The organism is Mesorhizobium sp. P2_E10 (genome assembly GCF_056404235.1).
This window is the reverse complement of the sequence record NZ_JBFUEK010000009.1, coordinates 1-115,343: the sequence shown is the minus strand read 5'-3', so window position 1 is coordinate 115,343 and position 115,343 is coordinate 1. Positions and strand designations below refer to the sequence as shown.

At 63.2% G+C, this 115,343-nt stretch carries 98 protein-coding genes, 2 tRNA genes and 3 pseudogenes (1 of these 103 running past the window's edge); 58 read left to right on the top strand and 45 right to left on the bottom strand.

What is annotated here, in order from left to right:
• The 5 genes in view from AC1D0N_RS22835 to hemP are tightly spaced (at most 29 nt apart) and all read right to left on the bottom strand, a layout consistent with a single transcriptional unit that may run on beyond the window.
• Positions 1-781 carry the 5' portion of a heme ABC transporter ATP-binding protein gene (locus AC1D0N_RS22835; protein ID WP_477247889.1) on the bottom strand. Its footprint begins 8 nt before the window's first position, so 781 of the gene's 789 nt are visible here — the first part of the coding sequence; it begins with the start codon at positions 779-781; its stop codon lies beyond the left edge, outside the window.
• Between the two features lie 7 nt (positions 782-788).
• Positions 789-1,892, bottom strand: a complete 1,104-nt coding sequence (locus tag AC1D0N_RS22830; protein WP_477247888.1) for a FecCD family ABC transporter permease — start codon at positions 1,890-1,892, stop codon at positions 789-791.
• Positions 1,893-1,902: 10 nt separating this feature from the next.
• A complete protein-coding gene (locus AC1D0N_RS22825) occupies positions 1,903-2,790 on the bottom strand; it encodes a heme/hemin ABC transporter substrate-binding protein (protein WP_477247886.1) in 888 nt (295 codons plus the stop codon).
• A gap of 11 nt (positions 2,791-2,801) precedes the next feature.
• Positions 2,802-3,863 (bottom strand): hemin-degrading factor, encoded by a 1,062-nt coding sequence (locus AC1D0N_RS22820; protein ID WP_477247883.1) that lies wholly within the window; start codon positions 3,861-3,863, stop codon positions 2,802-2,804.
• 29 nt (positions 3,864-3,892) lie between these two features.
• Complete coding sequence (gene hemP / locus AC1D0N_RS22815) at positions 3,893-4,099, bottom strand: hemin uptake protein HemP (protein WP_477247881.1); 207 nt, start codon at positions 4,097-4,099, stop codon at positions 3,893-3,895.
• 220 nt (positions 4,100-4,319) lie between these two features.
• On the opposite strand from hemP, the gene AC1D0N_RS22810 reads away from it, so the two are divergent.
• From AC1D0N_RS22810 to hmuQ, 5 genes are all read left to right on the top strand, one after another.
• A complete protein-coding gene (locus tag AC1D0N_RS22810) occupies positions 4,320-6,425 on the top strand; it encodes a TonB-dependent receptor domain-containing protein (protein WP_477247880.1) in 2,106 nt (701 codons plus the stop codon).
• Between the two features lie 5 nt (positions 6,426-6,430).
• Positions 6,431-6,868 carry a hypothetical protein gene (locus AC1D0N_RS22805; protein WP_477247879.1) on the top strand — a complete coding sequence of 146 codons (438 nt, stop codon included), beginning with the start codon at positions 6,431-6,433 and terminating at the stop codon, positions 6,866-6,868.
• A gap of 45 nt (positions 6,869-6,913) precedes the next feature.
• Positions 6,914-8,206, top strand: coding sequence for an energy transducer TonB family protein (locus AC1D0N_RS22800; protein WP_477247877.1), 1,293 nt, complete (start codon positions 6,914-6,916; stop codon positions 8,204-8,206).
• Between the two features lie 59 nt (positions 8,207-8,265).
• Entirely contained in the window at positions 8,266-9,309 is a 1,044-nt protein-coding gene (locus tag AC1D0N_RS22795) for an energy transducer TonB family protein (RefSeq protein WP_477248057.1), read from the top strand.
• Positions 9,310-9,376: 67 nt separating this feature from the next.
• Positions 9,377-9,691, top strand: coding sequence for a heme-degrading protein HmuQ (hmuQ, locus tag AC1D0N_RS22790; RefSeq protein WP_477247875.1), 315 nt, complete (start codon positions 9,377-9,379; stop codon positions 9,689-9,691).
• A 179-nt stretch (positions 9,692-9,870) separates the two neighbouring features.
• On the opposite strand, the gene putA is transcribed toward hmuQ, so the two are convergent.
• Entirely contained in the window at positions 9,871-13,482 is a 3,612-nt protein-coding gene (gene putA / locus AC1D0N_RS22785; RefSeq protein WP_477247873.1) for a bifunctional proline dehydrogenase/L-glutamate gamma-semialdehyde dehydrogenase PutA, read from the bottom strand.
• A gap of 162 nt (positions 13,483-13,644) precedes the next feature.
• Here putA and AC1D0N_RS22780 point away from each other — a divergent pair, with 162 nt between their 5' ends.
• Complete coding sequence (locus AC1D0N_RS22780) at positions 13,645-14,097, top strand: Lrp/AsnC ligand binding domain-containing protein (protein WP_477248055.1); 453 nt, start codon at positions 13,645-13,647, stop codon at positions 14,095-14,097.
• Positions 14,098-14,099: 2 nt separating this feature from the next.
• Here the strand turns inward: AC1D0N_RS22780 and AC1D0N_RS22775 are convergent, their stop codons facing one another.
• Together AC1D0N_RS22775 and AC1D0N_RS22770 are read right to left on the bottom strand one after the other, a co-directional pair.
• A complete protein-coding gene (locus tag AC1D0N_RS22775) occupies positions 14,100-15,299 on the bottom strand; it encodes a cytochrome-c peroxidase (RefSeq protein WP_477247871.1) in 1,200 nt (399 codons plus the stop codon).
• A 7-nt stretch (positions 15,300-15,306) separates the two neighbouring features.
• Positions 15,307-15,756, bottom strand: a complete 450-nt coding sequence (locus AC1D0N_RS22770; RefSeq protein WP_477247870.1) for a FixH family protein — start codon at positions 15,754-15,756, stop codon at positions 15,307-15,309.
• Between the two features lie 209 nt (positions 15,757-15,965).
• On the opposite strand from AC1D0N_RS22770, the gene AC1D0N_RS22765 reads away from it, so the two are divergent.
• A complete protein-coding gene (locus tag AC1D0N_RS22765; RefSeq protein WP_477247868.1) occupies positions 15,966-16,886 on the top strand; it encodes a sugar kinase in 921 nt (306 codons plus the stop codon).
• Between the two features lie 6 nt (positions 16,887-16,892).
• Here the strand turns inward: AC1D0N_RS22765 and AC1D0N_RS22760 are convergent, their stop codons facing one another.
• The 3 genes from AC1D0N_RS22760 to AC1D0N_RS22750 form a co-directional block, all read right to left on the bottom strand.
• Positions 16,893-17,912, bottom strand: a complete 1,020-nt coding sequence (locus tag AC1D0N_RS22760; protein WP_477247866.1) for an aldose epimerase family protein — start codon at positions 17,910-17,912, stop codon at positions 16,893-16,895.
• A 99-nt stretch (positions 17,913-18,011) separates the two neighbouring features.
• Positions 18,012-19,469, bottom strand: coding sequence for an NAD-dependent succinate-semialdehyde dehydrogenase (locus AC1D0N_RS22755; RefSeq protein WP_477247864.1), 1,458 nt, complete (start codon positions 19,467-19,469; stop codon positions 18,012-18,014).
• Between the two features lie 152 nt (positions 19,470-19,621).
• Positions 19,622-20,572 (bottom strand): AEC family transporter, encoded by a 951-nt coding sequence (locus AC1D0N_RS22750; RefSeq protein ID WP_477247862.1) that lies wholly within the window; start codon positions 20,570-20,572, stop codon positions 19,622-19,624.
• Positions 20,573-20,717: 145 nt separating this feature from the next.
• On the opposite strand from AC1D0N_RS22750, the gene AC1D0N_RS22745 reads away from it, so the two are divergent.
• The 10 genes and pseudogenes from AC1D0N_RS22745 to AC1D0N_RS22700 all read left to right on the top strand — a co-directional run bounded on the left by AC1D0N_RS22745 (position 20,718) and on the right by AC1D0N_RS22700 (position 30,155).
• Positions 20,718-23,729: a caspase family protein gene (locus AC1D0N_RS22745; RefSeq protein WP_477247860.1), complete on the top strand. Its 3,012-nt coding sequence runs from the start codon at positions 20,718-20,720 to the stop codon at positions 23,727-23,729.
• A 94-nt stretch (positions 23,730-23,823) separates the two neighbouring features.
• On the top strand, positions 23,824-24,372 hold the full coding sequence (locus AC1D0N_RS22740) for a histidine phosphatase family protein (protein ID WP_477247858.1): 549 nt from the start codon (positions 23,824-23,826) through the stop codon (positions 24,370-24,372).
• A gap of 219 nt (positions 24,373-24,591) precedes the next feature.
• Positions 24,592-24,665, top strand: a tRNA-OTHER gene (locus tag AC1D0N_RS22735).
• Between the two features lie 2 nt (positions 24,666-24,667).
• Positions 24,668-24,743: transfer RNA gene (locus AC1D0N_RS22730), tRNA-Asn, on the top strand.
• Between the two features lie 95 nt (positions 24,744-24,838).
• Positions 24,839-25,102 (top strand): annotated as a pseudogene (locus tag AC1D0N_RS22725) (slipin family protein); the annotation flags it as partial.
• A gap of 176 nt (positions 25,103-25,278) precedes the next feature.
• Positions 25,279-25,560, top strand: coding sequence for an acyl carrier protein (locus AC1D0N_RS22720; RefSeq protein WP_010909964.1), 282 nt, complete (start codon positions 25,279-25,281; stop codon positions 25,558-25,560).
• Between the two features lie 56 nt (positions 25,561-25,616).
• On the top strand, positions 25,617-26,810 hold the full coding sequence (locus AC1D0N_RS22715; RefSeq protein ID WP_477247856.1) for a beta-ketoacyl-ACP synthase: 1,194 nt from the start codon (positions 25,617-25,619) through the stop codon (positions 26,808-26,810).
• A gap of 14 nt (positions 26,811-26,824) precedes the next feature.
• Complete coding sequence (locus tag AC1D0N_RS22710) at positions 26,825-28,096, top strand: beta-ketoacyl-ACP synthase (protein WP_477247854.1); 1,272 nt, start codon at positions 26,825-26,827, stop codon at positions 28,094-28,096.
• Positions 28,097-28,132: 36 nt separating this feature from the next.
• The gene (locus AC1D0N_RS22705; protein ID WP_477247852.1) at positions 28,133-29,161 is read left to right on the top strand and encodes a zinc-binding dehydrogenase; all 1,029 of its coding nucleotides are present in this window, start codon (positions 28,133-28,135) and stop codon (positions 29,159-29,161) included.
• Between the two features lie 4 nt (positions 29,162-29,165).
• Positions 29,166-30,155, top strand: a complete 990-nt coding sequence (locus tag AC1D0N_RS22700; RefSeq protein WP_477247850.1) for a lipid A biosynthesis lauroyl acyltransferase — start codon at positions 29,166-29,168, stop codon at positions 30,153-30,155.
• A gap of 147 nt (positions 30,156-30,302) precedes the next feature.
• Here the strand turns inward: AC1D0N_RS22700 and AC1D0N_RS22695 are convergent, their stop codons facing one another.
• Together AC1D0N_RS22695 and AC1D0N_RS22690 are read right to left on the bottom strand one after the other, a co-directional pair.
• Entirely contained in the window at positions 30,303-31,178 is an 876-nt protein-coding gene (locus AC1D0N_RS22695; protein WP_477247848.1) for a hypothetical protein, read from the bottom strand.
• A gap of 184 nt (positions 31,179-31,362) precedes the next feature.
• On the bottom strand, positions 31,363-31,794 hold the full coding sequence (locus tag AC1D0N_RS22690) for a L,D-transpeptidase (protein ID WP_477247846.1): 432 nt from the start codon (positions 31,792-31,794) through the stop codon (positions 31,363-31,365).
• 218 nt (positions 31,795-32,012) lie between these two features.
• Here AC1D0N_RS22690 and AC1D0N_RS22685 point away from each other — a divergent pair, with 218 nt between their 5' ends.
• The 5 genes from AC1D0N_RS22685 to AC1D0N_RS22665 all read left to right on the top strand — a co-directional run bounded on the left by AC1D0N_RS22685 (position 32,013) and on the right by AC1D0N_RS22665 (position 38,615).
• A complete protein-coding gene (locus AC1D0N_RS22685; protein ID WP_477247843.1) occupies positions 32,013-33,302 on the top strand; it encodes an acetylornithine deacetylase/succinyl-diaminopimelate desuccinylase family protein in 1,290 nt (429 codons plus the stop codon).
• Between the two features lie 142 nt (positions 33,303-33,444).
• Positions 33,445-34,923 carry an ABC transporter substrate-binding protein gene (locus AC1D0N_RS22680; protein ID WP_477247841.1) on the top strand — a complete coding sequence of 493 codons (1,479 nt, stop codon included), beginning with the start codon at positions 33,445-33,447 and terminating at the stop codon, positions 34,921-34,923.
• A gap of 259 nt (positions 34,924-35,182) precedes the next feature.
• Complete coding sequence (locus tag AC1D0N_RS22675) at positions 35,183-36,130, top strand: ABC transporter permease (RefSeq protein WP_477247839.1); 948 nt, start codon at positions 35,183-35,185, stop codon at positions 36,128-36,130.
• Positions 36,127-36,996 (top strand): ABC transporter permease, encoded by an 870-nt coding sequence (locus tag AC1D0N_RS22670; RefSeq protein ID WP_477247837.1) that lies wholly within the window; start codon positions 36,127-36,129, stop codon positions 36,994-36,996. Before AC1D0N_RS22675 ends, AC1D0N_RS22670 begins: the two co-directional genes overlap by 4 nt.
• Positions 36,993-38,615, top strand: a complete 1,623-nt coding sequence (locus AC1D0N_RS22665) for an ABC transporter ATP-binding protein (protein WP_477247835.1) — start codon at positions 36,993-36,995, stop codon at positions 38,613-38,615. Before AC1D0N_RS22670 ends, AC1D0N_RS22665 begins: the two co-directional genes overlap by 4 nt.
• Before the next feature lie 62 nt (positions 38,616-38,677).
• Here the strand turns inward: AC1D0N_RS22665 and AC1D0N_RS22660 are convergent, their stop codons facing one another.
• Positions 38,678-39,109, bottom strand: coding sequence for a TerB family tellurite resistance protein (locus AC1D0N_RS22660; RefSeq protein ID WP_477247833.1), 432 nt, complete (start codon positions 39,107-39,109; stop codon positions 38,678-38,680).
• A gap of 112 nt (positions 39,110-39,221) precedes the next feature.
• On the opposite strand from AC1D0N_RS22660, the gene AC1D0N_RS22655 reads away from it, so the two are divergent.
• From AC1D0N_RS22655 to AC1D0N_RS22640, 4 genes are all read left to right on the top strand, one after another.
• The gene (locus AC1D0N_RS22655) at positions 39,222-40,007 is read left to right on the top strand and encodes a TSUP family transporter (RefSeq protein ID WP_477247831.1); all 786 of its coding nucleotides are present in this window, start codon (positions 39,222-39,224) and stop codon (positions 40,005-40,007) included.
• Positions 40,008-40,059: 52 nt separating this feature from the next.
• On the top strand, positions 40,060-40,230 hold the full coding sequence (locus AC1D0N_RS22650) for a hypothetical protein (protein ID WP_477247829.1): 171 nt from the start codon (positions 40,060-40,062) through the stop codon (positions 40,228-40,230).
• Between the two features lie 96 nt (positions 40,231-40,326).
• Positions 40,327-41,160: a helix-turn-helix domain-containing protein gene (locus AC1D0N_RS22645; RefSeq protein WP_477247827.1), complete on the top strand. Its 834-nt coding sequence runs from the start codon at positions 40,327-40,329 to the stop codon at positions 41,158-41,160.
• Between the two features lie 91 nt (positions 41,161-41,251).
• Complete coding sequence (locus AC1D0N_RS22640; protein ID WP_477247825.1) at positions 41,252-41,671, top strand: VOC family protein; 420 nt, start codon at positions 41,252-41,254, stop codon at positions 41,669-41,671.
• A 244-nt stretch (positions 41,672-41,915) separates the two neighbouring features.
• Here the strand turns inward: AC1D0N_RS22640 and AC1D0N_RS22635 are convergent, their stop codons facing one another.
• The gene (locus AC1D0N_RS22635) at positions 41,916-43,391 is read right to left on the bottom strand and encodes a cobyric acid synthase (protein WP_477247823.1); all 1,476 of its coding nucleotides are present in this window, start codon (positions 43,389-43,391) and stop codon (positions 41,916-41,918) included.
• On the bottom strand, positions 43,391-44,005 hold the full coding sequence (locus AC1D0N_RS22630; protein ID WP_477247821.1) for a dimethylsulfonioproprionate lyase family protein: 615 nt from the start codon (positions 44,003-44,005) through the stop codon (positions 43,391-43,393). Before AC1D0N_RS22630 ends, AC1D0N_RS22635 begins: the two co-directional genes overlap by 1 nt.
• Positions 44,006-44,168: 163 nt before the next feature.
• Here AC1D0N_RS22630 and AC1D0N_RS22625 point away from each other — a divergent pair, with 163 nt between their 5' ends.
• Together AC1D0N_RS22625 and mmsB are read left to right on the top strand one after the other, a co-directional pair.
• Positions 44,169-45,335, top strand: coding sequence for an isobutyryl-CoA dehydrogenase (locus AC1D0N_RS22625; protein WP_477247819.1), 1,167 nt, complete (start codon positions 44,169-44,171; stop codon positions 45,333-45,335).
• A 24-nt stretch (positions 45,336-45,359) separates the two neighbouring features.
• Entirely contained in the window at positions 45,360-46,244 is an 885-nt protein-coding gene (gene mmsB, locus AC1D0N_RS22620) for a 3-hydroxyisobutyrate dehydrogenase (RefSeq protein ID WP_477247817.1), read from the top strand.
• Between the two features lie 268 nt (positions 46,245-46,512).
• Here the strand turns inward: mmsB and AC1D0N_RS22615 are convergent, their stop codons facing one another.
• The 5 genes from AC1D0N_RS22615 to AC1D0N_RS22595 form a co-directional block, all read right to left on the bottom strand.
• The gene (locus AC1D0N_RS22615; protein WP_477247815.1) at positions 46,513-46,878 is read right to left on the bottom strand and encodes a hypothetical protein; all 366 of its coding nucleotides are present in this window, start codon (positions 46,876-46,878) and stop codon (positions 46,513-46,515) included.
• A 144-nt stretch (positions 46,879-47,022) separates the two neighbouring features.
• Entirely contained in the window at positions 47,023-48,402 is a 1,380-nt protein-coding gene (locus AC1D0N_RS22610; protein WP_477247813.1) for an aspartate aminotransferase family protein, read from the bottom strand.
• 209 nt (positions 48,403-48,611) lie between these two features.
• Positions 48,612-50,681 (bottom strand): prolyl oligopeptidase family serine peptidase, encoded by a 2,070-nt coding sequence (locus AC1D0N_RS22605; protein WP_477247811.1) that lies wholly within the window; start codon positions 50,679-50,681, stop codon positions 48,612-48,614.
• A 97-nt stretch (positions 50,682-50,778) separates the two neighbouring features.
• The gene (locus AC1D0N_RS22600) at positions 50,779-51,939 is read right to left on the bottom strand and encodes an MFS transporter (RefSeq protein ID WP_477247809.1); all 1,161 of its coding nucleotides are present in this window, start codon (positions 51,937-51,939) and stop codon (positions 50,779-50,781) included.
• 94 nt (positions 51,940-52,033) lie between these two features.
• Positions 52,034-53,209: an MFS transporter gene (locus AC1D0N_RS22595; RefSeq protein ID WP_477247807.1), complete on the bottom strand. Its 1,176-nt coding sequence runs from the start codon at positions 53,207-53,209 to the stop codon at positions 52,034-52,036.
• 252 nt (positions 53,210-53,461) lie between these two features.
• Here AC1D0N_RS22595 and AC1D0N_RS22590 point away from each other — a divergent pair, with 252 nt between their 5' ends.
• The 3 genes from AC1D0N_RS22590 (at position 53,462) to AC1D0N_RS22580 (ending at position 59,059) form a co-directional block, all read left to right on the top strand.
• Complete coding sequence (locus AC1D0N_RS22590; protein ID WP_477247805.1) at positions 53,462-55,039, top strand: trimethylamine methyltransferase family protein; 1,578 nt, start codon at positions 53,462-53,464, stop codon at positions 55,037-55,039.
• A gap of 88 nt (positions 55,040-55,127) precedes the next feature.
• On the top strand, positions 55,128-57,698 hold the full coding sequence (locus tag AC1D0N_RS22585) for a GcvT family protein (RefSeq protein WP_477247803.1): 2,571 nt from the start codon (positions 55,128-55,130) through the stop codon (positions 57,696-57,698).
• A 5-nt stretch (positions 57,699-57,703) separates the two neighbouring features.
• Positions 57,704-59,059, top strand: a complete 1,356-nt coding sequence (locus AC1D0N_RS22580; RefSeq protein WP_477247801.1) for a M24 family metallopeptidase — start codon at positions 57,704-57,706, stop codon at positions 59,057-59,059.
• Here AC1D0N_RS22580 and AC1D0N_RS22575 read toward each other — a convergent pair.
• Both AC1D0N_RS22575 and AC1D0N_RS22570 read right to left on the bottom strand, forming a co-directional pair.
• Entirely contained in the window at positions 59,024-59,851 is an 828-nt protein-coding gene (locus AC1D0N_RS22575) for a phosphate/phosphite/phosphonate ABC transporter substrate-binding protein (protein WP_477247799.1), read from the bottom strand. The two genes, AC1D0N_RS22580 and AC1D0N_RS22575, sit on opposite strands and share 36 nt — an antisense overlap.
• Positions 59,852-59,942: 91 nt before the next feature.
• A complete protein-coding gene (locus tag AC1D0N_RS22570) occupies positions 59,943-60,953 on the bottom strand; it encodes a fatty acid desaturase (RefSeq protein ID WP_477247797.1) in 1,011 nt (336 codons plus the stop codon).
• 228 nt (positions 60,954-61,181) lie between these two features.
• Here AC1D0N_RS22570 and AC1D0N_RS22565 point away from each other — a divergent pair, with 228 nt between their 5' ends.
• A complete protein-coding gene (locus tag AC1D0N_RS22565) occupies positions 61,182-62,024 on the top strand; it encodes a helix-turn-helix domain-containing protein (RefSeq protein ID WP_477247795.1) in 843 nt (280 codons plus the stop codon).
• Between the two features lie 89 nt (positions 62,025-62,113).
• Complete coding sequence (gene bmt / locus AC1D0N_RS22560) at positions 62,114-63,130, top strand: betaine--homocysteine S-methyltransferase (protein ID WP_477247792.1); 1,017 nt, start codon at positions 62,114-62,116, stop codon at positions 63,128-63,130.
• An 8-nt stretch (positions 63,131-63,138) separates the two neighbouring features.
• On the opposite strand, the gene AC1D0N_RS22555 is transcribed toward bmt, so the two are convergent.
• The 7 genes from AC1D0N_RS22555 to AC1D0N_RS22525 form a co-directional block, all read right to left on the bottom strand.
• The gene (locus AC1D0N_RS22555) at positions 63,139-63,429 is read right to left on the bottom strand and encodes a hypothetical protein (RefSeq protein WP_477247790.1); all 291 of its coding nucleotides are present in this window, start codon (positions 63,427-63,429) and stop codon (positions 63,139-63,141) included.
• Positions 63,430-63,626: 197 nt separating this feature from the next.
• Positions 63,627-65,726, bottom strand: coding sequence for a vWA domain-containing protein (locus tag AC1D0N_RS22550; protein WP_477247788.1), 2,100 nt, complete (start codon positions 65,724-65,726; stop codon positions 63,627-63,629).
• A 2-nt stretch (positions 65,727-65,728) separates the two neighbouring features.
• Positions 65,729-66,289 (bottom strand): RNA polymerase sigma factor, encoded by a 561-nt coding sequence (locus AC1D0N_RS22545; RefSeq protein WP_477247786.1) that lies wholly within the window; start codon positions 66,287-66,289, stop codon positions 65,729-65,731.
• A 211-nt stretch (positions 66,290-66,500) separates the two neighbouring features.
• Positions 66,501-67,679 (bottom strand): BaiN/RdsA family NAD(P)/FAD-dependent oxidoreductase, encoded by a 1,179-nt coding sequence (locus AC1D0N_RS22540; RefSeq protein WP_477247784.1) that lies wholly within the window; start codon positions 67,677-67,679, stop codon positions 66,501-66,503.
• Positions 67,680-67,775: 96 nt separating this feature from the next.
• Positions 67,776-68,513 (bottom strand): dienelactone hydrolase family protein, encoded by a 738-nt coding sequence (locus AC1D0N_RS22535; RefSeq protein WP_477247782.1) that lies wholly within the window; start codon positions 68,511-68,513, stop codon positions 67,776-67,778.
• 106 nt (positions 68,514-68,619) lie between these two features.
• Complete coding sequence (locus AC1D0N_RS22530; RefSeq protein ID WP_477247780.1) at positions 68,620-69,297, bottom strand: hypothetical protein; 678 nt, start codon at positions 69,295-69,297, stop codon at positions 68,620-68,622.
• Positions 69,298-69,393: 96 nt separating this feature from the next.
• The gene (locus AC1D0N_RS22525; RefSeq protein ID WP_477247778.1) at positions 69,394-70,968 is read right to left on the bottom strand and encodes a trimethylamine methyltransferase family protein; all 1,575 of its coding nucleotides are present in this window, start codon (positions 70,966-70,968) and stop codon (positions 69,394-69,396) included.
• A gap of 266 nt (positions 70,969-71,234) precedes the next feature.
• Here AC1D0N_RS22525 and AC1D0N_RS22520 point away from each other — a divergent pair, with 266 nt between their 5' ends.
• Complete coding sequence (locus tag AC1D0N_RS22520) at positions 71,235-71,933, top strand: corrinoid protein (RefSeq protein WP_477247776.1); 699 nt, start codon at positions 71,235-71,237, stop codon at positions 71,931-71,933.
• Positions 71,934-72,022: 89 nt separating this feature from the next.
• Here AC1D0N_RS22520 and AC1D0N_RS22515 read toward each other — a convergent pair whose 3' ends face one another.
• On the bottom strand, positions 72,023-72,163 hold the full coding sequence (locus tag AC1D0N_RS22515) for an EncA/B family entericidin (RefSeq protein ID WP_477247774.1): 141 nt from the start codon (positions 72,161-72,163) through the stop codon (positions 72,023-72,025).
• Between the two features lie 65 nt (positions 72,164-72,228).
• Between AC1D0N_RS22515 and AC1D0N_RS22510 the strand changes: the two genes are divergently transcribed.
• From AC1D0N_RS22510 to AC1D0N_RS22465, 10 genes are all read left to right on the top strand, one after another.
• Positions 72,229-72,858 (top strand): DUF1638 domain-containing protein, encoded by a 630-nt coding sequence (locus tag AC1D0N_RS22510; protein WP_477247772.1) that lies wholly within the window; start codon positions 72,229-72,231, stop codon positions 72,856-72,858.
• Between the two features lie 115 nt (positions 72,859-72,973).
• Positions 72,974-73,549 (top strand): DUF4893 domain-containing protein, encoded by a 576-nt coding sequence (locus tag AC1D0N_RS22505; protein ID WP_477247770.1) that lies wholly within the window; start codon positions 72,974-72,976, stop codon positions 73,547-73,549.
• A 91-nt stretch (positions 73,550-73,640) separates the two neighbouring features.
• Positions 73,641-74,423, top strand: a complete 783-nt coding sequence (locus AC1D0N_RS22500; protein ID WP_477247769.1) for a formyl transferase — start codon at positions 73,641-73,643, stop codon at positions 74,421-74,423.
• Between the two features lie 137 nt (positions 74,424-74,560).
• Positions 74,561-74,863 (top strand): virulence factor, encoded by a 303-nt coding sequence (locus AC1D0N_RS22495; protein WP_477247767.1) that lies wholly within the window; start codon positions 74,561-74,563, stop codon positions 74,861-74,863.
• Positions 74,856-75,467 (top strand): methylenetetrahydrofolate reductase C-terminal domain-containing protein, encoded by a 612-nt coding sequence (locus AC1D0N_RS22490; protein ID WP_477247765.1) that lies wholly within the window; start codon positions 74,856-74,858, stop codon positions 75,465-75,467. The genes AC1D0N_RS22495 and AC1D0N_RS22490 overlap by 8 nt, the downstream gene beginning before the upstream one ends.
• Positions 75,464-76,555: a methylenetetrahydrofolate reductase gene (locus tag AC1D0N_RS22485; protein ID WP_477247763.1), complete on the top strand. Its 1,092-nt coding sequence runs from the start codon at positions 75,464-75,466 to the stop codon at positions 76,553-76,555. Before AC1D0N_RS22490 ends, AC1D0N_RS22485 begins: the two co-directional genes overlap by 4 nt.
• A gap of 80 nt (positions 76,556-76,635) precedes the next feature.
• Positions 76,636-77,610, top strand: coding sequence for a methyltetrahydrofolate cobalamin methyltransferase (locus AC1D0N_RS22480; protein WP_477247762.1), 975 nt, complete (start codon positions 76,636-76,638; stop codon positions 77,608-77,610).
• The gene (locus tag AC1D0N_RS22475; RefSeq protein ID WP_477247760.1) at positions 77,561-79,690 is read left to right on the top strand and encodes an ASKHA domain-containing protein; all 2,130 of its coding nucleotides are present in this window, start codon (positions 77,561-77,563) and stop codon (positions 79,688-79,690) included. The genes AC1D0N_RS22480 and AC1D0N_RS22475 overlap by 50 nt, the downstream gene beginning before the upstream one ends.
• Positions 79,691-79,879: 189 nt before the next feature.
• Positions 79,880-80,065 (top strand): hypothetical protein, encoded by a 186-nt coding sequence (locus tag AC1D0N_RS22470; protein ID WP_477247758.1) that lies wholly within the window; start codon positions 79,880-79,882, stop codon positions 80,063-80,065.
• Positions 80,066-80,341: 276 nt separating this feature from the next.
• The gene (locus AC1D0N_RS22465; RefSeq protein WP_477247757.1) at positions 80,342-81,289 is read left to right on the top strand and encodes an alpha/beta hydrolase; all 948 of its coding nucleotides are present in this window, start codon (positions 80,342-80,344) and stop codon (positions 81,287-81,289) included.
• Between the two features lie 80 nt (positions 81,290-81,369).
• Here the strand turns inward: AC1D0N_RS22465 and AC1D0N_RS22460 are convergent, their stop codons facing one another.
• A complete protein-coding gene (locus tag AC1D0N_RS22460; protein ID WP_477247755.1) occupies positions 81,370-82,269 on the bottom strand; it encodes a LysR substrate-binding domain-containing protein in 900 nt (299 codons plus the stop codon).
• 222 nt (positions 82,270-82,491) lie between these two features.
• Here AC1D0N_RS22460 and AC1D0N_RS22455 point away from each other — a divergent pair, with 222 nt between their 5' ends.
• Positions 82,492-82,677: a hypothetical protein gene (locus AC1D0N_RS22455; protein ID WP_477248053.1), complete on the top strand. Its 186-nt coding sequence runs from the start codon at positions 82,492-82,494 to the stop codon at positions 82,675-82,677.
• 71 nt (positions 82,678-82,748) lie between these two features.
• On the opposite strand, the gene AC1D0N_RS22450 is transcribed toward AC1D0N_RS22455, so the two are convergent.
• Positions 82,749-83,252: a hypothetical protein gene (locus AC1D0N_RS22450; RefSeq protein ID WP_477248072.1), complete on the bottom strand. Its 504-nt coding sequence runs from the start codon at positions 83,250-83,252 to the stop codon at positions 82,749-82,751.
• 253 nt (positions 83,253-83,505) lie between these two features.
• On the opposite strand from AC1D0N_RS22450, the gene AC1D0N_RS22445 reads away from it, so the two are divergent.
• Positions 83,506-84,444, top strand: coding sequence for a GlxA family transcriptional regulator (locus AC1D0N_RS22445; protein WP_477248051.1), 939 nt, complete (start codon positions 83,506-83,508; stop codon positions 84,442-84,444).
• A gap of 22 nt (positions 84,445-84,466) precedes the next feature.
• Here AC1D0N_RS22445 and AC1D0N_RS22440 read toward each other — a convergent pair whose 3' ends face one another.
• The 10 genes from AC1D0N_RS22440 to AC1D0N_RS22395 form a co-directional block, all read right to left on the bottom strand.
• Complete coding sequence (locus tag AC1D0N_RS22440) at positions 84,467-85,315, bottom strand: DUF1194 domain-containing protein (RefSeq protein ID WP_477247753.1); 849 nt, start codon at positions 85,313-85,315, stop codon at positions 84,467-84,469.
• Positions 85,316-85,422: 107 nt separating this feature from the next.
• Complete coding sequence (locus tag AC1D0N_RS22435) at positions 85,423-87,984, bottom strand: GcvT family protein (protein ID WP_477247751.1); 2,562 nt, start codon at positions 87,982-87,984, stop codon at positions 85,423-85,425.
• Positions 87,985-88,140: 156 nt separating this feature from the next.
• Complete coding sequence (locus AC1D0N_RS22430; RefSeq protein ID WP_477247749.1) at positions 88,141-88,899, bottom strand: FkbM family methyltransferase; 759 nt, start codon at positions 88,897-88,899, stop codon at positions 88,141-88,143.
• Positions 88,896-90,131 (bottom strand): hypothetical protein, encoded by a 1,236-nt coding sequence (locus tag AC1D0N_RS22425; RefSeq protein WP_477247747.1) that lies wholly within the window; start codon positions 90,129-90,131, stop codon positions 88,896-88,898. Before AC1D0N_RS22425 ends, AC1D0N_RS22430 begins: the two co-directional genes overlap by 4 nt.
• A gap of 8 nt (positions 90,132-90,139) precedes the next feature.
• Positions 90,140-91,570, bottom strand: coding sequence for an aspartate aminotransferase family protein (locus AC1D0N_RS22420; RefSeq protein ID WP_477248049.1), 1,431 nt, complete (start codon positions 91,568-91,570; stop codon positions 90,140-90,142).
• Positions 91,571-91,675: 105 nt separating this feature from the next.
• Positions 91,676-92,683 (bottom strand): NAD-dependent epimerase/dehydratase family protein, encoded by a 1,008-nt coding sequence (locus AC1D0N_RS22415; RefSeq protein WP_477247745.1) that lies wholly within the window; start codon positions 92,681-92,683, stop codon positions 91,676-91,678.
• A complete protein-coding gene (locus AC1D0N_RS22410; RefSeq protein ID WP_477247743.1) occupies positions 92,680-93,114 on the bottom strand; it encodes an EamA family transporter in 435 nt (144 codons plus the stop codon). The genes AC1D0N_RS22415 and AC1D0N_RS22410 overlap by 4 nt, the downstream gene beginning before the upstream one ends.
• A gap of 122 nt (positions 93,115-93,236) precedes the next feature.
• Positions 93,237-94,586 (bottom strand): FAD-binding oxidoreductase, encoded by a 1,350-nt coding sequence (locus AC1D0N_RS22405; RefSeq protein WP_477247741.1) that lies wholly within the window; start codon positions 94,584-94,586, stop codon positions 93,237-93,239.
• Between the two features lie 2 nt (positions 94,587-94,588).
• Positions 94,589-96,022, bottom strand: a complete 1,434-nt coding sequence (locus AC1D0N_RS22400; protein ID WP_477247739.1) for a UbiA family prenyltransferase — start codon at positions 96,020-96,022, stop codon at positions 94,589-94,591.
• A gap of 201 nt (positions 96,023-96,223) precedes the next feature.
• Positions 96,224-96,487 (bottom strand): hypothetical protein, encoded by a 264-nt coding sequence (locus tag AC1D0N_RS22395; RefSeq protein ID WP_477231363.1) that lies wholly within the window; start codon positions 96,485-96,487, stop codon positions 96,224-96,226.
• Positions 96,488-96,681: 194 nt separating this feature from the next.
• Between AC1D0N_RS22395 and AC1D0N_RS22390 the strand changes: the two genes are divergently transcribed.
• The gene (locus AC1D0N_RS22390; RefSeq protein ID WP_477247737.1) at positions 96,682-97,113 is read left to right on the top strand and encodes a hypothetical protein; all 432 of its coding nucleotides are present in this window, start codon (positions 96,682-96,684) and stop codon (positions 97,111-97,113) included.
• 15 nt (positions 97,114-97,128) lie between these two features.
• Here AC1D0N_RS22390 and AC1D0N_RS22385 read toward each other — a convergent pair whose 3' ends face one another.
• Positions 97,129-99,618 (bottom strand): mechanosensitive ion channel family protein, encoded by a 2,490-nt coding sequence (locus tag AC1D0N_RS22385; RefSeq protein WP_477247735.1) that lies wholly within the window; start codon positions 99,616-99,618, stop codon positions 97,129-97,131.
• Positions 99,619-99,816: 198 nt separating this feature from the next.
• Between AC1D0N_RS22385 and AC1D0N_RS22380 the strand changes: the two genes are divergently transcribed.
• The 5 genes and pseudogenes from AC1D0N_RS22380 (at position 99,817) to AC1D0N_RS22360 (ending at position 106,517) form a co-directional block, all read left to right on the top strand.
• Complete coding sequence (locus tag AC1D0N_RS22380; protein ID WP_477247734.1) at positions 99,817-101,076, top strand: sarcosine oxidase subunit beta; 1,260 nt, start codon at positions 99,817-99,819, stop codon at positions 101,074-101,076.
• A 10-nt stretch (positions 101,077-101,086) separates the two neighbouring features.
• Positions 101,087-101,383 (top strand): sarcosine oxidase subunit delta, encoded by a 297-nt coding sequence (locus AC1D0N_RS22375; RefSeq protein WP_477247732.1) that lies wholly within the window; start codon positions 101,087-101,089, stop codon positions 101,381-101,383.
• Positions 101,380-104,373, top strand: a complete 2,994-nt coding sequence (locus tag AC1D0N_RS22370; RefSeq protein ID WP_477247730.1) for a sarcosine oxidase subunit alpha — start codon at positions 101,380-101,382, stop codon at positions 104,371-104,373. The genes AC1D0N_RS22375 and AC1D0N_RS22370 overlap by 4 nt, the downstream gene beginning before the upstream one ends.
• A complete protein-coding gene (locus AC1D0N_RS22365) occupies positions 104,366-104,953 on the top strand; it encodes a sarcosine oxidase subunit gamma (RefSeq protein WP_477247728.1) in 588 nt (195 codons plus the stop codon). Before AC1D0N_RS22370 ends, AC1D0N_RS22365 begins: the two co-directional genes overlap by 8 nt.
• 122 nt (positions 104,954-105,075) lie before the next feature.
• Positions 105,076-106,517: pseudogene (locus AC1D0N_RS22360) on the top strand (MFS transporter).
• A gap of 21 nt (positions 106,518-106,538) precedes the next feature.
• Here AC1D0N_RS22360 and AC1D0N_RS22355 read toward each other — a convergent pair.
• Positions 106,539-107,243: a nitroreductase gene (locus AC1D0N_RS22355; protein WP_477247726.1), complete on the bottom strand. Its 705-nt coding sequence runs from the start codon at positions 107,241-107,243 to the stop codon at positions 106,539-106,541.
• A gap of 287 nt (positions 107,244-107,530) precedes the next feature.
• On the opposite strand from AC1D0N_RS22355, the gene AC1D0N_RS22350 reads away from it, so the two are divergent.
• The 6 genes and pseudogenes from AC1D0N_RS22350 to AC1D0N_RS22325 form a co-directional block, all read left to right on the top strand.
• Positions 107,531-108,073, top strand: coding sequence for a helix-turn-helix domain-containing protein (locus AC1D0N_RS22350; RefSeq protein WP_477248047.1), 543 nt, complete (start codon positions 107,531-107,533; stop codon positions 108,071-108,073).
• 16 nt (positions 108,074-108,089) lie between these two features.
• On the top strand, positions 108,090-110,543 hold the full coding sequence (locus AC1D0N_RS22345; protein WP_477247724.1) for a GcvT family protein: 2,454 nt from the start codon (positions 108,090-108,092) through the stop codon (positions 110,541-110,543).
• Positions 110,540-111,439 (top strand): homocysteine S-methyltransferase family protein, encoded by a 900-nt coding sequence (locus AC1D0N_RS22340; RefSeq protein ID WP_477247722.1) that lies wholly within the window; start codon positions 110,540-110,542, stop codon positions 111,437-111,439. The genes AC1D0N_RS22345 and AC1D0N_RS22340 overlap by 4 nt, the downstream gene beginning before the upstream one ends.
• Positions 111,439-112,620 (top strand): pyridoxal phosphate-dependent aminotransferase, encoded by a 1,182-nt coding sequence (locus tag AC1D0N_RS22335; protein ID WP_477247720.1) that lies wholly within the window; start codon positions 111,439-111,441, stop codon positions 112,618-112,620. The genes AC1D0N_RS22340 and AC1D0N_RS22335 overlap by 1 nt, the downstream gene beginning before the upstream one ends.
• Complete coding sequence (locus AC1D0N_RS22330; RefSeq protein ID WP_477247718.1) at positions 112,617-115,067, top strand: GcvT family protein; 2,451 nt, start codon at positions 112,617-112,619, stop codon at positions 115,065-115,067. Before AC1D0N_RS22335 ends, AC1D0N_RS22330 begins: the two co-directional genes overlap by 4 nt.
• 148 nt (positions 115,068-115,215) lie before the next feature.
• A pseudogene (locus AC1D0N_RS22325) lies at positions 115,216-115,343 on the top strand (ISAs1 family transposase); the annotation flags it as partial.

Here is a 115,343-nt window from a genome sequence, read left to right as displayed (position 1 = left end):
CAGACTGCGGCAACACGAACGGCATATTTGCGGCGGGCAGCACGCCGACTTTCAGCCGGCAATCGAACACTCTTTCGATCAGTTCGTCGCTGAGCACGTCTTGCGGCGAGCCGGTGGCGGCAAGCCTGCCGCGATGCATGACGAAGATCCGGTCGGCATACATGGCCGTCAGATTGAGGTCGTGCAGAATGGCGACCACGCCGCCGCCGCGCCTGGCAAAATCGCGGGCGATGTTCATGATGATCAGCTGGTGCTTGATGTCGAGGCTGGAGACCGGCTCGTCGAGGAACAGGTAGCGCGGCTTGCCGTCGAGCGCCGGCTCCCACACCTGGCACAGTACGCGGGCAAGCTGCACGCGCTGCTGCTCGCCGCCCGAAAGCTCCTGGTAGAAACGGCCGGCAAAGCCGTCGAGATCGACGCGCGCCAGCGCCCGTTCCGGCAAGCGTTCGTTTTCGCCGGGCAGCGCGCCGGAACGCCCGCCAATGAGGCCAAGCCTGACGATCTCACGCACCGTGAAGGGAAAGGACAGTGTCGTCGCCTGCGGCAGCACGGCGCGCAACGTCGCGGCCTCGACCGGCTTCATCGCCGACAGATCGCGGCCGTTGATCGTGACGTGGCCCGAATAGGCAAGGTCGCCGGAGAGCGCCTTGAGAAATGTCGTCTTGCCCGAGCCGTTGGGGCCGACGATGGCCGCGATTTCGCCCGGCCGCATGGCGAAATCGACATTGGCGACAATGCGCTTGCCGCCAATTGCCACCGAGACATCGCGTGCTTCGATCATGACGGCCTCACAGGTCTATCACGCCGCGCTTGCGCAGCAGGATCCAGAGGAAGAAGGGCGCGCCTGATATCGCGGTGACGATGCCGATCGGCAGTTCGGCCGGTGCCACGATGGTGCGGGCGACGGCATCGGCCAAAAGCAGCAGTGAGGCGCCGAGCAACGCCGACGCCGGCAGCAGGTAGCGATTGTCTGGACCAATGGCCAGGCGCAACAGATGCGGCACGACGATGCCGACGAAGCCGATGCCGCCGCTGACGGCGACCGACGCGCCGACCGCCGCCGAGACGCCAACGATGGCCGTGTATTTCAGCCGCTGCACCGGGATGCCGAGATGGCCGGCGGTGGCTTCGCCCAGCGCCAATGCGTTGAGGCCGCGCGCCAAAAACGGCATTGCCGCCAGCGCCAGCACCATGACCGGCCCGACGGAACCGATCTTTTGCCAGGTCGCGCCGGCCAGCGAGCCGAGTTGCCAGAAGGTCAAATCGCGCAACTGCCGGTCATCGGCCATGAAGATCAGGATGCCGGTCAGCGCCATGGCGAGCGCCGCCAGCGCAATGCCGGCAAGCAGCATGGTGGCGACCGACGTGCGGCCTTGTCTTGTGGCGACCTGATACAGCACCAGCGTCGTCGCCAGCCCGCCGCAGAATGCCGCAAGCGGTAAGGCCAGCGTGTCCAATGCCGCGACGAAGGGCGCTAGAACGGTGCCGCCAAGCACGATAACAGCGACCGCGCCAAGACTCGATCCGGCGGAGACGCCGATCAGGCCGGGGTCGGCCAACGGGTTGCGGAACAGCCCTTGCATGACCGCGCCGGAGACGGCGAGCGATGCGCCGATCAGCATGCCGAGAATGACGCGCGGCAGGCGGATGTCATAGACGATCAGCCGGTCGCGCGCGCTGAGCGCTGCATCATCAGACACCGCCCCCAGCAGCCAGTCGCGAACGACGCCGACGGCCGACGCGTCCGACGCGCCCGAGGTCAGCGACAACAGCACGGCGACGGCAAGGCCAATGCACAAAAGCACGATGACGATGCGGGCACGGACCGAACGGTCGCCTTCGGATGCGGTCGCCATGGTGCCCGCCGGGCCGGCGATCGATTGGTTGGTCATGATTGCCTGCTCAGTCCGTGACCTGCCCGCCATACAGCGAGACGGCGAGGTCGTGGATGGCGTCGGCCGTGCGCGGGCCGAAACCCAGGAGATAGCCGCCATCCATGCGGATCAGTTTGCGGGCGGCGCCTGCCGGCGTCGGGGAGACCGACGCGATGGCGAACAGCTGGTCGTCCGATGTCGCCGGCCCGGCATTGTTCATCATCAGGATGACGTCCGGCCTGGCGGTGACGAGCGCCTCGTCGGAGAGTTGCTTGTAGCCGCTAAAGCCTTCGATCGCATTGACGCCGCCAGCCAGCTTGATGATTCCGTCGGCGGCGGTGTTGCTGCCGGACGCCAGGATCTTGCCGCCCTGTATCGACAGAACGAACAGCACGCGCTTGCGCTCCTTGATCGAGGCGGTCTGTTTTTCGGCCGCCTTCAGTTTGGCATCGACCTCAGCCGCCAGCACCTTGGCCTTGGCATCGGCGCCAAGCGCCTTGCCGACGACGCGGATCTTTTCGATTATGCCTTCATTGTCGAAGCGGTCGGGCACCTCGATAAAGGGGACGCTCGCCTTTTTCAGCACGTCGATGGCTTCCTTGGGGCCACTGCCCTGCAGCGCCAGTATTCCCGACGGGTTGACCGAAAGCACGCCTTCCGGCGACAGCTGACGCATATAGCCGACATCGGGGAGCTTCAGCGCCGCTTCCGGATAGCGGCTGGTCGAATCGCGGGCAATCAGACGGCCCTGCTCGCCCAGCGCATAGACGATCTCGGTGATCGAACCGCCGATGGCGGCGATCTTCGACGGGTCGGAAAAGACAGCCTTGCCTTCGGCGGCGCTGGCCGGAAGCGCACCAGCAGCCAGGGCAAGACCGACCGCCGGCGCCAACATCAACCTGAAAAATGAAATCATTGCCGTTGTCCTCAGGCTGCTGTCGGGCTTGGAATGCGCGGCAGGTTTTCGGCCAGGAACCGCCAGTCGTCGCGCTCGCCTTGGCCTTCATGGCGCTTGCCGAAGAACTGGATGATCATCTTGCCGTCGGCGCCATAGACCTCGAGCGAGGTGACATGGCCGTCCTTGGTCGGTTTGCGCACGGCCCAGACCTCATCAATGTGGTCGGTCCGCAGATGCAGGTGGAAAGTCTCGTCGAGCACGTTGATCCACGGCCCCATCGGCTTGATCGACTTGACCGGGCCGGAATGGATCTGGATGCAGCCGCGGTTTCCCACAAAGCACATGATCGGCATTTCACCTGCCGCGGCGTGATGGAACATGGCGCTGACGGCGTCATTGTCGACCAGCCAGGCGTAGTCCTGGCCGACCATGCGCACCGCCTGGCGGCGGCTGAGTTTCAGTGTTTTGAGCATGCCGAAGAACTGGTGCACGTCGGTCAGCCGGCTCCAGCGATCACGCAGATCGTCGATGCTTGTGGGGTTGTCCGACAGCTCGGTCTCCTCCTCGGTGCCACCTCCCGAAATCATCACTGTCGGCCCCTGGTTCGACGATTCGAGCCCGGCGACCAGCTTCTGGTAGGCATAGAGGTTGGACGCGGGCCGCAGATGCACCTTGTGCACCGCCTCGCCTGCCGCGTCGAAGAACTGCAGGCTGCGGCGGATCTCGCCGTCGTCGCGCTTTTCCACGGCAAAGCCATGCGCCCAGATTTTCGGGAAGATGCGCAGGTCGATGTTTTCGCCCAGCACCATGGCATTGTGGTCGCCGGTGACGACCTTGTCGTAGACGCCGATCTTCTCATGCACCGCACTTTCGTTGCGGGTCAGCGCCATCACCTCGCCGACGGCATCGAGACCGGTCAGAAGATCGTTGACGCGCGGCTCGATGCGAACGACGCCGTCGCCGCAATGCGCCGCGACAAGCTCGGCTTCCGAAATGCCGAGCTGTGCGGCGAGATCACGCTCCCGCGTCTTCGGGTTGTCGGTCCGCGCCCGCCGGATTTCATGCGGCGACGGTTTCACCCGCTGATCCATGGTTCTTAGCCCTTGCTGTTCTTGAAAGCCTACTTGTTGAGGATGAGCTTGCCCTGGCGGGTGATCTTCAGCCGGTAGAGCGCGCCGTGATGTTCGATGCCGATCTCGTGCTCGCCCTGGAACAGCGTGTTCGAGGACAAGGTCCTCACCGCCAGCGGCACCCGATCGAAACGAGCCGAAGCGTCTTCGGGACGCCGGACGCGGTAGCGGAAGTCATTGGGATTGTGCGTGTTCATCTGGTTCGATCCCTTTCTGTGCCGGGCATCTGGCTAGGCGTTGCAAAAATGCCGATTCATTTCTTGACTCGAATAATCATGTTTACTAGTCAGTGCAATACCGGACTAAATGAGTCAACATTTAAGGCGCCGGATTTAGTGAAAAATGCCAGCGAGCCCCACGCCAGCCAGCATTGAACCTGGAATTTGGAGTGGGGTTATGGGGCCGGTGGCAAGGAATATGGCTGCTCTGCTGGGCGGAGCAGCGGTGACGGTATTGGTTGGGATGCATGGCGCAAAGGCCCAGGAAGCCACGACCAACGAAGCGGAGAAAAAGGGCCGCGTGACCCTGTTGCAGCGGCTGGTGTTGGGCGCCGGCGCTGAAAAGATCGCCATCAACACCCCACAGGCGGTGACGGTTCTCAATCAGGACGACATCGATCGCGAGCAGGCCGAGACGACCGGCGGGCTGTTCAAGTCGGTACCCGGCGTAACCATGGTCGGCAGCGAGCGCGTTTTCGGCGAAGCCTTCAACATTCGTGGCATCGGCTCCACCGAGAATTCGGCCGACGGTTCCCGCATCATCGTCAATGTCGATGGCGCGCAGAAATTCTACGAGCAGTACCGCATGGGCTCGTTCTTCTCGGATCCCGAGCTCTACAAGAAGGTCGAAGTGCTGCGCGGACCCGCCTCCTCGACGCTCTATGGCTCGGGCGCGCTCGGCGGCGTCATCAATTTCGTCACAAAGGACGCTTCCGACTTCCTCAAGGACGGCAAGAACAACGCGTTGCGGCTGAAGAGCTCCTATGAGACCAACGGCAATGGGCTGCTCGGCTCGGCCATCTATGCCCGCCGCCTCAACGACAATGTGGAGTTCCTCGCGACAGGCAATTATCGCACCGCCGACGAGTTCACGCTTGGCAACGGCACCAAGCTTCTGGGTTCGGATTTCAACGCCTGGTCGGGACTGATGAAGGGAACGGCGCATTTCGGCGACAACAACGAGCAGGTCGTTCGCCTCTCCTACCAGCGCTGGGACAGCGATGCCGACAACCAGGCCTACGCCCAGACCGGCACCCAGGCGGCATTCGGCACGGTCGATCGCCATGTCGTCGACAGCACGGCGATCCTCAGTTACGACAACCCGGTCAGCGACAATCCGTGGCTCGATATCAAAGCCAACATCTCCTATTCCGACACAGCGGTGGAACAGCGCAACGGCACGCTGGCCGGTTCGAACATCATCGATGCGGATTACGGCTATCGCACCTGGCAAGCCAATCTGCAGAATACGTCCGAATTCAGCGGCGAAGCCTATCAGAATTTCCTGACCTATGGCGTGCAGGCCAGCCACCAGGATCGCATCGGGGTCAGCCAGCTCATCACCGGCACCGGCGACGCCATCAGCACTCATCCGGAAGGCACCGACAACAAGCTCGGCGCGTTCGTGCAGAACGAATATGTCTGGAACGAAAAGCTGACGCTGATCGCCGGTATGCGCGGCGATTTCGTCTGGCGCCAGCCCGGCGAAGCCGCCGAATCGCTCGGCAATGCGGTCGACGTCAACGATCAGGCCTGGTCGCCGAAGATCGCGGCGCTCTACAAGGTCAACGACAATTTCGGCGTGTTCGGCTCCATTGCCCACACCGAGCGGCTACCGACGCTTGACGAACTCTACACCTGGTCCAAGGGCGTCAGCGTCGACCTGAAAAAGGAAAAATCCAACAATTACGAAGTCGGGTTCACCACTTCCGGCAACGACATTCTCCAGGAGGGCGACGCGCTGAGCCTGAAGACGACCGGCTTCTACAACGACCTCACCGATCTCATCCAGCTGACGGCGACCGGCGCTTCCCGCTACTTCTACAATGTCGGCAAGGCGCGGATCTACGGTGTTGAGATCGAGGGCGCTTACGATTCAGACTACGTCTTCGCCAACCTTGCCTATACCGGCGTGAAGGGCGAGAACCTGACGCCCGGCCTGAATTACGGCAAGCCGCTCTCGACCATTCCGGCGCACAAGATCGCACTTTCATTGGGCGCACGCATGCCGGATCGCGATCTGGAGTTCGGCGGCAGGGTGACCCACGCCTTCGAGGCGCCTAACAGCATCCAGGGCACGGCATCTTCGTCGGCAACACCGAGCGCTACCGTGGTTCCAGCCGACGCCTGGACCACTGTCGACCTGTTCGCATCGTGGAAGCCGCAATCCGGCCAGTTCGAAGGCTGGCAGGCGCAGTTCGGCATCAACAACATCTTCAATGCCTATTACCGCGACGCGATCGCGCTCGACTACGCCAAGGGCCGGACCTTCAAGCTGACATTGGCAAAACAACTGGACTGGTGAGAACGATGAGCATCACGGCGGCTATGACATCCTTCCTGATCGCAGCGACATTTGTCGCCGCCGTGGCCGGCCCAGCGCAAGCCGAGGCGCCGGGCCTAGGGCTCTCGCTCGAGCTCAACGGCGCGCAACCCTCCGACAAGGGTTGCCGGCTGACATTCGTGGTTGCCAACAATCTCGGCGCCGACCTGTCCAAGGCGGCGTTCGAGATCGCCTTGTTCAACCATGCGGGCGTGGTCGACCGGCTGACCGTCCTCGATTTCAAGGACCTGCCGGCGGGCAAGACCAAGGTGACGCGTTTCGATCTCGCCGGCACCGACTGCACCAAACTTGGCCGCGTGCTGATCAACAGCGCGACGGAGTGCGCGGGCGCCGGCATAGAGCCGGCCACATGCCTGCGCAGTCTGAAGACCGCGACCAAGACCGGCATCGCCTTCGGCCTGTGACAGGGGGCGGGATTGGGGTTCGAACCGAAATTCTCGCAAAACACCGTGGCCTGGCCCCTGGCCGGGCCCTTTGTTTTGCCGCTGGAACCGGACGATCCCGATTTCACCATTCCGCACGGCTCGCTGCAGTCTTCGCTGCGTGTCACGCCGGAGAAGAACTACATTACGGACGCCAGCGGCGAGCTGACCACCATACCAGCCGAGCCGCTGGGCGGCACGCGGACCAGGCAGCCAAGGCGCAAATGGAAGGCCGCCGTGGTTTTCTCACTGGTCCTTCATGCGGCGGCGGCAATGGCCTTCCTGGCCACCGACGATGAGCCGATCCTGATCGAAGGCGCCGACCAGTCCGGAATCATGTTGCTCGGCAACGCGCCCGACGACCAGTCGGCCGCCGGCGACATGACAGATGCCCTGCCGGAAGCGGCTGAGGTGACGCTGGTCACCATGCTTGCCCCCAAGCCGGTGGAGACCGTGGAGGCGCAACCGGTCGCGGCGACGGAACCGGCCCAGCCGGTCGAAACGATGGAAGCAGAAGCGACAGCCACGGCAATTTTGGAACCTGTGGGGGAAACGTCGGACCGGCCTGCGTCCGCGCCCGACCGCGTCGATCCTGTCCCGGACGAGCCGGCGACCGCCACGACAGTCACTCCCGTGCCCGAGATTTTGGCCGTCGATCAGGCGGTCGAAGACGACAATTCCGTCCAGAAGCCCGCCGAGCAGTCGACCACGACCGTAAAGGCGACCGCGGCCGAGAAAACGGCGTCCGTCGAAACTCTCGAAAAGGTCACGGCAGAAACGGAGCCGCAACTGGCGCCCGCGGAAAGAAAGCCGCAGCCGACGAAACCCAAGAAAGCAGAGCCTGCGAAAAAGCCGATCAAGAAGGCGCAGAAGGCTGAAGCGCCGAAGAAGGCGGAAAAAGCGCCTGCCAAACAGACCAGGTCCGGCTCCGGCGGCCAGAATGAAGCCGATGCCAAGCGCGGCGTCGCCGATGGCCAGACCGACGGCAAGACAACGAGCAAAAGCCAGGGCGGCAAGTCGGGCGTTGGCAATGCGTCCGTCTCCAACTATCCGGGCAAAGTGGTCGCCAGATTGCGGCGCGCTCTTCGCGGCATTTCGAATTCCGCGCGGACAAAGGCACGCAACGATGTCCAGGTTAGCTTCATCGTCGATGCTGGCGGCGGGGTTGGCGGCATCCGCATCGCCCGCAGTTCCGGCTCGCCTGAACTCGACACGGCTGCACTCGCGATCATACGCCGCGCAGCCCCCTTTCCACCCATCCCGGCGGATGCAGGCCGATCGAGCTGGGCATTCAGCTTGCCGCTCGGCATCACACGCTGATCCGGATGGTGTGCGCGTCAGGCCCCGTACTCGTGCGAAACGCTGTGGCGTGGCCTTTGGTGGTCGGCGCGTTGCCGCAGGCAACCGATCTTGATTTGACAAGTCCGCGCCGCTCGCGGCAGGTCTCGCCGCGAAACATGCAGGAAACCAGCCCCCTCCCCGATGCCGGCAGCGAACTGGCGATCACGCCAGCCGAGCCGCTTGCGCCCGCGCGGCCGTCAGCCATCAGCCGCAAATGGATGGCGGCGATCATCGTCTCCTGCCTGCTCCATGTCGCGGTAGCCGCGGCTTTTCTCATCACACCCGCCGGCACATTCGATTCCAGGGATGCAATCCAGTTGGAAGGCGCCGATCAATCAGGCGCCAACGTGGTCGGCAGCGCCCTGGATGGCCAGGCCCCTGGCGTGATGGACGTTACCGTGGTGCCCGACCCGCAGCCCGCCAAGCCTCAGATGAAGCCCAAGCCGCCTGCCGACCTGCCCGCCAGGGAAATGGCCGCGCAGCCCCCTGCGCCTCTGCCGCTAGCTGTCAAGCAACCCACCGCTGCGCCGGACATACTGACGGTCGACACGCCAAGCCATGACGAACAAAGCGTGGCCCCGAAGGCTGAGACGCCGGCAGAGCCTACGGCTTCGGCTGAAAGCGCCGAGGCGCCTCCTGCCGACATCGAACAGCCGCCGATCCCGACCGCAAGGCCAAGCACGACAGCGGGTTCTGGAGGCCCGGGCGAAACCAACGAGGCGCGCGGCGCGGCGGATGGCGAGGAACGTGACGCGGTGACGTCCAGCACCGGCAAGAAGCAGGGCGCGGCAGGCAATGCGATTGAATCCCGCTACAGCGGTGAAATTCAGAAGAAGCTTGCCCGCGCCAACCGTCGTGTTTCCAAAGCGGTACAAGCCAAGGCCAACAACAATGCCAGGGTCGTTTTCATTGTCATGGCCGACGGTAGCATCGGTGACATACAGCTTGCCGAAAGTTCGGGGTCTGCCGAGCTTGATCAATTCGCTTTGACACTGGTGCGCCAGCAGGCGCCGTTCCCTCCCATTCCAGCCGAGACCGGCAGGTCAAGCTGGGTATTCAAAGCGCGGATCGGTCCGTTTTGAGGGCCTCAGCCTCATCGTTTCAGCCACCCATCAAACGTCACAAGTCGCAATCCCGGAAGGACAGCCAATGTACATCGCCATGAACCGCTTCAAGGTCCAGAACGGCTCGGAGGCCGCCTTCGAAGCCGTCTGGAAGGGACGCGATTCGACGCTTTCGGAAATGGCGGGCTTCAAGGAATTCCATCTGCTTCGCGGCCCGGTCAACGAAGCGGAGGGCTATACGCTGTTTGCTTCGCACACAGTGTGGGCGAGCCATGCGGATTTTGTCGCCTGGACCAAATCCGAGAATTTCCGTGCCGCGCATCGCAACGCCGGTTCCAGCAAGGTGCACTATCTCGGTCACCCCCAGTTCGAGGGGTTCTCGGTCGTCGAAGGCGCCTGACCGCTAACGGGCTAAGGCCAGACCTCCGCTGACGGTTAGGGTGTGTTGAGATTCAGGTCAGGCCGAGTCGAAAACGATGGTTTCAGAGAACCGGAGCGGAGCGTGCTTGAAGTACGTGAGCACCGGAAGCGCAGGAAACCATCGTTTGCAGGCCGGCATCACCTGAATATCAATGCACCCTAAGCCGCGGCCAGCAGGCTGGCATTGCCGCCCGCCGCCGTGGTGTCGACGCAGACCGCGCGCTCATGCGCATAGGCGGCCGGGTTGAGCACTTCGCTGACCAGCGGCACGATCGGTCCTGCGCGGTCGGCAATGACCTTGCGCACGATGCGCGCTGCCTCGGGCGTGCCCGAGAAGGCGACGACGTCGACCCGCAGCGAACGTGCCTCGACCGGATCGGGACGCCCGTCGATGGCCGCCAGCGGCAGGCCCTTGCCGGTCAGCGCCGAGAGCGCTGCCGGTGCACCGGGAGCGACGGCGAGCACGGCATTGCCGGCGGCGAGTGCCTGGATCGTCTGGGCAAGCAGCGTATCGCCATCAGGACCGAGGCAGAGCACGCGGCCGCGCGGCGACAGCGACAGCGTGTTGGCCTCGCCGGTCGGTCCTGGCAGGTCGACCTGGCCGAAATCGATGCCGGCGGCAGCACCAATGGCCGCCGCGCCCTTGCCGCGCAGATGCTTGCGCAGAATGGCAATGCGATCGGGACGGGTCGACCAGCCGCCAAGCGTCGGATCGGGCAGATTGTCGGCAAGCTCGGTCGCCGTCACCTTGTGGCCTTCGCCGACTTCTGTGCCGGCTTCCGGTCCCTTGCGGAAGCGGCGGAGATAATGCGGACCGCCGGCCTTCGGACCGGTGCCGGAAAGCCCCTCGCCACCAAAGGGTTGCGAGCCGACGACGGCGCCGATCTGATTACGGTTGACATAGATGTTGCCGGCATGGATGCCGTCGACGAAATGCTGGACGCGACCCTCGATGCGGGTGTGCAGGCCAAAGGTCAGGCCATAGCCCTTGCGGTTGATCTCGGCGATGACGGCGTCGATCTTGTCGGCGTCGAAACTGGCGACATGCAAAATGGGCCCGAACACCTCGCGCTCCATCTCCTCGATGCCTTTGACCCGAAAAACATGCGGCGCGACGAAACGGCCGTCCTTCGGCGCTTCGAGCTTGGCGATCAGCCGACCTTGCAGGCCCATCTTCGTGCAGTAGTCGCGGATCGACGCTTGCGCCTCGTCGTCGATGACCGGGCCGACATCGGTCGAAATCTGCCAGGGATCGCCGATGCTGAGCGCTTCCATGGCGCCCTTCAGCATCTCCAGCATCTTCTTTTCGACGTCCTTTTGCACATAGAGCACGCGCAGCGCCGAGCAGCGCTGGCCGGCGCTCTGGAAGGCCGAAGCAAGGATGTCGCGAACCGCCTGTTCGGGCAGCGCGGTGGAATCGACGATCATGGCGTTGAGACCACCGGTCTCGGCAATCAGCATGGCGTCGGGTGCCGCGGTCTCGGCCAGTTGCTTCTCGATCAGCTTGGCGACCTCGGTCGAGCCGGTGAAGCAGACGCCGGCAATACGCGGATCGGCGGTCAGCGGTCCGCCGACCGAGGGGCCGTCGCCAGGCAGAAGCTGGATGACATCTTCCGGCACGCCGGCTTCGCGCAGCATTTCGACGGCGCGGAAGGCGATCAGTGGCGTCTGCTCGGCCGGCTTGGCAATCACCGAATTGCCGGTGACCAGGGCAGCGGCGATCTGGCCGGTGAAGATGGCAAGCGGAAAGTTCCACGGCGAGATGCAGACGATCGCGCCGCGCGCTTCTGTGCCCGCTTCGTTGTTGGCTGCTTCGGTGGCGTAGTAGCGCAGGAAGTCGACGGCTTCGCGCACTTCGGCGACGCCATCGGCCAGCGATTTGCCGGCCTCGCGGGTGGCGAGCGCAAAGAACTCGACGGCGTTCGTCTCATAGAGATCGGCGGCGCGGTTGAGGATGGCGGCACGCTCGGCGACGGGCCGCTTGGCCCAGGCCGGCTGCGCCTCCACGGCGAAGCGCACGGCGGTCGCGACCTGCTTGGCGGCAGCCTCGCTGACCGTGCCGACAATTTCGCTAGGCTTGGCCGGATTGACGATCGGGCGCTGCTTGCCGTAGCCGGCGGCGCGGGTGATCGGCTTGGCGTGCCAGCGGTCCGAGCCGGCAAAGCCTGCCTTGGCCTTCTCGATCGCGGCCAGCACCACGGTATCGGTGATGTCGAAGCCTTTTGAGTTGCTGCGGCCGGCGCCGAAAATCGCCGAGGGGCGAGCGATCGCCGGATTGGCGGCCAGGCCCTGGCTTTCGACGGTCTCGAGCGGATCGCGGGCGATGTCCTCCGGCTCGACCTCCTCGTCAGTCAACTGGTGGACGAAGGAGGAGTTGGCGCCGTTCTCCAGCAGGCGCCGGACCAGATAGGCCAAAAGGTCGGAATGCGCGCCGACCGGCGCATAGATACGACAGCGCGTGCCTTCGGCCTGGCGCACCGTCTCATGCAGCGCCTCGCCCATACCGTGCAGGCGCTGGAATTCGAACGCATCGCGGTTATCAGCCATCGACAGGATGGCGGCGACGGTGTGGGCATTGTGGGTGGCGAATTGCGGGTAGATGCGGTCGGTCATGCCAAGCAGTTTTTTCGCGCAGGCCATGTAGGAAACGTCGGTGTTGGCCTTGCGGGTGAAGACGGGATAGCCGCCAAGCCCGAGCGCCTGCGCCCGCTTGATCTCGGTGTCCCAATAGGCGCCCTTGACCAGCCGCACCATGATGCTGCGGTCGTATTTCTTGGCCAGCGCGTAGAGCCAGTCGATGGTGAAGGCCGCACGCGGCCCATACGCTTGCACCACCACGCCAAAGCCATTCCAGCCGGCGAGTTCCGGCTCGGCCAGCACCCGTTCGATGACGTCGAGCGACAGATCGAGACGGTCGGCTTCCTCGGCGTCGATGTTCAGGCCCATGCGCGAATGGCGCGCCGCCAGCGCCAAGGACAACAGCCGCTCGGCCATGACCGGCAACATCTTTTCCTTCTGCGCCACTTCATAGCGCGGATGCAGCGCCGACAGCTTGACCGAAATGCCGTGGTTCTGGCGGATGTCGGGCCCATTGGAGCCGGCATCGAGCGAGGAAATCGCGTCGGCGTAGGCCTTGAGATAGCGCAGCGCGTCGGCCTCGGTTCGGGCCGCCTCGCCCAGCATGTCGAAAGAATAGAGATAGCCCTTCTGCGTCATCGGCCGGCCGCGCTTGACGGCCTCGGTGATGGTGCGACCAAGCACGAACTGTTCGCCCATTTCGCGCATGGCAGCAGCCACCGCCTTGCGGATGACCGGTTCGCCGAGCCGGCGCACCATCGAACGCAGCGTGCCTTCGATGCCGCCCTCGCCTTCGTCGAGCACGCGGCCGGTCAGCATCAGCGCCCAGGTCGAGGCATTGACGAAAATGGAGCTTGAACCGCCCGAATGCGCCGACCAGTCGTGCGGCGCGATCTTGTCGGCGATGAGGTCGTCCATCGTCTCGGTATCGGGCACGCGCAGCAGCGCCTCGGCCAGGCACATCAGCGCCACGCCTTCCTTGGTGGAGAGGCCGTAGGCCGAGAGGAACACCTCCATCAGCCTTGGATCGGACGAGCCGCGCACCGCCCGCACCAGATCGGCGGCACGGGTCGAGATTGCGTCGCGGTCTTTGGTCGACAGTCCTGTCGCCTCGGCCAGCCGCTTCACGGCTGCATCTTCGTCGGGCAGATAGTTGGAACGGATCTGCTGGCGGATGGCATCGAGCGCTGGCATGGCGGTCCTGTGAACGAGCAAGAGGGAGCGGGCCGGCGGTCACCGGACCGAATGGCGCAAGCTAGCACAATTGAGAATTTCGGTCGGCCCAAAGAAATGGACAATGCAGATCGATTGATCTATCATTTGCGCCATATTCACGCCAAACCGACCACGAAATCGATGATCGAAGATCAATTGGACCGCATCGATCGAAATATCCTGTCGGCGCTGGCACGCGACGGGCGGCTTTCCATGTCGGAACTCGCCGGCAAGGTCGGCCTGTCGAAGACGCCGGTGCAAGCGCGGGTGAAGCGGCTGGAGAAGGAAGGCTACATCAGGGGCTATCAGGCGATCATCGACCGCGAGCGCATGGGCGAAGGCCATGTCGCCTTCGTCCAGGTGAAATTGTCCGACACCCGCTCGGCCGCGCTCGACGCCTTCAACCGCGCCGTACAGGTGGTGCCGGAGATCGAGCAGTGCCACATGATGGCGTCGAGCTTCGATTATCTGCTCAAGGTCCGCACCACCGATATCGCCGCCTATCGCCGCGTGCTCGGCGAGCGCATCTCGGCTCTGCCCCACGTCGCCCAGACCTCGACTTTCGTGGCGATGGAAACGGTCAAGGACCGGTAAGCCTACTCCGCCAACGTCTTCAAAAACGCCACCAGCGCTGCGCGCTCGCGGTCCGAAAGCTGCAGCGGGTGAACCTCGGACGTGCCCTCGACGCTTGGCTCCGCCTTGGCATAATGCGCCACCACCTCGTCGAGCGAGGAAAACTGCCCGGCATGCATGTAGGGCGGTCGGGTGGCGGCGCCGCGCAGCGACGGCGTCTTGTAAGCACGGATCAGTTCCGGTCCTGACTTGACCATGAAGCGAAGTTCTCCGCAGGCACTGTCATCGCCGTCGCGAAAGGCGCCAAGACAGTTGAACGGGTCAGCCTCGACTTGGCGTACCGCGTCGATGCGGCCACGATCCACGGGCAAGTCGGCAACCGGTGGCACGCCGGTGTTGTGAAAACTGTTGTCGGTGAAGCGCGGGCCATTGTGGCAGGTCACGCAATTAGCCTTGCCGATGAACAGTTTCAGCCCGAGGATTTCGTCCGGCGAAAAGGCATCCTCGCCTTGCGGCTTGGCCCCTGCTCCCAGATCGATGGCAAAGCGGTCGAAGCGCGTCTGCGGCGGCTCGATCGAGCGCTCGAAGGCGGCGATCGCCTTGCCGATATTGGAAAAGACACGATTGACGTCCTCGGCCTGGGCAGCGGGCATGGCTTTCCAGGCCGCTTTCTCGGCATCGGTGCCGAGCGGGCTGGCATTGGCCGGCACGGTCGAGAGATCGGGCAGTGGACCAAAAATGCGCTCGTAGCGCTCACCAAACCGCTTCTTGATGTAGTGCACATAGGCGGCGCGGTTGCCGGCATGCTCGAGCGGATTTTCCAGCGGCGTCAGCGCCTGCGCCCAGAGACTGTCGCGCCGCCCATCCCAGAAGAACCACGGGTCGCGCGCGACGCCGGCCAGCGGCATCGAACGCCGGTTGGTGCGGCCAACGCCGACGGCTTGCGGCAGGTCGTCCTGGAACTGGCGGTCGATCTTGTGGCAGGTCGAGCAGGAGACGGTGCCGTCGCGGCTCATCCCCGCGTCGAAGAATAGTGTCGATCCGAGCGCCGCGGCAGCAGGCACATCGGCAAAGCGGTTGGTGGTGTCGGTCTTCAGCGGTGGCAGCGTGTTCAGCGCCAGCGAGGCGATGGTTTTCTTCTCGGTGTCGGAAAACTGCGGCTTGCCGCAACCGGCAAGCATCGCCACCACCATTAGTGCGAGACATCGCGAAAAGCGGCTCATCTAAAACTCACAGCACCACGTTGAAGACGACGGTGTCGGAACCGGCCGCCGCCGAGATGGCGAAGCGCAATTGCCACCAGCCGCTCATGGTGAATTTCAACCCGTCGATCCGATAGCGCCCATCGCCCAGATAGTCGGTCGCTTGCGGACTGGTCGGCAAGCCGTGACTGTGCTGCGGCATGCCGCCTGACACCGTAATCGCCGCGCCTTCCACAGGTGCGCCCTTGACCGTCTTCAGCGTCAGCAGCCAGGATTGCAATTCGCCCTGCCGCACGACACCCCGCTCCGGCTGGAAGCTCGCCACGAACAAGCCGCTCGCCGTGGTTTTCGAGCGGGATACATCGAGGCCGGCGAACTGCGCCGACCGAGGCGCCGTCAGATAGACGATAGCGAGAATGCCGGCCAGCAAGGCAGCAAGACCCAGACCCGCGAGAAGATAACGCCATAGTGATGCCAAACCGGTTCCTCTTCCAAACATAACGTCTCGGGGAGCAATTCGCGTCCCGCCGCACCTGTGGGAAAACGCTTCTGGCGCAAAAAACCGCCGCAGCCAACCATGGCGCTGCGGGCCGCAAAAAGCTACAGCACCGGCTCTTTGGTTTCGTGCATGTTCGTTGCCCCAAACCGCTACACACTTTTGGGCGACATGCACCAGGAGAAAGACATATGGCAGCAAACGGCGTCGCTTCGATCGGTGAGTGCATGCTTGAACTTTCGGGCCAGACCGGGCCGAACTGGCGCATGGGCTTTGCCGGCGACACGTTCAACACGCTTTGGGCGCTGCATGCGCTGAGCGGTGACCGGCCGGCGACCTATGTCTCGGCCTTCGGCGACGACCCGTTCTCACAAGGCCAGATCGCCTTCTTCGCCGAGAACGGCATCGGCATCGGCGCCAGCCCGGTCATAGCGGGCGCCCGGCCCGGCCTCTACGCCATCACGCTGACTGGCGCCGAACGCGCCTTCACCTACTGGCGCAGCGACGCAGCGGCGCGGCGGCTTGCCTCGGACCCAGCCGCCTTGACCAAAAGCCTTGAAAAACAGGCACTTGTCTACTTTAGCGGAATCACTTTGGCAATTCTGGACGCTGCCGCGCGCAAGACATTGCTGGCGGCGGTGGCGAATGCCCGCGCGGCAGGCTCGCTTGTCGCCTTCGATCCCAACTACCGGCCGCGCCTTTGGCACAGCCGCGAGGACGCGCAGGCCGCGATCCTCGAAGCGCTTGCCGTCACCGACATCGCGCTGCCGACCTTTCCCGACGAACAGATGCTGTTTGGCGATACCGCACCGCATGTGACCGCCGAGCGGCTGGGAGAGCTGGTCGGTGAAGTCGTGGTCAAGAATGGCGAGCAGCCGGCACTGATCGCCGAGAATGGAAACCTGCAGCCCGTTCCGGCGGTCCAAGTCGCCACCCCCGTCGACACCACCGGCGCCGGCGATTCCTTCAATGGCGGCTATCTCGCCGCCCGGCTTGCCGGTCACGCCCCGGCAGAGGCCGTGCTGCGTGCGCATCGCGTCGCCGCCGCAGTCGTGCAGGTGCGCGGCGCGCTGGCGCCGTTCGAGACCCTAAGAGTCGCTTTCGAACGCTAAACCCGCCTACGGTAAGCGGAACCGATATTCCGTCACATGGTGATAGATCTGGCCCGGCCACAGCGTGGCTTGCGGAAAATATGGCCGGTTGGGTGCATCCGGCCACACTTGCGATTCCAGGCAGAAGCCGGAAAAGGGCTTGTAGCGACGTCCGCCCAATCCCGGCGAAGACGGCGCCACGTGCTGGCCGATATAGAGCTGGACACCCGGTTCCGTGGTCCAGAGTTCCATCTCGACACCGGAATTTGCTCCTTGCGCCCAGGATGCCTGCTTGAGCGGCCCCCGCGTCGAGGTCAGGCAGAAATTCTGGTCGTAGGCAAGCTGCTCGCCCTCCGTTTCCATGCGCAGCGGCCGCGCCTGACGGAAATCGAAAGGGGTGCCGTCGACCGGCTTCACCACTCCGGTCGGGATCAGCTCGCTGTCGACCGGCGTATAGGCGCCGGCATTCAGCATCAGCCGGTGGTCGAGGATATCGCCGGCACCGCCGTCATCGAGGTTGAAATAGGAATGCTGCGCCAGATTGCACAGCGTTGGCTCCTCGCAGGTCGCGGTCAGTTCCATGCTGAGCGTGCCGGGAATTTTCAGCCGGTAGGTGCAGGTCACGTCGAGCGCGCCGGGAAAGCCCATCGTGCCGTCGGGGTCGTGCAACGTCAGCGTGACGAAATCCTTGCCATGCAGCGACACCGTCCACGGCCGGTGAAAATAGCCCTGCGAGCCGCCATGCAGCGTATGCTTGTCGAGAAAATTGCGCTCGGTCTGGTAGCGCTTGCCGGCGATGGTGAAGCGGCCATCGCGGATGCGGTTGGCAAAACGTCCGACCACCGCGCCGAAGAAGGCCCTGTCCGTCTCATAGGGTTCGAAACGGTCATAGCCGAGCACCAGCGGTGCGTCGTGCCCGGCCAGGCGCAGATCCTGAAGGATTGCGCCCAGCCCGATGATGTTGGCGGTGAGGCCGCCGCCCCTGATGGTGAAGCGGCGGACGTCCTCGCCCGCTTGCGTCGTGCCGAAAACCTCGCCGTCCTTCATCGCCGTGCCCATACGTCGGTTGTTTGATCCATGGACTTAGGCCGGCTGAATGTCGTCTGGCAAGGGCAGGCACATGGCCTGCCCTGTCCTCAATGTTTCCTAGAGGCCGAGGCCGCCGATGCAGACATATTTGGTGTCGAGATAATCCTCGATGCCCTGATGTCCGCCTTCCTTGCCGAGGCCCGATTCCTTGACGCCGCCGAACGGCGCTTCCGGCGTGGTGATGAGGCCTTCATTGACGCCGACCATGCCGTATTTCAGCCCTTCCATGACCCGGAAGGCGCGGCCGAGTTCGCCGGTGTAGAAATAGCAGGCAAGGCCGAATTCGGTGTCGTTGGCGAGCGCGATGGCCTCTTCCTCGGTTTCGAACTTGAACACCGGCGCCACCGGGCCAAAGATCTCTTCCTTCATGAAGCGCATCTTCGGCGTCGCATTGGCGATCACCGTCGGCTGGAAGAACGAGCCGCCGAGCGCATGGCGCTTGCCGCCGGCGACGATCTTGCCGCCCTTCGAGGTCGCATCGGCGATCAGTTCCTCGACCTTCTCGACCGCCTTCACGTCGATCAGCGGTCCCTGCTGGACGCCATCCTCGAGGCCGGAGCCGACCTTCAACCCGTTGCTGGCCGCCGCAAGCCCTTCGACGAATTTGTCATAGACGCCGGCCTGCACCAGGAAGCGGTTGGTGCAGACGCAGGTCTGGCCGGAGTTGCGATACTTGGCGGTGATGGCGCCGGCGATGGCGCGCTCGATGTCGGCGTCATCGAAGACGATGAACGGCGCGTTGCCGCCGAGTTCCATCGACACCTTCTTGACGGTGACCGACGACTTCTGAATGAGCAGCTTGCCGACCTCGGTCGATCCGGTGAAGGTGATCTTCGACACCAGCGGGTTGGCGCAGATCTCGTCGCCGATCTCGCTGGCAGAACCGGTCAGAATGTTGATGACGCCCTTGGGGAAGCCGACTTCTTCGGCCAGCGCGCCCCAGGCGAGACCGGAATAAGGCGTCTGCGACGCCGGCTTGACGACGGCGGTGCAACCGGCGGCCAGCGCCGGTCCGAGCTTGCGGGCCAGCATCGAGGACGGAAAGTTCCACGGCGTGATGGCGGCGATGACGCCGACCGGCTCCTTGGTCACCAGGATCCGGCGATCGGCCCACGGCGACGGCACGACGTCGCCATAGGTGCGGCGGCCCTCTTCGGCGAACCACAGAATGTAGGACGCGGCCGAGCCGATTTCGCCCTTGGATTCGAACAGCGACTTGCCCTGCTCGATGGTCAGCAGTTCGGCCAGCACGTCCTGATTGTCCATCATAGCGTCATGCAGCTTGCGCAGCAGCTTCGAGCGCTCGAGCGCGGTGGTCTTGCGCCATGTCTTGAAGGCGGTGGCGGCGGCCTCGATGGCGCGGTGGGTCTCGGCCTTGCCCGATTTCGGCACGGTGCCGATCTTGAGGCCGGTGGCCGGATTGTTGACGTCAACCGTCTGGCCGCCGTCGGCCTGCACCCATTCGCCGTTGATGAGATTGGCCTGCCGCATGAAATGGCTGGTTTTCTGAAGCATGGTCTAGCCTCCGTTCGGCGCTCTGACGGGCCGGTTTCTTGATGTATTCGGTAAGCGTGCGCTATCCCGCACGCTGGAGCCACTGCTCTTTACCTAGGGCAAGCCCGGCAAGCAATCGCAATATGGCATATAGGGGTTGGGCCAGCGCCAAACTAGCCGAAGACGTGGACAACCACCGTCAACCAGAAGGCGGTTGTAACAACGGCGCTGGCCGTCGCGATGGTCATCTGGTTCGACGCCAGCGCCTGGCCGGTGTTGAACTGCACGGCGATCAGATAGGAATTGACGCCGGAGGGCAGTGCCGCCACCACCACCGCCACCTTGGCCGTCAATGGCGGCAGGCCAAGCAGCCAGACCAGGCCGAGCACCAGCGCCGGCATCAGGAACAGTTTCAGCGTCGACAGCGCCAGCGCCGGCCGGATGTTGCCGGAAATGCCGAAACGGCGCAGGCTGAGCCCCATCGCAAACAACGCCACCGGCCCGGCCGTGTTAGCCAGCGCATCGACCAGCCGCGTGGCAAGGTTCGGCAGCGGCGCGCCGCTGAGGCGCCATGCCAGCCCGGCGAGGATGCCGATGATCAGAGGGTTGGCGAACAGTCTTTTCAGAAAGCTCTGGACGATGCGCAGTGGGTGCACGGGCTCGCTGTCACCCCGGCCAAATATCTCGAACATGACGATCGAAGCCATCATCATGGTCGGCAGATGCACGGAAACGAGCAGCGACAGCACTTCGAATCCGCTGGATCCGAATACACCGAGAACGAAGGGAATGCCCAGCAACACCACGTTCGAGAAGGACGACGACACTCCACCGACGATGCCGGTGCGGGCGTCCCGTCCGAAGACCCGCGTCGTCACCAGATGGCCGGCGGCCCACGTGATTGCCACTGCCGTGAAGTAAGCGCCCCACAGCGACCAGGGCGCCACGCCGTGGAAATCGGAATTCACCATCGTCCGAAACAGCAGCAGCGGCATCGCAACGTTGATGGCGAATTCGGAGATGCCGTCCCCGCTGGCCGGTTTCAGATAGCCGGTGAGCCCGGTGAGATAGCCGAGCGCGACGAGGCTGAAGACGAAAAGAACCGTTTCGGTGAGCGGAGACATTCTTGAGGGATAGGCGAGCCCGGATGGCAGCGCAATCGCCTGTTCTTCAGCAAACCGATGCTCGATAATGCCAGCGCCAGAATTTGATCATGGTCAGGTGACAGCGCTATACAGGCTTGGGATCTTCAGGGCGGACACAAAGCGAATGGTCGCGACGCCGAAACAGCGTCATTTCAGACAGGCATGGCTGACGGCTTTCGTCGCAGCGATGCTTTGCGTTGCCGCGACGGCGCTAGCGGTTGCGGAGACGAGCCTCAAGGGCGTGGCGCTGATCATCGGCCAGTCGAAATACGAGCACATCACCGCCCTTGCCAACCCGGCCAACGACGCCCGCGACATGGCCAAGATGCTGACCGATCTCGGCTTCGATGCCCGCAGCGTCACCGATCGCGATGCCGCCAAGCTGAAGCGCGACCTCGAACGTTTCGTCGAGGATGCCGAGGGAGCCGATGTCGCCTTCATCTACTATTCCGGCCACGGCATCGAGGCCGGCGGCGAGAATTATCTGGTGCCGGTCGATGCCGACGTATCGTCGCTCAAGAATGCCGATGAGGCGCTGGTGCCGATTTCCGCCGTCATGGACGAACTGAAGAAGACTGTGCCGGTGACGATCATGCTGCTCGACGCCTGCCGCACCAACCCGTTTCCGCCGGATGCTGTCGTGCGCCGGGCGCCGACGGCCTCAGCGTCGCCGATCGGCGCCGGCGGGCTGGAGCCGGTGCGCGGCGCCAAGGCGCTCGGCGATGCGCCAGCAGCAACGGAAAACCTCGGCACAGTGATCGGCTTCGCCGCCGAGCCGGGACGCCCGGCACTGGATGGCGCCGTCGGCGAAAACAGCCCCTATGCGGCAGCACTGCTGCGCCACCTCGCGGCGATGAAAGGCACCGAATTCGGCTCGGTCATGCGCATGGTGACGGAAGAAGTCTATCTCGACACCAGGGCGAAGCAGCGACCGTGGGTCAATGAAAGCCTGCGCAGGCTGCTCTATTTCGGCGTCGCGCCGCCGGAGCCGACCGGCGATGACGGGCTGATCACCGGCGAGCGGCGGCAATTGCTGCTGACCATTTCCGACCTGCCCGACCCCAGGCGGGCGCAAGTGGAACTGGCCTCGCTGCAGGACGGCGTGCCGCTCGATGCGCTCTATGGCGTGTTGAAGGCGCTCGGCACCGAAAAGATCCCCGAGGATCCGACCGACCTGCAAAAGCTGCTCGACACGCAGGCCGAGCGGTTGAAGAAGATGGTTTCCGAGCGCGATGCCTTGCGCACCGACGATCCCGAGATCAAGCGCCTGGTCGCTTCCGCCGACAAGGCCATCGGCCAGGGCGCCATCGTCACGGCGCGCAAATTCCTCGATGACGCAGTGGGCCGAGTCGAGCAGGGCAGCGGCGCGGTCGACCAGGCAGAGGATCTGGTGAAGCGCAAGCGCATTGCCGACGCCGCCATCTATGCCAGGCGGGCCGACGCCTCAGCGCTGGTCTTCGACTACCAATCCGCCGCCAACGACTACGGCAAGGCGTTTTCGCTGGTCGAGAAATGGGACGACAAACTGCGCTGGAACTACAAGAACCAGGAGGCTGAGGCGCTGGGTGCCCACGGCGATGCCACAGGCGACAAGGACGCTCTGCAGCGCGCCATCGACGCCTACCATGTCATCCTCAACTTCATTCCCAATGGCGAACAGAATCGCGACTGGGCGATTACCCGCAACAACATGGCGGTGGTGCTGCAGACCATCGGCGAGCGCGAGACCGACACCGCAAGGCTGGAAGAGGCGGCAGACATTTTCCGTGCTTCGCTGGCCGTGTTCGAGCGTGACAAGGACGACCTTAATTGGGCCGCCGCCCAGAACAATCTGGGCAATGTGCTGTTGAAGATCGGCGAGCGCGAGAGCGACCCGAAGCGCCTGAACGAAGCGGTTGCCGCGATGCGCGCGACGCTGGACAAGCGCCCGCGTGAAAAAGTCCCGCTGGACTGGGCCGCTTCGCAGATGAATCTCGGCCTGGCGCTCTACGCGCTCTCGGAGCGTGAGCCAGGTGGCGAGCATATGACCGAGGCGGAAGCCGCCTATCGGCTCTCGCTCGAAGAATACACGCGGCAAAAGGCGCCTGTGCAGTGGGCCATGGTGCAGAACAATCTCGGCAACACGCTGGTTTCGATCGGCACGCTGCGCAACGACAAGGCGAAGATCACCGAGGCGGCCGACGCCTTTCGCGCCGCCCTCGAGATACGAACCCGCAACACCTTCCCGGTCTCCTGGGCGACCAGCCGGCTCAATCTCGGCAATGCGCTGAGCAGTGCTGCGCGTTTCGAACTCGGTACCGGCAACCTCGAGGAAGCCGCGGCAGCCTATGGCGATGCGTTGACCATCTTCACGCGTCAGCGTTTTCCGATGGATTGGGCGTCTACACAAAACAATCTCGGCTCGATCTACCAGACGCTCGGCCAGCGTACCCTCGATCCGGCCAAGCTCGAGCAGTCGGCCAGCGCCTTCCGGGCGGCGCGACGGGTCTACACCAAGAAGGACTTCCCGCTCGACTGGGCGATGACGCACTACAATCTCGGCAACACGCTACAACTGCTCGGCGGCCTGTCCGACAAGCCCGAGCACTACAAGGATGCGATCGAGGCCTATCGTGATGCGTTGCGCGAGTACAAGCGCGAGACGACGCCGCGGCAATGGGCGCTGGCGCAAGCCGGCCTCGGTTCGGCGCTGCATTGGCTGAGCATGAGCAATGCCGATCCCAAGACCCTGGCCGATTCGATTGCCGCGCGACGGGCAGCACTGGAGGTGCTGACTTTCGAGACCGCACCCGTCGATTGGGCGAACGCGCAGAACGGCATCGGCATGAGCCTGCTCAATCTCGGCAACCTCGAACGCACCGACAAATATTTGAACGATGCCGAAGCCGCCTTTTCGGCGACGCTCAAAGTGTTCACCCGTGAAAGCCTGCCGATGCAATGGGCCTTCCAGCAGAACAATCTCGGCGATATCCATTGGAATCGCGGCAGCTATGGCGGCGGCAATGCCGAATTCCAGAAGGCCATCGAATTCTTCGAAAACGCCAAGCTGGGCTTTACCGAAGCCGGCTACCCTGCCCCCACCGCGCTAACCGACCAGAAGATCGAGTTGGTGAAGAAGCAGATGGCGAAGAAATAGACCTCAGCCCCTGCGCTTGTCTTTCACCCGGCTTTGCCGTCCCTATATGCCTGTCACCGGATCCGCCTGCCGGCGACCGGGAGAAAGATAACTGATGCTTCGACTTGCCCTGGCACTGTTTCTGCTGGTCATTCCCGCCGTGGCCCATGCAACGGATTCCGGCTGGGCGCTGCTGGCCGATGGCGGACATGTCGTGCTGCTTCGCCACGCAATGGTCACCGGCACCACCGATCCGGCAAATTTCGACATCACCAAATGCGCTACCCAGATCAACCTCTCGGCACGCGGCCAGCAGCAGGCAAGCAAGATCGGCGCGCTGTTTGCCGCCCGCGCCGCACCCATCGAGCGCGTGCTGTCCAGCCGCTACTGCCGCTGCCTCGACACCGCCCGCATCGCCTTCGAAGCCGAGCCGGAACCCTTCGCACCGCTCGATCTCCTGAAGACCGACGCGACCGAGAAAGCCGCCCAGATCGCGGCGATCATGACCGAGATCCGCGGCTATTCCGGCTCCGACAACCTGGTCATGGTCACCCACCTCGAAAACATCGTGGCGCTGACCGGCATCTCGCCGCGCGAAGGCGAAGCGGTGGTGGTCGAGCCGCAGGGCGATGGTTTGCGCGTGCTCGGCCGCGTCACCTTCTGACGGCGCGGACGCCCACAGCGCAGGTGTTGCCGAAATACAACCACTGAAAGAAGCCGCAAATCCGCCACGACAATGCCGCTTGCGACAACCCGTCGCAGGGGCTATAGGCGCGCTCCCGGTCACGAAAACCGAAGCGAGCACAACGGTTGGAGCTTTTGTCTCCGCCCGCGCAGGCGGCATTGCCACCCTGTGTACGGCGCCGTTTTGGGGATTGGGATCGCGGATGTAGCTCAGCGGTAGAGCGCCGGATTTGGGTCCGGAGGTCGCAGGTTCGATTCCTGCCGTTTGCACCACGGATAGCTCAGTTTGGTAGAGCATCAGATTGTTAATCTGACTGTCGAAGGTTCGATTCCTTCTCCATTGGCCTTCCAAGCCAAGCACCATGCAGGTGTTATCTGAAAACGGTCCGGGGACTGGAATGCCGAAGATCTGACGCACGGCTCAAGCCTTCGGGTGCGGGCCGGACCTGAAGGGTCTGACTCGTGAGATCCTCAACCAGGTGGTGTCGGCCGAAAAGCAGGCCGAGGCCAACATCATCCGCCGTCGCGAGGAGACGAACGCCACGCGTTCCCTGCTCAACACAGCCAGGGTGATGGCCGAGAACCCGGTGATGCTGCGGTTGAAGGAGCTCGAGGCTCTGGAGACCATCGCCGGCAAGGTCGAGCGGCTGACCGTCCACAACGGAACGGCCGGGCTGCTCAACGACCTGGTCAAGCTCCGCGACAGCTGAGCTGACGAAACATTAATGGAGGGGGCCGCCGGGCCAACCGGCGGCCCTTCTTGCGTTCGCGAAACCGCCATCCCATCTGTGCCCGGCGTATCAGGCCTTTTCCTGCCGGGAAAAACCGATTAGACAGCGCCCAAACACATGCGGACAGATTCCGCCCGCAACCGAAGGAAAAGCCCTTGTCCACCACGTTCGACAAAGTCGCCAAGATCATTGCCGACACCAGCGAGATCGATATCGACACCATCACCCCCGAGAGCCACACGATTGATGATCTCGGCATCGACAGCCTCGATTTCCTCGATATCGTCTTTGCCATCGACAAGGAATTCGGCATCAAGGTGCCGCTGGAAAAGTGGACCCAGGAAGTCAATGACGGCAAGGCTTCGACCGACGATTACTTCGTCATGAAGAACCTGTGCGCCAAGATCGACGCGCTGGTCGCCGCCAAGACCGCCTGACATCGGGCAAACGCGCGGCCTTGACGGGCTGCGCCGCCTGACCCACAAAGCCGCTCATGAGCAGCCCTCGCGACGTCGTCATCACTGGCATTGGCCTTGTCTCCTCGCTTGGAGAAGGTCCGGACGCCCACTGGCAGAAGCTGGCCCAGCCGGGCCTGCAGCCGGTGATTGAAGCCGCGCGCTTTGCGCCCTACACCGTGCATCCCCTGCCCGAGATCGACTGGAACCTGCAGATCGCCAAGCGTGGCGACCAGCGGCAGATGGAAACCTGGCAGCGGCTGGGCACCTATGCTGCGGGCCTGGCGCTCGACGATGCCGGTATCAAGGGCAATGACGAACTTTGCGCAACCATGGACATGGTTGTGGCTGCCGGTGGCGGTGAGCGCGACGAGGCGGTCGACGCGGCCATTCTCGCCGCTTCGGAAAGCCGCAACGACCGCGACGTGCTGCTCAACGAGAAGCTGACCACGGAACTGCGGCCGACGCTGTTCCTGGCCCAGCTTTCCAACCTGCTCGCCGGCAACATCTCGATCGTCCACAAGGTGACCGGCTCCTCGCGTACCTTCATGGGCGAGGAAGGGGCTGGCGTCGCCGCTGTCGAGACGGCCGCCGCGCGCATCCGCTCCGGCCAGTCGACGCATATACTGGTCGGCGGCGCCTTCCAGACCGAACACTCCGACATGCTGCTTGGCTATGAACTGGCCGGCTATCTGCACCGCGGCACCTGGAAGCCTGTCTGGCAAAGGCAAGGCGCCGAGGGCGGCGGCGTGGTGACCGGATCCGGCGGCGCCTTCCTGGTTCTGGAACAGCGTGAACATGCGACAAACCGCGGGCGAAAAATCTATGCCGAACTCGGCCCGGTCGTGTCCGGTCGCGCCAGGCGCCGGCAGGGCGAACTCGACGCCAGCATTGCCGCGCTGCTCAAGCAGGCCGCATTGCCGAACGGCGAATTGCTTGCCATTTCCGGCGCCTCCGGGGCACATGCCGCGACCGCAGCCGAGAAATCGGCGCTCGATGCCCATCCGGCGATATCAGCCCGTGGCTTCTCGACGCTGACCGGCCATATGAAGGAAGCACAATTTCCCTTCGCCGTGGCGCTGGCGGCGCTGGCCGTCGACCGCAAGGCCGCCTACCCCGCCTTCGATGCCGCTGCCGAGAAGCCATTTAAAGGCGTTCCGAAGACCGTGCTTGCAACGGCGATCGGCTATCACCAATTCGAGGGCTTGGCGCTGGTCAACGCTGCCGACTGAGGGTTCAAGAAAAAATGGCCAATCTGAACGATCATATGGGCAGGCCGATCGTCGCCGTCACCGGCGTCGGTGTGGTGACCTCGCTCGGCGTCGGCAAGGCCGACAACTGGGCGGCACTGACCTCCGGCAAGTCCGGCATCCATCCGATCACCCGCTTTCCGGTCGACCATCTGAACACGCGTATCTCGGGCATGGTCGACTTTCTGCCGTCCAGCTCCAAGGGCGCCAGCCTCCTGACCTACGAGCTGGCCGAGACAGCGGCGCGCGAAGCGGTGGCGGAATCGGGTCTTGATTCCGGCGATTTCGGCGGACCGCTGTTCCTCGCCTCACCGCCGGTCGAACTCGACTGGAGCGAACGATTTTCGCTCTACAATTCCGACAGCCAAAACGCCGGCGCCGAAAGGTTGCTTCGTGTGGCGCGCGGGCTGAAGGAACTCGATATTTTCGAAACCACCCAGTTCGGTTCGATCGCCGACCGGCTTGCCGACGCCTTCGGCACACGGGGCCTGCCGATCACGCTGTCGACGGCTTGCGCCTCGGGCGCCACCGCCATCCAGCTCGGCGTCGAGGCGATCCGCCGCGGCGAATGCGACCGGGCGCTGGCGATCGGCGCCGATGGTTCAGCGACCGCCGAGGCGCTGATCCGCTTCTCGCTGCTGTCAGCGCTGTCGACCCACAATGATATCCCGGAGAAGGCATCCAAGCCGTTCTCCAAGGACCGTGACGGCTTTGTGCTAGCCGAGGGCTCGGGCGCGCTTGTGCTGGAATCGCTGGAAGCGGCTCTTGCCCGTGGCGCGACCATCCTCGGCATCCTGCGCGGCTGCGGCGAAAAAGCCGACGATTTCCACCGCACCCGCTCCAAGCCCGACGGTTCGCCGGCGATCGCCGCGGTTCGCGCCGCCCTTGCCGATGCCGGTTTGAGCAAAGACGAGATCCACTACGTCAACGCCCATGGCACGTCGACGCCTGAAAACGACAAGATGGAGCATCTGTCGCTGTCGACCGTGTTCGGCGATCGGATCTGCTCGATGCCGGTCTCGTCGAACAAGTCGATGATCGGCCATACGCTGTCGGCGGCAGGTGCCGTCGAAGCGGCGTTTTCGCTGATGACCATGCGCGAAAGCGTCATCCCGCCGACCATCAACTACGACAATCCCGATCCGGCGATCGTGCTCGACGTGGTGCCCAACAAGAAGCGCAACGCCGAGGTTGGTACCGTCTTGTCGAACTCCTTCGGCTTCGGCGGCCAGAACACTTGCCTTGTCATGGCGCGGGAACCGGTCTAAGCGACCTCTTTCCGCCAATCAGAACCGACAGGCTCAATGCGCGCATTGCAACTTATCGAGGATCGCCGTCTTGAGACGGTGGACCTGCCGTCTCCCCCACCGCCTTCCCTCGGCGAAGTCACGCTGCGCATCAAGGCGGTGGCGCTGAACCACATAGATGTCTGGGGCTGGCGCGGCATGGCTTTCGCCAAGCGCAAGCTGCCGCTCGTCGTCGGTGCCGAAGCTTCCGGCGAGGTCGAAGCCGTCGGTCCCGGTGTTTCCAATCTCCTTCCCGGGCAATTGGTGTCGATTTATGGCGCCCGCACCTGCGGACTCTGCCGCGCCTGCCGCGAAGGCCGCGACAATCTCTGCGAGCATGTCTCCGGCGTTCATGGCTTCCATCTCGACGGCTTTGCGCAGGAGAAAATCAACCTGCCGGCGCGCCTGCTGGTGCCGGCCCCGCCCGGCGTGACCGACATTGGCGCGGCCGTCGCGCCGGTTACCTTCGGCACCGTCGAGCACATGCTGTTCGACAATGCCAGGCTGCAGCCCGGCGAGACCATTCTCGTCCATGCCGGCGGCTCCGGCATCGGCTCGGCAGCCATCCAACTGGCGAAGAAGATGGGCTGCACGGTGATCACCACCGTCGGCTCGAACGACAAGATCGACAAGGCCAAGGCTCTAGGCGCCGACCATGTCATCAACTACCGCGACGACCGCTTCGAAGGCGTCGTGCGCAAGCTGACTAAGAAGAAGGGCGTCGACGTCGTGTTCGAGCATGTCGGCGCAGACACTTTTGCCGCCTCGATGCTGTGCCTGAAGCGCGGTGGACGCCTGGTGACCTGCGGCTCGACTTCCGGCGTGTCGACTCAGATCAACCTGATGCAGCTGTTCCAGCAGCAGCTAAAGCTGCTCGGCTCCTTTGGCTGCCGCATGGAAAACATGGCCAACGCCATGCAGAAGATGGCGGCGGGTCTCGTCGCGCCGGTCATCGACACCGAAGTCGGCTTCGGCGATATCGACGCCGCGCTGAAGCGCATGGAAGGTCGCGACGTGTTCGGCAAGATCATCCTGCGCGTCGGCTAGAACCTTGAACAAACTCTTCAAGAAAGCCCGCCGGGACTTGGGGTTTCGCTACGGCAGGCGGCTGCGCCAGTTGGAGCATTGGCTGGTCGCGCGTGTCGCGATGACGATCATCTCCTTGCTGCGCTTGCTGCCGGCCGACAAGGCGCTCAATTTCGCCGACCGCGTCGCCCGCCGCATCGGGCCGCTGGTCGGGCGCCACCGTGTCGCGACCGGCAATCTGCGCCTCGCCTACCCCGAAAAGAGCGACGCCGAGATCGAAGCCATCGCCTCCGACATGTGGGGCAACATGGCTCGCCTTGCCGCCGAGTATATCTTCCTCGACGTGCTTTTCGACTACGATCCGAAAGCCACGAAACCTGGCCGGGTCGAAGTTGGCGGCGCCGATCATTTCCTGCAAATCGCCGGCGAGGAAAAGCCGCATATTCTGTTCACCGGCCATCTCGGCAATTTCGAACTGCTGCCGGTGGCGGCGGCCACCTTCGGCATGAAGATAACCGCGCTGTTTCGTCCGCCCAACAATCCCTATCTGGCCGATTACATCCTCTCGACACGCCGTTCGACCATGGGCGCCCTATTGCCGTCTGCGACCGGCGCTTCATTTGCGCTTGCGGCCATTCTGGAGAATGGCGGCAATATCGGCGTGCTGGTCGACCAAAAATTCTCGAGTGGGCTGGAGACCACCTTTTTCGGCCGTACCTGCCAGAGCAATCCGGTGCTAGGGATGCTGGCCCGCCACTATGACTGCGACGTCTATCCCGCGCGCTGCGTCCGGCTGCCGGGCAACCGTTTCCGCCTGGAGATCGAAGACAAGCTCACCTTGCCTCGCACCGAGGCCGGCAGCGTCGATGTTCCCGCCACCACCCAGCTTCTCGCCGATGTGGTCGAACGGTGGGTGCGCGAGGATCCCGGCCAGTGGATGTGGTTCCACAAGCGGTGGGAGATCAGCGGCCGTCGGCGCAGCCGGCGCGGACATGCAAAGGAAGACGCGAACTAAACCAATAGCTGCTTTATGAGCGCAGATCTGCCGGTCGCGACAAATACACCACAGGACCACAAAGCTACACCACAGGACCACAAAGCAAAAGCCGCGAAGGTTGCCCTCCGCGGCTTTGTTGTCCGTATTCTTTGACCCTTGGGACCCTTATCCCCCGAATGGCAGGATGATGTTTGGCCGATAGGTATCCATCGTGGCGCCGTTGCGATCTTCGTCGAGCAGCGTGTCGGAGCCGAAGCTGGCGCGCAGCCCGAACACATATTTGTGGATGTTCTCGCTTTCGCCACCCGCGGAGAGATGATCGAGCTGATAGCGCCCGAACACCGAGAATGGCGTCCCGGAAAACCGGTACATGGCCTGCAGCGCGCCGGTAACGGTGTTCAGGTGCTCGCCACCCAAAGAAACGGTCGAATAGCCAAGTTCGCCGTCGAAGCGAAGATTGTCTTGGGCGAAATAGCGCACCACACCGCGCCCACCCCAATTGTCGAAATGTTCCGACTGTCCACTAGCCCGCAACTGGCCATAATAAGCTTGGCCATAGAGGGTCACATTGCCCATGTAGACTTGCGCCTCGGGTCCGACCGAGAAGCTGTAAAGACTCACACCGCCAAAATTATCACCGCCATAGCCGGTGATCGAGGCGAAGCCGCCAAGCGCATAGGCGCTGGGGTCGCGGTAGTAGCCGTGAACGGCGCCACCATAGCCATAGATATTTTGGCCCTCGGCCCAAAGCGAATCGACAAACGCGTCAGTCTGGACGTTCCAGCGGGAATCGATCGGGAAGTTGACTCGCCCTGTGCCGCCTGCAGTCGTCGCCGTCGCGTGGTCCCCCGAAAATGTCACATAAAGTCCACCGACATAAGCCTCAAGGTAACCGGAAATATGTGGCTGAGTGACTGCCGGATCCATGACGATCGGAGCGACGGCATCGGCGGCGAAGGCCGATGTAGCTGTTGCAGCAAGCGCCGCGCCAAGAAGAAGTCGATACATCACAGAGCCCCCTCGTGTTTGCCTGTTCGGCATCTACCATTACTGTCCACTCATGCAAGCATAAGTAGCGCCAAACCAGACGCACGGGCCAAGTCCGTTGGCCAATGCGATATTCCTGCAACATTTGGCGCGTCAGAGTTGTTTGAAAACACGCGAACAACCGCGTGCCACCCAGACGGCTGTGGAAACAAGATCGACTGTCTTGTCGTGCGCCGAGCTAGTTGGTGACGACGATCCGCGTGTTGCCGAAGCCGACTTCGCGTACCATCGAATAGAAGGTTGCCGCGTTGGCAGTGTGCAGCCGCACGCAGCCATGCGAGGCCGGACGCCCAAGCTGCCTGACCGCACCCGTGCCGTGGATGGCGTAGCCGCCGTGGAAGAACACCGAATAAGGCATCGGCGACATATGGTACTTTTTCGAATACCACATTTTCGCCGTGCGTTGCGGCCGGTAGGTGCCGCGTGGCGTGAAATAGCCAGGACGAGCAGTAGAGACTGTCCATCGGTAGATCGACATTCCATATCTGACAGTCATCGTCTGCGACGACACGTCGATACTCGCTTCCAACATGGCCGCGTAACTTGCGGTCGGCGCACCAAACAGCGCGGTTGCCAGCATCACTGCTGCTACTAGAATGGACTTCTTCATGCGATCAAACCCCTTTGATGCCCTTTGCCTGCTCAGCTTCACGCCGTATTTCATTTTTTTAAAGACAGGTGAATGAAGTAACACACACTCATTGACAAATTCGCCAATCCAAAGCAGCGAATTTGAACGATTTTCCCGCCATAGTTGCTGCGACGACCCGCAGCATCGACCGGGTGGCAGGCTTGCAAAACCACCCCTTTGCCTGCTCAAATCGCCGGATGAACGAACGACTCCTGAAAGCAATCGACGATCGCGTCGATGATCTGGTTACGCTGACTGCCGAGCTGATCCGCTTTCCGACCATCAACCCACCCGGCGAGGCCTATCGGCCCTGCGCCGAATATGTCGGCGCGCGACTGAAGAAGCGCGGCTTCGAAATCGAATTCATCCGCGCCGAAGGCACGCCCGGCGACAGCGACCGCTATCCGCGCGTCAATGTCGTCGCCCGCTTCGACGGCCGCTCGCCCGGCGCCTGCGTCCATTTCAACTCGCATATCGACGTCGTCGAAGCCGGCGACGGTTGGACGGTCGATCCCTTCGCCGGCATCGTCAGGGACGGCAAGGTCTATGGTCGCGGCGCCTGCGACATGAAGGGTGGCCTGGCCGCCTCGATCATTGCCGCCGAAGCCTTCATGGAAGTCTTTCCGGACTTTCCCGGCGCCATCGAAATATCGGGTACGGTCGACGAGGAGTCCGGCGGCTTCGGCGGCGTCGCCCATCTGGCCGGGCTCGGCTATTTCTCAAAACCCAAGGTCGACCATGTCATCATCCCCGAGCCTTTGAACAAGGACCGTATCTGCCTTGGTCACCGCGGCGTCTGGTGGGCGGAGATCGAGACCAAGGGCGAGATCGCGCATGGCTCGATGCCCTTCCTCGGCGACAATGCGGTGCGCCACATGGGTGCCGTGCTGCAGGCCTTCGAGGATGAGCTGTTTCCCGCCCTCGACCGCAAGATGACCCGCATGCCGGTCGTGCCCGAAGGGGCAAAGCGCTCGACCATGAACATCAACTCGATCCATGGCGGCCAGACCGAGGATTTCCGGCCCGGCCTGCCCTCGCCCAACGTGCCCGATTCCTGCCGGCTGACCATCGACCGCCGCTTCCTGCTGGAAGAGGATCTGGGCGCCGTCAAAAGCGAAGTGACCGATATCCTCGAGCGGCTGAAGCGCGAGCGCAAAAAATTCAACTACGAGATCCGCGACCTGATGGAGGTGCTGCCGCTGATGACCGAACGCGACGCGCCGGTGGTCAAGGCGGTGGCGCAAGGCATCATGGCGATCTTCGACCGCGAACCCGACTATGTCATTTCGCCGGGCACCTACGACCAGAAGCACATTGCCCGCATCGGCCACATCTACGACTGCATCGCCTACGGTCCGGGCATCCTCGACCTCGCCCACCGCCCCGACGAATGGGTGGGTATCTCGGACATGGTGGAATCGGCGAAGGTGATGGCGATCGGGCTCAACGTGCTGCTCAGGGGCGCCGGCCCCGGCGGCACGCTTTGATTGGCCAGGCCTACAGTTTGAGAAAAACATTCCCCCCGACAGGCCCGCGCAGCATGAAACGCGATTTACTATGGCTGAAAATCACGCTTCTATCCCCCTGGTTTTGAGCACATTGGGTTTTGAGCACATTGGGAGTTGCACGATGAAATTGTGGAAAACCATTCTCGCTGCTGCAGCACTGGCGCTGGCCACCGGCACCTCGGCTTTTGCCGCGCGGACCGACCTGGTCATCGGCATTCCGCTCGAACCGCCGCATCTCGATCCGACCGCCGGTGCCGCGGCGGCGATCGACGAGGTGCTCTACGCCAACGTGTTCGAGGGCCTGACGCGTATCGGTCCGAATGGCGAGGTGCTGCCGGATCTGGCCGAGAGCTGGACCATTTCCGATGACGGCAAGACCTACACTTTCAAACTCCACACCGGCGTGAAATTCCATGACGGCACCGACTTCAATGCCGACGACGTGAAATTCTCGCTCGACCGCGCCCGTGCCGACAATTCCGTCAACGCGCAAAAGGGTCTGTTCGCGGCCATCGACAAGGTCGACGTGGTCGATCCGGCGACAGTGAAAGTCACGCTGAAGAACCCGCAAGGCTCCTTCCTCTACAATATGGGCTGGGGCGACGCTGTGATCGTGGCGCCCGAGACGGCCGAGACCAACAAGGAAAAGCCGATCGGTACCGGTCCGTTCAAATTCCAGAGCTGGGCCAAGGGCTCGTCGATCACGCTGGTGAAATCCGACAATTACTGGGGCGCGCCTGTTTCTCTCGACAAGGCCGAGTTCCGCATCGTGCCTGATGCCGCTGCTGCAGTACCGGCGCTGCTTTCGGGCGATATCCAGGCTTTCCCGTTCTTCGATCCCGACAGCGTCGCGCAGGTCAAGGATGACCCGCGCTTCAAGGTGGTGATCGGCGCCACCGAGGGCGAAACCATCCTCTCGATCAACAACAAGAAGCCGCCCTTCGACAAGCTGCAGGTCAGACAGGCGATCTCCTACGCGCTCGATCGCAAGGCGATCATCGACGGCGCCTCGGCCGGCCTCGGCGTGCCGATCGGCTCGCACATGTCGCCCGCCAGCAAGGATTATGTCGACCTCACCGGCCGCTATCCGCACGACGTGGCGAAAGCCAAGGAACTGCTGAAGGAGGCGGGCCTGGAAAATGGCTTCAAGGCGACGCTGAAGCTGCCGCCGCCCTCCTATGCCAGGCTTGGCGGCGAGATCATCGCCTCGCAGCTTCGAGACGTTGGCATCGACCTGGAGATCATTCCGGTCGAATGGGCGCAGTGGCTGGATCAGGTGTTCACCAAGAAGGATTATGACCTGACCATCGTCTCCCACACCGAGCCCAACGACATCGATATCTATTCGCGCAAAGACTATTATTTCAACTACGACAATCCGGCCTTCGACAAGATCATCGCCGACCTCAACCTCACCTCCGACGAAGTCAAGCGCAAGGAGCTGCTGGGAGAGGGGCAGAAGATCCTGGCCGACGACGCCGTGGTCGGCTTCCTCTACGAACTGCCGAAAGTCGGCGTCTGGGACGCCAAGCTGCAGGGTCTGTGGGAGAACGCACCGATCCAGGCCAACGACCTGACCAAGGTGAAGTGGAGCGAGTGAGGCTTACTCGGTTTCGTCATCCTAGGGCGAAGCAGCGAGCGCAGCGAACTGCGCAGACCCTAGGATCCATTCCGCGACTTACTAGCGCCCCTGCGGTGCAGAATCTGGGAGACATAGCTGTGGGGACAGAGAGAGGCGACGCTGGTTTTGGACCGTCGCGCTCTTTGACCTCCGTCACGGCATGGATCCCGGGGTCTCCGCGACGTCGCTTCGCTCCTGCTTCGCCCCAGGATGACGATGCTACTGTTGTCCTGCGCCGATGACCACCTACCTCCTCAAACGTCTCATCATCGCCGCCCTCACGCTGGTGCTGGCCTCGATGGTGGTCTTCGCCGTGCTGGAGATCATTCCCGGCGACCCGGCGCGGCTGATGCTGGGCCTGAACGCCAGCGCCGACCAGGTCGAGTTGCTGCGCAACCAGATGGGCCTCAACGCGCCGCTTGCCCTGCGCTATTTGCATTGGGCCGGCGGCTTGCTCAGCCTGGATTTCGGCCGCTCCTACACCTATTCGGTGCCGGTCATCGACCTCGTTCGCGAGCGCATTGTCGTCTCGCTGCCGCTGGCGCTGATCGCGCTCGCTCTCTCCACGGTGATTGCCATACCAGTCGGGCTGTTCTCTGCCAGCCGGCGTGGGCGGGCCGGCGACACGATTGCAATGGGTGCTGCCCAGCTTGGCGTCGCCGTACCGAACTTCTGGTTCGCGCTGATGCTGATCTACCTGTTTGCCGTCTGGTTGCGGCTGGTGCCGGCCGGCGGTTTTCCCGGCTGGAGCGCCGGTGTGTGGCCGGCACTGAAATCGCTGTTGCTGCCGGCGGTGGGGCTTGCCTTGCCGCAAGCGGCGATCCTGGCCCGCGTTACCCGTTCGGCGCTGATAGAAGTGCTGAACGAGGATTATATCCGCACCGCCCGCGCCAAGGGCCTGCCCTATCGCAATGTGCTTTGGCGGCACGCGCTGCGCAACGCCATGATCCCGGTACTGACCATTCTCGGCCTGCAATTCGCTTTCCTGCTTGCCGGCACCATCATCATCGAGAACGTCTTCTACCTGCCCGGCCTTGGCCGGCTGGTGTTTCAGGCGATTACCCAGCGCGACCTGATCGTCGTCGAAAGCGTCGTCATGCTGCTGGTCGCCGCCGTCATCGCCGTCAACCTCGCGGTCGATCTCTCCTATGCGGTCATCGATCCGCGCCTGAGAAGCCGGCAATGACGCTTCGCTTCGACATTCCCGAGGAGAATCTTGCCGGCATTCTGGCCAAGGTATTCAAGAACCGCTCGTTCCTCGCCGGCTTCATCATCACCGCCTTTGTGGCGGCGATCGCGGTCCTCTCCTACGTCTGGACACCCGACGACGTCACCAAACTGGTCATATCGGACAAGACCCGGGCGCCCTCGCTGGTGCATTGGTTCGGTACCGATCATTTTGGCCGCGATATCCTGTCGATGATCATGGTCGGCGCTCGCAACTCGATCGCCGTGGCGCTGGTCGCCGTCGGCATCGGCATGGGTGTAGGCGTGCCGCTCGGCGCCTTTGCCGCGGCACGTGGCGGCCTCGTCGACGAAGCGGTGATGCGGTTGAACGACCTCGTCTTCGCCTTCCCTGCGCTTCTCTCGGCAATTATGATCACCGCCATCTTCGGGCCTGGTGCGGTCAACGCCATCATCGCCATCGGCATCTTCAACATTCCGGTATTTGCGCGTGTCGCCCGCGCCGGCGCGCTGGCGATCTGGCCGCGCGAATTCATCCTCGCGGCGCGTGCCGCCGGCAAGAGCACGACGCTGATCACCATCGAACATGTGCTGCCCAACATCGCCACGCTGCTTCTGGTGCAAGGCACCATCCAGTTTGCGCTTGGCATCCTGGCGGAAGCCGGCTTGTCCTATGTCGGCCTTGGCGCCCAGCCGCCGATGCCGAGCTGGGGCCGCATGCTGTTCGACGCGCAGACCCGCATGGTGGTGGCGCCATGGATGGCGATCTTTCCCGGCATGGCGATCGTCATCACAGTGCTTGGCCTGAACCTGCTCGGCGACGGCATCGCCGACATCCTCGACCCGAAATCGCGGCGGCAGCGATGAGCCTGCTCGACATCGAGAACCTGTCGCTGACCATCGGCGACACGCCGATCCTGAAGGGCATCGAGCTCTCGGTCGCACCCGGCGAAGTGATGGGGCTGGTCGGCGAATCCGGCTCGGGCAAGTCGATGACAGCGCTGACGGTGATGCGGCTTCTGCCCTTCGCAGCACGCGCCACCGGGCGTGTCAGCTTCGACGGCATCGACATCCTGGCGGCGAGCGAAGACCAGATGTGCGCCCTGCGCGGCGACGACATCGGCATGGTGTTCCAGGAGCCGATGACGGCCTTGAACCCGGTCAAGACCATTGGCGAGCAGGTAGCCGAAGGCATACGCTGGCACACCAGGGCCAGCCGCGCCAATGCCGAGGAGCGGGCGCGAAAAATGCTCGATCGGGTCGGCCTGCCCTCGGCAAAATTCCCGCTGTCGCGCTATCCGCACGAGCTGTCCGGCGGCCAGCGCCAGCGCGTCGTCATCGCCATCGCCTGTGCGCTGAAGCCCAAGCTGCTGATTGCCGACGAGCCGACGACGGCTCTAGACGTTGTGCTGCAGGCGCAGATCCTCGACCTTTTGCGCGACCTGGTCGCGGAAAGCAGCATCGGCCTGCTGCTGATCTCGCATGACCTCGCGGTCGTGACCGAGATGACGGACCGCATCACCATTCTGCGCCATGGCGAGGTGATGGAGGCCGGCGACACCGCGCGCACGCTGTCCGAACAACTGCATCCCTACACGCGCCAGCTGGCGCAAGCGTCGATGCATGTGCCGGCGCGCCCCAGAACGCACGATTCTGGCCAGGGCAAGCCTCTGCTGCAGGTCGAAAGCGTGACCCGCGATTATCCGGGGCGGCGCACCTCGCTGTTCAAGCACGCCGTTCCGACTCGCGCCGTCGACGATGTCTCCTTCTCGATGGGACCGGGTCAGTCGGTGGCGCTTGTGGGACGCTCCGGTTGCGGCAAGTCCACGCTTGCCCGCATGGTCCTGGCGCTGGACCGATCGACTGCGGGAACGATCCGGTTTCGCGGCGAGACCATCACCGGCAAGGGCGAAGCCGAACTGAAGCCCGTCAGGCGCGACATGCAGGTGGTCTTCCAGGACCCCTACGGTTCGTTCGACCCGCGCCAGAAGGTCGAAAAACTGGTCGCCGAACCGCTGCATGTGCTGGAGAAGAAGCCAGCGCCCGGCGAGCGGCGCGAAATGGTGGCCCATGCGTTGCATGAGGTCGGCCTCAGCCCACGCGACATGGACAAATATCCGCATGAGTTTTCAGGTGGCCAGCGCCAGCGGCTGTCGATTGCCCGCGCCATCATCACCCGGCCGAAACTGGTCGTCGCCGACGAGCCGGTCTCGGCGCTCGACGTCTCGATCCGCGCCCAGATCCTCGACCTGTTCGCCGAGCTCAATCAGAAACTCGGCATCGCCTATCTGTTCATCACCCATGATCTGACCGTCGCCCGCGCCATCACCGACGAGGTGTTGGTGATGCATGAAGGCAAGATCGTCGAGCGCGGCAGGACCAACGAGGTGCTCGACCACCCGCAATCCGAGGCGGCCAAGGCGCTGGTCACGGCTGCCCCCGATTTGCACCGCGCGATCGCACGCCGGATGCAAGAGCAAGGGTGAGCAGCCGGTTCGCGAAGCGAAGCAACGGGAACCCGGTCGGGCAGCCGATCGTTCAGTAAGACCTATTCTTCCGGCTTCACCACATCGACCGGGCTGATGTCGAGCAGGTCGAGCGTACGGCGCAACAGCCGCACCTCGCTCTCGGCAAGGTGCGAATCGGCCTTGGCGATCTCGGCCATATGGCGGGCGAGCAGCTTGCGCCTTTCGATGTCGAGGTCACGGAATTGCGCGATGGCTTGCGAGCCGTTGGTCTCGTAGCCGAACTCGTTGAGATACTCGATGACGTTGTCGATGCTGGCTTCCGGAATGCCGAAGGCTTCCTTGCAGATGCGCCTGAAGGCGACCATTTCGCTCTCCGAGACCGAACCGTCGGCCAGGATCATGCGAAACAGCATCAGCAGTTCCGCCGACAGCACCGGATCGTCCGCAACCTTGCGCACGCCGGGGTCGCCCTCGAAGATCGAACGTATCTGGTCGAGCAATGCCATCGCCATCAATCCCTTTTCGAATCGTCCATAGGTAGCGCGGAATCGGCCTTGCGCAAACTGGGTGGTCGTGGTCGAACCCGCTGCACCGTTTTCCCGCCCGAACGCATTCCGAAATCCGATGTTCGACCTCGCCACCCAGACCGTCGCCATGCTCGCCTTCGCCGGCTTTGCCGCCGGCTTTGTCGATTCAATCGCCGGCGGTGGCGGCCTGATCACCATTCCAGCGCTGCTTCTCGCCGGGTTTTCGCCGGTCGCGGCACTGGGAACCAACAAGCTGCAGGGCATGTTCGGCTCCGGCTCGGCGACCATCCACTACGCCTCGAAAGGCCATGTCGACCTTCGCCGGCAGCTTCCCTCGGCGCTGCTGGCGCTTGCCGGCAGTGCTGCCGGTGCCTTGCTGGCGACCATCGTGCCGGGCGATTTCTTGCGGGCCCTCCTGCCGCTGCTGCTGATTGCCATTGCGCTCTATTTCGCCCTCAAACCCAACATGGACGACGTCGACCGCGCGGAGCGCCTGTCGCCGTTCGTGTTCGGGCTGACGGTCGCGCCTTTGGTCGGCTTCTATGACGGTCTGTTCGGACCGGGCGCGGGCTCCTTCTACATGCTGGCCTTCGTCACCCTTGCCGGCTATGGCGTGCTGAAGGCAACCGCACACACCAAGCTGCTCAATTTCGCCTCCAACATCGGCGGCTTCATCGTTTTCGCTTCTGTCGGCGTCGTCTACTGGAAGATCGGCCTGATGATGGGTGTCGCCCAGTTCCTTGGCGCCCGCGTCGGCGCCAGCCTTGCCATCCGCATCGGCGCCAGGCTGATCAAGCCACTGCTGGTGATCGTGTGCCTGGCGCTGGCGATCAAGCTGCTGGCGGACCCCGCCAACCCGTTGCGCCAGCTGATTGGTGTATAATCACGCGCCTGATACAATGTAACGGTACGAATCATGTTGAGGAGGACCACACATGAATCTCAGTGCACCTACGCAAATCATTTTTATTATTTCCCTTGTCATCGCCATCATCGGCATTCTCGCCGCGCTTGGCGTTCTTGCGTTCATTCCCCTCGCATCGGTGTGGATTGTACTCATCGCCTACATCGTGCTGGCCGCCGGCTGCATGATGCGCGGCGCCTAAACATCTCAGGCAACTCGGAGCGCCCGGCCACAAGCCGGGCGCTTTTGATTCTGGCGCATGGTCTGCTAGGTTCGTCCCGGACATGAGGAACGGCCAATGCCGGTCGAGACAGAGCGTCACGAGGACCAGGACCGACCGGTCGCCGATCGGTTCGAGATGGTGCGGCGCGCAGCGGGCGATCGGCTCCAGGGTGCGGTGACGGACATATGCGGCTATCGCGAAACGGCGCCCGGCCATTTCCGCAACGTCGAATACGCCTCGCTGACCGTGCCGCTGGTCATCAGCTTCGCCGAACCTTTTTCCATCGGGCTTGGCAAGGACCCCGGCGACAATGACCGCTTCGCCAGTTTCGCTGCCGGCCTCTATGCCGGGCCGGTGGTGATCGAATCCTTCGGCGGCGCCTGCTGCATCCAGATCAATTTCACCCCGCTTGGTGCCCACCGCTTCTTCGGCCAGCCGATGAGCGAGTTGACCGACAGCATGGTTGCCCTCGACGATGTGCTCGGCCTTGAAGGCATCGCGTTGCGCGATAAGCTCGGCAATGCGCGGGACTGGAACACGCGCTTTGCCATCGCCGAAACCTTCGTCGCCAACCGGTTGACCGAGGCCCGCGAAACGCAAGCCGAAATCGCCTGGGCCTATGACAGGATCACCGCTTCGGGCGGCCGCATTCGCATTGCATCGCTTTCCGACAGATTGGGCTGGAGCCGCAAGCATCTTGCCGGAAAATTCTCCGACGCGATCGGCGTCGGACCCAAGACGCTGTCGCGCATCGCCCGCTTCAACCGCGCGCTTGGGCTGTCGCGACAGGGCGAGAACGATTGGGCCGACATCGCCGCCAACTGCGGCTATGCCGACCAGGCGCATCTGGTGCGCGAGTTCCGCGACCTTGCCGGCCAGGCGCCGACCATGCTTCCCGTCCAGGCATAGACGCGCCGTGGGGAGGTAACATTTCTTCAAGACGCCAAAACGTCCTTCGCCCAGATTGGGGTATCGACCAACCCAACCGAAGGAGATTGTCATGCCCACAACCACTGAACCGCCCCGGCTTTACCCGACGCTGCGCTACAGGAACGCGACAAAAATGATCGACTGGTTGGGTGAGGCGTTCGGCTTCAGCGTCCGCGCCCGCTACGGCGAAGGGGACATCGTCCACCATGCTGAGCTGGTTTTCGGTTCCTCGATGATCATGCTCGGCACCGCGCGCAGCGACGACTACGGCAAGATGGTCGGCGAGCCCGGTTCCGGTGGCGGCAAGTCGATCTACGTCGCCGTCGACGACGCCGATGCCACCTATGCCAGGGCCAAAAAAGCCGGCGCCACGATCATCCAGGAATTGACCGACCGCGACTATGGCAGCCGCGAATTCATCTGCCGCGACCCGGAAGGCAATGTCTGGTCGTTCGGCACCTATTGGCCAAAGGCGGGCGAGAAGGCCTGAACCGGCAGCGCTGGGGGGTTCGAGATTGGCCGAAGCGCCCCCACCTTCGTCATCCTAGGGTGAAGCAGTCGCGAAGCGACGTCGCGGAGACCCTAGGATCCATGCCGTGACCTTTGTCGAAGGATGCAGCGGAGCAGAATTCTGAACCGTTGCAACGCCTTAACCTCGCGGCATGGATCCTCGGGTCTGCACTGCGTCGCTTCGCTCCTTGCTCCGCCCGTGGATGACGAAACGATAGGCGGCTCTACCTCGCCAGCCCAAAAATCGCGTCACAGTCGAGATGGGTCTCCAGCTCGGCTGCGACCTCGTCCAGCGCCCGTTCGACCTCGGCGCGGTAGTCGATGCCGCCGCCTTTGACGCCGAGGTTTTCCAGGAACCGGGCGCGAAAGGCGTCGGCGGAAAACAGTCCGTGCAGATACGTGCCAGACACCCTGCCGTCGGCAGAAATGGCGCCGTCGTCGATGCCGTTGATGACGGCTGACGGCCGAGCCATGTCCGCACCGGTGGTGCGGCCGAGATGGATCTCGTAGCCCTGAAGCGGCAGGTCGAACGGCACCGAATGGGCGCTGACATTGCGCACCGTCTTTTCCGGCTCCATCACCGTTTCGATATCGAGCAGGCCGAGCCCCTCGGCTTCGGTAACGCTACCCTCGATGCCGTCGGGATCGCGCACGACTTTCCCCAGCATCTGGAAGCCGCCGCAAATGCCGACGACATGGCCGCCGCGTTTCCTGTGAGCGAGCAGATCGCGGTCCCAGCCATTCTCGCGAAATTTCAGGAGATCGCCGATCGTCGATTTTGAACCGGGAATGACCACCAGCCCGGCATCTTCAGGTAAGCGTTGACCGGGCGGCACGAACACCACTTCCACCTGCGGCTCGGCCTTGAGCGGATCGAGGTCGTCGAAATTGGCGATGCGGCCAAGCATCGGCACCGCCACCTTCAGCGCCCGCTTCTCGCCGGACACCAGCCGCTCCAGCACAACGGAATCCTCCGAAGGCAGTCGTGCCGCAGCCTTCAACCACGGCACGACACCAAAGCAGCGCCAGCCGGTGAATTTCTCGATCGCCTTGAGGCCGTCATCGAACAGCGAAACATCGCCGCGGAACTTATTGATGAGGTAGCCGACGATCATGCGTCGATCCGCTTCCGGCAGGATCAGATGCGTGCCGGCGACCGAGGCGATGACGCCGCCGCGGTCAATGTCGCCGACCAGGATCACCGGCACGTTGGCGCGCGTCGCAAAGCCCATATTGGCGATGTCGCGGCTTCTCAAATTGATCTCGGCCGGCGATCCCGCACCCTCGACGATGACCAGATCGGCGCCCTCGCCGACCTTCGCCCAGGACTCCAGAACAGCGTCCATCAGCCGGCCCTTCAGCGCCTGATAGTCGCGCGCCCTTGCCTCGCCAAACACCTTGCCTTGCACCACCACCTGCGCGCCGATATCGGTCTGCGGCTTCAGCAGCACCGGGTTCATGTGGACGGTTGGCGTCACACCGCAGGCGATCGCCTGCAGCCATTGGGCACGGCCGATTTCGCCGCCGCCGGCATTGTTGTCACCCGGAATGTCGGCGACCGCCGCGTTGTTCGACATGTTCTGTGGCTTGAACGGCCGCACCTTTAGCCCACGCTTCTTGGCCGCACGGCAAAGACCCGCGACCAGAACCGTCTTGCCGACATCGGAGCCGGTGCCTTGCAGCATGATCGCCTTGGCCATCAGTCCTTGCCCTGCGAAACGGTTTCGGTGATCGTCGACTTCGCCGCCAGCGGTCCGCCGCGCCAGATGTAGAGCGCCAGCAGCGGCTCCTTGCCGGTGCGCATGGCGTGGTTCACATCAGACGCATGGTGGATCACCTCGCTTGCCTGGCGAACGCGAAACCCGCTCTCGCCCATGCGCCACTCGGTGCCGCCGGTCAGCGGGATGTAGATTTCCTCGGCGATGTGGTGATGGTCGGGATAGACGATGTCAGGTCCAAGGATCAGCAGGCCGGCCGCGACCTCGTCATTGACGAAGTGGCCGCGCGTGCCGAACACCTCCAGCCAGCCGTAATTGTCGATGAACGCCTTGCCGAAATCCGCCTCACTGTAGGTTTGGCCCCAGCGGAAATCATTGCGACGCTCCGCCAGCAGCCGCGCCAGCGGCCTGGCGCTCGCCGGCGCCAGTTCGACGATGCGGTCGAGTTGGTGAAGGCAGGCGAGCGGATGCGGGTCGAGCGGTCGGGCCTGCATGTCCCAGCCGATCCTGGCCACTGCATCGCACACCAGCCCGTCATCAAATGTCGAGAGAAAGCTGCGGAAGCCTTCGAGCAGTTCATCGAAATTTGCCGTCACACCTTGCTCCGAGCATCCATTCGCGCACAGCCGCTCCCCAAATGGTCGGTCGAGTTGGCCGGGTTGCGCGGCGGCATCATTGGTCTAGATTGGTGCGCGCGCAAAGCCAAAAACAACAGGCCAGCAAGCCAACCCCCAGTTGGGGAAACACAGGGAGCACGCCATGGACGCCGCTGTCGATGCGAGCACCAGCCAGTTCGAACTCAACGAGGACCAGCGCGCCATCCAGGAGATGGCCGAGGCCTTCGCCGCCGATCGCGTCGCGCCCAACGCGCTCGAATGGGATCGCAACAAGCACTTTCCGGCCGATGTGATCCGCGAGACCGGTCCGCTTGGCCTCGGCGGCATCTATGTCAGGGACGATGTCGGCGGCTCGGGGCTGGGCAGGCTCGACGCCGTTTTGATCTTCGAGGCGCTGTCGCGCGCCGATCCGGCGTTTTCATCCTTCATCTCGATCCACAACATGGCGGCGTCGATGATCGACCGCTTCGGCAGCGACGAGCAGCGCCAGCGCTTCCTGCCCAGGTTGACCTCGATGGAATGGCTGGCCAGCTATTGCCTGACGGAGCCCGGTTCCGGATCAGATGCTGCAGCATTGAAGACGCGCGCGGCCAAGAGCGGCGGCGACTATCTGCTGAACGGCGCCAAGCAGTTCATCTCAGGCGCGGGAGACAGCGATCTCTATGTCGTCATGGCGCGCACCGGCGCCGACGGGCCGAAAGGGATTTCCACCTTTGTCGTGCCAAAGGATGCGCCCGGCCTGTCCTTCGGCGCCAACGAGCACAAGATGGGTTGGCACATGCAGTCGACCCGCCAGGTCATTTTCGAGGACTGCAAGGTGCCGGCCGAAAACCTTTTGTCGACGGAGGGTGCCGGCTTCGGCATTGCCATGGCCGGGCTCGACGGCGGCCGGCTGAACATCGCCGCCTGTTCGCTGGGCGGAGCACAGTCTGCGCTCGACAAGGCGCTGTCCTACACCGCCGAGCGCAAGGCATTCGGTTCCAAGATCAACCAGTTCCAGGCGTTGCAGTTCAAGCTTGCCGACATGGAGACGGAGTTGCAGGCGGCGCGCATTTTTCTCTACGCCGCGGCCTCCAAGCTCGATCGCAAGGCGCCGGATGCCGGGAAATGGTCGGCCATGGCCAAGCGCTTCGTCACCGACATCTGCTTCAACGTCGCCAATGACGCGCTGCAACTGCATGGCGGCTATGGCTATCTGCACGATTACGGCGTCGAGAAGCTGGTGCGGGACCTGCGCGTCCACCAGATCCTCGAAGGCACCAACGAGATCATGCGCGTCATCATCGCGCGTGCCTTGATCGGCCGCTGACGCTACCAAAATCGGGAGAATACAATGACGACCATTGCCTTCATCGGCCTCGGCAACATGGGCAACCCGATGGCCGCCAACCTGGTCAAGGCGGGGCATGCGGTGCATGGCTTCGACCTGATGCCAGAGAATTTGACCGTCGCTCGCGACCATGGCGTCGTCATCATGGCCAACGCGCTTGCCGCGGTGAAAGACGCCGATGTGGTGATCACCATGTTGCCGGCCGGCAAGCATGTTCTGTCAGTTTATGAGGACATCGCGCCCAAGGCAAAAAAAGGCGCGCTGTTCATCGATTCCTCGACCATCGACGTCGAATCGGCGCGAAAAGCCCACGCCATCGCCAACAGGAATGGCCTGCTGTCGATCGACGCGCCGGTTTCCGGCGGCACCGGCGGTGCCACCGCCGGCACGCTAACCTTCATGGCCGGCGGCTCGAAGGACGCCTTTGCCAAGGCAGAGCCAATCCTCAAGCCGATGGCCGGCCGCATCGTCCATTGCGGCGATGATGGCGCAGGACAGGCGGCAAAGATCTGCAACAACATGATCCTCGGCATTTCGATGATTGGCGTCGCCGAAGCCTTCGTTCTGGCGGAAAAGCTCGGCCTGTCGCATCAGGCGCTGTTCGACGTCGCTTCGACATCCTCGGGCCAATGCTGGTCACTGACCACCTACTGCCCGGTGCCCGGCCCCGTGCCGGCATCGCCCGCCAATCGAGACTACAAACCCGGCTTTGCCGCGGCACTCATGTTGAAGGATTTGAAGCTGTCGCAGGAAGCAGCACAAGGCGCCGGTGCGGTGACGCCATTGGGCGCAGAGGCCACGCAACTTTACGCGCTGTTCAATGCCCAGGGACATGCCGGCGCCGATTTTTCCGGCATCATTAATTTTCTGCGCGGTAACCCGGCGTAAGTTTCGAATTTTACAGCGATTTTGTCGATTTTTTTCAGCAAGAAAAATCGCAAATTCAGATTTGCTTAAGCTCTCAATAACCTGACGGTAACGATGTCCCTATAAAACGGATTTCGAGGCGGACATATCGCATCCGCCCGGCGCTCCGGATCAGGTCTCGCGTACCGGAGCCCGTAAGTTTCGCAGTGTTTTGTTAGCGAAACGCCATGCGTATCTGGCAAAGCCGCGTTCCCGATGGAGCGCGGTTTTTGCGTTTCCAGCCTGCAGATCAGGACTTGGTCGACAGTCGGCGAAAATTGGCTTTGACGGCACGGCTGGCTGGCTTCAGCGCGGCGCTGATCGACCGCTCCGCTGCGACACCGCTAAAAAGCGATGGCATGCGGCCGGAAAAAACCTCCGGCCAGAAGCGCGTCGTCGATTGCAGCAGCGCCATTTGCGCGGCAAACGCACCCTCCGCCATCGCCATGGTCTTTTCACTCATCGCGCGTGCGGTCTCTGGGCTCCAGCTTCGTCCATTTTGGGCATCCGCGGCCATCAGCGGCAAGCGCATCATCGCCACAAGGGGCGCCAGCATCAGGTTGTTTCCGATCGCGACCGCTTCCAGCGCCCGTTGGCTCTTGGTGGTTTTTGTCATGAAAATTGTCGCCCAGAAATGCAGCCGGTGTGGCCGGTCCCAGAACACTACGCGCGACGAGGGCTATTCGTTCCCTGGTGGCACAACGAAAGGTGCATTAGAGGCCGGGCGTGCCGGTCGCGGCACGCCCGGCTCTGGTTTGGCTTATCGGCTGCGCAGATCCGCCAGCGCCAGGTCGAGCGCCTTGGCGATACGGTCGCACGCCATGTCGATCGTCTCGCGCGTCCAGATCAGCGGCGGCGACAGGATCATCGTGTCGCCGGTGGCGCGCAGCATCAGGCCCTGGCCAATCGCGTGGTCACGAACGGTCACCGCAGCACTCCCCGAGGGCAGGAAGCGTTCCTTGGTCGCCTTATCCCTAACGATCTCGATCGCCCCCATTAGTCCGATCGAGCGCACCTCGCCGACCAGTTCGTGGCCGGCGATCCGCTCCTGCAACGCCTGGGCGAAGTAAGGTCCGGTGTCGTTCTTGACCCGCTCGACCAGGCCCTCGCGCTCGATGATCTCGAGGTTCTTCAGCGCCACCGCACAGGCCACCGGATGCCCGGCATAGGTATAGCCGTGATAGAACTCGCCACCCTTCTCGACCAGCGTCGCCGCGATGCGGTCGCCGACCAGCAGCGCCGACAGCGGCTGGTAACCGGAGGTCAGCGCCTTGGCCGTGGTGATGGTGTCGGGCTCGATGTCGAAGGTCTGCGCGGCAAACCACTCGCCGGTGCGGCCATAGCCGGTGATGACCTCGTCGAGCATCAAGAGAACATCGTATTTGCGGCAGATGCGCTGCACTTCCGGCCAGTAGCTCATCGGCGGGATCTTGACGCCGCCTGCCCCCATCACCGGCTCGCCGATGAAGGCGGCAACCTTGTCGGCGCCGGCTTCGAGGATGGCGTCCTCGACGGCCTTAGCCGCGCGCAGGCCGAAATCATGGTCGCTTTCGCCGGGCAGAGCCAGTTCATACGCATAGGGCATCATCACATGGACGATGTTGGGCACTGCGCCGCCGAGCTGCTTGTGCATCAAATCCATGCCGCCGAGCGAGGTGCCGGCGATGGTCGAGCCGTGATAGCCCATCTTGCGCGAGATGATGCGGTTCTTCTCAGGCTTGCCTTCCAGCGCCCAGTAGTGGCGGACAAGCCGCAGCGCCGTGTCGTTGGCCTCCGAGCCGGAGGAACCATAAAACACCTGGTTGACGCCCTTGGGCGCCAGTTCCGCCAGCTTCTTGGACAACAGCACCGGCGTCGGCGTCGAACATTTGAAGAAGGAGTTGTAGTAAGGCAGTTCCTTCATCTGGGCGTAGGCCGCGTCGGCCAGTTCATCGCGGCCGTAGCCGACATTGACGCACCAAAGCCCGGCCATGCCGTCGAGGATTTCGGTGCCGTCGGCATCGTAGATGAACGGCCCGTTGGCGTGGGTTATGATGCGCGAGCCGGCCTCACGCAATTCCTTGTGGTCGGTGAACGGATGCAAATGATGCGCGGCGTCGATCTGCTGAAGCTGCTTCAGCGAGTAATTCTGATAAGTCATGATTTGACCTTCCTCTTTGAACCAATCCGGCTAGTGCCGGGGCGGATTCTTCAGAGGCAGGCAGGGGGCGAATAGCCAATGCGGGCGCACAGCCGCAGAAGCTCGGCTCGCAGCGTGCGCGGCGACGGCGTCACCGCCCCCCCAAATGCGCAGACCAATGTCACTACCGGAGCCATGAAAGGCACCTTAGGCCGTCTGAAGCCCTCAGTTCAAGTCGTACTGCTCAGCGCCCGCTGCAGGAAGACATACTTCATCGCCGCCTGTGCCGCCTGCGGCCGGCGATCACCGCGCCCGCCATGGCCGCCCTCGGTTTCCTCGAAGAACAGCGTCATGTCGTGACCGGCAGCCTGCAGGCGAGCCGCCATCTTGCGCGCGTGGCCGGGGTGAACGCGGTCGTCGGCGGTCGACGTGGTCAGCAGGACCGGCGGATAGGCCGCATCGGCGGAGACGTGCTGATAGGGCGAATAGGCGGCAAGCCAGACCGCCTCTTCCGGTTTCGCCGGGTCGCCATACTCGGCCATCCAGGAGGCGCCGGGCGGCAATTCGGTGTAGCGCAGCATGTCGAGCAGCGGCACGTCGATGATCACGGCGCCGAACAGTTCCGGGTGCTGCGTCAGCGAGACGCCGGTCAGCAGACCGCCATTCGAGCCGCCCTGGATGCCGAGCGTCGCCGGCGTGGCGATGCCGCGCTTCACCAGATCCTGCGCCACCGCGGCGAAATCGTCGAAGGCGTTCTGCCGGTTGGCCTTCAGCGCCGCCTGGTGCCAGTTCGGGCCGAACTCGCCGCCGCCGCGGATATTGGCCTGCACATAGGCATTGCCCTTCTCCAGCCACAGCCTGCCGCGCACGCCGGCATAGCCGGGCAGCAGTGGCACTTCGAAACCGCCATAGCCGTAGAGCAGCGTCGGCACCGGACCGTCCTGGTCGCGCCGCCTGACGACGAAATACGGAATCTCGGTGCCGTCCTTCGAGCGTGCCTCGAACTGTTCCGAGATCAGCGGCGAAGCGTCGAACCGCGCCGGCTGCGCCTTCACCGTCGTCAGCGTCTCGCCATTGTCATCGGACCAGATGATCGAGCTCGGCGTCAGGAAATCGGTGAAGGAGAAGGAGACGCTGGCGCCAAAATGCTCGGCATGGCTGATGCCGACATTGCCGTTCTCAGGCAACGCCAAGGCCTTCAGCGACCAACCATCGGTGGTTCGCTCGCAAACGACGACCTTGCCGCGCACATTGTCCATCAGATTGATGAACAGGCGGTCCTGCGTGCGCGTGATGCCGGCGATGGAGACGCGATGCGCCGGCTTGAGCAGGGTTTCGACAGGCCCGAACGCACCCGTTTCGATCCAGCGCCCGAAATCCAGCGAATAGAGGCCATCCGGTTGGCACGACGTGCCGTCCGGCGCCGTCCACGCGGTGCGCACGCCAAAGACAAGCTGACCTCTAAAGAGCGCTGTGTCGGTGGCGTCGTCCGGCAGCGGGATGCGGCGGTTTTCACCGGAGGCCAAGCGCAGAAAGCTGTGCGAAGCGAAGAAGTCGAGCGTTCGGGCCAGAAAGACATGCCGCTTGTCGCCATCGAATTCGACGGCGCCACCGGCGGCGAGATCTTCCTTCTGCGCCTCGAAGATCGGCGCCGCATCTTCCAGCCTGGTGCCGCGCGTCCACAGCTTGATCACGCGCGGATAGCCGGATTCCGTCTTGTCGGCCTCTTCGAATGCCGCCGAAACGATGACCGTGTCCTTGTCCAGCCAGCCGAAGCCTGACTTCGAAGCGGGTGCGCGAAAACCATCCTCGACAAACGACTTGGTCGCAATGTCGAATTCGCGCATCTCGCTGGCATCGCCACCATCCGGCGACATCGCCACCAGGCAAAGATTGAAGTCGGGGTAGAGACGGCTGGCGCCGCTGAACACCCAATTCACCCCCTCCTTGGCCGACAGCACGTCGAAGTCGATGATCGTTTCCCATTCCGGCTTCTCGGTCTTGTAGGAAGCGACGCCCGTGCGCCGCCACAGGCCGAGCACATTGGTCTTGTCCTGCCAGAAATTGTAGACATGGCCGTTAAGTGCGGCACCGACGGCGATGTTGTCTTCGGCCGTCATCAGGTCTAGCGCGGTTTCGAACGACGTCTGGTAGGACGGATCGCCCTGCAATTCGCCGACCGTAAGCTCGTTCTGACGATGCACCCAGTCGAGCGATTCCTTGCTGGTCCGATCCTCCAGCCAAAGGAACTTGTCCTCGGCGGCGGCTTCAGTCTGGCGTTTTGTCGTCGATTGGGTCACGCGTGGTCTCCAAGCTATTGTCTGGCGGCCCTGCCTACATCGCGTCGTAGGCGGCTTTATTCAAGATGGTGACGCCAGGTCATCAGGTAGCTTTGCCTCACGCCATCCGGCGACGCAGAACCGTGGCAACCGCCAGGGCCAGGCAAATCGCCCCCAGCGTGATCGGCAACCCGCCGGCGCCGAGAATGTCCATGGCGCTGCCCGCCAGCGGCGGAACAGCCATGCCGCCGACGCCCCACATCAGCGAGAAGGCAGCGTTGCCGGCGACCAGTGTCGAACCGGTGAAGCGCTCGCCAAGCTCGATGATCGACATCGTATAGATGCCGTAGGAAACGGCGCCCCAGATGAAGACGCCTGTCCAGATCAGCGGCGTCTCGATCAGCAGCGGCAACAGCGCACATCCGAGCATCGTCAGCGACACGCAAATAAGGCGTACCAGGCGCGCGGATAATTTTTCGGCCAGCAGGCCAAGCGGCACCTGCATGGCGATGTTGCCGGCGATCATCGCCGACAGCAGCGCCGACATGCGGGCCTCGGCGATGCCGTAATGCGCTCCATAGACCGGCAGCAGCGCCAGCACGCCCTGTTCGAAACCGGCGGCCACGACAACCGCGGATACCAGCAGCCAGGCCTTCGGTACGAAGCCCATCACCGAAACCCGGTGCCCGGCCTCGTCGACCTTCGGCAGGCGTCGCAACACCAGCGCCAGGCAGAAGCCGCAAAAGACGAAGGCGGCCATGCCCACCAGAAATGGCGGCCACCCTTCGGTGCCGACGGCAAGCAGGCAAAGCGGGCCGGCCGCGAACCCCGCTGAAATGACCGTCGAATACACCCCCATCACGCGACCGCGGCGCGCCGGCGGCGCCAGCGCGATCATCCAGATCTCGCTCAACACATAGAGAGGATTGGTCACCACGCCGATCAGGAAGCGCAGTGGAAACCACAAATAGAAATTTTGTGTCCAGCCGATCAGCGCCAGCACGATTGCCGAGAGCGCGGCACAGGTGAGCGCGGTGCGCCCTGCCCCGAACCGGCGCGCCAGTGCCGGGATCGACGGTGACGACAGGATGAAGCCGACGGGCGTCATTGCCGCCGACACGCCGATCATCGCCGGCGAAACGCCCTGGCGCTGCAGGATGAAGCTCAACAGTGGAAAGCTCAGCCCTTGCGCGATGGCGAACACCGACACGGTCGCGATCACGCCGGTGATCGCCGCCCATTGCATGGTTTCGTCGCTGTTCGATTCCGCCAGAGCCATGATCCTTACCCACTATCGCGACTCAGGATTAACGTTCGGTTCCAGCGCGGGAAGTCCCATGCCTGCCGAAACCGCTTGCTCCGGCCAACGGATGTCAGGAGGCGCGGCGCACGGACGAGCGGTAGAGCGCGAACGTCACCAGCAAAATGTCGAGGCCGCCGATCACCACCGGCAAGCCCAGCGGGCCGATGAACTGCATCAGCGTGCCGGCGCCAGGCGGGCCGACGATGCCGCCGGCGCCCCACATCAGCGCGAAGGCGGCATTGCCGGCCACAAGTGCTGTTCCCTTGAACCGGGTGCCGAGCTCGACCAGCGCCATCGTGTAGACGCCATAACCGACCGCGCCCATGACCAGAAGCACGAGCCAGATCGCCGGCGTCGTGATCAGCAGCGGCAGCAGAGCCGCGCAAACTGCCGTCGCCAGCGCACAGAAGATGATCATCGCCCGGCCGCCGAAACGTTCAGCCAGCAGACCGAGCGGGATTTGCAGGAAGATGTTGCCCAGCGACAACGCCATCACCAAAGCGGCCAGCACCCTTTCAGGCAAGCCATAGGCAGAGCCGAAGACCGGCATCAGGGCATAGGTGCCCTGCTGGACCGCCGCCGAAACCAGCACCGCAAACAGCAGCGCCGGCGCCAGCCTGGCAAAACCGAAAAAGCCACCGGAAGACTGTCCGTCATCCTCGAAGCCGGCAAGGCTTGATGAAACGCTGCGCAGGATGGCCGCGCACAGTGTAAAGCCGCCGATGCCGACCAGGAAAGGTATCCAGCCCGCCGTGCCGACCGCGGTCAGCACCAAAGGTCCGGCCGCATAGCCGGCGCCGAGCACGGTGTTGAACGCGCCCATCACCCTGCCGCGGCGCGACGGCGGCGCCAGCGACAGCGCCCAGACTTCGCCAAGGATATAGAGCGGGTTGATGACGACGCCGATGACGAAGCGGATGGCGAACCAAGCCACCCAGTCCTGCAGGTAGCCGATGCCGAGGAAACACAGCGCCCCGATCAGCGAGCAACCGACGGCCAGTGTGCGGGCGCCGACCAGCCGCACGGCGCCGGGCACGAACGAGGCCGAAAGGATCAGGCCAAGCGGCATCATGGCCGCCGACAGGCCGATCAGCGCCGGCGACATGCCTTGCTTCTGCATCAGCAGCGTGAACAACGGCGAGCTCAACCCCTGCGCCGCGCCGAACATGGCCAGCGCCGCGGTGACGCCGGCAAGTGCCGCCCATTGCGTTGCCGCTTCGCCATCGTTCGAGCCGGTCGCGGCCATTCTGTCATCCGTGTGAGTTGCCGGCCGCACGGCCAGCCAACCACCCAGCTACCGGTTCGATTCCCGGAAAGGAAGGGCCGGACAACGAAATCCGCTTGCGCCAAGCCGCTGGTGGTGCCGGTGCCGCGACGATCCCGCCGGCTGCCGTACCGGCATGTCGCTTCCCTCGCCCTAGTGGTCGCCGCCTCCGCAATGGCTGGACAGCCGGCGGTCCATATTGCAGCCGCACTGTCGCAGCGTACGAGGCCATCCATGACCGCCGCCCTTCATCCCGCCGAACCGGCATTGGCAACCGACCGTGCCCGTCGCGGCGGGCGCGCGGGCAAGCGCGCCGGCGGCTCGGCGGCGTTCGAGCAGCCAGCCTTCCGCCAGCTGAAAAACCCGCTGACGCCGACCAAGCTGGTCTCGGACGACGAACTGGAATCGATCCACCTTGCCTCGCTGCGCGTGCTCCGGGAAATCGGCGTCGACGTGCTGCATGACGAGGCCCGGCGCATCATGAAGGCGCATGGCGCCGATGTCCGTGACGGCAGCGAGCGGGTGCGCTTCGACAGCGACATGATCCTCGACCTTGTCTCGAACTGCCCGACGGAATTCACCGTCCATGCCCGCAATCCGGCGCACAATGTGCGTTTCGGCGGCAACAATGTGATCATTTCGATGATGGCGTCGGCGCCCAACTGCTCCGACATCGATGGCGGCCGCCGGCCGGGCAACCAGCAGGATTACCGCAACTTCCTCAAGCTTGCGCAGATGCACAACATCCTGAACTGCACCGGCGGCTATCCGGTCGAGCCGACCGATATCCATCCGTCGGTCCGCCACCTCGAATGCATCCGCGATCTCAGCGTGCTCACCGACAAGGTGTTCCACATCTATTCGCTCGGCAAGGAGCGCAATGTCGACGGCATCGAGATCGCCAGGATCGCGCGCGGCATCAGCCACGAGCAGATGCTGGAAGAGCCGTCGGTCTTCACCATCATCAACACCAATTCGCCGCTCAAGCTTGACGTGCCGATGATGGAAGGCATCATCCAGATGTCGAGCAAGGGCCAGGTCGTTGTCGTCACGCCGTTCACCCTGTCGGGCGCCATGGCGCCGGTCACTATCGCCGGCGCGCTGGTGCAGCAGAATGCCGAGGCGCTGTCCGGCATTGCCTTTGCCCAGATGGTGCGCAAGGGCGCGCCCGTCGGCTATGGCGGCTTTACCTCCAACGTCGACATGAAGTCCGGTTCACCAGCCTTCGGCACGCCGGAATATATGAAGGCGCAGCTGGTCGGCGGCCAACTCGCCCGCCGCTACAACATCCCCTACCGCACCTCCAACACCTGCGCCGCCAACACGGTCGACGCGCAAGCCGCCTATGAAAGCGTGTTCTCGCTATGGGGCGCCATCCAGGGCGGCGGCAATCTGATGATGCATGCGGCCGGCTGGCTCGAAGGCGGCCTGCGCTGCTCCTACGAAAAGACCATCGTCGACATCGACCTGCTGCAGATGGTGGCCGAATTCCTGACCCCGCTCGACCTTTCCGAAGAGGCGCTCGGCTTCGATGCCATCAAGTCGGTCGGCCCCGGCGGCCATTTCTTCGGCACCCAGCACACGCAGGACCGCTACAAGACCGCGTTTTATTCGCCGATCATTTCCGACTGGCGCAATTTCGAAACCTGGGCGGAAGCAGGCTCACCGACGGCGATCGAAAAGGCCAACCGCGTCTGGAAGGAACGGCTGGCATCCTATGAAGAGCCCTACATGGACCCGGCCATCCGCGAAGAGCTCAACGCCTTCGTCGCCAAGCGCCGCTCCGAAGGCGGCGCGCCGACCGATTTTTGACCAACGCGCAGCGACGGGTTTGACTCCGGCGCTGCTCGCCGCTGACCAAAACATCTGATTCAGTTTACGCAAAAACGGACTTATCTTCATGAAATCTCATGCAAAAGCGGTTGTCATCGGCGGCGGTGTGGTCGGTTGCTCGGTGCTCTATCACCTGGCCAAGGCCGGCTGGACCGACATCATGCTGATCGAGCGCTCGGAGCTGACCTCCGGCTCGTCCTGGCATGCGGCTGGTGGCTTCCACACGCTGAACGGCGATCCCAACGTCGCCAAGCTGCAGGCCTATACGGTGCAGCTCTACAAGGAGATCGAGGAACTCTCCGGCCAATCCTGCTCGCTGCATCTGACCGGCGGCGTGATGATGGCCGACACGCCGGAGCGCATGGACTTCCTGCGCCTTGCCCACGCCAAGGGCCGCTACCTCGGCATGGACACCGAGCTGATCACGCCTTCGGAAGCCAAGGCGATGTTCCCGCTCATGGACGAGACCAATTTCGTCGGCGCCATGTGGGATCCGGTCGAAGGCCATCTCGACCCGTCCGGCACCACCCACGCCTACGCCAAGGCCGCCAGGAAGCTCGGCGCCGAGATCGTATTGCGCAACCGCGTCGTCGAGTTGACGCAGGAGGTCGACGGCACCTGGAACGTCGTCACCGAGCAAGGCACTGTGAAGGCCGAGCATGTCGTCAACTGCGGCGGCCTGTGGGCGCGTGAAATCGGCCGCATGGTCGGCGTCGAGCTGCCGGTGCTGGCCATGGAGCACATGTATCTTTTGACCGAACCGATGCCGGAGGTCGAGGAATTCAACAAGTCGACCGGCCGCGAGATGATCGGCGTGCTCGACTTCAAGGGCGAGATCTACACCCGCCAGGAGCGTAACGGCATCCTGCTCGGCACCTATGAAAAGGCCTGCAAGCCGTGGTCGCCGGTCAACACGCCGTGGGATTTCGGCCATGAACTGCTGCAGCCCGACATCGACCGCATAGCGCCATCGCTGGAAATCGGCTTCAAGCATTTCCCCGGCATCGAGAAGGCCGGCATCAAGCAGATCATCAACGGCCCCTTCACCTTCGCGCTCGACGGCAACCCGCTGGTCGGCCCTGTGCAGGGCCTGACCAATTTCTGGTGCGCCTGCGCCGTCATGGCCGGCTTCAGCCAGGGCGGCGGCGTTGGTCTGGCGCTGTCGAACTGGATGGTCAATGGCGATCCGGGCTTCGACGTCTGGGGCATGGACGTGGCGCGTTTCGGCGAATGGGCGGGCTTGCGCTACACCAACGCCAAGGTGCGCGAAAACTACTCTCGCCGCTTCTCGATCCGCTTCCCCAACGAGGAACTGCCGGCCGCGCGTCCGGCGCAGACGACGCCGCTCTACGATACGATGCTGGCCAACAACGCCGTGATGGGCGACTCGTGGGGGCTTGAGACGCCGCTCTGGTTCGCGCCGAAAGGCAAGGAAGCGAAGGACATCGTCTCCTTCCATCGCTCCAACGATTTTGGACCGATCGGCGAGGAAGTGCGCGCCACCCGCGAAAAGGTCGGCGTCACCGAGATCGCCAACTTCGCCAAATACGAAGTGTCGGGCCCGGGATCGGAGGATTTCCTCAACCGTCTGATGACCAATCGGATGCCGAAGACCGGCCGCATCGTGCTGACGCCGATGCTGAACGAATTCGGCCGGCTGATCGGCGACTTCACCATCGCCAAGGCAGGCGAAGACCGCTTCATGATCTGGGGCTCATCGGCGGCGCAAAAGTACCACATGCGCTGGTTCGAAAAGCATTTGCCGAAGGACGGATCGGTGCGCATCCATCGCTTCGACCAGACGCTGGTCGGCCTGTCGATCGCCGGCCCGAAATCGCGCGACCTCTTGCAAAAGCTGGTCGATGTCGACATCTCGACCAAGGCGTTTCGCTTCATGGATTTCCGCGAGATGGCGGTCGGCGGCGCGCCTTGCCTGGTCAACCGCATCACCTACACCGGCGACCTCGGCTACGAGATCTGGATGGCGCCCGCCTATCAGCGTCTGGTCTACAAAGCGATCAAAGATGCCGGCGAGGAATTCGGCCTGGTCGATTTCGGCATGCGCGCTCTGCTGTCGATGCGCTTGGAAAAGAACTTTCCGACCTGGTTCCGCGAGTTGCGGCCGATCTACGGACCCTATGAAGGGGCGATGGATCGGTTCATCAAGCTCGAGAAGAACGATTTCATCGGCCGCGAGGCTGCCGCCAAGGAACAGGCGGAAGGGCCGAAACTGCGTCGTGTCTCCTTCATCGTCGATGCCGCCGACGCCGACGTGATGGGCGACGAGCCGATCTGGGCCAAGGTCAGCAAGGATTACGGTACGGTGGAAAAGCCGCATGGCTACGGCGCGCCGCGCTTCGACACGTCAGGCAAGGAAATCCGCGGTTCCAAGGCTGCTCAAGGCGCATCCGCCGTGCGCGGCATCGTCGACGGCGACTGGCGCGTGGTCGGCTGGGTGACCTCGGGTGGCTACGCACACTACGTTCAGAAGTCGATGGCGCAAGGGTATGTGCCGGCAGCGCTGGCTGAGAACGAGACCGCCGGCCTGTTCGAGATCGAAATCCTCGGCCACCGGCGCCCGGCCCGCATCAATGTCGAGCCGCCCTTTGATCCGAGCGGCGACAAGATGCGGACTTAAGCGTCATGCACAGCGAGGCACCAAAGGGGAGCTTCGGCCGCCATCGCAAGATCATGCCGTTTGTATCAGGCTCGATCGAGGCCTTGCGCGAGGACTCCCGCCAGAAGGCCGCATCGCTGAACCAGCATGTGCTGGGCTATGGCGCGCAAGCGGAAGCTGAATGGGCCGCGGCGGGCATTGCCGCTCCCGATCTGCCGGCGATGCGAAAGTACCGGCTGGAGCGCATCCGCGCCGAGCTGAAACGGCGTGGCTATGCCGGCGCCCTGCTCTACGACCCTGTCAACATCCGCTACGCCACCGACAGCACCAACATGCAGCTATGGGTGGCGCACAACCCGACGCGGCATTGTTTCGTCGCCACCGAAGGGCCGGTGGTGCTGTTCGACTATTTCTCCTGTGAGCACCTGTCCGATCATTCCGGCGTCGTCGACGAGGTACGGCCGGCTGTGTCGTGGATGTATCTCTACAGCGGCGAGTTGACCGAGCAGAAAGTCCGCCGCTGGGCCGCCGGCATCGCCGATCTGGTCAAGGAGCATGGCGGCGGCAACAGCCGCATTGCCGTCGATCACATCAATCCGGAAGGTGTCGAGGAACTGGCTCGCATTGGTGTTTCGATCGGCAATGGCGAAGCGGTGATGGAAAATGCCCGGCTGATCAAATCGCCGGATGAAATCCTCGCCATGCGCCGCGCCATCGTCGCTTGCGAAGCGGCAATGGGCGAGATGGAGAAGACGCTAAAGCCGGGCATCTCCGAGAACGAACTGTGGGCGGAGCTGCACCGCGGCAACATCGCGCGCGGCGGCGAGTGGATCGAAACCCGGCTCTTGTCGTCAGGCCCGCGCACCAACCCGTGGTTCCAGGAATGCTCCGCGCGGAAAATCGAGGCCGGCGATCTCGTCGCTTTCGACACCGACCTGATTGGCCCCTACGGTTTTTGCGCCGATCTGTCGCGCACCTGGCTTTGCGGCGACGCGAAACCGTCCAACGAGCAGCGCGACCTCTTCCGCATCGCCGCCGACCAGATCGCCCACAACACCGCCCTGATGCAGCCGGGCATTTCCTTCCGCGACCTTGTCGAACGCTCGGCGGTGCCGCCGGGCGATTGCTTCCCGACGCGTTACGGCGTGCTCTATCACGGCGTCGGACTGGCCGACGAATATCCGACGCTGCCGCATTCCAGCGACTGGACCGACGATACGCCTGACGGCATACTCGAGCCGGGCATGGTGCTGTGTGTAGAAAGCTATGTCGGCAGGCTTGGCGGGCGCGAGGGCGTCAAGATCGAGGAGCAGATCCTGATCACCGAAACCGGCAACGAGCAGCTTTCAACCTACAAGCTGGATGCGAGGCTGCTCGGCTAGGCCGGCAAGCGCTTCACGCATTGCCCTGACAGTCTTTTCCGCCGTCGTTGCTGCAGTAATGAACGGCAGACCCTTGCGCCGTCCGGTCCAGCCGACGACCCTCACCTTCTGCGCGGCAGGCTCAAAACGCTGGGCCAGCGCCCAGCTCTGGCAGTCGATGGCCGCGACATCCGCCTTGCCCGCGGCGATGGCGACGATGGAACTGCGGTGCCCGCCGCTTTCGCTGCGTGACGCAAAGATGTCCAGACTTTCTCCCATCGCTTCCAGATCGCGCTTCAGTCCGAGGAAGCCCGACATTGAACCGGTGTCGTTGAAGATGAAACGCTTGCCCCGCAGGAGGTCGAGCGGGATCAGCGGACTGCCGTCATCCGGCGACACAACCGATGCCCCGCCATCAGCGCGCATCACCAGCGCGCTCGAATAGAGTTCACCCTGCCCGCCCTCATAGGCGTCGTAGCTTGGCTGCCCGACCACCTGCACATGCCTGGACAGGCCAAGTTCCATCGGTCCCCAGCATGTCTGGGCGAAGAGCAGCGCCGGATGCAGCCAAAGCTTGTGATAGTCGAGTTCGTCCGGCGGCAGGGTCACCGGATCGGGCGCGATCAATGCTCCGGCAGCATCATGAATACCGCCTGGCACCGGCGGCAGGTCGCCATTGACGCGAGCCAGGCTTTCCGGCGCGTCGATGCCCTTTTGCCGAAAGGCCTCGCGCAATCGTGCCCATTGCGCATCGACCTCGCCGCGCACTTCGGGCCAGTCATACATAGGCAACGCCGCAACCAATTCACTCATGCCGACACTCAATCATCATGTCTCAGGAAAGGATCGCAAAAACGCGGCATCCAATCAGAATTGGCCGACACGGAATCCGGATGCCCCGGAATTATTCCTTGGGCGGCTCGGCGGGAACCGGGGCACTGCCAAGTCCGCCGATGCTGCGCGCCCTGACGCGCGGCTTGAATGCCCTGCCCGGCTCTGGCGCGCGCCGCAGCACCGGATGGACGATCGGCTCCTTCGCCTTGAAGGCGTAAGCCCTGATCAGCGCAAAATAGTTCGGATAGGCGTAGCCATTGTTCATCCGCAGCCATTCCTCACGGCGGTCGCGAAACAGCTTTGGCAGCCGGTACCAGGCGACCGTCGGGCTCTTGTGGTGGACGAAGTGCAGATTGTTGTTGAGGAACAGGAAGGACAGCGGCGAGCGCTCGACGATCACCGTGCGTCCCTCGGGATGCTCCGACCACTGATGCTCGGCAAAGGTGCGGATCGAAATCAGCGACTGGCCGAGCCACACTGGCACCAGAATGTAGAGCCATACCGGAATGCCAAAGCCGAACTGCACGATCGGCAGCACGATGGCGAGGCCGATGGCGTGCAGTAGCCAGGCCTTGCGGATCGTCTTGTCGCCGGCAGCCATCTGCTTGGCGTCGTCGATGAAAAAGCCGACGCAGGACAGCCACGGCCCAAGCACAAAACGGCCGGCCATGGTGTTGTTGATCTTCAGCAGGAATTTCATCAGCGGCGGCAAATCATCATGCTGCCAGAGCGCCTGGTAGTAGCTCTCGGGATCATCCAGCGGATCGGTCAGCCGTTCGTCGGCGTGGTGGCGCAGATGAATGGTCTTGAAGCGGCGGAACGGCCAGACCAGCCCGATCGGCAGGAAGACGAACGCTTCGTTGAGCTGCGCATTGCGGGTGGGATGACCATGCAACACTTCGTGCATGATCGAGGATTGCAGTGCGGCGGTGACGGCCAGAATGGCAAGCGCCAAAAGCGGATACGAAGGCCAGATCAAAAAGCCGGTGACGAGCCATAGTGTGTAACAGAAGAAAGCGAGAACCACGGTCGGCCATTCGATGGCCGGAGCGCCGCTTCGTCTTTTACCCATGCTCGTCATGCGATCGACCACTGCCTTTCAGTCGTCGGAACCATTTTGATTCCTGACAGCATTGTGTCAGGAGCCTCGGGTTGCCGCAACGCGACAAAGCGCACAAACTGTTGCGATTGCGCATTTTAAGCCGCATATGTTATCTATTGTGAACAACCTTAGGGATTCATTTACGCCTGAGGCGCGGTCTCGGCAGCTTCGGCGCAAATTTTTCCTCCAACCGCTGGAGCAAAGCGCATGGACAAGCGCGACCTGTCGACTATCTTTCGCGAACGCCTGAAGATGCTCCTGACAAGGTCGGACCTGAACCAGTCGGCCTTCGCGGCCGCCGTCGGCATCGACCGCTCGGCGCTATCGCAGCTCCTGTCGGGTGCTTCGACCCGCCTGCCCCGCGCCGAAACGCTGCTCAACATCGCCGCCGAGTTCAAAGTGTCGCTCGACTGGCTGCTTGGGCTGAGCCAGGACGAAGGCGTCACCGGCGAAATCCGGGAGAGCCTGGAGATCGAGGAAGCCACCGGTGGCTTCGACCGCACCTTGCTGGCCAGATGGCATTCGGAGGCCGCCGGCACGAAAATCCGCTACGTGCCGGCCGGCATTCCCGACCTTTTGCGCACCGAGGCGCTGGTCGAATATGAAGCCGGCATCACCAACAAGAGCCGCGAGGCGCAGGCCGGCGAAACGCAATACCGCATCGACTACAACCGGCGGCCGGAAACCGACATGGAAGTCTGCATGCCGCGCCACACGTTGGAGATCTTTGCGCGCGGGCTGGGTGTGTGGGACCGTTTCCCGGAGGCAGACCGTCACCAGCAGCTTCTGCACATGGCAACGCTGCTCGACGACCTCTACCCCACCTTCCGCCTGTTCCTCTATGATGGGCGCATGCGCTATTCGATCCCCTACACGATCTTCGGTCCGTATCGCGCGGCGATCTATGTCGGCGACATGTATCTGGTGCTCAATGCCACCCAGCCGATCCAGACGCTGACCCGCCATTTCGACAATCTGATCCGCGCCGCCGACATCAATGCGCATGAAGCCGCCGGCTTCGCGCACAAGCTCGCCGAAATGCGATTTTGACCACCGTTTGCGCCGGCCGACATTGACTAGACATAAAGAGTTCTTTATATCCTTATCTCAATAGAGATGTCCGGAAGGCGTATTCCATCATGACCAACCCGATTGACGCGCTGCTTGCCGAAAAGGGCATTCTGCTGGCCGATGGCGCCACCGGCACCAATCTGTTCGCCATGGGCCTCGAGGCCGGCGAAGCGCCCGAGCTGCTGAACGAGACCGCACCCGACACCATCACCAGCCTGCACCAGAATTTCGTCGACGCCGGCGCCGATATCATCCTGACCAATTCCTTCGGCGGCACCCGCCACCGGCTGAAGCTGCATCATGCGCAGGACCGCGTGCATGCGCTGAACAAGCGCGCCGCCGAGATCGCCCGCGCCGTCGCCGACAAGGCCGGCCGCAAGGTGATCGTGGCCGGCTCGGTCGGGCCGACCGGCGAATTGCTGGTGCCGCTCGGCGCCATGACCTATGACGAGGCGGTCGATGCCTTTGCCGAACAGATCGAGGGCTTGAAGGAAGGCGGCGCCGAAGTTGCCTGGATCGAGACCATGTCGGCGCCGGACGAAATCCGCGCTGCCGCCGAAGCCGCTATCCGCGTTGGCCTGCCCTACACCTACACCGGTTCGTTCGACACCGCCGGCCGCACCATGATGGGGCTGCTGCCAAAGGATATCCACGGCGTCGTCGATGGGCTTTCGCAACGCCCGCTCGGTGTCGGCGCCAATTGCGGTGTCGGCGCGTCCGATATCCTGGCCTCGCTGCTCGACATGACCGAGGCGAAGCCGGAGGCGACGGTCATCGTCAAGGGCAATTGCGGCATTCCGGAATTTCGCGGCACCGAGATCCACTATTCCGGCACACCGGAGCTGATGGCCGACTATGTCAGGCTTGCCGTCGATGCTGGCGCCAAAATCGTCGGCGGCTGCTGCGGCACGTCGTTCCAGCACCTTGCCGCCATGCGCAAGGCGCTCGACGCACACACCAAGGCGGATCGGCCGACTGTTGCGGCGATCGTCGAGCGCATCGGCCCGATGCGCAACAAGGTGGCGACGGAAAACACTGCCGAGACCAGCGAAGCCCGCCGCGAACGGCGCCGCAGCCGGGCCTGATATTTCGGTTATTCGCTGTTTTCGGCGTAGCGCGACAGCGCCGTGTTGATATCGGTGGCGGCGCTGTTGGCACCGCCGCCCATCGTCACCAACGCACCCGATGTGCCGGGATCGGTGATCTGCTCGAGCATGACGCGGAAGCGGTCGTTGTTCAGCGCCGACATCGCGGTTTTGCGAGCCGCGTTGACGTCGTCCATGATGCGCCTGGATTCCGATGAAGGCGTCTGCGATGCCGTCGGGCTGGGTGCCTGCACGTCCCTGGCCGTCGGCGTCGGGTTCGTAATGTTCCTGATCAGCAATTCCGGCCCCCTCAAGCCCAAACGTGACTTGTTAGATAGCAAGAGGAAATTGCGATCGCGTACCGGAAATGTCGCGCAATTTAACGATCTCGAAAAAAGGCCGGCAAGGTTTCCCTCGCCGGCCTGCCTCACCCGCCCATAGGCCGGTTTCTCGTGTCAGAACGATCCCATCTGAAAGAAACCGGCCGTCATCGCCACTACCGGTTACCGCCGAGCGCCGAGGCAAGGCGCACAAGCGAAAGGAACTCAGACCTGTACCCAAACGGGTCGGCTCCTCGGGCAGCAGTGGCAATCTCCATGATCTTGTCGTAACCGAACTTCGCGGTCGCATCCTCGTCGCGCAGCTTCTGGCCGAAGGCGGCGACAGCGATGGAGAACCGCTGGTCGGTGCTGGCCTGGTCGAAGGACTCGACCTCGTTGGCGGACGTGACCGGCGTGGTGATCAGCTTCGAGATGTCCTCGTTGGGCAGCTTGTAGCGGATCTTGACGAACGCATACTCGTCCGCATTGGCGACACCGCCATTGTTCACCGTCGCCTGGCCATAGCGCAGCGGGTCGATCTGCTCGCCGCCACTGCCCTTGGGCGTGATCTCGTAGATCGCGGTGACCGAATGGCCGGAGCCAATATCGCCGGCATCGACGCGGTCATTGTTGAAATCTTCGCGATTGAGCGCCCGGGTCTCATAGCCGATCAGGCGATATTCAGAGACCTTGTCCGGGTTGAACTCGACCTGGATCTTCACGTCCTTGGCGATGGTGAACAGCGTCGACGACGCATCCTCGACCAGCACCTTTTCGGCCTCGGCCAGTGTGTCGATATAGGCGGCGGTGCCGTTGCCGTTCTGGGCGATGGTCTGCATCATCTGGTCGTTCAGATTGCCGCGGCCGAAACCGAACACCGACAGGAACACGCCGGTCTTGCGCTCGCTCTCGATCAACCGCTTCAGGTCGTCATCATCAGTCTGGCCGACATTGAAGTCGCCGTCGGTGGCCAGCATCACACGGTTGACGCCGTCCTTGACGAAGGATTGCTGGGCAAGCTTGTAGGCTTCCTTGATGCCTGCCTCGCCGGCCGTCGAGCCACCAGGCGACAGATTGTCGATGGCGTTGAGGATCTTGTCCTTCTCGGTGACCTTGGTCGGCATCAGCACGGTGCCGGCCTCACCCGCATAGGTGACGATCGAGATGGTGTCGTCCGCCCTAAGTTTGCTGACCAGCAGCCGGAACGCCGACTTGAGAAGCGGCAGCTTGTCCGGCTCGTCCATCGAGCCCGAGACGTCGATCAGGAACACCAGATTGGCCTTGGGCTGCTCGACCGGCTTGACGTCGAAACCCTTGATGGCGACGTGCATAAGCTTGGTGTGTGTGTTCCACGGCGTCGGCATGACGCTGACCGTCGAGTTGAACGGCGTCGATGCCGTATCAGGACCCTTCCAGTCATAGGGGAAGTAATTCACCATCTCCTCGACGCGCACCGTGTCGGCCTGAGGCAGGTAGCCCTGCTTCAGCGAACTGCGCACGAAGGAATAGGAAGCCGTGTCGACGTCGATCGAGAAGGTCGAGACCGGATCCTCGAGTGCTGCATGCACCGGATTGGTCTTGAAATCCTCGACGCGGTCGCGGTTTTCCTCTTGCGGCAGCAACTGGTCGGCCGGCGCGGTCGAAGGCTGCTGCACCATCAGCTTGGATTCAGCCGTTGTGCCAACCCGCGCCGCGTCTGACCTTGGCGCAGCTGCACCACCATCCAGCGCGAACTCGCCGCTGGGTGCAGGCGCCGGCTCGGACACGACACCACGCGACAGTGCGTCCTGCTGCGCCAGGCCGCTGGCTACGGTCGACTCGGATTTCGGCGGCGAGGCTGGTTTCTCGAGCGCCACGCTGACGTCACGGCTTTCGGTGTCGGCGTCGGCCTTCTTCTGCTTGTCGCCCTCGGCAACAGGCACCGGTTTGACCGTCGTGGGTTTGTCGGCCAGCGTCTCGGTGATCTTCTCGTCCCCGGCAAATTTGGAAGGCTGCTCCTGCAGCATATGGAAGGTGGCGTATCCGGCGATCGGCAGGGCGACGAGCCCGGCAATGGCCGGCGTGGCGTAGAGTTTCTTTTGCATGATCTCGCTCCAGAGCTTTTGTGCTCGCTCTGTGAGACGAAGCCCGGCAGCCGATCCTTGGGCGGCGGGAGAAGTTTTTTCGTCCATGTCGTAGGCGCGCATGGCGGCGGTGAAGGCGCGGGCCTTCGCGTCGCTGTCCGGCGCCGGCACTGCTGCGTCGCGCAGCCTGTTGAGTTCCTTGTCGTCGACCATGGTCACACTTCCCCGGCTGCGCGCATGAGCACTTTCAGCCGTTTCTTCGCTTCATGGATGTGCCAGGAAACCGTCGTCTCCGAGATTGCCATCGCCTCGGCGGCGGCCGCGTGGCTCAAGCCTTCGCCATAGACCAGCAGCACCGCGTCGCGCTGCTTGTCCGGCAGCTTTCGCACCGCCGCCCACAGAGCCTCAGTGGGATCTTCGGGCTCGGCCGGGGCCTCGCCCGATATCATGCTGTAGGCGCCATAGGCCTCGGTCTTGACGTTTTCGCGCGTGGTCTTGCGCATCATGTCGCGCGCCGCGTTCAGCGTCATGGTGTAGAGCCATGTCGTGAAGGCGCCGCTGCCGTGATAGTCGCGGATCGCCCGGCCGAGCCGGACGCAGACTTCCTGGGCGATATCCTCGGCGTCGGCCTTCTTTCCGCACCAGCGATAGGCGGCGCGATAGACAAAGTTGTAGTGCCTTTCGAGCAATTTGCCGAAGGCACCCCTGTCTCCGCCCTTCGCCCGCCCGATCAGATCGGCGTCGGAGGCATCGCTTTCATCCAGCATCATCGCCATCATTTGCCTGTTGGACGAAGGCTAATGGCCAATCCTTGGGGTTATGGAAAGATTTTTTTCGGATTGGCTCTTCCGAACCTCAGGCGTGTTGAGATTCGGGTCGGGCCGAGCCGAGGATGCTGGGTTCCGAGAACCGGAGCGGAGTGTACTTCAGTACGTGAGCATCAGAAGTGCAGGAGGCCATGGCTCGCAGGCCGGCCTCACCTGAATATCAACACACCTGCCCCGCGACCCAGCCCGACGACCACGCCCATTGGAAATTGTAGCCGCCGAGCCAACCCGTGACATCGACGACTTCGCCGATAAAAAACAGGCCCGGCACGGATTTCGCCTGCATCGTCTTCTGGTCCAGCGCGTTGGTGTCGACGCCGCCAAGCGTCACTTCGGCGGTGCGATAGCCCTCCGAGCCGGCTGGCCTAATACGCCAGTCGTTGACGGCGGCTTCTACGGTTTTCATCTGCAGGTCTGTCAGGTCGGCGAGATTGCCGTCGGTCCCCGTGCGCTCGGCGACTGCCTGCGCAAGGCGCTTCGGCAGATGGTTTGCCAGCACCGTCTGCACCGCTTGCCTGCCGTTGACGCGCCTGGCGGCGCGAAGCAGCTCGGCCACATCCACCCCCGGCAGCATGGCGATGCGGATCTCATCGCCCTCGCGCCAATAGGACGATATCTGCAGGATGGAAGGCCCGCTTAAGCCGCGATGGGTGAACAGCATCGCCTCGGAAAACCGCGTCTTGCCGCAAGCGATCTCGGCGTCGACGGCATTGCCGGCCAAAGGCGCCAGCCGCTCCAGCGTCCTTGCGTCGAAGGTAAGCGGCACCAAAGCCGGGCGGGTTTCGACCACGGCCACGCCGAACCGCGCCGCCAGTTCGTAACCAAAGCCAGTCGCGCCCATTTTGGGGATCGACTTGCCGCCGCAAGCTACGACCAGCGACCGGCACGCGACCGTGCCGGTGGAGAGCGCCAGGACAAACCCTTCCGCAGTCTTGTCGACATCCCGAACCTCGGTCGACAGCACCAATTCCACGCCCCGGTCCTGCATTTCCGAAACCAGCATGTCGATGATCAGGCGCGCCGAGCCATCGCAGAAAAGCTGTCCCAGCGTCTTCTCATGATAGGCGATGCCGTGCCGTTCGACGAGCCCAATGAAGTCGCGCTGCGTGTAGCGGCTGAGCGCCGAGATACAGAAATGCGGATTGTCCGAGAGAAAATTCTTCGGGCTCGTATGGATGTTGGTGAAATTGCACCGGCCACCGCCGGAGATGCGGATTTTTTCGCCGGGCTTTGCCGCGTGATCGAGCACCAGAACCGAACGGCCGCGCTTGCCTGCCTCGATGGCGCACATCATTCCGGCAGCGCCGGCGCCGATCACTACGACATCATAGGATTGCATTAGGCTAGTCGTTCCCGCTCGACCGGCGCCATCTTGCAGGCCGCGCCGACTGTTCTGCCTCTAGCGCGTCAGGCAACCAAGGGGCAAGACCAACAGTCAGGCCAGCGTTTCCGCAAAAAACGTCGTCAATCGCTTCCAGTGGCGCTCGGCGCCGGTGGCGTTGAAGACACTGTGATCCGACACGCACCAGCCATGCGCCATGCCGGCATAGTTCTCGATGGCGTGGTCGACTTCCGCCACGCGCAGCGCCTCGGCCAGTCGCGCCGACTGCTCCGGCGGAAAGCTGCGGTCGACGCCGGCAACGCCGACATAGACGCGCGCCTTGATCGAGTCTGCCTTGCGGTGCGGGCTGTCGGCATTGTCGCCAGCCAGATTGCCGCCATGGAAGCTGGCCGCGGCGACGATGCGATCGGGATAGGTCGCGGCAGCATTCAACGCCCGCGCGCCGCCCATGCAATAGCCGACGACGCCGACCGGCCCGGTGACGCCTTCAGCAGCGAGCGCATCGAGAAAGGCGCCGCTGTCGTTGATGGTCATGTCCTGCGTCGTGCCGTGGACCAACGCCATCAGCGCAGCTTTCGTCTCCTCCACGACGAAAGCGGTCTTGGCATCGAACGGCCCGTACGGCGCGTTGCGGTAGAAAAGGTCCGGCACCAGCACCGCATAACCCTCGCCTGCAAGCCTTTCCGCCATTGCATCGAGCGCCGGTCGTGGGCCAAAAGCGTCCATATAGAGAATGATACCAGCCTTGGCCGGGGACGAGATCGCCGAACGGAACAGCCCGGCCTTTGCCACGCCGTCCTCGGTCTTGATCTCAATGTCCTGCTTCGCCATGGCCCGCTCCGTTGCCCGTCGCGCGATACATATCCACAGGCGTCGTCAGGGCAAGCCGTTCCCTGACAGTTGCGTTCAACATTTTGTGCGGGCGTTCAACGCCCCGCTAGAGGTCGGCAAAGCTCGCCATGTGAAAGGCCTGAACCCAAGAGGGATAGCGATGGGCCGTGCCATAGGGACAGGCGTTGCGGTCGAGGCAGCCGCCGCTGCGGCATGGTTCGCCGTCTTGCCCACGCACATGCGCCAGGCACGCCTCATAGGCGAATCCTTCGAGAGAATAGGCGTCGACCGGACATGATTTCAGGCAAGGTTTTTCGAGACATGCGTCGCAAAGGTGAATCACCTCGCGAGGTTCTGGAAGCGCGATCTCATCCTCGAACAGCAATGCACCGCGATAGGCATGCCAGAGCCCGTATTGCGGATGCATGAGGATACCGAGCGGCGACGGTTTCAATCCCTCGGCCCGCATCGCCCATTGCTGGAACGGCAGATATGGCCTGTCGGACGGCGAAACGGCGCGCGCCCCGAATTTTTCCGCCACCGCACCGATCACTTCGCGTGACCACGTATCGAGCGGATTGGCGATGGCCTCTGGTTGGTTCGCCCGCCAGCGCAGGAAATGCGGCCATGGCGCAGCGCCCACCTGCCCGACCAGCAGCACGGATCTGACGGCAGCGCCGGAGAGGCCGGTTGGCAACGTTTCGCCTGAAGCGAAGTTGAAGCCGCCGCGCAGGATAAGGCCGTGGGCGGCAAGCGCCGTCGCTATTTCCTCCACGGCGCGCAAACATCATCCCTTCTTGTCCGGGTCGGAGAAGGCGCTCCGCCAGACTTCCTTGTGGATGATGTTGGCGACTTTAGCCCCGCCTGACTCGGGCTCCTTTCAAGTGAAGGCGTCAGCCATCGACGCCTTCTTCGTCGCGATGTAGTCCTTCAGCCCATCGTCGATGCCCGGATCGAGATATGGCGCTTCATAGGTCTCCAGCCAGCGGCGGGCGAGTTCGTTGGCGCGCTGCGGCGCCGTCTTTTCACCCTCGGCCAGCCACTGCTCGTAGGAATTGTTGTCGGCAATGTTGGAGCGGTAGAAGGCGGTCTGGAAATTGGCCTGGGTGTGATCGCAGCCGAGATAGTGGCTGCCTGGACCGACCTGGCGGATGGCATCCATCGCCTGGCCGTTTTCCGAGAGGTCGACGCCTTCGGAGAACTTTTGCGTCATGCCGAGCTGGTCGATGTCCATCATGAACTTTTCGTAGCAGGAGGCGAGCCCGCCTTCGAGCCAGCCGGCGGAGTGCAGCACGAAATTGGTGCCGGCCAGGATGGTCGAGTTCAGCGTGTTGGCGCTCTCATAGGCCGCCTGCGCATCCGGGATCTTCGAGGCGCAGAGCGAGCCGCCGGTGCGGAACGGCAGGCCAAGCCGGCGGGCAAGCTGTGCCGCACCGTAAGACACCAGCGATGGTTCGGGCGTGCCGAAGGTTGGAGCGCCCGACTGCATCGAGATCGACGAGGCAAACGTTCCGAACAGCACCGGTGCGCCCGGCCGGATCAGCTGCGTGAACGATGCACCCGCCAGCACTTCGGCCAGAACCTGCGTCAGCGTGCCGGCGACCGTCACCGGGCTCATCGCACCGGCGAGGATGAACGGGGTGACGATGCAGGCCTGGTTGTGACGCGAATAAACTTTCAGCGCCCCCAACATGGTTTCATCGAACACCATCGGCGAGTTGGCGTTGATCAGGCTGGTCAGCACCGTGTTGTTTTCGACAAAGTCGTCGCCGAACACGATCTTGGCCATGGCGACGGTGTCTTCGGCGCGCTCCGGTGCGGTCACCGAGCCCATGAACGGCTTGTCCGAATATTTGATGTGGCTGTAGATCATGTCGAGGTGGCGCTTGTTGACCGGCACGTCGACCGGCTCGCACACCGTGCCGCCCGAATGGTGGATCGACGGCGCCATATAGGCGAGCTTCACGAAATTGCGGAAATCCTCGATCGTCGCGTAGCGCCTGACGCCATCGAGGTCGCGCACGAAGGGCGGGCCGTAGACCGGCGCAAAGACGGTGGCGTTGCCGCCGATCTGCACTGAGCGCTCGGCGTTGCGGGCATGCTGGGTGTAGATGGGCGGAGCGGTCTTCAGCAGCGAGCGGCAAAGGCCCTTGGGAAAGTGCACACGCTCGCCCTTGACGTCGGCGCCGGCCTCTTTCCAGAGCTGCAGCGCCTCGGCGTCGTCGCGAAAGATGATGCCAATCTCTTCGAGCACCGTGTCGGTGTTCTTCTCGATCAGCGCCAGGCCTTCCTCGTTCAGCACCTCATAGACGTTGATCTTGCGCTTGATATAGGTGAGCTGGGTGCCGGGGCCGCCGCCCGAACGCGCCGCGCGCCTTGCAGCAGCGCCGCCGCTGGCAGCGCGTCCGCGCCGTGCGTTTGACGCTTCCTGATCGACTGGCGCGTTCTCACTCATGATCGTTCTTCCCTGAAACCTTGAAAACTTGTTGCGGCCGCGTCCTGCAGCTTCTCGCCGGATCGTAGCCATGCACCCTATTCGAAACGGCCCGCCAGCGCCAACGCCTGTCGCAAAATCGACAAGAAAACCAATAGATTTCCAGTCGCTTTCCTTTTGCGGGAAGTCGCAAATCAGCTATGGCTCGATGCCCGTAGCGGGTTAGGTATTGAAATGATATTTGAGGCCTCGCAATTGCATCCGCGTGGCAGGGAGCTGAATCAAAAATGGCCGACGACGAGATCATCCTTTCCGAGCTTTCCGACGACGAGTTGGTGCAGCAGATGCACGACGACCTCTATGACGGGTTGAAGGAAGAGATCGAGGAAGGCACCAACATCCTGCTCGAGCGCGGCTGGGTGCCTTACAAGGTGCTGACCGAGGCACTGGTCGAAGGCATGCGCATCGTCGGCGAGGATTTTCGCGACGGCATCCTGTTCGTTCCCGAAGTGCTGCTCTCCGCCAACGCGATGAAGGCCGGCATGTTCATCCTGCGGCCGCTGCTCGCCGCCACCGGCGCGCCGAAGCAGGGCAAGATGGTGATCGGCACCGTCAAGGGCGACATCCACGACATCGGCAAGAACCTCGTCGGCATGATGATGGAGGGTGCGGGCTTCGACGTCATCGACCTCGGCATCAACAATGCGGTCGAAAAATACCTCGACGCCATCGAAAAGCACCAGCCCGACATCATCGGCATGTCGGCGCTGCTGACCACGACCATGCCCTACATGAAAGTCGTCATCGACACGATGAAGGAAAAGGGCATTCGCGACGACTATGTCGTGCTGGTTGGCGGCGCGCCGCTCAACGAGGAATTCGGCAAGGCCGTCGGCGCCGATGCCTATTGCCGCGACGCGGCCGTGGCAGTCGAAACCGCCAAGGACTACATGAAGCGCAAGCACAACGTCCGCGCTTCAGCCTGATCTCTACGCAAGGCGTCTGGCCAACAAAAAAGCCGCGCCTTGCAGCGCGGCTTTTTTGTTCCCAGATGATGGAGAAGGCTGCGCGCAGATCAGGGTTTGGTGACGGTGTCCTCGACCGCCTTGGCCGTCGATTTGACATCCCTGCCAACGCCACGGACAGTGTTCGCGCATGCCGTAAGGGCAAGGGCGCAGGCAAGGACGGCAAACGGCGCGATGCGTAGCAGTTTCATGGACGGTGTCTCCCTCAACAGATAAATTAGCCCCAGAGCAACGAAGGCCGGTTCAACAAGGTTCCATGGCCAAGACACAAAAAACGAAACCGAATCAAGACGACAGGCTGCTCGTCATCGCCTGCGGGATGATTGCGCGCGAAGTTTTGGCCGTCAAGGAACAGCTGGGGCTCGATCACCTCGAATTGACGTGCCTGCCGGCGGAGTTCCATTTCTACCCGGATCGCATCGCGCCAGCCATGGACAAGGCGATCGAGAAAGCCAAGGCCGAAGGCTATACCAACATCTTCGTCGGCTATGCCGATTGCGGCACCGGCGGCCTGCTCGACCGCGTGCTGGAGAAACACGGCGTCGAGCGGATGGCCGGGCCGCACTGCTTTGCCTTCTACCAGGGCATGGATGCCTATGCGAAGATCGCCGACGACGACATGATGTCGTTCTACATGACCGACTTCCTGTGCCGGCAGTTCGACGCCTTCTTCATGAAGCCGCTCGGCCTCGACAAGCACCCGGAGTTGATCAAGGACTATTTCGGCAACTACGAGAAGCTCGTCTATATCGCCCAGACCGACGATCCGGAACTCGACAAGGTTGCCGAGAAAGCCGCCAAAATGCTCGGCCTCGCCTATGAGCGCCGCTCGACCGGCTATGGCGACCTGACGGCGGGACTTGCGCAAGCCGCCGCACACGCCTGAGGCAATTCTTCGGCCGCAACGCCGTCAAGCATGGATGACAGGCCGCCGCGATCGGGTAAGTTGTGCCCCCAGACGCAAACAAAGCTGCTCCAGCCAGCGACGAGGAAAGCCACCGATGGTCATCCGTCCCCTGCTTGCCGTTCTCGGCCTGCTCTCCTTCGCCCTGCCCGCCTACGCCGACGGCGAGGTGCAGAAGCTGATCACCCCCGCCGACAAGGTGCGGCTCGACAAATATGGTGAGACGCGCAAGGCAGCTCTCGATGAAGCCAAGGCCGGCGATCCCGCCGACGTCAAGCAGCTCGACGCCCTGCTGGCAAAGCCCTTCGTCGCCTTTTCCGACAAGGACCTGACCGGCAACTGGAAATGCCGCACCATCAAGGCCGGCGGCCTGGGCCCGCTCGTCATCTATGGCTGGTTCAAATGTAGGGTGACCGACGACGGCTCCGGCTGGCGATTGGAAAAGGTGAGCGGTTCGCAGCGCACCAAGGGCCGCTTCTTCGACGACGGTGAAAAACGCGCCATCTATCTCGGCTCGCTCTCGGTCAACGACGATCCGGCAAAGCCCTATGGCAGCGGCCCGCAAAGCGACCAGGTCGGCTACGCCTTCCGCAACAGCGCCAGCGAATGGCGCATCGAATTCCCGGCGCCCTACTACGAATCGAAGCTCGACATCATGGAATTCAAACGCTGAACCCCTGATCACCAAGGATTAACCCGGCCGACCTAGCATCCCGAACTTCTGGCCGGTATCCGGCTGCATCTTTCCAGGCACGTCGCGAACCATGGAATCCCAGAACTCAATTGCGCGCCCGATCGTCGTCGTCACCGAAGGCGGCCCGCATATCTGGGCCATCATCAATGCCATCGCCGACAAGCTCGGTCCTGTCAGTGTCATCCTCGAAAGCCCTGAATCCAAAAAGAAATTGCTGCTCGGCCGCGCCCGCCGCCAGGGCTGGCTTCTAGCCATCGGACAGCTTGGCACGATGGTGCTGACGCGGCTCGGCAAGCGGTTTTTCGCCGGCCACGCGACACGGTTGATTGCCCAACAGAAGCTGCAGACCGAACCGAAGCCGGGACAAATGATCGTCCATGTCCCCTCGGCCAACGCGCCGGAGTGTTTGCAGGCGATCGAGAAAATCCAGCCGGGCGTCGTCCTGCTCGCCGGCTGCCGCCTGCTTTCGAAGCAGACGCTGGCAAAAATTCCGTGCCCGGTGCTCAACTACCACGCCGGCATCGCACCGAAATATCGCGGCATGAATGGCGGCTATTGGGCGCTGGCCTCGGGCGACGCGCAAAACTTCGGCACCACCGTGCATCTGGTCGATGCCGGCGTCGACACCGGCGGCGTGCTGCGGCAGGCGCGCGGCAAAGCCGAGCCTGGCGACACCATTTCAAGCTATGCGCTGCGCCAGGCAGCGTTCTCGCGCGAGGTCTGCGTCGAGGCGGTCCGCGATGCGCTGGCGGGAAAACTTGCCATCTCGGATCCCGGCCTGCCCTCCAAGCAATGGTATCATCCGACGATCTGGTTCTATCTCTGGACCGGCGTCAAAAGCGGCGTCTGGTAGGCCGGCCATCCCAAGGATTTTCGCCTTTCTTTTTGCGACCGCCAATAGCGTCGCTTTTGAATGCGCGCGCGTCGTCCCATAACAAGCAGCCCAACTGCGCTTGCGGCAATGCTCGAAATCACGAGGAGTAGGAATTCATGGCCGATCTGATCGTCGTCTACTGGCGCGACATCCCCGCCCAAATCATCGTCAAGAAGGGCCGGCAGAACGCCAAGCGCGAACTGCCGCTGCGCTTCACCGAGGCGATCGACATGTGCGCCATGCGCACCGGCGCCGGCGGCACCGACGATTATCTCGCCGAATGGCGCAAGGCCGACCCGATTGCGGTTGGGGACGACCTCGAAGCCGAGGTCGAAAAGGCTTTTCAGGACCTCGATACGAAATACGACCGCGAGCGGCTGGTCGCTCTGGTGAAGGCGGGCGGGAAAGAAAATGTCTGACACCCAACCGGCGATTACCCAAGCCACCCTCAACAAGAAGGCAGCGCCGAAATCCGACTACAAGCCGGCCGACGTGTCGCCGCAGCGGCGCGTGCAGCGCTCTTTTGCGGTACGGCTTTGGTCGATCCGGCACTCGCGGCTGCTCGAATGGTTCTATTCCCGGTTCGCCGACATGTTCCTGCTTCTGCATCCCCTCTGGAAAGGCATCGGCTACGGCCGCGTCGAAGGACCAATCAAATTCGTCGAAAAGCGCGTCAAGGGCTTCATGTTCGACTGCCGCATGTGCGGCCAGTGCGTGCTGTCCTCCACCGGCATGTCATGCCCGATGAACTGCCCCAAGCAATTGCGCAACGGACCCTGCGGCGGCGTCCGCGCCAATGGCAATTGCGAGGTCGAGCCGGACATGCCTTGCGTCTGGGTCAAGGCCTGGGAGGGCTCGCAGAACATGGTGCATGGCGACAAGATCCTCGACGTGCAGAAGCCGGTCGATCAGTCGCTGCGCGAAACCTCGGCATGGCTGCGGGTGACCGCGCAGGCCGCAGCCGCCCGCGAAGCCGCGCAAGCCGCCAAGAATGGTGCGGCAAACACCGGAGCATCGGCATGATCGGCCGCCAGCTCGACGAGAACCCGGCCGGCATCCACCTGCCGCTCGATCCCCTGCCCGGCCACACCTCGCGCGGCCGGCTGGAGCGCGTCTTGCGGCGCGGCGAATTCGCGGTGACCACAGAGCTCAACCCGCCCGACAGCGCCGATCCCGAAGACGTCTACAACCGCGCGAAAATCTTCGATGGCTGGGTCGACGCCATCAACGCCGTCGATGCATCGGGCGCCAACTGCCACATGTCGTCGGTCGGCATTTGCGCGCTTTTGACCCGCATGGGCTATGCCCCGATCATGCAGATCGCCTGCCGCGACAAGAACCGCATCGCCATCCAGGGTGACGTGCTGGGCGGTGCTGCGATGGGCGTCGCCAACATGCTGTGCCTCACCGGCGACGGTGTGCAGGCCGGCGACCAGCCCGGCGCCAAGCCGGTGTTCGACCTCGACTGCATGTCGCTGTTGGAAACCTGCCGCATCATGCGCGACAACGGCAAGTTCCTCTCCGGCCGCAAGCTGACCACGCCACCGCAGCTGTTCCTGGGTGCGGCGATCAACCCTTTCGCGCCGCCGATCGATTTCCGCCCGCACCGGCTGGGCAAAAAGATCGCGTCCGGCGCGCAGTTCGTGCAGAGCCAGTACTGCTTCGACGTGCCGATGTTCCGCACCTACATGCAGAAGGTGCGCGATCTCGGCTTCACCGAAAAATGCTTCATCCTGTGCGGCGTCGGGCCTCTGGCCTCGGCCAAGACCGCCAAATGGATTCGCTCCAACGTGCCCGGCATCCACATCCCCGATTCGGTCATCAAGCGGCTGGAAGGCGCGCAGGACCAGAAGAAGGAAGGCAAGCAGCTCTGCATCGACATCATCAACGAGGTGAAAGAAATTCCCGGCGTTTCCGGCGTCCATGTGATGGCCTATCGCCAGGAAGAATATGTCGCCGAGATCGTCGATGAATCGGGCGTGCTCAAGGGCCGCCAGCCGTGGAAGCGCGAAATCCGCCGCGACGACCAGCTCGTTGCCGACCGGCTCGACCACATACTGCACGACGAGATTACTGAAACACAGGTGGACATGGTGAAGACCGCGCATTGACGGCGCGCATGCTCACCATTCGCTTGATCGAAATCAGATAACGATATAAAGAACTCTTTATATCACGACGGAGAGATTTCATGACCCGTACCATCGTCGCCTCGGCGACACGAGAAATCATTATCGGCTTCGACCAGCCGTTCTGCGTGATCGGCGAGCGCATCAATCCGACCGGCCGCAAGAAGCTGGCCGCCGAGATGATCGCCGGCAATTTCGACACCGTCATCCGGGACGCGTTGGAACAGGCCGCCTGCGGCGCCACCATGCTCGACGTCAATGCCGGCGTCACCTCGGTCAACCCGAACGAGACCGAGCCAGGCCTGCTGGTGCAGACGCTGGAGATCGTCCAGGGGCTGGTCGACCTGCCGCTGTCGATCGACAGCTCGGTGACCGCGGCAATCGAAGCCGCGCTGAAGGTTGCCAAGGGCCGCCCGCTGGTCAATTCCGTCACCGGCGAAGAGGAAAAGCTCGAAGCCATTCTGCCGTTGATCAAGAAATACAACGTTCCGGTCGTTGCCATCTCCAACGACGAGACCGGCATTTCGATGGATCCCGACGTGCGCTTCGCCGTCGCCAAGAAGATCGTTGAGCGCTGCGCCGATTTCGGCATTCCGGCGCATGATGTCGTCGTCGACCCGCTGGTCATGCCGATCGGCGCGCTGGGCGATGCCGGCCGCCAGGTGTTCGCTCTGTTGCGTCGGCTCCGCGAAGAGCTCAAGGTCAACACCACGTGCGGCCTCTCCAACATCTCGTTCGGCCTGCCGCACCGCCATGGCATCAATGCCGCCTTCATCCCGATGGTGATCGGCGCCGGCATGACCAGCGCCATCATGAACCCGGTGCGTCCGCAGGAAATGGAAGCCGTGCGCGGCGCCAATGTGCTGAACGGCACCGACGAGAACTGCACCAACTGGATCAGGACCTACAAGGACTACAAGCCGGCCGAAGGCGGCCAGGCGGTGGCAGCACCGACGCAGGTCAATGCGCCGGGCGACGGCGCCAGCAATGGTGGTCGCCGCCGTGGCGGTCGTGAAGCCCGGATGGGTCGAGGATAAGCGCGCAATCGTGAACTCGCCTGCAAACATCACCGATCCGCTCGTGCTGTTCATGCCGTCCGGCAAGCGCGGGCGGTTTCCGGTCGGCACGCCGGTGCTCGACGCCGCACGCCAGCTCGGCGTCTATGTCGAGAGCGTCTGCGGCGGGCGCGCCACCTGCGGGCGTTGCCAGATTGAAGTGCAGGAAGGCAATTTCGCCAAGCACAAGATCATCTCCTCCAACGACCACATCACGCCCAAGGGCGCCAAGGAAGAGCGCTACGAACGCGTGCGCGGCCTGCCTGAGCGCCGGCGCCTGTCCTGTTCGGCGCAGATCCTCGGCGATCTCGTCATCGACGTGCCGCAGGACACCGTCATCAACGCGCAGACCATCCGCAAGGATGCCGACACCAGGGTCATCGCCCGCGATTCGGCGGTCCGCATGTGCTATGTCGAAATCGAAGAACCTGACATGCACAAGCCGCTCGGCGATCTCGACCGCCTCAAGATCGCGCTGATGCACGACTGGAGCCTGAAAAACCTCGATTTCGATTTTCACCTGTTGCCGCAGGTGCAAGGCATCTTGCGCAAGGGCAACTGGACCGCGACCGCCGCCATCTACAAGGATGCCGAGACCGAGACCGCGCGGGTCATCGCTTTGTGGCCGGGCCTCAAGAACGAGGCCTATGGGCTCGCCTGCGATATCGGCTCGACCACCATCGCCATGCATCTGGTGTCGCTGCTGTCGGGTCGCGTCGCCGCCTCGTCGGGCACGTCCAACCCGCAGATCCGCTTCGGCGAGGATCTGATGAGCCGCGTTTCCTATGTGATGATGAACCCGGACGGCCGCGAAGGCATGACGGTGGCCGTGCGCGAGGCGATTTCCGGCCTCGTCGACAAGGTCTGCGCCGAAGGCAACGTCCAGCGCAACGACATTCTGGACAGCGTCTTCGTCGGCAATCCGATCATGCACCATCTGTTCCTCGGCATCGATCCGACCGAGCTCGGCGGCGCGCCCTTCGCGCTGGCCGTCTCGGGCGCCGTGCACATCAAGGCCTCGGACATCGGCCTCAAGCTCAATCAGGGCGCAAGGCTCTACATGCTGCCTTGCATCGCCGGCCATGTCGGCGCCGATGCGGCGGCCGTCACGCTGTCGGAAGGTCCGCACCGCCAGGACGAGATGATGCTGATCGTCGATGTCGGCACCAATGCCGAGATCGTGCTCGGCAATCGTGCGCGGGTCGTGGCGGCCTCCTCCCCCACCGGCCCGGCCTTCGAAGGCGCGGAAATCTCCGGCGGCCAGCGCGCCGCCCCCGGCGCCATCGAGCGCGTGCGCATCGATGCCGACACGCTGGAGCCAAAGTACCGCGTCATCGGCTCGGAACTGTGGTCGGATGAGCCTGGCTTCCTCGACAGTGTGCAGGCAACCGGCGTCACCGGCATCTGCGGCTCCGGCATCATCGAGGTGGTCGCCGAAATGTATCTTGCCGGCATCATTTCCGAGGACGGCGTCATCGACGGCGGCCTGTCGGCGCGCTCGCCGCGCGTCACCGCCAACGGCCGCACCTTCTCCTACGTGCTGAAGGAAGGCGAGCCGAAGATCACCATCACCCAGACCGACGTGCGCGCCATCCAGCTCGCCAAGGCAGCGCTCTATGCCGGTACCAAGCTGTTGATGGAAAAACAGCACACCGAGCATGTCGACCGCATCCATTTCGCCGGTGCCTTCGGCTCCTTCATCGATCCGAAATACGCCATGGTGCTGGGCCTGATCCCAGACTGCGATCTCGACAAGGTTTCGGCGGTCGGCAACGCCGCCGGCGCCGGCGCCCGCATGGCGCTGCTCAATCGCGGCTACCGCCGCGAGATCGAGGACACGGTCAGCAAGATCGAGAAGATCGAGACCGCGCTGGAGCCGAAATTCCAGGAGCATTTCGTCTACGCCATGGCGCTGCCGAACAAGGTCGACCCGTTCCCGAAACTCTCGGCCGCGGTGAAACTGCCGCCGCGCAAGACCGTCAGCGAAGACGGTGTTGCCGGCGATGCCGCCCCGCGCCGGCGTTCGCGCGAAGGCCATGCGGCAAGGCGCGGGCGAGAGTAAACCGCCTGCAACAGAGCGTCGAACGCCTCCAATTTCATTTGTATGCAAATGTTTCAAGATCGGCCGATCTGGAAACGAAAACGCTGTTTTCGTGAAATCCGCCAGATACACGCGCGGCGCATTTAACCGGCATCAAGCGGCAGGCAGGAAATCTCTTCCGACCGCCGCGATCCTTCAAGGGAGATCACGATGTCGATGTTCGAAAGCCTCGGCCGTTATGGTGCGGCCATCAAGCATGCCCACAACCGGAACAGATCTGTCCGGGCACTGAACAGCCTGCCTTCCGAAATCCAGAAGGATATCGGCTGGCCGGTGTCGCCGCGCAATGACCCGCAGGCCACCTTGTCGGCTCTGCTCCTGGGCTCGGCGCGCTGATGACATTCGCCGACAAATGCAAGCTGTTGGCCAAACGCCGGAGCCGCGATACGGCTCCGGCGACAACCGATACAAAGCTGCGCGCAGCACTTTTGCCTCGGCGTTGAACGCTGTTGCGGTGCCCTAAAGGGCTGGGAAAGCTGCCTTGGGGTTGCGGCCCCAGATCACACAACCGTGTTGACCACCACGCAAAACTTGACATTTCTGGCCGAGGCACGATCTTCGAAGACAGGGAGATTTCTCTTAGTCGGCTCCAGCCGAAGTTCGTGTATCCGCATGCCCAGTTTCAAAAGCCACGTCGTTTCGTTTGTGCTCCGGCATAGCCGCAAGCAGGCCTTTGCCAGCCCGGAAAACCTGCAGCGCTGGATTGCCTATGCTCGCAAGACCGAAGACCACCAGCCGCCCGCTGCGCTGCGGTCGCGGCTCGGCATCACGACGCGCACCGTCGGCGGCTTTCCCGTCTACGAAATCGCGCCCAAGGCCGGCGAGCAGAAGCAGATTCTTTACCTGCATGGCGGCGCCTATGTCTTTGAAATCACGCCCTATCATTGGGGGCTGATCGCCGAAATGGCCGATCGCCTTGGCTTCGGCATCACCGTGCCGATCTATCCCATTGCCCCCGAGCATGATTTCCACGCCATGTTCGGCATGGTCGGCAAGGTCTACCGCCAGATGCTCGACGAAACCGAAGCGGAAGACATCGTCTTCATGGGTGACTCCGCCGGCGGCAACATGGCCGTGGTGCTGACCATGATGGCCGCGGAAGAAGCCCTGCCCTTGCCGTCACGTCATGTGCTGATTTCGCCAGGTCTTGACATGTCGCTTGCCAACCCCGAAGTCTTCGAAGCCGAGCGCAACGATCCGTGGCTGGGCATTTCTGGCGGGATGGAGGCGGTCCGGCTCTACAGCGCCGGCTTCGCTCGAAGCGACTGGCACATCAGTCCGCTTTACGGCGACCTGTCGGTGCTGCCGAAAACCCTGCTGCTGACCGGCTCGCACGATCTGCTCAGCCCCGACAATCTGATCTTCGCCGAGAAAGCTCGTAACGCCGGTGTCGATGTGGAGGTCGTCTATGAGGAAGGCATGTTCCACGTCTGGCCGCTGATCGAGATGCCCGAGGCGCGCCGCGCGCGCGACAGCATCGTCGCCTTCCTGAACGGCGAAACCAAACCACGCCGCGCTACGGCCGGTCGATGGCCGCTACAGGGTCAGATCGCCACCTGATCTGTCACCCGCGAGCCATTCCGAACGGAAAAAGAGCCCGCCCCCGATCTTGTCGGGACGGGCTCCGATCGTCACAAAAATCAGAACTTGCCGGTTTCCCGGAACACTTCGAAGGTTGCGCGGATGTGGTCGGCGACTGCCTTGACCGGCGCGCTGGCGTCCGGCGCCACCACCATGGCCAGATTGTAGGTGCCGATGTCCGGCATGCCGTCCTTCGGGCAAAGCTCGACCATGTCGTTGCCGAGGAACGACTTCGGCAGCGGCGCTACCGCGAGATCGGACATGATGGCGGCGCGCTGGCCGGCCGTGTGCGCGCTCATATAGGCGATGCGGTAGTTGCGGCCTTCGCGGCCGAGCGCTTCCAGGGCGCCGGCCCGCCAGGCGCAGCCTTCTTCCCACAGCGATACCGGCAGCGGCTCGCGCAGATGCGCGCAGCCGCCCTTGGCGCCGGCCCAGACGATCGGCTCGGTCAGCAGAACTTCGGCGCCGATCGCGCTGGTCTTGTAGGAATTGGTCAGCAGCGTGATGTCGAGCGCGCGGTCGTCCATCCGGCGGCGCAGATTGCTGCTTTGATCGATGGTGACGTCGACGGCGATCGACGGATGCGACTGCGCAAAACGCTTCAGCACATGCGGCAGCACGCGCTCACCGTAATCGTCCGGCGAGCCGAGCCGCACCACGCCGACAATGTCGGGAATGATGAACTTCGACACCACCTCGCGGTTGATCGACAGCAGCCGGCGGGCGTAGCCGAGCAGCATCTCGCCATCGGTGGTCAGTGTTACCGAGCGCGCGTCGCGCGCGAAGACGGAGCGGCCGAGAATGTCCTCGAGCTTCTTGATCTGCATGGAGACGGCTGACGGCGTGCGAAAGACCGCATTGGCGGCGGTGGTGAAGCTGCCGGTTTCGGCAATGGCCACGAAAGTGCGCAGCACATCGAGATCGAGCAGGGGCAGCGGATGATTGAGTGGGGCGTTCATCGGGATCGACCTTCAATTTTTCTGATGCAAACCATCATTCCATTTCGTTTGATTGAACATCAGAATGGGAGGATAGTCAACTCCATCGAAGCAGGACGTACCGAAAGCAGCCACCAAACGACCACGACACAGACCTGTATTCGACATGAAGTGAAGCTGAAACAAACCGGGTGTACCGCCTCAGTCGTGCGGATCCTCCCACCGCCAACGAAGGAGAATGAAATGTCTATCCTGTCATCCATTGGTCGGCTTGCGACCGAATTCAGCGCGGCCCGCGCCCGCTACCAGACCGAACGCGCCATTCACTCGCTGCCGATCGAACTGCAGAAGGACATCGGCTGGCCTGAAGCTGCCGACACCAAGACCGGTGCACGCCACGGCGTCGGATCCTGGGCTGGAGCGAAGTAAATCGTGTGTAGCAAAGAATGAAGGCCTGCCGCGCAGACCAGCCCGGCAGGCCTTCTCCGTTTTATTTGCATTCAAATGAATTTTTGGAGCCATGTCGCCACTACATGGCGCATATGAACAAGCCGCATAGCGGTGCGAATTGACAGATAACGCATTGTAAATAATGGTAAATTCTGGGCAGCTTGCCCAATAATGTCGCAATCGGTGTCGCATTTCATATCAAGCGCTTCGCATTTGCGATTTAGTTTGTCCTCGCACAGGCCTATATCAGCGCCAGCAAACGAGCTGCCCCACTCCATAAAGCGAAGGCGACCCGTCTGAGCAACCGAATGGAGATGATCATGAAGCTTTTTGCCCGCCTCTTTGCCCGCCGCGAAATGAACCTGACGACCGCTCTCGAGCGCCAGCGCCTTGCCAACACCATGCCCGGCCAGACCGGCGCCATGAATGCGGCGCGCCTCGGCTTCGTCGCCTGAGACAACAGCTTGCGAAGGCAGCGTTCCCTGCCGCTGCTTCGAAGTTGATCCCAACGCCGCCTTGGCAAGCCGAGGCGGCGTTTTCGTTTTGAGCCACAAGGCGGGACAAATCTGCCTAGGCCGGCGACAATTTGAGCCCATCGCTTGGGCGATTGCCCATTTGCGACCCATGTCGCAAATATAGTTGCCTCTACGCCCTCTACCCGATTGACAGGAATGGTTTTTCCTGATGACGCTGTGCTGTTCGCGACATCCTGTTCGCGTCATGGCCGCGTGAGGTTTCCCCGTGAATGCCGTTATCAAGCATCCGATCAGGCGATCGTTTGTATTCTTCCTCATCCCCGATTTCACCATGATCGCCTTTGCGACAGCGCTCGACCCGCTACGCTCGGCCAACCGCATGCTCGGCTACGAAGCCTATCGTTGGCGCCTCGCCAGCATCGACGGCAAGCCGGTGCGCGCCTCGAACGGCGTCGAATGCGCCGTCAACACCTCGCTGGAGGATGAGCGCAAGAAGATGGCCGGGCCGGAACGGCCGAACATGGCGATCGTCTGCAGCGGCATCAATGTCGAGCGCTACCAGAACAGGTCGGCCTTCGCCTGGCTGCGCGAGGAATACAATCGCGGCGTCGCCGTCGGCGGCCTGTGCACCGGCGCCCATATCCTGGCTGCCGCCGGCCTCTTGTCCAACAAGCGTTGCGCCATCCACTGGGAGAACCTGCCGGGCTTTTCCGAGGCGTTCCCCAAGGCCAATGTGTTTGCCGACCTGTTCGAGATCGACCAGAACATCTACACCTGCGCCGGCGGCACCGCCGCGCTCGACATGATGTTGAAGTTGATCGGCGATGATTTCGATGAGAACCTGGTCAACCGGGTGTGCGAGCAGGTGCTGACCGACCGCGTCCGCAGCCCGACCGACCGCCAGCGCCTGCCGTTGCGCGCCCGCCTTGGCGTGCAGAATTCCAAGGTGCTGACCATCATCGAATTGATGGAAGGCAATCTGTCCGAACCGCTGTCGCTGATCGAGATCGCCGACCATGTCGACCTGTCGCGCCGGCAGATCGAGCGGCTGTTCCGCACCGAAATGGGCCGCTCCCCTGCCCGCTATTATCTGGAGATCCGGCTCGACCGTGCCAGGCACCTGCTCATCCAGTCGTCGATGCCGGTCGTCGAGGTAGCGGTCGCCTGCGGCTTCGTCTCGGCCTCGCATTTCTCCAAGTGCTACCGCGAGCTCTACGCCCGCTCACCGCAGCAGGAGCGCGTCGACCGCAAGCAGTTGCTCGCGGCCTGATCCGGCCTAGGAGATTTGACGACTAGCGGCTGTCGAACATCCAGCTGCGGTCGCGCCACATTTTCTCGCCGGTCAGGCAGTCGACGGGCGGCCCGTCCTGCGCCAGCATCACCGGCGGGTGATCAGCCTCCTCCGCCGCCCATTGCGGCGAGGCAGGGCCGGCAAGTTCCAGCACCAGCTTGCGGCGGATCGCTTCGGGAAACTGCGTCCAGTCATTGACCGGGATCATGAAGGAGCCAGGCCCGCCGATCACGCAGTCGCTGTAGTAGCGGTCGAGATTGTTGACGTCGAAGGCGCCGGTGAACCCGCCACGGGTCATCAGCGGCAACCCGTTGATGACGATTCCTTGCTTCACCACAGCGTCGCGGGTGATATCGACGGGGGCGCCCTGGTTGTTGGGGCCGTCGCCCGAAATGTCGATGACGCGCTTGACGCCCTGAAAGCCGCTTTCGGCGAAAAGATCGCTGCCGAATTCAAGCGCACCTGAAATCGAGGTGCGGCGCGCGCTGCCCGGCGGATGGGCGGAAAGTTGTGCAACCACCCGTTCGGCATCGGCACGGTTGGCGATCACCGTCCACGGCACGATGACATGCTGCCAGGTCGTCCCGGCCCATTCGACATAGGTGACGGCGATCTTGCCATAGACGCCGTCGGCAATGGCCTGCAACACGTGGTCGTGCGTAAGTGCCGCCGCATAACCGTGGCGCTGGATCTCGAGTTCGTCCGGCGACATGGACAGGGAAACATCAACGGCCAGCACCAGTTCGATGTCGACGGGCTCGTCCGCCGGGGACGCCGGCGTCAGCCAGAGCGACAGCGCCAGCGCCGCGCAGCCCGAAAAGAGATGCCTTGCGCGAGGAGAAGCAGACATGACGCAAGGGTAAGCGAGAATCGCGGATCGACAAAGAGAAAAGCCCGGCGCTGGGCCGGGCTTTTTGCATTCAAATCTTTGCGGGCCAGCGGGCTGACGGCGAGTAATCAACTTCTCGGCTTGAGGTTCTCCGGGTCGTAGAGCGGCTTGTAGCCGACGGCGGCCACTTCCACCGGATAGGTCTCGCCGAAATACTCGATGGTGAGCTTGCGGCCTTCCTGGGCATGCGCCCAGGGCAGATAAGCGAGACCGATGTTCTTGCCGATGGTCGGACCATAGGCCATCGACGTCGTGAACGATCGGCGGCCGAGTTCGTCGACCAGCGTTTCGCCCGTCTTCGGGTCCATCACCGGCATGATGCCGACGGGATAGCGGGCGACGCCCTTTGCATCGACGTTGTCGGTCATCACCAGCGTGCACAACATGGCCGGCTGGTGCTCGCGGGCGCGGTATTCCACATGCTTCGCCTTGCCGCAGAAATCTTTCTCCTTGACCTTCGGACGGGCGAGATCGGCTTCGAGCAGATTGTACTCGGTCAAGAGGTCCGCGTTCTGCAGGCGCAGGCTTTTTTCCATGCGCCGCGTGTTGGCGTAGGTCTCGACGCCGAAAGGCATGACGCCGGTGGAACGCAACGCGTCCCAGACGGCAAGGCCGTCCTCGTAGCGCATGTGCAGTTCCCAGCCCTGCTCGCCGACATAGGAGATCCGAAACGCGGTGACGTCCTTGCCGCCGATCCTGAGCGGCTTGATGGCCGCGAACGGAAAATTCTCGATCGACAGCCCATCAGGATTTTCGACAACCTTCTGCAGTGTCGCCCGCGCATTCGGGCCCCAGATGCCGACAGTCACATACTTCTCGGTCACGTCGGTGATGGTGACATCGAAGCCTTTGTCCTGCGCGGTGCGCTGCATGTAGCGGAAGTCGCGCGGGCCGGCATCGGCACCGTCGATCAAACGGCAGCGGTCAGCCATGCGGATGACGGTAAAGTCGGCGCGCACCATGCCTTCCTCGTCGAGGAAGTGGGTGTAGATGCCCTTGCCGATGTTGTTGTCGCCGCCGATCTTGGCCGCGCACAGCCATTCCAGCAGCGCGACATGGTCCGGGCCTTCAATATCGTACATGGCGAAATGCGACAGGTTGACGATGCCGCAATCCTCGCTCATCGCCAGGTGCTCGGCATTGGACACCCGCCAGAAATGGCGGTTGTCCCACTCGTTTGCGCGCACCGGCACCCGGTTGCCGTATTTCTCCAAGAGATGCTCGTTGGCGGCATAGCCGTGCGCCCGTTCCCAGCCGCCCAGTTCCATGAAATAGCCGCCGAGTTCCTTCTCGCGCTCCCAGAATGGCGAGCGCCTTATGTTGCGACCCTTGGAGAACGGCTCGCGCGGATGCACCGCCGGATTGTAGACCTTCATTGCCGTTTCGGTGCAGCGGTCCCAGATGAACTGCTCCTTCGTCTGGTGCGGATAGAAGCGCGCATAGTCGATGGCGTGATGATCGATCGCGGTGCGGCCGTCCGTCATCCAGTCGGCGATCAGCTTGCCCATGCCGGGACCGTCCTTGACCCAGATGGCGACGGCATACCAGAGACCCCTGACCTTCTGGCTTTCGCCCATCGAGGGGCCGCCATCCGCAGTCACCTGCAGCAGCCCGTTGAAGGAATGGCTTTCGTTGTAGCCGAGTTCGCCCAGGATCGGCGTCAGTTCCATGGCGCGCTCGAGCGGTGCGAGAATCTGCTCCATGTCGAGGTCGCGCTGCGACGGCGACAGACGGGCCTGGTTCTTCTCCAGCAGGTCGCGCGGATGGCAAAGGCGCGGATTGTTCTCCTCGTAGTAGCCCCATTCGATCTGCCCACCCTCGGCGGTCTTGGGGTCGCCGGTGTCGCGCATATAGGCCGAGTTGCCCTGGTCACGCAGCAGCGGCCAGCCGATCTCCTTGCCGGTGCCGGCGAACTCATTGTACGGGCCGAAGAAGGTCAGCGGATGGTCGATCGGCATCACCGGCAGGTCCTCGCCGACCATCTCGGCGATCAGCCGCCCCCAGATGCCGGCGCAGACGATGACATAGTCGGCCATGATCGTGCCGCGGTCGGTCACCACGCCCTTGATGCGGCCGTCCTCGACGATGAGGGATTTGGCCGGCGTGTTGGCGAAGGATTTGAGCTTGCCCGAAGCTTCCGCCTGGTCGACCAGCTTACCGGCGACGGTCTGCGAGCGCGGAATGACCAGACCCGCATCCGGATCCCACAGGCCACCCTGCACCATCGCTTCTTCGATGAGCGGAAATTTCTCCTTGATCTCTGCCGGTTCGATCAGGCGGGCGCGCGTTCCAAAAGCCTTGGCCGAGGCGATCTTGCGCTTGATTTCTTCCATACGGGCGTCATCGCCGACGCGCGCCACTTCGAGGCCGCCGATGCGGGCGTAGTGGCCCATCTTCTCGTAGAAATCGATCGAGTAGAGCGTCGTCCAGCACGACAGGAAATCGTGGCTGGTCGTGTAGCAGAAATCGGAGGCGTGCGCGGTCGAGCCGATGTCGGTCGGGATGCCTGATTTGTCGATGCCGACAATGTCGTCCCAGCCGCGTTCGATCAGGTGATGGGCGATCGATGCGCCGACAATACCGCCAAGGCCGACGATGACGACCTTCGCCTGTTTCGGAAACTCTGCCATTGCCCGCGACTCCAAAGCGATAAAGCGGGCGCGCCTGCGCCCGTTCGAATGGCGCACAATATGCAGAGGACGCGGATGGAGCTACCGCCTGTTTGCGACACGTCGCTGGTGCGGCGCGACCCAGTACGCCGACTGATCGTCAGAGGTGACTTTTACTCAGGCAAAGGCCCAGACGTCCTCGGCCTGGAAACCGACCTGGTAGCCGGCGGTCTTGAGCTTGACCACGACCTGGCCGATTTCGGCGGCCGGCAGCGCGCCGACCTCGATCTTGATCATGCCGGGACGATAGCGCTTGAGGTCGAGCTGTTCGAAGACGATCCAGTCTGCGCCCTCGCAATCGACGAGGAAGGCGTCGATGTAGGTGATGCCGTTGCGGTCGAGCAGCGTCTGCAGCGTCTCCGACGGCACCTCGATATCCCTCAGGTGCGGCGCGAACTTGTTGAAGTTGGCGTCAGCCTCGCCCCAGGCATTCTTGCCCGACATCAGATTGGTGTCGGTGACCGACGAGCAGCCGATGAACTCGATCGGCAGCGTGCCGGCCTCGAGTGCTGCGGCATCGAAGGTGTGGACGGTGATCGTGCCCTTGGTCTTGGTCACCGCCACCGGCTCGATGACGAAACGCTCGGCATCAGGGTAGTTGGCGCGCAGCCGCTTCTGGTTATAGGGGATCGGCTCGACCAGCACAGCCCGGGCCCGCGGAATGCGGTGCAGCCACGGCGTCACATCGTCGAACAGCGCGCCATCGCAGGCGCCGACATTGACCATCTGGAAGGGCCGCCTGGCCCCGCTGAGGCGCGCCTTCAGCGCCGCGCTGGCTAGGAATTTCGTGCCGTGCAGCGACGGGCTCCGGTCGAGAACACCGGTGGGGAGACCGAGCGACAGAGCCATGCGCGCCAGGCTGGAAATGGAACTCATGGCTTATCTCCAGATATGACGTGCAAGTCGACGGGGCGGCGTCCATTGACGCTTGCCGATGCCCACAGCGCCATCATCGGGCCGGCAAGCAGCAGGAACGGCGGGATCAGATTGGGAAAATAGATGCGGCTGTCGTGGATTGGAAAGACGGTGAATTTCGCCAGCACGCCAAGCACCAGTGCGGCCAGCAGGATGCCGGCGCGACGGTCGAGCTTGAAGCCGGCGCGGCTCAACGCATACCATCCGGCCAGGGCCAGCACCGAGACGCCGACCCAGCTGTTCAGGGTGATGGCGCGGACCAGCGAGGCGGAGAAGGCCTTGAGGTAGGCAACAATCGAAAACGGCGGATCGAAACCGTCCATATTGTAGTGCTGCTCGATGCTGGAGAACCACAGATGCGGCCACCAGCCCGGATGGTGAGCCCAGTGCGAGATGGCGAAATAGGCGACGAAGGAGGCGGCAAAGCCGGCCAGCGCGCCCCACGCCTTCACCCGGAAAGCGACCAGCAGCACGGCGAAGATGGTGAGGAAAACGATGTTGTCGGGCCGTGCCATGAAGGTGAGGAAGAGCAGGATCGCCGTCGCCGCATCACGGCCGCGCACATAGGCAAAGAGCCCGCCGAGAAACAGCGCCGAGCACAAGAGATCCGGCGTCGAGGCCCGCGCCGTTTCGCCGAAATCGGCCATGATCAACAGCGCGCCGACGACCGGCGCCAGCGCCAGCGCGGTTTGAGACCGCAGCCAAAGCAGCGCGATCGCGCCAAACAGCAGCACCGAGAACACCGAGACGAGCCGCATCGCCTCGACCGGCGACATCACAGAACTCATCGTCGACAGGATCTCGGCATAAAGGAACTTGATCCGGTACATGCCGAGCAGCGAATGGAAGTCGGCGGCATTTTCAGCCATATGGCTGCGGAAACCGCCGCCATCGTCGGTCAGCGTCTTGTAGTCGCCGGCCGACACACCTGATTTGACCGTGCCGTAGGCGTAGTCATGCAAAGCCTGCGCATCGGGATAGGTGCCTTCCTCGGCGACAGCCAGATAGGGCAGCATGTCCCAATTGGCGTCGGGCATGAACCAGGCCGTCGCCGCCGTCAGAAGGATATAGAGCGCAAAGGCCGCCGCGCCGATCGGCGCCGCCAGCCGCCCATAGGTGCCCTCGCCCCATACCAGACCGGCTGCGGTGAGCCGGTCGAGCAGAGTGTTCGAAGCGGGCGACCTGGTCAGCATCGTTGTGCTCAGCGAACCTGGCTTTTGACGAAGTCCTTCACGATCGACACGATGCCGCGCGACAGCAGGCTGTCAAAAGCGTCGACGAAGCGATCGACATGCTCGCGCTGGCAGATCAGCGGCGGCTCGAGACGGATGACGTTGCGGTTGTATTCGGTGAAGGCGACCAGCACGTCGTAGTCGCGCAACAGCAGCGCGCCGACGAAGCCGGACAGCGAACCCTTCAGCTTGTCGTCGAGCACACTGACGATCGGCCGCAGCACCATCGGCAAGGTCTGCGAGAAGTCGTGGAACTCGAGCCCGACCATAAAGCCCTTGCCGCGCACGTCCTTGATGATCTTCGGGTATTTTTCCTTCAGCGCCTGCAGGCGCTGCAGCAGATAGTCGCCAGTCGCCGCGGCGTTGTCGATCAGCCCCTCGTCATAGAGCACGTTGAGGCCTTCGATTGCGGTGATGCAGGCCTCGCCCATGCCGCCGAAGGTCGCCATGGCATGGATCATCGCCGTCTTCGGCGTGCCATAGGCCTTCATATAGACCTCGCGCCGGGCGATCATGGCACCGACCGCCGCCTTGCCGGCACCGAGCGACTTGGCCAGCGCCGTCACGTCGGGCACGACGCCGTAATGTTCGAAAGCATAGAAGCGGCCGGAGCGGCCATAGCCGCACTGCACTTCATCGGCCACCCACAACACGCCATACTTGTCGCACAGCGCACGCAGCTTCTGCCAGTATTCGGCGGGCGCCTGGATGATGCCGCCGCCGCCCTGGATGGTTTCGAGCACGATGACGCCAACCTCGGGATCGGAGCGGAACAGACGCTCGACCGCTTCGATGTCGGCGAATGGGATGCGGACCGTGTTCTCAGCCATCTTGAAGTCGGCGCGGTAGAGCTGGCCGTCGGTGATGCCCAGCACGCCCTTGGTCTTGCCGTGGAAGGAATTCTCGGCATAGACGATTTTCGGCCGCTTCGGGCCGGCGGCGCGCTCGGCGAGCTTCACCGCCGCTTCCATCGCTTCCGAACCGGACGAGCCCAAAAACACCATGTCGAGATCGCCGGGCGAGCATTTGGCGATGTTGTGCGCAAGTGCCGCCGCATATTGCGACATGAAGGCGATGGCGATCTCCTGGCGCTTTTCCTCCTGGAACTTGCGGCGCGCCTCGAGAATGCGCGGATGGTTGTGGCCAAAAGCCAGCGAACCGAAGCCGCCAAAGAAATCGAGAATCTTGCGGCCATTCTGGTCGATGTAGAACATGCCTTCGGCACGTTCGATCTTGATCTTGTGGAAGCCGAGCAGCTTCATGAAATGCAGCTGGCCCGGATTGAGATGCGCCTTGAACAGGTCGGTCATCCGCGCCACGTCCATCGCCTTCGCCTGCTCGACGCTGATCAGGTCGGGTTTGGCGATGCTGGCGGGCGACAGCGCCGGCGGGCTGACCATGGTACGCGTGTTCGTCTGCTCGGGCTTGGCCATGACGGTCATCTCAATCTCCTGTCTGCGCGCATGACAAGGATCGTGCGCAACGAAATCTGTTCGGCGAGCCGGCTATTCGGCAGGCACATGTTTGGTGGCGACGGCGTGACCGGCCTTCTTGGCGCGGTACTCGCTGTAGGCGGCGATCAGCATGTCCTCGTCGCGGTATTGCGGCACCCAGCCGAGCTGACGCTCGGCCTTGGACACGTCGAGCACGCACTCCTCGTCGGCGATCAGATACTGCTCCGGATCCATGATCGGCATGTTCATGAGGTCGAGCAGGTCAAGTGTGCGCTTGACCGCCCAGCCCGGCGTTGGGATCAGCAGCGATTTCGACCCGGCATGCTTGATCAGGTCGCCAAGCAATTTCTTCACCGGCGGCGGATTGAGCGAGCCGAGATTGTAGGCTTCGTTCGGCACGCCAGCCTTCCAGGCCGCGCGGGCAGCTTCCGCACAATCGAAAACAGAGATGAACTGATAGGGATTCCTGCCGGAGCCGATCATCGGCACCGGAAAATTCCAGTCGATCAGCTTGAACAGCTTTTCCAGGATGCCGAGGCGGCCGGGACCGATGATCAGGCGCGGCCGAAACAGCGAGATCGACATGCCGCGCTTGCGCCATTCTGCCGCCAGTTCCTCTGTCTTCTGCTTCGACCAGCCATACTCGCCAAGCGGCGCCACCGGATGCTCCTCGGTCATCGGCTGCGTCACCGTATGGCCGTAGATCATGTCGGTCGTGTAGTGGACCAGCTTCGGCGCGCCGGCCTTGTCCATCGCCTGCATGATGTGCTCGGTGCCGTGGAAATTCACCGGAAAGAAGAAGTCGTGGCGTTTTGTCCGCACCTGGATCGGCGACAGCATTTTCGCCGACAAATTGTAGACCATGTCGTCGGCCTTCAGCCCTACCGACGCGACCGAAGCTGGATCGGTGACGTCGCAGGTGACAAAGCGGACCGAGCGGTAGTGCGGCAGGTCGCTCTTGACGATATCGGCGACGACGACCTCTTCGCCATCGGCCACAAGTTTCGGGGCAAGGTGGCGGCCGACGAAACCGTCGCCGCCGAAAATCACATGTCTCATCGAACGGTCTCGCTGGTGTGGATCTTGTCGGGCGAAAGGGAAGCCGTTTCCTCTTCATGACCGCGCCCACTCTGGGCGATCAGCACGGTGCCGACGCAGATGAAGGCAATACCGGAGATGCGCCAGGCATTGAGGTCCTCGCGGAAAAGGAAATAGGCGAAGATCGCTACGGCGACATAGGCGAGGCTGAGGAACGGGTAGGCAAAGGAGAGCTCGACCTTGGACAGCACATAAAGGTGCGAGGCCATCGAGATGACGAAGGTGCAGAGACCAAGAAAGACCCACGGGCTGAAGACGATCTGCAACAGCTTGACCAGAGGATTGACGCCCTCGAACGAAATCGGCCCGAGCGACATCATGCCTTGCTTCAGCATCAGCTGCGCGGCAGCATTGGTCATGACTGTGAACAGAATGAAGACGATGTATTTCATGTTTTGCACCCGCCCTGCAGCGGTCCTACTACAGACCTGCAAAGATTTCGTGAAGTCACAACAACGTTTTGAGTAAACCCTGGCATTGACGATTCATTCACCACGAATTACTCAAATTTTACCTATTCCGCCGCCTCGACGGTTCCGCGCCGCACGTCCAATTTTTGCGCCGTCCGCGCCCAGAAATCCGACAGCAGAGCGGGGTCGCGCAGCGCCTCCAGTTGCTGCCAATCCGGAAAGGACGCGGCGAAGGTGGCGGCGCCCATGCGCGCATCCTTGTAGGGATTGACCGCGCCACCGGCCTCGACCGTGATGCGGTCAAGTTCGTTCAGCAGCTGTAGCGTCGTCTCGCCGCGATTGGGGAAATCCAGCGTCAGCGTGTATCCCGGCCGCGGGAACGACAGCAGCGCCGGCGAAGGAACCGAGCCGAAGCGCTTCAGCACCGTGAGGAACGAGCCCTGCCCGGCCCGTCTCGCCGCCTCGAGCAGCGCCGGCACGGCCTGGTATGCAGCCTGTTCCGGCACCACGCTCTGGTGCTGGAACAGGCCTTTCGGCCCATAGAGCCGGTTCCAGTCACCAACGCCGTCGAGCGGAAAGAAAAAGCCCTGATAGCCGACACGACGCGGCACAGACGAGCGTCCCTTCTTCCACCGGTAGGCAGCGTTGAACGCGGTCAGGAACGGCCGGTTGAGCACATTGAACGGCGGCTGGAACGGCACCGAGAGACGTCCGCCGGTACGTGCGGCCGTATGCGAACCATGCTCGGCATGGTTGCCGGTGAACAGCAGGCCGCGCCCACGGCCGTGGCCCCCGGCAAGCTGGTCGATCCAGGCAACCGCATATTCATTGGCCTGGTCGGCGGCTTCGGCCAGCGCGAAGAATTCGCCGAGATCGCGAAACGGCGTCGCCTTCTCGACGATGTCGAGCGAGTGCACCCGCATCAGCCGGATCGACGCCGACAGGATCAGGCCGGTGAGCCCCATGCCGCCGATCGTCGCCTTGAACAGGTGGGCATTGTCCGTGGCCGAGCAATGATAGGTCCGCCCGTCCGAGCGCAGCAGCGTGAAGGACTCGACATGGCAGCCGAAGGTGCCGCGCCGGTGATGGTTCTTGCCATGCACATCGTTGGCGATGGCGCCGCCAAGCGTCACGAACTGCGTGCCAGGCACGACCGCCGGGAAAAAACCGAGGGGTGCGGCATGGGCAATGATGTCGGACAAAAGCACACCGGCTTCCGCTTCGAGAAGACCGGTCTCGGCATTGAAGGCGAGAATGCGGTTCAGCGGCCGCATGTCGACGATCGTCCCGGCCTCATTCTGGCAGGAATCGCCATAGGAACGGCCATTGCCATAGGCGAGCAACGCGTTCTTTTTTGCCTTGCCGCTCTTCATCAGCGCGATGGCGTCATCCGCAGGGATGGTGCGCGGCGCCGGTGGGGTGGCGAGACCAAAACTCTGGAACCGTTCGGCCATGCCTACCAGCCCCCGGCAACCAGCAGCAATGCGCCGATAAGCACGACAATCTGGCTGCGCCAGTCGCGGATGATGAAGACCACCGGATCGTCATGCAACTCATCGCGGCGGGCGAGGATCCAGACGCGCATGGTGAGATAAAGCACGATCGGCGCCAGCGGCCACACAAGCCAGGGATGCGGGTAGAGTTCGCGCACGGCCATGCTGTCCATATAGAGCGCCAGCACCAGGGCCGAGGAAAAGGCCGAGGCCATGCCGGCCTGGGCGACAATCTCCTGATCTTCGGTGCGGTAGCCGCGACCGGCAATGCGCTCACCGGCCGGGATGGCGGTGGTGCGCAACTCGACATAGCGCTTCACCAGCGCCAGCGACAGGAAGAAGAAGATCGAGAAGGCCAGCAGCCAGAAGGAGACTTCGACACCGGTGGCCGCCGCACCGGCCAGCACACGGATCGTGTAGAGTCCGGCCAGCGTCAGCACGTCGCCCAAAAGCATACGCTTGAGCGACAGTGAATAAGCCGTGGTGACGAGCATGTAGCCACCGAGCACGCCAAGGAATTCGATCGGTAGCAAGAGCCCTGCAGCGATGCCGATGGCCAGCAACGCTGCCATCGAGCCAAGGCCGAACGGGATCGACAATGCGCCGCTGGCGAAAGGGCGGTTGCGCTTGGTCGGATGTTTGCGGTCGAGTGCGAGATCAAAGAAATCGTTGAGGATGTAGATGGCGGAAGCCACGGCGCTGAAGGACACGAACGCCAGCAGGCATTGCCAGATCATGTTGGCGTTGAAGTACTCGTGCGACAACACCATCGGCACCGCGATCAGCGAGTTCTTCAGCCATTGATGCACGCGCAGCATCTTGACGAAAGTCCTCAAGGTCGGCTTCGGCACCGGCACCATTTCAGCGTCGTGTGCCGCCTGCCAGCGCGCCGCATGGCGGTCGGGCGCCACAACGATTGCGCTGCGCGCGGCGTCGAAGACCTTGAGGTCGTGCCGGCTGTTGCCGGCATAGTCGAAGCCGCCATCGCCATAGGCTGCGACAAGTGCGGCGCGCTTGCGGCCCGAGGTCATGTTGTGGGGGCCGTCGGTCGCCAGGACGTGATCGAATATCTTGAGATGTGCGGCGATCGCCTCCGCGAATTTACGCGGCGTGCCGGTGGCTAGCACGATCTTGCGGCCTTCGCCATGTTCGGTGCGCATGCGATCGAGCAGCGCCTCGCGATAAGGCAGCGAAGCCGGATCGATGTCGATGCGGTCGGCGATGGCCTGCTTCAGCCGCGCCGGCCCGCTGGCCAGCCAGAACGGCACCAGGAAAATATAGAGCGGATTCTTCTTGATGAGGATGAACAGGCCTTCCCACAGAAGGTCCGTCGCGATCAGCGTGCCGTCGAGATCGACCGCAAGTGGAATTGCGTTCCTGTCCGACCGCGCGTCCATTTCGTGCTGCCTTGCCTGAATCCGTCGTGCCGTGTTTCGGCGTCTTCGCACCGTATAGCGGGGAACGGCGTAGCGAACGTTAAAACGTCCGGTTGCAGGCAGCAGGCGCTGCTGTATTTCCGGCGTCATTGTTAAGCAAGCGTTACCAGAAACAATAAAAGGCCGGGCAATGCCCGGCCTTCGAAAATCAAACCGCCAGCTTTACTTGATGCGAGCGACGCCGCCCGAGATCTCGACTGTCTCCGAGCCGGTCAGGGCCTCGAGGTCACCATTGGGCAAGGTGACGAAACAGCCATTCGGGCAGAATTCCACGGTTTCGCCGGCGGCCAGCGCCAGCTCCGTCTTGCCTCCGCCTTCCGTCACGATCAGCGTGCGCGTTTCGGCGTCCTTGTTGACCGCGCTGGCGGCGAAGGCCGAACCACTCGCTGCAGTAAAAGCGATGGCGACGACGAGCGACTTCCACATTTTGCAGTATCGGTGTTTCCACCGCCTCTTGTTGCATTTCGCAAGGCATTCTCGCCCTTTGCATGGGAGCTTATATGAGATGGAAGCTGAACCGCAACTGAATGCCGCATTCATGCCGCAATTGGTATTGGAGCGTTGACCCGAACCGCCGGTGTCGTTCCAATTCTGACCAGCAGCCCTGGGAATTGAAACAGATGAACCGCCAAGAGCCTTACCCGTACGCCCTGCACACCAACCGTGAACTGGAGATGATGCTTGCCGGGGACAAGCCCTTTGCGATGTTTGCCCATGAGCGCGTGGGCGGTTTTGAAAAGGCCGATGTCCTGGCCAATCAGGACTTTGCGACGCACGTTGCAAATGGAACGCTGTCCGAGCATCTGCGGACTTTCCAGGCGAAAGGACCGGACGGAATCTCACTAGACATTGACTACTATTTCTACGCCCGCCAGGGTGAAGAATGGAGAGTGGAAGCCTTTTCGCTGCTTCTCGAGCTTCTACACCGCGATGCCTGGTGCCCGCAGTTGGAATGGCTGCAGGGAAAGCTCCTCGGATACACCGACGAGCAGAACCGTTACCACCTCTCGCGAACCTATCCGGCAGATCGGCTTGATCCCCTGAACTTCTAGGCCTAGATTGCAGCCCTAATCAGGGTCAGGTTTGCGAACCTTCCGCCCGGTCTTGGCCAGGCGTTTCTTCTCGGCCGCTGCCTCAGCCTCCGCCTGCTCTCGCTCGGCGAATTCGGCCTCGGCCTGTTCGTCGTCGATCGGCCATGCCGCGGTCTTCTTGACCTCGACGACCGCGCGCGGCGTCGACGGTATCTCGATATGCTCGCCGCTGAAAGCATCGAGAATGGCAAAGCGGATGTCGTTCTGCACGATGTTGCCGTTCAGCACATCGGCGAGGAACACGCGGATCTCGAACTCGAGTGCTGCCGGCCCGAAATTGGAAAACAGCACGAAGGGTTCCGGGTTCTTCAGCACCAGCGCATGGCCACGCGCGATCTCGAGCAGGATGGCATGCACCCGCTTCACGTCGCTGCCATAGGCGACATTGACCTTGATATCGATGCGGCCGAGCTTGTTGCGGTGCGTCCAGTTGCCGACAGCGTTGTTGATCAGGTTCGAGTTGGGCAGGATCACCGATTGCCGCTGGAACGTCTCGACTTCGGTGGCGCGCACGCTGATCTTCTTGACCGTGCCAGTGATGTCGCCGGCAACGATCCAGTCACCAACCTTGAACGGCCGTTCGGCCAGCAGGATCAGGCCCGAGACGAAGTTGGAGACGACGTTCTGCAGGCCAAAACCGATACCCAGCGAAAGGGCGCCGGCAACCAGCGCCAGGCTGGACAGGTCGATGCCGGCCGCCGAGATGCCGACGAGCCCGGCCAGTGCTACGCCGGCATAGCCGACCGCCAGCCGGATCGAGTTGCGCACACCGGTGTCGACACGGCCGCGTGCCATCACCGACCCGTCGAGCCAGCCCTGGAACCAGCGCGTCAGGAAATAGCCGATGACGAAGACGATGATGCCGGTGAGGATGCCGGTGACCGAGATGGTCACCGAGCCGATGGTCAGGCCCGTCGCCAGCTTGTAACCCCAGGCCTGGATGTCGCCGGGCTGGAACCCCCACATCAACAGGATCAGCGGCAGGAACACCAACACGATCATGACGTTGATGGCGACGCTGACGACCAGGCCAAGCTGGTCGAGCGCGGTCTCTTCATAGCTCGCAGTGGTCGACAGCCAGCGCCCGATCGACGTATCGGCGAAGCCACCCTCCTCGCCGATCTCACGTGCCGACAGGAAGCCGATATAGGCGGTGACCAGGATGGTGCCGGTGACCACAACCTGCAGCGAAACGAAAATCGCCAGCCCGATATAGCCGAACAGCGCCGCCGCGATGGTGAAAAGGCCGAGCGCAATGGAGGTGAAGCGCAGCCACGCCGGCCACGGCCGCCAGGTTCCGTCGGCCGCCTTGTACGGTTTCAGCAACGCCATCAGGATGAGGATGACGCCGACGATGATGGTGGCGACAAAGCTTCTGGCAATGGTCAGCGACAGCGGCGAACCCATCTTGTCGTTGACCACCGCGAGGAAATTGTTGACGCCGATGACAACCGCCATGGCGGTGGCCAGCCGCACCAGCCAGCGTGCCGGACCCGTCTCCACCTGTATCAGGCGCCAGTTCGGCAGCCGCGGTTCGAGCGCCGCATTGGTCAACCGGTTGACGCAGAACACCACCGCGATGACGGCAGCCAGCGCATTGAGGAAGACGCCGATATCGCCGCGCAGGACATTGTAATAGTTGAACAGGAAAACCGTCGAAGCGAGGAAGACGCCGACAGCCAGTGTCGGCAGCAGGGTCGACCAGAACGCCACCGACAGTCGGCTGAGATAGGATGGTTCCTCCACGGAAGCGTCCGCTTCGAACACACGTCCGAACAGACGCCGGCCGCCGACCAGCAGCACCGCGGCGAGCGCAAGCGCCATGAAGGTCGCCGCGAGCATCGCCTGGAACTTGAATTTGAAGGCGAAGGTCAGCCAGGATGACACTGCCCTGTAAAAATTCGCGTACTCATCATGCGCGTCGGAAAAGACCTGTGGGCTCAGCGCATCGGACAGCACGTAGCGCTTGGTGAGCACATTGCGGAAAAGGTCGCTGCGCATGTTGCCGATCTTGTCGATCAGGCCATTGATGCGGATCGACAAATTCTGCGCGCTGGCGACGACCGCGTTGATTTCGGCTTTTTCGGAGGCCAGAGCCTGACGCTCGCCGGTGACGATATCGGGCTCTTGCGGCTGGCCGGCAGCCGGCGCCGGACCCAGCATCTCGATCCGGGCATTGATATCGCCGACACGCGAACGGAAGGCGAGCGCGCTGTTCAGTGCAGCGCGCGACAAATCCTCCAGTTGCAGTCGGATATCCACAAGTGCTGCATCGTCCTCGACACTTTGCTGTATTTTCTTCTCGAGATCGTCGGTCTTGGCAGTCAGGCCCTGGATCACCTTCTGCTGGTCGGTGATCAGCCCGGCGGCACCCTGGCCGAGCGCCTGCGCCATCGCGTCGAACGAAGGTGGCGCCGAGACAACCAGCGCAAGGATCAGGATCAGGCGGAGCAATCGAAAAAGCATAATCGGTTGGCGACTCGCAGACGGCAAAGGCCTGTTCTAGGACCCGCCCTTGATAAAGACGCTGCCACTATGGGGCAAGCCGTCGCGGTCTGGCCGTCTTTTGGGAGTCGGTCAGTCGAAAAGCCATGGCGCAATATTGGCTTTGCGCCGCCGCCCTGCTCTATAGTCTGCCGCATCGCACCAAGGATGGCATGAAGAATGGCGGAATATTCGGCCTTTTCGCTTCTCGCGAACGCGCTCAAAGGGAACCAGGACTGGAAGCCGGCCTGGCGCAAGCCGGAGCCAAAGGCGTCCTATGATGTCATCATCATCGGCGGCGGCGGCCATGGCCTGTCGACGGCCTATTACCTCGCCAAGGAGCACGGCATCACCAATGTCGCGGTGCTGGAGAAGGGCTGGCTCGGATCAGGCAATGTCGGCCGCAACACCACGGCCGTTCGCTCCAACTATCTTTTGCCCGCCAACACCCGCTTCTACGAACACTCGATGAAGATGTGGGAGAACCTCTCGCATGAGCTCAACTACAACGTCATGTTCTCGCAGCGCGGCTGCCTGAACCTGGCGCACACGCCGGCCCAGTTCGACGACTATGCAAGGCGCGGCAACGCCATGCGCCATCTCGGCGTCGACGCCGAACTGATGACCACCGCTCAGATCGCGCGTCTGGTGCCGGCGCTGGACATGTCGTCCAATGCACGCTTCCCGATCGTTGGCGGCCTGATGCAGCCGCGCGCCGGCACGGCCCGCCATGACGCCGTCGCCTGGGGCTATGCGCGCGGCGCCGACCGCCGCGGCGTCGACATCATCGAAAATTGCGAAGTGACCGGCTTCCTGCGCGACGGCGACCGCATCACCGGCGTCTCCACCTCGCGCGGCGAGATCCGCGCCAAGAAGGTTGCGGTGGCGGTGGCCGGCAGCACCGGACGGGTCATGCAGCTTGCCGGCATCGACCAGATGCCGATCGAGAGCCATGTGCTGCAGGCCTTCGTGACGGAATCGCTGAAACCGTTCATCGACACGGTGCTGACCTTCGGCATGGGCCATTTCTACATGTCGCAGTCGGACAAGGGCGGCCTTGTCTATGGCGGCGATATCGACGGCTACAACAGCTACGCCCAGCGCGGCAATCTGCCGATCGTCGACGAGGTGATGAGCGAGATGTTGGCGCTGTTCCCGGGTCTGGCGAGTGTCCGCATGCTGCGCTCGTGGGGCGGCGTCTGCGACATGTCGATGGATGGTTCGCCCATCATCACCACCGGCCCGCTGCCCGGCATGTATCTCAACTGCGGCTGGTGCTATGGCGGCTTCAAGGCGACGCCGGCCTCCGGCTGGTGTTTCGCCTGGACCATCGCCAAGGACGAGCCGCACGACTTCAACGCGCCCTTCACGCTCGACCGCTTCCACCGCGGCCTTGTGATCGACGACAAGGGCCAGGGCGCAACGCCGCGGCTGCATTAGGGAATATTCAATGCTCATCACTTGCCCCTATTGCGGCCCGCGCGATGTCATCGAGTTCACCTATCAGGGCGACGGCAACCGCCAGCGCCCTCAGCCGGCCTCGCAGAATCTCGACGCCTGGAACGCCTATGTCTACGACCGGCTGAACCCGGCTGGCGACCATAATGAGATCTGGCAGCACTCCGGCGGTTGCCGGACGCATCTCAGGGTGGTGCGCAACACGCTGACGCACGAGATCTCCAGCGCCGGTTTCGTGCGCGGCGACCACAAAGCCGCCGCCCGCCACAAGACGGAGGGCAAGTCATGAGCCCGCGCCGCGTCGAGAGCGGCGGCCGGATCGACCGGCTGCGCACCATCCGCTTCACCTTCGACGGCACGCCCTACACCGGCCATGCCGGCGACACGCTGGCCTCGGCGCTACTGGCCAACGGCGTCACTCTGTTCGGGCGCTCGTTCAAATATCACCGCCCGCGCGGCGTGCTGACATCAGGCGTTGAGGAGCCGAACGCGCTGGTGACGGTGCTGCGCGGCGAGGTTCGCGAGCCCAACATCGCCGCGACCATGGTCGAGATCTATGACGGACTGGTGGCCGTCAGCCAGAACCGCTTCCCCTCGCTTGCCTGGGACGTCAATGCCGTCAACCAGCTCGGCGGCAAGCTGCTGTCGGCCGGCTTCTACTACAAGACCTTCATGGGACCCGTGGTCGGTCCGCTGAAGGGCACGCGCTTCTGGATGTTCTGCGAGCATTTCATCCGCCGCGCCGCCGGCCTCGGCAAAGCCGGCATCGTTGCCGGCACCGAGCGCTACGAGCGCATGAACGCGTTTTGCGACGTGCTGGTGGTCGGCTCCGGGCCCGCCGGACTATCTGCTGCAAAGACGGCTGCCGATCAGGGCGCCCGCGTCATCCTCGCCGAGCTCGAGCCGAATTTCGGCGGCTCCGCCAACTGGTCGGCCGAGACGATCGACGGCATGCCGGCCGCCGACTGGGCGGCGCGTTCTGTCGGCCAGCTCGAAGGCTATGACAACATCCGCCTGCTGCCGCGCACCACGGTGTGGGGCTATTATGACGGTAACACGCTGGCAGCACTTGAGCGGGTCACCGATCATAAGGAGATCCCTGGAAAGGGCGAGCCGCGCCATCGCTACTGGGCCATTCGCGCCAAATCGGTGGTGCTGGCCACCGGCTCCTTCGAGCGGCCTCTGGTGTTCCCGGGCAACGACCGGCCGGGCGTCATGCTGGCGCATGCCGCGGAGCGCTATGCCAATGAATATGGCGTGCTGCCGGGCGAGCGGATCGCGCTGTTCACCAACAATGACAGCGCCTATCGCTCGGCGATTGCGCTGAAGCGGACCGGTGCCGCGATTGTTGCCATCGTCGACGTGCGCCCGGAGCTTTCGGGCGAGATGCTCAAGCTCGCCGACGAAGCCGAAGCCGAGATTTTCTCCGGCCACGCCGTGGTCGCCACCGAAGGCGGCAAGGCGCTGTCCGGCATCAAGGTGCAGCGCTTCGACATGATCAGCGGTGCGCTGAGCGGCGATGCGCGCAGCATCCACGCCGATTGCCTGCTGATGTCGGGCGGCTGGTCGCCGACCATCCATCTGGCCAGCCAGGCCGGCGCCAAGGCGGAATGGAACGCCGCCCGGCAAGCCTTCCTGCCGCCGAAGCCGACGCAGAAATGGATCGGCGCTGGCGCCTTCACCGGCAGTTTTTCCACCGCCGAGGCCATCGCCGAAGGCCGCGCCGCCGGTCTTTCGGCAGCGGGCGGTACCGGAACACCATCGGCGCTGCCGATTGTCCAAGCCGCCCCAGGCGATCCCGATCCGGCGCCGGTGTTCGAGATCAGGGCCAAGGGCAAGAGCTTCGTCGATTTCCAGCACGACGTGACCGCCGAAGACGTACGGCTTGCGCATCGCGAAGGTTTTGTTTCGGTCGAGCATCTCAAGCGCTACACCACGCTCGGCATGGCGACCGACCAGGGCAAGAGCTCCAACATACCCGGCCTCGCCATCATGGCCGAGGCGTTGGGCAAGCCGATCCCCGAAGTCGGCACGACCCGCTTTCGCCCGCCGTTTTCGGCGGTGTCGATCGGCTCGCTGGCCGCCGAACGCTTCGGCGATTTGAAGCCCGAGCGGCTGACGCCGATGCATGACTGGCACATCGCCAACGGCGCGACCATGTATTCGGCCGGCCTCTGGTACCGCCCGATGATCTACGGGCTTTCAGGCGAGACGATCGAGCAGGCCTATGTCCGCGAAGCCAAGGCCACCAGAGAGAGCGCCGGCATCGTCGACGTCTCGACGCTCGGCAAGATCGCCGTGCAAGGTCCTCACGCCGCCGAATTCCTCGACCGCGTCTACACCAACATGTTTTCCACACTTGCCGTCGGCAAGGCGCGCTACGGGCTGATGCTGCGCGAGGACGGCCTCGCCTTCGATGACGGCACGACATGGCGGCTCGGCGAGCAGGACTTTTTGATGACCACCACCACCGCCAATGCCGGCAAGGTGATGCAGCATCTCGAATATTTCCTCGACGTCATCTGGCCGGAGCTGAAGGTGCATGTCACCTCGGTCACCGACGAATGGGCGGGGGCCGCGATCGGCGGCCCGAAGGCAAGGGCCATTCTCGCCGCTTGCGTCACCGGTACCGCCGTCGACAATGCCACGCTGCCCTTCATGGGCATTGTGCGTGGCGAGATATCAGGCGTGCCGGTGATGATCTGCCGGCTCTCCTTCTCCGGCGAAATGGCCTTCGAGGTCTATTCCGGCGCCGGCTACGGCACCCATGTCTGGCAAGCGCTGATCGAAGCCGGCAAGCCGTTTGGGCTGGTCACCTACGGGCTCGAAGCGCTGGGCACGATGCGCATCGAGAAAGGCCATGTCACCGGCGCCGAGATCGACGGCCGCACCACCGCGCGCGACCTGCATCTCGACTGGATGCTGTCCAAGAAAAAACCCTTCATCGGCTCGGCGATGATGGACCGCGAAGGCCTGATCGCCCCTGATCGCCTCCAGCTCGTCGGGCTGATTGCGCTCGACAACCGGCCGCTCAACGGCGGCGCGCACATCGTCGCGGAACTGGACGAAGCCAATCCGCACGATTCCCTTGGCCACATCACCGCCTGCTGCTATTCGCCGGCACTCGGCAAGCACATCGCGCTGGCTCTGGTCGAGGGCGGCAAGACACGGCACGGCACGCGCGCCTATGTCTCCGATCCCTTGCGCAAGCGCTTCGGGCCGGTCGAGATCGTCTCCAACCACTTCTTCGATCCGGACGGGAGCCGCATGCATGGTTGAGCGCCAATCAACGCTGGAGCCGGCACTGCATGCCGGCTCGCATGGCAATTTCGAACACGGCGTCGAAGTCATTCTCTCCGAAACCAGGCCAGGCTCGATCCTACAGCTAGCCGCATGGCCGGGCGAAGAGAAGCAGATGATGGCGGCCATCCGCACCGTCACCGGCCTCGCTCTGGCAGACGGCGCCGGCGGCGGTAGCACCGATGGGGTAAGATCTGTGTTCGGTTTTGCGCCCGGAAAATTCACCGTGGTCGATGAAGCGGAAAACCTGGCGGCGGCTTTTGCCAACGTTGTCACCCCGGCCATCGGCACGCTGACTGATCTGTCGCATGGGCGCACGGCGATCCGCATCGCCGGACCGAAGGCCGAATGGGTGCTGGCGAAATTCTTCGCCATCGATTTCGCGTTGCCGGCCTTCCCGATCGGTGCCGGCCGCTCGACCACCCATAATGACGTCTTCGCCCAGATCCAGCGCAGCGGCGCCGACCAGTTCGACATCTATGTGTTCCGCTCCTTCGCCCGCTCGTTCTGGAAGGCTCTTTGCCATGCCAGCGAGGAAGTCGGCTACGAGGTGCAATAGGCGTTTGGCCCTACAGGCGAGCCGATCTGCCGCTTGAGCGCCCGCCCGGCGACAGTCACGATAGATCAGGAATCACGGGCCTAAGGCTCGGCTCGATCAGGCAACCAGTACGCATCCCCTCCATGACCGCAGAGACCTCGGCGACGGCCCCTGCCCGCATCGGCACGGCGGGCGAGCTGTCGTTGCTGTTGCCGCTTACCGTTGCCTGCGGCGTGTTCATGACCAGCCTCGACCAGAATGTCGTGGTTACAGCCCTGCCCGGCATCGGCGAAAGCCTTGCCCGCCCGCCCAGCCAGCTCGGCCTGCTGATCACCGTCTATGTCGCCAGCCTGATCATCTCGATGCCGGTCGGCGGCTGGGCCGCGGATCGCTTCGGCCTGCGCAACGTCTACTGCTTTGCCTTGCTGGTCTTCGCCATGGCGTCTGCCTTGTGCGGTCTGTCCGAAGACATCTGGATGCTGGTCGGCGCGCGCGCGCTGCAGGGTTTCGGCGGCGCGCTGATGGGCACGCTCGGCCAGGTCGTGATCCTGCAAAGTTTTCCGCGCCACCGCACGCTGAAGATCAACATGTGCATTTCGCTGGCCGGCCAGTCCGGACCCTTGGTAGGTCCGCTGTCGGCGGCGCGCTGACCACCTACATCTCGTGGCGCTGGATCTTCTTCATCAACGTGCCGTTCGCGCTCGTTGCCGCATTGCTTGCCGCGTCGCTGTTCCCCTCGGCCATCAAAGCGGTTCGCACGCCCTTCGATTTCCCCGGCTTTGCCCTTGTCGGCAGCGGCATGGCGCTGCTCGTCTTCGGCATGGACTCGCTTGCCGCAAAGGATGCCGCCGGCGGCCTGATCGCCGCCGAACTCGGCCTGGCAATCGCCATCCTCGCCGTCGCTTCCTTCTATTGCTTGCGTGCCCGCAATCCGCTGCTCGATCTCAAACTCTTGCGCATCCGCACCTTCCGCGTCAGTTTCCTCACGGGTGGCGGGCTGGACACGATCGGCCTCAGCTCCGTCGTCTTCCTGCTGCCGTTGATGTTCCAGCTCGGCTTCGGCATGAGCGCCGTGCAGGCGGGATCGCTGACGTTCGTCGCCGCGGTCGGCTCGTTGCTGACGCGCCTTTTCATGCCGCGGGTTCTCAACCGCTTCGGCTTCCGTCGCGTGCTGGTGTTCAACACGCCTCTTGTCGCTTGCCTTGTCGCCGGCTTTGCCCTGATGCAGGCCACCACGCCGGTCTGGATCGTGCTCGCCTATATCTTCATCTTCGGCGTCTTCCGCTCGGCGCAGTGGGCCTCGACCGGCAACCTGTCCTATTCGGACATCGCGCCCGAGCAGCTCGCCCGCTTCAGCGCGCTCTACTACATTCTGTGGCAGCTGGCGGTGGCGATCAGCGTTGGCCTGGCGGCCGCCGTGCTGTCGCTTCTGACAGGCGGCGGCCATGCCAGCGTCAACGATTTCCGCATCCTGTTCGTCATCGAAGGCGTCATCACGCTGTGCGCGCTGTTTGCCTATCTCCGGCTGACGCCGCAGGACGGCGCTCATATCAGCGGCCATGGCTCGCCAGTGAGCGTAGAATAGCCCAGCCGACCCGCAGTAGCGTTATTCGCTGAACGTCACCCACTCTTCCAGCGGCACGCGGTCGGTGCGAAAATCGTTCTCGGGCTTGGACGTGTCCTCACGGCCGAGCGCCATGCCGCAGACGACGATCTCCTCGTCGGGGATGTTGAGCACCGGCCTGATCTGCCGGTGATAAGGCGCAAAGGCCGCCTGCGGACAGGTGTGCAGACCCCTGCCCCGCGCCGCCACCATGATGTTTTGCAGGAACATGCCGTAGTCGATCCACGAGCCCTGGTTCAGCCTACGGTCGATGGTGAAGATCATGCCGACCGGCGCGTCGAAGAAGACGAAGTTGCGGTCGTGCTGGGCGCGCATCTTGTCGACCTCGCGGCGGCCGATGCCGAGCGCGCCATAGAGCCCAAAACCGTTGGCGCGCCGGCGGGTGAGATAGGGCTCGAAGAACTGGGTCGGGTAATAGCGATACTCGTCCCAATCGGCCTTCTCGGCGCGGATGCCGGAATTGAGGATGGCATCTGATATCTGCTGCTTGATATCGCCCTTGGTGACATAGACCCGCCAAGGCTGCATGTTGGTGCCTGAAGGCGCGCGTGCGGCGACGGCCAGAATGGCGCGGATCGTCTCGTCGTCGACCATGTCGGGCAGAAAAGCGCGTACCGAACGGCGCGACATGATCGCCTCGTCGACGATCGCCGCATCCTCAGCAATCCGTGTGTCATTCTCCAGCATGGGCCGTCCCTTTGCGCATGCGCCCCGAAAACCGAACCGGCCTCCGGAAAAAGATCATGCGCAGATTCCAAACATTGGCCGCCGACCGGACGACCCCACACTCGCCGTTCGTGGGGCGAGCCTTTGCATGAACCGCCAAAATCGCGCAAGCAAATCTTGTGGCCTCATGAAAATGCTCTTGATTTTTTCACGGGTGTGCTTTCTCATGAAATTCCCTTCCAGATTTTCATCAAGTGAGCGTTTTGCCCCCAGCTACCGCCAGAACATTGCAGGGACCTGACGAGCGCCTGCTGGCGAGCGACATTCGCGCGCTGCGCAAGGCGCGCGGGCTGACGCTGGCCGAGATCGGCCTCAAGCTTGGCCGTTCCGTGGGCTGGGTCAGCCAGGTCGAGCGCGGCCTGTCGATCCCTTCGCTCGGCGATCTCAGGGCCTTCGCCGACCTGTTCGGCGTGCCGCTCAGCCTGTTCTTCAGCCACGACGTGCCGGTCGAGAAGGAGCGCGGCGTTGTCGTGCGCGCCGGCAGCCGGCGCACGCTTGGCACAAGCGAATCCGGCCTGGTGGAGGAGCTTCTGTCGCCCGATCTCGGCGGTAGTTTCGAGATGGTGCGCTCGATCTTCGCGCCAGGCGCGGAACTGAAGTCCCAGCAGCTACGGCCGACCGAGGAGGCCGGCTATGTCGCATCGGGCATTTTCGAGATCGAGATAGCAGGCGCCTGGCACCGGCTTGTCGAAGGCGACTCCTTTCGCTTCGAGCGCAAGCCGTATCGCTGGCGCAATCCCGGCGCCGAGCCGGCAGTGATCATCTGGGTGGTTTCGCCGCCTGTCTATTGAACGAGGGGTTTTGGATATGGCCGGTTTGCCGACCACGGCACGCGTGGTGATCATCGGAGGCGGTGCCGTCGGCACCTCCTCGCTCTACCATCTCGCCAAGGCGGGCTGGACCGACTGCGTGCTGCTGGAAAAGAACGAGCTGACCTCCGGCTCGACCTGGCACGCGGCCGGCAATGTGCCGACCTTCTCCTCGTCCTGGTCGCTGATGAACATGCAGCGCTATTCGACCGAGCTTTATCGCGGGCTCGCCGACGCGGTCGACTATCCCATGAACTACCACGTCACCGGCTCGCTCAGGCTGGCGCATACGACCGAGCGCATGCAGGAATTCCAGCGCGCCAAGGGCATGGGCCGCTACCAGGGCATGGACATCGATGTCGTCGGACTCGACGAGATCAAGCGCCGCTACCCCTTTCTCGAAACGCATGAATTGAGGGGTGCGCTCTACGATCCCAATGACGGCGACATCGACCCGGCGCAATTGACCCAGGCGCTGGCCAAGGGCGCGCGCGACCTGGGCGCGAAAATCATCCGCTTCTGCCCGGTCACTGGCGTGCGCCGCGACAACGATGAATGGGTGGTCGAAACAGCGCAAGGCGAGATCCGCTGCGAGATCGTCGTCAACGCCGCCGGCTACCGCGCCGCCGAAGTCGGCAAGATGTTCGGCCGCGACGTGCCGATGATGGTGATGAGCCACCAGTATATTCTGTTCGAGGAAATCCCCGAACTGGCGGCATGGTCGAAGGAGCAAGGCAAGAAACTGCCGCTGCTGCGCGACGTCGACACCTCCTACTATCTGCGCCAGGAAAAGAACGGCATGAATCTCGGCCCCTATGAGCGCAACTGCCGCGCCCATTGGGTTGGCCAAAACGACCCGATGCCCGATGATTTCTCGTTCCAGCTGTTCCCCGACGATCTCGACCGCCTCGAGCATTATCTCGCCGACGCCGTCGCCCGTGTGCCGATCCTCGGCACCGCCGGCCTGTCCAAAATCATCAACGGCCCGATCCCCTACACGCCGGACGGCAACCCGCTGATCGGGCCGATGCCGGGCGTTCCCAATGCCTTCGAGGCCTGCGTCTTCACCTTCGGCATCGCGCAGGGCGGCGGCGCCGGCAAGGTGCTGGCCGAATGGGTGACACAAGGCCAGACCGAATGGGACATGTGGTCCTGCGATCCGCGTCGCTTCACTTCTTTTGCCGCGGCTCCGGACTATTGCGTCGCCAAGGGCATGGAAATCTACGGCAACGAATACGCCATCCAGTTTCCGCGCCATGCCTGGCCGGCCGGCCGCGACCGCAAACTGTCGCCGATCCACGATCGCATCAAAGCGCTCGGCGGCCGCTTCGACGCCTACAATGGCTGGGAGCGCGCCACCTGGTACGCCAAGGAGGGTGATGACGTTTCCGAGGAAGCCACACTGACCTTCCGCCGCGACGGGCCGTGGCAGCATCGGGTGCGCGAAGAATGCCTGGCCGTACGCGACGAAGCCGGCATTTTGGACCTGCCGGGCTTCTCCCGTTTCAACCTCGACGGCCCGGGCGCTGCCGAATGGCTGAGCCGGCAGGTGACCGGTCTGGTGCCGAAACCGGGCCGCATCGGCCTTATCTACTTTGCCGACGACAAGGGCCGCATCGTCACCGAAATGTCTGTCGTTCGCCATGACGAAAACCTGATGACGCTGATCACCGCCGCGGTGGCGCAATGGCACGATTTCGAATGGCTGAAGTCGCGCATGCCGAAGGATGCTTCGTTCAAGCTGATCGACCGCACGGAAGAGTTTTCCACGCAGATCCTCGCCGGCCCCAACTCCCGAAAAATCCTTGCAGAGGTCTGCGCCGCCGACCTCGCCTTGTCCTGGCTGACGCATCAGGAAACGACGATCGCCGGCCGCTGGGCCAAGCTGGTGCGCGTCTCCTTCGCCGGCGAGCTCGGCTGGGAAATCCACACCAAAGTGGACGACACAACAGCCATCTTCGACGCCGTCTGGGCCGCGGGCCAGAAGCATGGGCTAAAACCATTCGGCATGTTCGCGCTGGATTCGCTGCGGCTCGAAAAGGGCTACCGCACCTGGAAGGGCGATCTTTCGACCGACTATTCGATCCTACAGGGCGGGCTTGAGCGGTTCGTAAAATGGGACAAGCCGGACTTCCCAGGCAAGGCGGCGCTGCTGAACGAGAAACAGCAAGGCGTAAAGAAGCGCTTCGTCACATTGATCGTCGAAAACCCCGGCGATTGCGATGCACCCTCCGTGTCGACGCTGTGGCATGACGGCAAGATCGTCGGCGAGACGACGTCCGGCGGCTGGGGCCATCGCATCGACAAATCGATCGCGCTTGGCATGCTGCGTGCCGATCTGGCTGAACCGGGCACCGCAATCGAGATCGAGATCTTCGGCGAACGTTTTCAGGCGATCGTGCAGAAGGACGAACCGCTATGGGATCCGAAGAACGAAAGACTGAGAGCATGAAAAAAATCATCCTCACCGATGGCGGCATGGGCCAGGAGCTGGTGCGCCGCAGCAGCTCCGAACCGACGCCGCTATGGTCGGCCAGGGTGCTGATCGACGAACCGGATCTGGTGCGCGACCTGCATGCCGAATTCATCCGCGCCGGCGCCCGCGTCATCACCATCAACACCTATTCGGCGACGCCGGAGCGGCTCGCGCGGGAAGGAGCAGAAGACCTGTTCAAGCCATTGCAGAAGCGCGGCATCGAGCTTGCCCGGCAAGCCCGCGACGAGGCCGGCGATACAGCGATCGCCGGCTGCCTGTCGCCGCTGTTCGGCAGCTATGCGCCGGCGCTGACCATTTCCTTCCAGGACACGCTCGACATCTATCGCCGCATCGTTGCCGAACAGGCCGACGGCGTCGATCTGTTCCTGTGCGAGACCATGGCGTCTGCCGAGGAAGGCCGTGCGGCCGTCACTGCCGCCGCCGAAAGCGGCAAGCCAGTCTGGGTGTCGTGGACGCTCGCCGATCACGGCACGCCGCGCCTGCGTAGTGGCGAGACAATAGCGGCAGCGTCGAGCACGCTCGACGGCCTGCCGGTCGCAGCCAGACTGGTCAATTGCTGCCGGCCCGAAGCGATAGCCGAGGCTTTACCTGAACTGATCGATCTCGGCGGCCCGATTGGCGCCTATGCCAACGGCTTCACCTCCACCGAAGCACTCAAACATGGCGGCACCGTCGATGTGCTGCATGCCCGCCATGACCTTGGTCCGGATGCCTATGCCGACCAGGCGCTCGGCTGGGTCAGAGCCGGCGCCAGCATCGTCGGCGGCTGCTGCGAAGTCGGACCCGCCCATATCGCCACCCTGCGCGCCCAGCTCGAACAGGCCGGCTACGAAATTTCGGGAGTATCCTGATGCCCAGACCCTCTTCGCGCATTTCCGGCATCGTGCCTTCGGGCAAGGATGGTTGGGAGGTCCACACCGCCGCCTGGGCACGCAAGGCGGCCGGCGAGGACATCATCATGCTGTCGATCGGCGACCATGATTTCGATACGCCGTCGCAAACCATCGAGGCCTGCGTGACGGCGGTTCGCGCCAGCAATCACCACTACACACCGCTTCCCGGCATCCCGCGTCTGCGCAAGGCCATGGCGGTAGCGTCGACCGCATGCACCGGCATCGCAACCAATGCCGATCAGGTCATCGCCACGCCGGGTGGCCAGGCAGCGCTCTACGCGGCGGTGCAGGCCGTTCTCGACCAGGGTGACCATGCCATCGTGGTCGCGCCCTACTATGCCACCTACCCGAACACCTTTAGCGCGGCGGGTGCGGAATTCACCGTCGTCGAGACACCGGCCGAGGACGGTTTTCAACCGCGAGCCGCCGATATCCGCGCAGCGCTTCGGCCCAACACGCGCGCCATCCTCATCAACACACCGAACAACCCGACAGGCGCCGTCTATTCGCGCCAGCATTTGGAAGAACTGGCGCACATCTGCCGCGAGCATGACCTCTGGCTGCTCTCGGACGAGGTTTATTGGACACTGGGCGGCGGCGAACACATCTCGCCGCGCTCGCTACCTGGCATGGCGGAGCGCACACTGGTCATCAATTCGATGTCGAAGAGCCATGGCATGACCGGCTGGCGCATGGGCTGGCTGACCGGTCCCGAAGCGATGATTACACTGCTGACCAATCTCAATCTGGTGACCACCTACGGCCTGCCGGCCTTCATCAGCCTGGCTTGCGCCGAGGCGCTCGAAAACGGCTATGGCGTCAAGGAGATTGCCGAACGCTATGCCGGAAGGCGCACAATCCTGCTCGATGCCGTGCGCGGCATGAACAATGTCAGCGTGCGCGGTTCCGAAGGCGGCATGTATGTCATGCTCGACATATCTGATGTCGAACCCGACGACGAGAAATTCGCCTGGGCTTTCCTCGACGCGGAAAAGGTCGGCGTCATGCCCGGCTCCAGCTTCGGCGAGGCCGCCGCCGGCCACATCCGCATCAGCCTCTGCCAGCCTGAGCCTGTCTTGCAGGAGGCAGCGCTTCGCTTGCGCCGCTTCGCTTCCAGCTACCGCCGTGAGGCCGCATGACCGCCAAACCCATCCCCACCAAAGCGCGCGCCGTCATCATCGGCGGCGGCGTCTCCGGCTGCTCGGTCGCCTACCATCTCGCCAAGCTCGGCTGGACCGACATCGTGCTGCTCGAACGCAAGCAGCTGACCTCAGGCACGACCTGGCACGCCGCCGGCCTGATCGGCCAGCTGCGCGGCTCGCAGAACATGACGCGGCTGGCGAAATATTCGGCCGACCTCTACGTCAAACTGGAGGCCGAAACCGAAGTCGGCACCGGCATGCGCCAGGTGGGTTCGATCACCGTGGCGCTCACCGAAGAACGCAAGCACGAGATCTATAGGCAGGCCTCGCTCGCCCGCGCCTTCGATGTCGACGTGCGCGAGATTTCGCCCAACGAAGTCAGTGAGATGTACCCGCATCTCAATGTGTCCGATGTGGTCGGTGCCGTCCATCTGCCGCTCGACGGCCAATGCGACCCCGCCAACATCGCCATGGCGCTGGCCAAGGGCGCCCGCCAGCGTGGCGCCACCATCGCCGAGAATGTGAAAGTGACCAAGGTCCACACCAGGGACGGTCGCGTCACCGGCGTGTCGTGGGCGCAAGGTGACGAGCAAGGCATGATCGAGGCGGACATCGTCGTCAATTGCGCCGGCATGTGGGCGCGTGAACTGGGCGCCCAGAACGGCGTCACCATCCCGCTGCATGCCTGCGAGCACTTTTACCTCGTCACCGAGCCGATCCCCGGTCTCACCCGCCTGCCGGTGCTGCGCGTCCCCGATGAATGCGCCTACTACAAGGAAGACGCCGGCAAGATGATGCTCGGCGCCTTCGAGCCGGTGGCCAAACCCTGGGGCATGGACGGCATTCGCGAGGACTTCTGCTTCGATCAGTTGCCCGAGGATTTCGAGCATTTCGAGCCGATCCTCGAAATGGGCGTCAACCGCATGCCGATGCTGGGCAGCGCCGGCATCCATACCTTCTTCAACGGCCCCGAGAGTTTTACGCCTGACGACCGCTACTATCTCGGCGAAGCGCCGGAGCTGTCCGGCTACTGGATGGCGACCGGCTACAATTCGATCGGCATCGTGTCGTCCGGCGGCGCCGGCATGGCGCTGGCGCAGTGGATCAATGACGGCGAAGCCCCCTTCGACCTCTGGGAAGTCGACATCCGCCGCGCCCAGCCGTTCCAGAAGAACCGCCGCTATCTCAAGGAGCGCGTCTCCGAAACGCTCGGCCTGCTCTACGCCGACCATTTCCCCTATCGGCAGATGGCGACGTCGCGCAATGTCAGGCGTTCGCCCCTGCATGAGCACCTGAAGGTGCGCGGCGCCGTGTTCGGCGAAGTCGCCGGCTGGGAGCGCGCCAATTGGTTCGCCCGCGAAGGACAGGAACGCAAATACCGCTACTCCTGGAAGCGCCAAAACTGGTTCGACAACCAGCGCCAGGAACACCTGGCAGTCAGGAACGGCGTCGGCCTGTTCGACATGACCTCATTCGGCAAGATCCGCGTCGAGGGCCGCGACGCCTGTGCCTTCCTGCAAAGACTGTGCGCCAACGACATGGACGTGGCGCCGGGCAAGATTGTCTACACCCAGATGCTGAACCGGCGCGGCGGCATCGAGAGCGACCTCACCGTCTCGCGCCTGTCTCAAACCACCTACTTCCTCGTCGTCCCCGGCGCGACGCTGCAGCGCGATCTCGCCTGGTTGAGAAAACATCTCGCCGACGAGTTCGTCGTCATCACCGACGTGACGGCGGCGGAAAGCGTGCTCTGCCTGATGGGTCCGGACGCAAGGAAACTGATTCAAAAGGTGAGCCCGAACGATTTCTCCAACGAAACCAATCCGTTCGGCACGTTTCAGGAGATAGAAATCGGCATGGGCCTAGCCCGCGCCCACCGCGTCACCTATGTCGGCGAACTCGGCTGGGAACTCTATGTCTCGACCGACCAGGCGGCCCATGTCTTCGAAGTAATCGACGAGGCGGGCGCCGATGTCGGCCTGAAACTCTGCGGCCTGCACACGCTGGACAGCTGCCGCATCGAAAAGGCCTTCCGCCATTTCGGCCACGACATCACCGACGAAGACCATGTTCTGGAGGCCGGCCTCGGCTTTGCCGTGAAGACGGCGAAGGGCGGCTTCATCGGCCGTGACGCGGTGCTGCGGAAGAAGGAAGCTGGCCTGTCACGCCGGCTGGTCCAGTTCCGCCTGAAGGACCCGCAACCCCTGCTCTTCCACAACGAGGCCATCCTGCGCGACGGCAAGATCGTTGGCCCGATCACCTCCGGCAATTACGGCCATCATGTCGGCGGCGCCATTGGGCTCGGCTACGTCTCATGCAAGGGCGAGAGCGAGGCGGACGTGCTGGCTTCGTCTTACGAGATCGAGATCGCCGGCGAGCGATTTGCGGCGGAGGCGTCGCTGAAGCCGATGTATGATCCGAAGGCGGAGCGGGTCAGGATGTAGAGCCTGTCTTCCCTTCTCCCCGTTCACGGCAGGGGAATCGCATATGGGGATTTTGGGCTTGAAGTTGGTTTGAGAAGGGATTCTTTGGGAAGGCAGTCTTAGCGAAGGAGCGACTGCCATTTCCAGCCTTGAGAGCTATTTCGGCGCGGTGCCAGATCCGCGCGCAGCCAACGCCACGCACCGGCTTGGCGACCTGATCGTGATGATGATCGCGGCAAGCCTGTGTGGCGCGACCAACGCGACGGAGTTTTCGTTGTTCGCGCAAGAGCGCAAGCA

Bases quoted from the DNA above. Each gene is read 5' to 3' on its own strand.
- AC1D0N_RS22830 (WP_477247888.1), bottom strand. From the start codon at position 1,892: ATGACCAACCAATCGATCGCCGGCCCGGCGGGCACCATGGCGACCGCA.
- AC1D0N_RS22825 (WP_477247886.1), bottom strand. From the start codon at position 2,790: ATGATTTCATTTTTCAGGTTGATGTTGGCGCCGGCGGTCGGTCTTGCC.
- AC1D0N_RS22820 (WP_477247883.1), bottom strand. From the start codon at position 3,863: ATGGATCAGCGGGTGAAACCGTCGCCGCATGAAATCCGGCGGGCGCGG.
- hemP (WP_477247881.1), bottom strand. From the start codon at position 4,099: ATGAACACGCACAATCCCAATGACTTCCGCTACCGCGTCCGGCGTCCC.
- AC1D0N_RS22810 (WP_477247880.1), top strand. From the start codon at position 4,320: ATGGCTGCTCTGCTGGGCGGAGCAGCGGTGACGGTATTGGTTGGGATG.
- AC1D0N_RS22805 (WP_477247879.1), top strand. From the start codon at position 6,431: ATGAGCATCACGGCGGCTATGACATCCTTCCTGATCGCAGCGACATTT.
- hmuQ (WP_477247875.1), top strand. From the start codon at position 9,377: ATGTACATCGCCATGAACCGCTTCAAGGTCCAGAACGGCTCGGAGGCC.
- putA (WP_477247873.1), bottom strand. From the start codon at position 13,482: ATGCCAGCGCTCGATGCCATCCGCCAGCAGATCCGTTCCAACTATCTG.
- AC1D0N_RS22780 (WP_477248055.1), top strand. From the start codon at position 13,645: ATGATCGAAGATCAATTGGACCGCATCGATCGAAATATCCTGTCGGCG.
- AC1D0N_RS22775 (WP_477247871.1), bottom strand. From the start codon at position 15,299: ATGAGCCGCTTTTCGCGATGTCTCGCACTAATGGTGGTGGCGATGCTT.
- AC1D0N_RS22765 (WP_477247868.1), top strand. From the start codon at position 15,966: ATGGCAGCAAACGGCGTCGCTTCGATCGGTGAGTGCATGCTTGAACTT.
- AC1D0N_RS22760 (WP_477247866.1), bottom strand. From the start codon at position 17,912: ATGAAGGACGGCGAGGTTTTCGGCACGACGCAAGCGGGCGAGGACGTC.
- AC1D0N_RS22755 (WP_477247864.1), bottom strand. From the start codon at position 19,469: ATGCTTCAGAAAACCAGCCATTTCATGCGGCAGGCCAATCTCATCAAC.
- AC1D0N_RS22750 (WP_477247862.1), bottom strand. From the start codon at position 20,572: ATGTCTCCGCTCACCGAAACGGTTCTTTTCGTCTTCAGCCTCGTCGCG.
- AC1D0N_RS22745 (WP_477247860.1), top strand. From the start codon at position 20,718: ATGGTCGCGACGCCGAAACAGCGTCATTTCAGACAGGCATGGCTGACG.
- AC1D0N_RS22740 (WP_477247858.1), top strand. From the start codon at position 23,824: ATGCTTCGACTTGCCCTGGCACTGTTTCTGCTGGTCATTCCCGCCGTG.
- AC1D0N_RS22715 (WP_477247856.1), top strand. From the start codon at position 25,617: ATGAGCAGCCCTCGCGACGTCGTCATCACTGGCATTGGCCTTGTCTCC.
- AC1D0N_RS22710 (WP_477247854.1), top strand. From the start codon at position 26,825: ATGGCCAATCTGAACGATCATATGGGCAGGCCGATCGTCGCCGTCACC.
- AC1D0N_RS22705 (WP_477247852.1), top strand. From the start codon at position 28,133: ATGCGCGCATTGCAACTTATCGAGGATCGCCGTCTTGAGACGGTGGAC.
- AC1D0N_RS22695 (WP_477247848.1), bottom strand. From the start codon at position 31,178: ATGCCGAACAGGCAAACACGAGGGGGCTCTGTGATGTATCGACTTCTT.
- AC1D0N_RS22690 (WP_477247846.1), bottom strand. From the start codon at position 31,794: ATGAAGAAGTCCATTCTAGTAGCAGCAGTGATGCTGGCAACCGCGCTG.
- AC1D0N_RS22685 (WP_477247843.1), top strand. From the start codon at position 32,013: ATGAACGAACGACTCCTGAAAGCAATCGACGATCGCGTCGATGATCTG.
- AC1D0N_RS22680 (WP_477247841.1), top strand. From the start codon at position 33,445: ATGAAATTGTGGAAAACCATTCTCGCTGCTGCAGCACTGGCGCTGGCC.
- AC1D0N_RS22675 (WP_477247839.1), top strand. From the start codon at position 35,183: ATGACCACCTACCTCCTCAAACGTCTCATCATCGCCGCCCTCACGCTG.
- AC1D0N_RS22670 (WP_477247837.1), top strand. From the start codon at position 36,127: ATGACGCTTCGCTTCGACATTCCCGAGGAGAATCTTGCCGGCATTCTG.
- AC1D0N_RS22665 (WP_477247835.1), top strand. From the start codon at position 36,993: ATGAGCCTGCTCGACATCGAGAACCTGTCGCTGACCATCGGCGACACG.
- AC1D0N_RS22660 (WP_477247833.1), bottom strand. From the start codon at position 39,109: ATGGCGATGGCATTGCTCGACCAGATACGTTCGATCTTCGAGGGCGAC.
- AC1D0N_RS22655 (WP_477247831.1), top strand. From the start codon at position 39,222: ATGTTCGACCTCGCCACCCAGACCGTCGCCATGCTCGCCTTCGCCGGC.
- AC1D0N_RS22650 (WP_477247829.1), top strand. From the start codon at position 40,060: ATGAATCTCAGTGCACCTACGCAAATCATTTTTATTATTTCCCTTGTC.
- AC1D0N_RS22645 (WP_477247827.1), top strand. From the start codon at position 40,327: ATGCCGGTCGAGACAGAGCGTCACGAGGACCAGGACCGACCGGTCGCC.
- AC1D0N_RS22640 (WP_477247825.1), top strand. From the start codon at position 41,252: ATGCCCACAACCACTGAACCGCCCCGGCTTTACCCGACGCTGCGCTAC.
- AC1D0N_RS22635 (WP_477247823.1), bottom strand. From the start codon at position 43,391: ATGGCCAAGGCGATCATGCTGCAAGGCACCGGCTCCGATGTCGGCAAG.
- AC1D0N_RS22625 (WP_477247819.1), top strand. From the start codon at position 44,169: ATGGACGCCGCTGTCGATGCGAGCACCAGCCAGTTCGAACTCAACGAG.
- mmsB (WP_477247817.1), top strand. From the start codon at position 45,360: ATGACGACCATTGCCTTCATCGGCCTCGGCAACATGGGCAACCCGATG.
- AC1D0N_RS22615 (WP_477247815.1), bottom strand. From the start codon at position 46,878: ATGACAAAAACCACCAAGAGCCAACGGGCGCTGGAAGCGGTCGCGATC.
- AC1D0N_RS22610 (WP_477247813.1), bottom strand. From the start codon at position 48,402: ATGACTTATCAGAATTACTCGCTGAAGCAGCTTCAGCAGATCGACGCC.
- AC1D0N_RS22600 (WP_477247809.1), bottom strand. From the start codon at position 51,939: ATGGCTCTGGCGGAATCGAACAGCGACGAAACCATGCAATGGGCGGCG.
- AC1D0N_RS22595 (WP_477247807.1), bottom strand. From the start codon at position 53,209: ATGGCCGCGACCGGCTCGAACGATGGCGAAGCGGCAACGCAATGGGCG.
- AC1D0N_RS22590 (WP_477247805.1), top strand. From the start codon at position 53,462: ATGACCGCCGCCCTTCATCCCGCCGAACCGGCATTGGCAACCGACCGT.
- AC1D0N_RS22585 (WP_477247803.1), top strand. From the start codon at position 55,128: ATGAAATCTCATGCAAAAGCGGTTGTCATCGGCGGCGGTGTGGTCGGT.
- AC1D0N_RS22580 (WP_477247801.1), top strand. From the start codon at position 57,704: ATGCACAGCGAGGCACCAAAGGGGAGCTTCGGCCGCCATCGCAAGATC.
- AC1D0N_RS22575 (WP_477247799.1), bottom strand. From the start codon at position 59,851: ATGAGTGAATTGGTTGCGGCGTTGCCTATGTATGACTGGCCCGAAGTG.
- AC1D0N_RS22570 (WP_477247797.1), bottom strand. From the start codon at position 60,953: ATGACGAGCATGGGTAAAAGACGAAGCGGCGCTCCGGCCATCGAATGG.
- AC1D0N_RS22565 (WP_477247795.1), top strand. From the start codon at position 61,182: ATGGACAAGCGCGACCTGTCGACTATCTTTCGCGAACGCCTGAAGATG.
- bmt (WP_477247792.1), top strand. From the start codon at position 62,114: ATGACCAACCCGATTGACGCGCTGCTTGCCGAAAAGGGCATTCTGCTG.
- AC1D0N_RS22550 (WP_477247788.1), bottom strand. From the start codon at position 65,726: ATGGTCGACGACAAGGAACTCAACAGGCTGCGCGACGCAGCAGTGCCG.
- AC1D0N_RS22545 (WP_477247786.1), bottom strand. From the start codon at position 66,289: ATGGCGATGATGCTGGATGAAAGCGATGCCTCCGACGCCGATCTGATC.
- AC1D0N_RS22540 (WP_477247784.1), bottom strand. From the start codon at position 67,679: ATGCAATCCTATGATGTCGTAGTGATCGGCGCCGGCGCTGCCGGAATG.
- AC1D0N_RS22535 (WP_477247782.1), bottom strand. From the start codon at position 68,513: ATGGCGAAGCAGGACATTGAGATCAAGACCGAGGACGGCGTGGCAAAG.
- AC1D0N_RS22525 (WP_477247778.1), bottom strand. From the start codon at position 70,968: ATGAGTGAGAACGCGCCAGTCGATCAGGAAGCGTCAAACGCACGGCGC.
- AC1D0N_RS22520 (WP_477247776.1), top strand. From the start codon at position 71,235: ATGGCCGACGACGAGATCATCCTTTCCGAGCTTTCCGACGACGAGTTG.
- AC1D0N_RS22515 (WP_477247774.1), bottom strand. From the start codon at position 72,163: ATGAAACTGCTACGCATCGCGCCGTTTGCCGTCCTTGCCTGCGCCCTT.
- AC1D0N_RS22510 (WP_477247772.1), top strand. From the start codon at position 72,229: ATGGCCAAGACACAAAAAACGAAACCGAATCAAGACGACAGGCTGCTC.
- AC1D0N_RS22505 (WP_477247770.1), top strand. From the start codon at position 72,974: ATGGTCATCCGTCCCCTGCTTGCCGTTCTCGGCCTGCTCTCCTTCGCC.
- AC1D0N_RS22500 (WP_477247769.1), top strand. From the start codon at position 73,641: ATGGAATCCCAGAACTCAATTGCGCGCCCGATCGTCGTCGTCACCGAA.
- AC1D0N_RS22495 (WP_477247767.1), top strand. From the start codon at position 74,561: ATGGCCGATCTGATCGTCGTCTACTGGCGCGACATCCCCGCCCAAATC.
- AC1D0N_RS22490 (WP_477247765.1), top strand. From the start codon at position 74,856: ATGTCTGACACCCAACCGGCGATTACCCAAGCCACCCTCAACAAGAAG.
- AC1D0N_RS22485 (WP_477247763.1), top strand. From the start codon at position 75,464: ATGATCGGCCGCCAGCTCGACGAGAACCCGGCCGGCATCCACCTGCCG.
- AC1D0N_RS22480 (WP_477247762.1), top strand. From the start codon at position 76,636: ATGACCCGTACCATCGTCGCCTCGGCGACACGAGAAATCATTATCGGC.
- AC1D0N_RS22475 (WP_477247760.1), top strand. From the start codon at position 77,561: ATGGTGGTCGCCGCCGTGGCGGTCGTGAAGCCCGGATGGGTCGAGGAT.
- AC1D0N_RS22470 (WP_477247758.1), top strand. From the start codon at position 79,880: ATGTCGATGTTCGAAAGCCTCGGCCGTTATGGTGCGGCCATCAAGCAT.
- AC1D0N_RS22465 (WP_477247757.1), top strand. From the start codon at position 80,342: ATGCCCAGTTTCAAAAGCCACGTCGTTTCGTTTGTGCTCCGGCATAGC.
- AC1D0N_RS22460 (WP_477247755.1), bottom strand. From the start codon at position 82,269: ATGAACGCCCCACTCAATCATCCGCTGCCCCTGCTCGATCTCGATGTG.
- AC1D0N_RS22455 (WP_477248053.1), top strand. From the start codon at position 82,492: ATGTCTATCCTGTCATCCATTGGTCGGCTTGCGACCGAATTCAGCGCG.
- AC1D0N_RS22445 (WP_477248051.1), top strand. From the start codon at position 83,506: ATGATCGCCTTTGCGACAGCGCTCGACCCGCTACGCTCGGCCAACCGC.
- AC1D0N_RS22440 (WP_477247753.1), bottom strand. From the start codon at position 85,315: ATGTCTGCTTCTCCTCGCGCAAGGCATCTCTTTTCGGGCTGCGCGGCG.
- AC1D0N_RS22435 (WP_477247751.1), bottom strand. From the start codon at position 87,984: ATGGCAGAGTTTCCGAAACAGGCGAAGGTCGTCATCGTCGGCCTTGGC.
- AC1D0N_RS22430 (WP_477247749.1), bottom strand. From the start codon at position 88,899: ATGAGTTCCATTTCCAGCCTGGCGCGCATGGCTCTGTCGCTCGGTCTC.
- AC1D0N_RS22425 (WP_477247747.1), bottom strand. From the start codon at position 90,131: ATGCTGACCAGGTCGCCCGCTTCGAACACTCTGCTCGACCGGCTCACC.
- AC1D0N_RS22420 (WP_477248049.1), bottom strand. From the start codon at position 91,570: ATGGTCAGCCCGCCGGCGCTGTCGCCCGCCAGCATCGCCAAACCCGAC.
- AC1D0N_RS22415 (WP_477247745.1), bottom strand. From the start codon at position 92,683: ATGAGACATGTGATTTTCGGCGGCGACGGTTTCGTCGGCCGCCACCTT.
- AC1D0N_RS22410 (WP_477247743.1), bottom strand. From the start codon at position 93,114: ATGAAATACATCGTCTTCATTCTGTTCACAGTCATGACCAATGCTGCC.
- AC1D0N_RS22405 (WP_477247741.1), bottom strand. From the start codon at position 94,586: ATGGCCGAACGGTTCCAGAGTTTTGGTCTCGCCACCCCACCGGCGCCG.
- AC1D0N_RS22400 (WP_477247739.1), bottom strand. From the start codon at position 96,022: ATGGACGCGCGGTCGGACAGGAACGCAATTCCACTTGCGGTCGATCTC.
- AC1D0N_RS22395 (WP_477231363.1), bottom strand. From the start codon at position 96,487: ATGTGGAAGTCGCTCGTCGTCGCCATCGCTTTTACTGCAGCGAGTGGT.
- AC1D0N_RS22390 (WP_477247737.1), top strand. From the start codon at position 96,682: ATGAACCGCCAAGAGCCTTACCCGTACGCCCTGCACACCAACCGTGAA.
- AC1D0N_RS22385 (WP_477247735.1), bottom strand. From the start codon at position 99,618: ATGCTTTTTCGATTGCTCCGCCTGATCCTGATCCTTGCGCTGGTTGTC.
- AC1D0N_RS22380 (WP_477247734.1), top strand. From the start codon at position 99,817: ATGGCGGAATATTCGGCCTTTTCGCTTCTCGCGAACGCGCTCAAAGGG.
- AC1D0N_RS22375 (WP_477247732.1), top strand. From the start codon at position 101,087: ATGCTCATCACTTGCCCCTATTGCGGCCCGCGCGATGTCATCGAGTTC.
- AC1D0N_RS22370 (WP_477247730.1), top strand. From the start codon at position 101,380: ATGAGCCCGCGCCGCGTCGAGAGCGGCGGCCGGATCGACCGGCTGCGC.
- AC1D0N_RS22365 (WP_477247728.1), top strand. From the start codon at position 104,366: ATGGTTGAGCGCCAATCAACGCTGGAGCCGGCACTGCATGCCGGCTCG.
- AC1D0N_RS22355 (WP_477247726.1), bottom strand. From the start codon at position 107,243: ATGCTGGAGAATGACACACGGATTGCTGAGGATGCGGCGATCGTCGAC.
- AC1D0N_RS22345 (WP_477247724.1), top strand. From the start codon at position 108,090: ATGGCCGGTTTGCCGACCACGGCACGCGTGGTGATCATCGGAGGCGGT.
- AC1D0N_RS22340 (WP_477247722.1), top strand. From the start codon at position 110,540: ATGAAAAAAATCATCCTCACCGATGGCGGCATGGGCCAGGAGCTGGTG.
- AC1D0N_RS22335 (WP_477247720.1), top strand. From the start codon at position 111,439: ATGCCCAGACCCTCTTCGCGCATTTCCGGCATCGTGCCTTCGGGCAAG.
- AC1D0N_RS22330 (WP_477247718.1), top strand. From the start codon at position 112,617: ATGACCGCCAAACCCATCCCCACCAAAGCGCGCGCCGTCATCATCGGC.